At 33.7% G+C, this 115343-nt stretch carries 105 protein-coding genes and 2 other RNA genes (2 of these 107 running past the window's edge); 54 read left to right on the top strand and 53 right to left on the bottom strand.

Going from position 1 to position 115343, the window contains the following annotated elements; all coding sequences use genetic code 11:
- Both H2O64_RS08940 and H2O64_RS08935 read left to right on the top strand, forming a co-directional pair.
- Nucleotides 1-1314, top strand: the 3' portion of a protein-coding gene (locus H2O64_RS08940; RefSeq protein ID WP_187561841.1) for a phospholipid carrier-dependent glycosyltransferase. 516 nt of this gene lie to the left of the window's left edge; only the last 1314 of its 1830 coding nucleotides appear in the window; its start codon lies off the left edge, out of view; the stop codon is at nt 1312-1314.
- Nucleotides 1301-2026, top strand: coding sequence for a glycosyltransferase family 2 protein (locus tag H2O64_RS08935; protein ID WP_187561840.1), 726 nt, complete (start codon nt 1301-1303; stop codon nt 2024-2026). Before H2O64_RS08940 ends, H2O64_RS08935 begins: the two co-directional genes overlap by 14 nt.
- Before the next feature lie 28 nt (nt 2027-2054).
- Here the strand turns inward: H2O64_RS08935 and H2O64_RS08930 are convergent, their stop codons facing one another.
- From H2O64_RS08930 to H2O64_RS08920, 3 genes are all read right to left on the bottom strand, one after another.
- Nucleotides 2055-2699, bottom strand: a complete 645-nt coding sequence (locus H2O64_RS08930; protein WP_187561839.1) for a hypothetical protein — start codon at nt 2697-2699, stop codon at nt 2055-2057.
- Between the two features lie 145 nt (nt 2700-2844).
- Nucleotides 2845-5319 carry a TonB-dependent receptor gene (locus H2O64_RS08925; RefSeq protein ID WP_187561838.1) on the bottom strand — a complete coding sequence of 825 codons (2475 nt, stop codon included), beginning with the start codon at nt 5317-5319 and terminating at the stop codon, nt 2845-2847.
- A gap of 12 nt (nt 5320-5331) precedes the next feature.
- Nucleotides 5332-7026: a M23 family metallopeptidase gene (locus H2O64_RS08920; RefSeq protein WP_187561837.1), complete on the bottom strand. Its 1695-nt coding sequence runs from the start codon at nt 7024-7026 to the stop codon at nt 5332-5334.
- 183 nt (nt 7027-7209) lie between these two features.
- On the opposite strand from H2O64_RS08920, the gene H2O64_RS08915 reads away from it, so the two are divergent.
- The 5 genes from H2O64_RS08915 to H2O64_RS08895 all read left to right on the top strand — a co-directional run bounded on the left by H2O64_RS08915 (nt 7210) and on the right by H2O64_RS08895 (nt 10174).
- Complete coding sequence (locus H2O64_RS08915) at nt 7210-7500, top strand: hypothetical protein (RefSeq protein WP_187561836.1); 291 nt, start codon at nt 7210-7212, stop codon at nt 7498-7500.
- 20 nt (nt 7501-7520) lie between these two features.
- Nucleotides 7521-7814, top strand: coding sequence for a cell division protein ZapA (locus H2O64_RS08910; RefSeq protein WP_187561835.1), 294 nt, complete (start codon nt 7521-7523; stop codon nt 7812-7814).
- 52 nt (nt 7815-7866) lie between these two features.
- Nucleotides 7867-7994, top strand: a non-coding RNA gene (gene ssrS, locus H2O64_RS08905) — 6S RNA.
- Nucleotides 7995-8288: 294 nt separating this feature from the next.
- Nucleotides 8289-9860, top strand: a complete 1572-nt coding sequence (rny, locus tag H2O64_RS08900) for a ribonuclease Y (RefSeq protein WP_187561834.1) — start codon at nt 8289-8291, stop codon at nt 9858-9860.
- A 143-nt stretch (nt 9861-10003) separates the two neighbouring features.
- Complete coding sequence (locus H2O64_RS08895; RefSeq protein WP_187561833.1) at nt 10004-10174, top strand: hypothetical protein; 171 nt, start codon at nt 10004-10006, stop codon at nt 10172-10174.
- 59 nt (nt 10175-10233) lie between these two features.
- Here the strand turns inward: H2O64_RS08895 and xerD are convergent, their stop codons facing one another.
- Entirely contained in the window at nt 10234-11130 is an 897-nt protein-coding gene (gene xerD / locus H2O64_RS08890; protein ID WP_187561832.1) for a site-specific tyrosine recombinase XerD, read from the bottom strand.
- 276 nt (nt 11131-11406) lie between these two features.
- Here xerD and H2O64_RS08885 point away from each other — a divergent pair, with 276 nt between their 5' ends.
- The 5 genes from H2O64_RS08885 to H2O64_RS08865 all read left to right on the top strand — a co-directional run bounded on the left by H2O64_RS08885 (nt 11407) and on the right by H2O64_RS08865 (nt 14880).
- Complete coding sequence (locus H2O64_RS08885) at nt 11407-11949, top strand: hypothetical protein (RefSeq protein ID WP_187561831.1); 543 nt, start codon at nt 11407-11409, stop codon at nt 11947-11949.
- 348 nt (nt 11950-12297) lie between these two features.
- Nucleotides 12298-12777 (top strand): hypothetical protein, encoded by a 480-nt coding sequence (locus H2O64_RS08880; protein WP_187561830.1) that lies wholly within the window; start codon nt 12298-12300, stop codon nt 12775-12777.
- Nucleotides 12778-12976: 199 nt separating this feature from the next.
- Nucleotides 12977-13561 carry an outer membrane beta-barrel protein gene (locus tag H2O64_RS08875; protein WP_187561829.1) on the top strand — a complete coding sequence of 195 codons (585 nt, stop codon included), beginning with the start codon at nt 12977-12979 and terminating at the stop codon, nt 13559-13561.
- 83 nt (nt 13562-13644) lie between these two features.
- A complete protein-coding gene (aroQ, locus tag H2O64_RS08870) occupies nt 13645-14064 on the top strand; it encodes a type II 3-dehydroquinate dehydratase (protein ID WP_187561828.1) in 420 nt (139 codons plus the stop codon).
- Between the two features lie 93 nt (nt 14065-14157).
- Nucleotides 14158-14880 (top strand): Dph6-related ATP pyrophosphatase, encoded by a 723-nt coding sequence (locus H2O64_RS08865; protein WP_187561827.1) that lies wholly within the window; start codon nt 14158-14160, stop codon nt 14878-14880.
- Nucleotides 14881-15257: 377 nt separating this feature from the next.
- On the opposite strand, the gene H2O64_RS08860 is transcribed toward H2O64_RS08865, so the two are convergent.
- The 7 genes from H2O64_RS08860 to lpdA form a co-directional block, all read right to left on the bottom strand.
- Complete coding sequence (locus H2O64_RS08860) at nt 15258-15443, bottom strand: hypothetical protein (RefSeq protein WP_187561826.1); 186 nt, start codon at nt 15441-15443, stop codon at nt 15258-15260.
- Nucleotides 15444-15844: 401 nt separating this feature from the next.
- Nucleotides 15845-15976, bottom strand: a complete 132-nt coding sequence (locus tag H2O64_RS24175) for a hypothetical protein (protein WP_262890636.1) — start codon at nt 15974-15976, stop codon at nt 15845-15847.
- A gap of 123 nt (nt 15977-16099) precedes the next feature.
- Nucleotides 16100-16258, bottom strand: coding sequence for a hypothetical protein (locus H2O64_RS08855; protein ID WP_187561825.1), 159 nt, complete (start codon nt 16256-16258; stop codon nt 16100-16102).
- 153 nt (nt 16259-16411) lie between these two features.
- On the bottom strand, nt 16412-16555 hold the full coding sequence (locus H2O64_RS08850; protein ID WP_187561824.1) for a hypothetical protein: 144 nt from the start codon (nt 16553-16555) through the stop codon (nt 16412-16414).
- 504 nt (nt 16556-17059) lie between these two features.
- Nucleotides 17060-17362, bottom strand: coding sequence for a DUF3817 domain-containing protein (locus H2O64_RS08845; protein WP_187561823.1), 303 nt, complete (start codon nt 17360-17362; stop codon nt 17060-17062).
- A gap of 2 nt (nt 17363-17364) precedes the next feature.
- Nucleotides 17365-17988, bottom strand: coding sequence for a hypothetical protein (locus H2O64_RS08840; RefSeq protein ID WP_187561822.1), 624 nt, complete (start codon nt 17986-17988; stop codon nt 17365-17367).
- Nucleotides 17989-18160: 172 nt separating this feature from the next.
- Nucleotides 18161-19552 (bottom strand): dihydrolipoyl dehydrogenase, encoded by a 1392-nt coding sequence (gene lpdA, locus H2O64_RS08835; protein ID WP_187561821.1) that lies wholly within the window; start codon nt 19550-19552, stop codon nt 18161-18163.
- A gap of 221 nt (nt 19553-19773) precedes the next feature.
- On the opposite strand from lpdA, the gene H2O64_RS08830 reads away from it, so the two are divergent.
- From H2O64_RS08830 to H2O64_RS08815, 4 genes are all read left to right on the top strand, one after another.
- A complete protein-coding gene (locus H2O64_RS08830; protein ID WP_187561820.1) occupies nt 19774-20127 on the top strand; it encodes a P-loop NTPase family protein in 354 nt (117 codons plus the stop codon).
- A gap of 112 nt (nt 20128-20239) precedes the next feature.
- A complete protein-coding gene (locus tag H2O64_RS08825) occupies nt 20240-20803 on the top strand; it encodes a hypothetical protein (protein WP_187561819.1) in 564 nt (187 codons plus the stop codon).
- A gap of 31 nt (nt 20804-20834) precedes the next feature.
- Nucleotides 20835-22028, top strand: coding sequence for a helix-turn-helix domain-containing protein (locus tag H2O64_RS08820; protein WP_187561818.1), 1194 nt, complete (start codon nt 20835-20837; stop codon nt 22026-22028).
- Nucleotides 22029-22112: 84 nt separating this feature from the next.
- Nucleotides 22113-23765 carry a serine hydrolase domain-containing protein gene (locus tag H2O64_RS08815; protein WP_187561817.1) on the top strand — a complete coding sequence of 551 codons (1653 nt, stop codon included), beginning with the start codon at nt 22113-22115 and terminating at the stop codon, nt 23763-23765.
- Nucleotides 23766-23773: 8 nt separating this feature from the next.
- Here H2O64_RS08815 and H2O64_RS08810 read toward each other — a convergent pair whose 3' ends face one another.
- The 4 genes from H2O64_RS08810 to H2O64_RS08795 form a co-directional block, all read right to left on the bottom strand.
- Nucleotides 23774-26467 carry a TonB-dependent receptor gene (locus H2O64_RS08810; RefSeq protein ID WP_187561816.1) on the bottom strand — a complete coding sequence of 898 codons (2694 nt, stop codon included), beginning with the start codon at nt 26465-26467 and terminating at the stop codon, nt 23774-23776.
- Between the two features lie 242 nt (nt 26468-26709).
- Nucleotides 26710-26940 (bottom strand): hypothetical protein, encoded by a 231-nt coding sequence (locus tag H2O64_RS08805; protein WP_187561815.1) that lies wholly within the window; start codon nt 26938-26940, stop codon nt 26710-26712.
- A 748-nt stretch (nt 26941-27688) separates the two neighbouring features.
- The gene (locus tag H2O64_RS08800; RefSeq protein WP_187561814.1) at nt 27689-28447 is read right to left on the bottom strand and encodes a GLPGLI family protein; all 759 of its coding nucleotides are present in this window, start codon (nt 28445-28447) and stop codon (nt 27689-27691) included.
- Between the two features lie 47 nt (nt 28448-28494).
- Complete coding sequence (locus H2O64_RS08795; protein ID WP_187561813.1) at nt 28495-28722, bottom strand: hypothetical protein; 228 nt, start codon at nt 28720-28722, stop codon at nt 28495-28497.
- 633 nt (nt 28723-29355) lie between these two features.
- Between H2O64_RS08795 and H2O64_RS08790 the strand changes: the two genes are divergently transcribed.
- Together H2O64_RS08790 and H2O64_RS08785 are read left to right on the top strand one after the other, a co-directional pair.
- Complete coding sequence (locus tag H2O64_RS08790) at nt 29356-30570, top strand: POT-type proton-dependent oligopeptide transporter (RefSeq protein WP_187561812.1); 1215 nt, start codon at nt 29356-29358, stop codon at nt 30568-30570.
- Between the two features lie 98 nt (nt 30571-30668).
- On the top strand, nt 30669-31538 hold the full coding sequence (locus H2O64_RS08785; RefSeq protein ID WP_187561811.1) for a hypothetical protein: 870 nt from the start codon (nt 30669-30671) through the stop codon (nt 31536-31538).
- Nucleotides 31539-31563: 25 nt separating this feature from the next.
- On the opposite strand, the gene H2O64_RS08780 is transcribed toward H2O64_RS08785, so the two are convergent.
- The 3 genes from H2O64_RS08780 to msrB all read right to left on the bottom strand — a co-directional run bounded on the left by H2O64_RS08780 (nt 31564) and on the right by msrB (nt 33380).
- Nucleotides 31564-32127: a DUF1572 domain-containing protein gene (locus H2O64_RS08780; RefSeq protein WP_187561810.1), complete on the bottom strand. Its 564-nt coding sequence runs from the start codon at nt 32125-32127 to the stop codon at nt 31564-31566.
- A 111-nt stretch (nt 32128-32238) separates the two neighbouring features.
- The gene (locus H2O64_RS08775; protein WP_187561809.1) at nt 32239-32808 is read right to left on the bottom strand and encodes a uracil-DNA glycosylase family protein; all 570 of its coding nucleotides are present in this window, start codon (nt 32806-32808) and stop codon (nt 32239-32241) included.
- A gap of 98 nt (nt 32809-32906) precedes the next feature.
- Entirely contained in the window at nt 32907-33380 is a 474-nt protein-coding gene (gene msrB / locus H2O64_RS08770; RefSeq protein ID WP_187561808.1) for a peptide-methionine (R)-S-oxide reductase MsrB, read from the bottom strand.
- A gap of 183 nt (nt 33381-33563) precedes the next feature.
- Between msrB and glgA the strand changes: the two genes are divergently transcribed.
- Together glgA and H2O64_RS08760 are read left to right on the top strand one after the other, a co-directional pair.
- Nucleotides 33564-34766, top strand: coding sequence for a glycogen synthase (gene glgA, locus H2O64_RS08765; RefSeq protein WP_187561807.1), 1203 nt, complete (start codon nt 33564-33566; stop codon nt 34764-34766).
- Nucleotides 34767-34772: 6 nt separating this feature from the next.
- Entirely contained in the window at nt 34773-36038 is a 1266-nt protein-coding gene (locus H2O64_RS08760) for a glucose-1-phosphate adenylyltransferase (RefSeq protein WP_187561806.1), read from the top strand.
- Nucleotides 36039-36147: 109 nt separating this feature from the next.
- Here the strand turns inward: H2O64_RS08760 and H2O64_RS08755 are convergent, their stop codons facing one another.
- The 7 genes from H2O64_RS08755 to H2O64_RS08725 form a co-directional block, all read right to left on the bottom strand.
- Nucleotides 36148-36408 (bottom strand): hypothetical protein, encoded by a 261-nt coding sequence (locus tag H2O64_RS08755; protein WP_187561805.1) that lies wholly within the window; start codon nt 36406-36408, stop codon nt 36148-36150.
- Nucleotides 36405-36896, bottom strand: coding sequence for a hypothetical protein (locus H2O64_RS08750; RefSeq protein WP_187561804.1), 492 nt, complete (start codon nt 36894-36896; stop codon nt 36405-36407). The genes H2O64_RS08755 and H2O64_RS08750 overlap by 4 nt, the downstream gene beginning before the upstream one ends.
- 177 nt (nt 36897-37073) lie before the next feature.
- On the bottom strand, nt 37074-37715 hold the full coding sequence (locus H2O64_RS08745) for a DUF4145 domain-containing protein (protein ID WP_187561803.1): 642 nt from the start codon (nt 37713-37715) through the stop codon (nt 37074-37076).
- Nucleotides 37716-38029: 314 nt separating this feature from the next.
- A complete protein-coding gene (locus tag H2O64_RS08740) occupies nt 38030-38782 on the bottom strand; it encodes a class I SAM-dependent methyltransferase (RefSeq protein WP_187561802.1) in 753 nt (250 codons plus the stop codon).
- A gap of 55 nt (nt 38783-38837) precedes the next feature.
- A complete protein-coding gene (locus tag H2O64_RS08735; RefSeq protein ID WP_187561801.1) occupies nt 38838-39737 on the bottom strand; it encodes a GNAT family N-acetyltransferase in 900 nt (299 codons plus the stop codon).
- Between the two features lie 261 nt (nt 39738-39998).
- Nucleotides 39999-40817 carry a PhzF family phenazine biosynthesis protein gene (locus H2O64_RS08730; protein WP_187561800.1) on the bottom strand — a complete coding sequence of 273 codons (819 nt, stop codon included), beginning with the start codon at nt 40815-40817 and terminating at the stop codon, nt 39999-40001.
- 594 nt (nt 40818-41411) lie between these two features.
- Nucleotides 41412-43487 carry a hypothetical protein gene (locus H2O64_RS08725; RefSeq protein ID WP_187561799.1) on the bottom strand — a complete coding sequence of 692 codons (2076 nt, stop codon included), beginning with the start codon at nt 43485-43487 and terminating at the stop codon, nt 41412-41414.
- A 338-nt stretch (nt 43488-43825) separates the two neighbouring features.
- On the opposite strand from H2O64_RS08725, the gene H2O64_RS08720 reads away from it, so the two are divergent.
- The 7 genes from H2O64_RS08720 to H2O64_RS08690 all read left to right on the top strand — a co-directional run bounded on the left by H2O64_RS08720 (nt 43826) and on the right by H2O64_RS08690 (nt 54865).
- Entirely contained in the window at nt 43826-45763 is a 1938-nt protein-coding gene (locus H2O64_RS08720) for an alpha-1,4-glucan--maltose-1-phosphate maltosyltransferase (protein WP_187561798.1), read from the top strand.
- A 20-nt stretch (nt 45764-45783) separates the two neighbouring features.
- Nucleotides 45784-47409 carry a trehalose synthase gene (locus tag H2O64_RS08715; protein WP_187561797.1) on the top strand — a complete coding sequence of 542 codons (1626 nt, stop codon included), beginning with the start codon at nt 45784-45786 and terminating at the stop codon, nt 47407-47409.
- Between the two features lie 3 nt (nt 47410-47412).
- On the top strand, nt 47413-49320 hold the full coding sequence (glgB, locus tag H2O64_RS08710) for a 1,4-alpha-glucan branching protein GlgB (protein WP_187561796.1): 1908 nt from the start codon (nt 47413-47415) through the stop codon (nt 49318-49320).
- 197 nt (nt 49321-49517) lie between these two features.
- Nucleotides 49518-51221: a helix-turn-helix domain-containing protein gene (locus H2O64_RS08705; RefSeq protein ID WP_187561795.1), complete on the top strand. Its 1704-nt coding sequence runs from the start codon at nt 49518-49520 to the stop codon at nt 51219-51221.
- A gap of 96 nt (nt 51222-51317) precedes the next feature.
- A complete protein-coding gene (locus tag H2O64_RS08700) occupies nt 51318-51593 on the top strand; it encodes a hypothetical protein (RefSeq protein ID WP_187561794.1) in 276 nt (91 codons plus the stop codon).
- 124 nt (nt 51594-51717) lie between these two features.
- Complete coding sequence (locus H2O64_RS08695) at nt 51718-51888, top strand: hypothetical protein (RefSeq protein WP_187561793.1); 171 nt, start codon at nt 51718-51720, stop codon at nt 51886-51888.
- Between the two features lie 574 nt (nt 51889-52462).
- On the top strand, nt 52463-54865 hold the full coding sequence (locus H2O64_RS08690; protein WP_187561792.1) for a glycoside hydrolase family 31 protein: 2403 nt from the start codon (nt 52463-52465) through the stop codon (nt 54863-54865).
- Nucleotides 54866-55135: 270 nt separating this feature from the next.
- Here the strand turns inward: H2O64_RS08690 and H2O64_RS08685 are convergent, their stop codons facing one another.
- Nucleotides 55136-56014, bottom strand: coding sequence for an alpha/beta fold hydrolase (locus H2O64_RS08685; RefSeq protein WP_187561791.1), 879 nt, complete (start codon nt 56012-56014; stop codon nt 55136-55138).
- Between the two features lie 164 nt (nt 56015-56178).
- Here H2O64_RS08685 and H2O64_RS08680 point away from each other — a divergent pair, with 164 nt between their 5' ends.
- The 3 genes from H2O64_RS08680 (at nt 56179) to H2O64_RS08670 (ending at nt 59137) form a co-directional block, all read left to right on the top strand.
- Entirely contained in the window at nt 56179-57000 is an 822-nt protein-coding gene (locus H2O64_RS08680) for a M48 family metallopeptidase (protein ID WP_187561790.1), read from the top strand.
- A gap of 74 nt (nt 57001-57074) precedes the next feature.
- A complete protein-coding gene (locus H2O64_RS08675) occupies nt 57075-58406 on the top strand; it encodes an MFS transporter (protein ID WP_187561789.1) in 1332 nt (443 codons plus the stop codon).
- 83 nt (nt 58407-58489) lie between these two features.
- Nucleotides 58490-59137 carry a hypothetical protein gene (locus H2O64_RS08670; RefSeq protein ID WP_187561788.1) on the top strand — a complete coding sequence of 216 codons (648 nt, stop codon included), beginning with the start codon at nt 58490-58492 and terminating at the stop codon, nt 59135-59137.
- Nucleotides 59138-59216: 79 nt separating this feature from the next.
- Here H2O64_RS08670 and H2O64_RS08665 read toward each other — a convergent pair whose 3' ends face one another.
- From H2O64_RS08665 to H2O64_RS08650, 4 genes are read right to left on the bottom strand one after another with little or no spacing between them, the layout of a single operon-like run.
- Nucleotides 59217-59951 carry a head GIN domain-containing protein gene (locus tag H2O64_RS08665; RefSeq protein ID WP_187561787.1) on the bottom strand — a complete coding sequence of 245 codons (735 nt, stop codon included), beginning with the start codon at nt 59949-59951 and terminating at the stop codon, nt 59217-59219.
- Nucleotides 59952-59995: 44 nt separating this feature from the next.
- Nucleotides 59996-61075: a hypothetical protein gene (locus tag H2O64_RS08660; protein ID WP_187561786.1), complete on the bottom strand. Its 1080-nt coding sequence runs from the start codon at nt 61073-61075 to the stop codon at nt 59996-59998.
- Complete coding sequence (locus tag H2O64_RS08655; RefSeq protein ID WP_187561785.1) at nt 61056-61616, bottom strand: hypothetical protein; 561 nt, start codon at nt 61614-61616, stop codon at nt 61056-61058. Before H2O64_RS08655 ends, H2O64_RS08660 begins: the two co-directional genes overlap by 20 nt.
- The gene (locus H2O64_RS08650) at nt 61613-62167 is read right to left on the bottom strand and encodes an RNA polymerase sigma factor (protein WP_187561784.1); all 555 of its coding nucleotides are present in this window, start codon (nt 62165-62167) and stop codon (nt 61613-61615) included. The genes H2O64_RS08655 and H2O64_RS08650 overlap by 4 nt, the downstream gene beginning before the upstream one ends.
- A gap of 248 nt (nt 62168-62415) precedes the next feature.
- Between H2O64_RS08650 and lon the strand changes: the two genes are divergently transcribed.
- From lon to cmk, 3 genes are all read left to right on the top strand, one after another.
- Nucleotides 62416-64869: an endopeptidase La gene (gene lon / locus H2O64_RS08645; RefSeq protein ID WP_187561783.1), complete on the top strand. Its 2454-nt coding sequence runs from the start codon at nt 62416-62418 to the stop codon at nt 64867-64869.
- Nucleotides 64870-65356: 487 nt separating this feature from the next.
- Nucleotides 65357-66376 (top strand): type IX secretion system protein PorQ, encoded by a 1020-nt coding sequence (gene porQ, locus H2O64_RS08640; RefSeq protein ID WP_187561782.1) that lies wholly within the window; start codon nt 65357-65359, stop codon nt 66374-66376.
- A 36-nt stretch (nt 66377-66412) separates the two neighbouring features.
- A complete protein-coding gene (cmk, locus tag H2O64_RS08635; RefSeq protein ID WP_187561781.1) occupies nt 66413-67102 on the top strand; it encodes a (d)CMP kinase in 690 nt (229 codons plus the stop codon).
- A 44-nt stretch (nt 67103-67146) separates the two neighbouring features.
- On the opposite strand, the gene H2O64_RS08630 is transcribed toward cmk, so the two are convergent.
- Nucleotides 67147-67527, bottom strand: coding sequence for a LysM peptidoglycan-binding domain-containing protein (locus H2O64_RS08630; protein ID WP_187561780.1), 381 nt, complete (start codon nt 67525-67527; stop codon nt 67147-67149).
- 298 nt (nt 67528-67825) lie between these two features.
- Between H2O64_RS08630 and rpsA the strand changes: the two genes are divergently transcribed.
- The 9 genes from rpsA (at nt 67826) to H2O64_RS08590 (ending at nt 75362) form a co-directional block, all read left to right on the top strand.
- Nucleotides 67826-69604, top strand: a complete 1779-nt coding sequence (rpsA, locus tag H2O64_RS08625) for a 30S ribosomal protein S1 (protein WP_187561779.1) — start codon at nt 67826-67828, stop codon at nt 69602-69604.
- Nucleotides 69605-69740: 136 nt separating this feature from the next.
- Nucleotides 69741-70292, top strand: a complete 552-nt coding sequence (pyrR, locus tag H2O64_RS08620) for a bifunctional pyr operon transcriptional regulator/uracil phosphoribosyltransferase PyrR (protein ID WP_187561778.1) — start codon at nt 69741-69743, stop codon at nt 70290-70292.
- A gap of 2 nt (nt 70293-70294) precedes the next feature.
- Entirely contained in the window at nt 70295-71224 is a 930-nt protein-coding gene (locus H2O64_RS08615) for an aspartate carbamoyltransferase catalytic subunit (RefSeq protein WP_187561777.1), read from the top strand.
- 121 nt (nt 71225-71345) lie between these two features.
- Nucleotides 71346-71678, top strand: a complete 333-nt coding sequence (locus H2O64_RS08610; RefSeq protein WP_187561776.1) for a ribonuclease Z — start codon at nt 71346-71348, stop codon at nt 71676-71678.
- Between the two features lie 56 nt (nt 71679-71734).
- Nucleotides 71735-72643 carry a ribonuclease Z gene (locus H2O64_RS08605; protein WP_187561775.1) on the top strand — a complete coding sequence of 303 codons (909 nt, stop codon included), beginning with the start codon at nt 71735-71737 and terminating at the stop codon, nt 72641-72643.
- 28 nt (nt 72644-72671) lie between these two features.
- A complete protein-coding gene (locus tag H2O64_RS08600; protein ID WP_187561774.1) occupies nt 72672-74396 on the top strand; it encodes a tetratricopeptide repeat protein in 1725 nt (574 codons plus the stop codon).
- Nucleotides 74397-74539: 143 nt separating this feature from the next.
- Nucleotides 74540-74698, top strand: a complete 159-nt coding sequence (locus H2O64_RS08595; protein ID WP_187561773.1) for a hypothetical protein — start codon at nt 74540-74542, stop codon at nt 74696-74698.
- A 152-nt stretch (nt 74699-74850) separates the two neighbouring features.
- A complete protein-coding gene (locus tag H2O64_RS24170) occupies nt 74851-74985 on the top strand; it encodes a hypothetical protein (protein ID WP_262890635.1) in 135 nt (44 codons plus the stop codon).
- Between the two features lie 224 nt (nt 74986-75209).
- Complete coding sequence (locus H2O64_RS08590) at nt 75210-75362, top strand: hypothetical protein (protein ID WP_187561772.1); 153 nt, start codon at nt 75210-75212, stop codon at nt 75360-75362.
- Between the two features lie 72 nt (nt 75363-75434).
- Here the strand turns inward: H2O64_RS08590 and H2O64_RS08585 are convergent, their stop codons facing one another.
- Nucleotides 75435-76499: a proline iminopeptidase-family hydrolase gene (locus H2O64_RS08585; RefSeq protein WP_187561771.1), complete on the bottom strand. Its 1065-nt coding sequence runs from the start codon at nt 76497-76499 to the stop codon at nt 75435-75437.
- Nucleotides 76500-76663: 164 nt separating this feature from the next.
- On the opposite strand from H2O64_RS08585, the gene pdxH reads away from it, so the two are divergent.
- The 5 genes from pdxH (at nt 76664) to H2O64_RS08560 (ending at nt 81587) form a co-directional block, all read left to right on the top strand.
- Entirely contained in the window at nt 76664-77311 is a 648-nt protein-coding gene (gene pdxH / locus H2O64_RS08580; RefSeq protein ID WP_187561770.1) for a pyridoxamine 5'-phosphate oxidase, read from the top strand.
- 16 nt (nt 77312-77327) lie between these two features.
- Nucleotides 77328-77813 (top strand): SixA phosphatase family protein, encoded by a 486-nt coding sequence (locus H2O64_RS08575; RefSeq protein ID WP_187561769.1) that lies wholly within the window; start codon nt 77328-77330, stop codon nt 77811-77813.
- Nucleotides 77813-79915: a polyphosphate kinase 1 gene (gene ppk1 / locus H2O64_RS08570; protein ID WP_187561768.1), complete on the top strand. Its 2103-nt coding sequence runs from the start codon at nt 77813-77815 to the stop codon at nt 79913-79915. The genes H2O64_RS08575 and ppk1 overlap by 1 nt, the downstream gene beginning before the upstream one ends.
- Nucleotides 79916-79932: 17 nt before the next feature.
- The gene (locus tag H2O64_RS08565) at nt 79933-80859 is read left to right on the top strand and encodes a Ppx/GppA phosphatase family protein (RefSeq protein ID WP_187561891.1); all 927 of its coding nucleotides are present in this window, start codon (nt 79933-79935) and stop codon (nt 80857-80859) included.
- Between the two features lie 131 nt (nt 80860-80990).
- Nucleotides 80991-81587: a porin family protein gene (locus tag H2O64_RS08560; RefSeq protein ID WP_187561767.1), complete on the top strand. Its 597-nt coding sequence runs from the start codon at nt 80991-80993 to the stop codon at nt 81585-81587.
- A 139-nt stretch (nt 81588-81726) separates the two neighbouring features.
- Here H2O64_RS08560 and H2O64_RS08555 read toward each other — a convergent pair whose 3' ends face one another.
- From H2O64_RS08555 to H2O64_RS08545, 3 genes are all read right to left on the bottom strand, one after another.
- The gene (locus H2O64_RS08555; RefSeq protein ID WP_187561766.1) at nt 81727-82419 is read right to left on the bottom strand and encodes a T9SS type A sorting domain-containing protein; all 693 of its coding nucleotides are present in this window, start codon (nt 82417-82419) and stop codon (nt 81727-81729) included.
- Nucleotides 82420-82620: 201 nt separating this feature from the next.
- On the bottom strand, nt 82621-83202 hold the full coding sequence (miaE, locus tag H2O64_RS08550) for a tRNA-(ms[2]io[6]A)-hydroxylase (RefSeq protein ID WP_187561890.1): 582 nt from the start codon (nt 83200-83202) through the stop codon (nt 82621-82623).
- Between the two features lie 8 nt (nt 83203-83210).
- Nucleotides 83211-84956, bottom strand: coding sequence for a DNA polymerase III subunit gamma/tau (locus tag H2O64_RS08545; RefSeq protein ID WP_187561765.1), 1746 nt, complete (start codon nt 84954-84956; stop codon nt 83211-83213).
- Between the two features lie 179 nt (nt 84957-85135).
- Between H2O64_RS08545 and rnpB the strand changes: the two genes are divergently transcribed.
- Nucleotides 85136-85432: RNase P RNA component class A (gene rnpB, locus H2O64_RS08540), an RNA gene on the top strand.
- Nucleotides 85433-86003: 571 nt separating this feature from the next.
- On the opposite strand, the gene H2O64_RS08535 is transcribed toward rnpB, so the two are convergent.
- The 13 genes from H2O64_RS08535 to H2O64_RS08475 form a co-directional block, all read right to left on the bottom strand.
- Nucleotides 86004-86195 carry a Dickkopf N-terminal cysteine-rich domain-containing protein gene (locus H2O64_RS08535; protein ID WP_187561764.1) on the bottom strand — a complete coding sequence of 64 codons (192 nt, stop codon included), beginning with the start codon at nt 86193-86195 and terminating at the stop codon, nt 86004-86006.
- 290 nt (nt 86196-86485) lie between these two features.
- Nucleotides 86486-87196 carry a YebC/PmpR family DNA-binding transcriptional regulator gene (locus tag H2O64_RS08530; protein ID WP_187561763.1) on the bottom strand — a complete coding sequence of 237 codons (711 nt, stop codon included), beginning with the start codon at nt 87194-87196 and terminating at the stop codon, nt 86486-86488.
- Between the two features lie 203 nt (nt 87197-87399).
- Nucleotides 87400-88443: a hypothetical protein gene (locus H2O64_RS08525; RefSeq protein WP_187561762.1), complete on the bottom strand. Its 1044-nt coding sequence runs from the start codon at nt 88441-88443 to the stop codon at nt 87400-87402.
- Between the two features lie 3 nt (nt 88444-88446).
- Entirely contained in the window at nt 88447-90468 is a 2022-nt protein-coding gene (locus tag H2O64_RS08520) for a S41 family peptidase (RefSeq protein WP_187561761.1), read from the bottom strand.
- Between the two features lie 439 nt (nt 90469-90907).
- On the bottom strand, nt 90908-91729 hold the full coding sequence (locus H2O64_RS08515) for a sugar nucleotide-binding protein (RefSeq protein WP_187561760.1): 822 nt from the start codon (nt 91727-91729) through the stop codon (nt 90908-90910).
- Between the two features lie 9 nt (nt 91730-91738).
- On the bottom strand, nt 91739-92821 hold the full coding sequence (gcvT, locus tag H2O64_RS08510) for a glycine cleavage system aminomethyltransferase GcvT (protein WP_187561759.1): 1083 nt from the start codon (nt 92819-92821) through the stop codon (nt 91739-91741).
- A gap of 209 nt (nt 92822-93030) precedes the next feature.
- Nucleotides 93031-93213, bottom strand: a complete 183-nt coding sequence (locus H2O64_RS08505) for a hypothetical protein (protein WP_187561758.1) — start codon at nt 93211-93213, stop codon at nt 93031-93033.
- A gap of 24 nt (nt 93214-93237) precedes the next feature.
- Complete coding sequence (locus H2O64_RS08500) at nt 93238-93669, bottom strand: hypothetical protein (protein WP_187561757.1); 432 nt, start codon at nt 93667-93669, stop codon at nt 93238-93240.
- Nucleotides 93666-94004, bottom strand: a complete 339-nt coding sequence (locus H2O64_RS08495) for a PadR family transcriptional regulator (protein ID WP_187561756.1) — start codon at nt 94002-94004, stop codon at nt 93666-93668. Before H2O64_RS08495 ends, H2O64_RS08500 begins: the two co-directional genes overlap by 4 nt.
- 128 nt (nt 94005-94132) lie before the next feature.
- Nucleotides 94133-95413, bottom strand: a complete 1281-nt coding sequence (thrC, locus tag H2O64_RS08490) for a threonine synthase (RefSeq protein ID WP_187561755.1) — start codon at nt 95411-95413, stop codon at nt 94133-94135.
- A gap of 237 nt (nt 95414-95650) precedes the next feature.
- Nucleotides 95651-96577: a homoserine kinase gene (locus H2O64_RS08485; protein ID WP_187561754.1), complete on the bottom strand. Its 927-nt coding sequence runs from the start codon at nt 96575-96577 to the stop codon at nt 95651-95653.
- Nucleotides 96578-96786: 209 nt separating this feature from the next.
- Nucleotides 96787-99234 carry a bifunctional aspartate kinase/homoserine dehydrogenase I gene (gene thrA / locus H2O64_RS08480; RefSeq protein WP_187561753.1) on the bottom strand — a complete coding sequence of 816 codons (2448 nt, stop codon included), beginning with the start codon at nt 99232-99234 and terminating at the stop codon, nt 96787-96789.
- 46 nt (nt 99235-99280) lie between these two features.
- On the bottom strand, nt 99281-99472 hold the full coding sequence (locus H2O64_RS08475) for a hypothetical protein (protein ID WP_187561752.1): 192 nt from the start codon (nt 99470-99472) through the stop codon (nt 99281-99283).
- A gap of 321 nt (nt 99473-99793) precedes the next feature.
- On the opposite strand from H2O64_RS08475, the gene H2O64_RS08470 reads away from it, so the two are divergent.
- Nucleotides 99794-101338, top strand: coding sequence for an NAD(P)H-hydrate dehydratase (locus H2O64_RS08470; protein ID WP_187561751.1), 1545 nt, complete (start codon nt 99794-99796; stop codon nt 101336-101338).
- Nucleotides 101339-101762: 424 nt separating this feature from the next.
- Here the strand turns inward: H2O64_RS08470 and H2O64_RS08465 are convergent, their stop codons facing one another.
- Both H2O64_RS08465 and H2O64_RS08460 read right to left on the bottom strand, forming a co-directional pair.
- Complete coding sequence (locus tag H2O64_RS08465) at nt 101763-102818, bottom strand: TlpA family protein disulfide reductase (RefSeq protein ID WP_187561750.1); 1056 nt, start codon at nt 102816-102818, stop codon at nt 101763-101765.
- A 26-nt stretch (nt 102819-102844) separates the two neighbouring features.
- Entirely contained in the window at nt 102845-103846 is a 1002-nt protein-coding gene (locus H2O64_RS08460; protein WP_187561749.1) for a TlpA family protein disulfide reductase, read from the bottom strand.
- Nucleotides 103847-103967: 121 nt separating this feature from the next.
- Between H2O64_RS08460 and hutH the strand changes: the two genes are divergently transcribed.
- On the top strand, nt 103968-105473 hold the full coding sequence (hutH, locus tag H2O64_RS08455) for a histidine ammonia-lyase (protein ID WP_187561748.1): 1506 nt from the start codon (nt 103968-103970) through the stop codon (nt 105471-105473).
- A gap of 2 nt (nt 105474-105475) precedes the next feature.
- On the opposite strand, the gene H2O64_RS08450 is transcribed toward hutH, so the two are convergent.
- The 3 genes from H2O64_RS08450 to H2O64_RS08440 all read right to left on the bottom strand — a co-directional run bounded on the left by H2O64_RS08450 (nt 105476) and on the right by H2O64_RS08440 (nt 109157).
- Nucleotides 105476-105868 carry an STAS/SEC14 domain-containing protein gene (locus H2O64_RS08450; protein WP_187561747.1) on the bottom strand — a complete coding sequence of 131 codons (393 nt, stop codon included), beginning with the start codon at nt 105866-105868 and terminating at the stop codon, nt 105476-105478.
- A 121-nt stretch (nt 105869-105989) separates the two neighbouring features.
- Nucleotides 105990-106415: a hypothetical protein gene (locus tag H2O64_RS08445; RefSeq protein WP_187561746.1), complete on the bottom strand. Its 426-nt coding sequence runs from the start codon at nt 106413-106415 to the stop codon at nt 105990-105992.
- A 186-nt stretch (nt 106416-106601) separates the two neighbouring features.
- Nucleotides 106602-109157: an ATP-dependent Clp protease ATP-binding subunit gene (locus tag H2O64_RS08440; protein ID WP_187561745.1), complete on the bottom strand. Its 2556-nt coding sequence runs from the start codon at nt 109155-109157 to the stop codon at nt 106602-106604.
- Nucleotides 109158-109417: 260 nt separating this feature from the next.
- Between H2O64_RS08440 and gyrA the strand changes: the two genes are divergently transcribed.
- The 4 genes from gyrA to H2O64_RS08420 form a co-directional block, all read left to right on the top strand.
- The gene (gene gyrA, locus H2O64_RS08435; protein WP_187561744.1) at nt 109418-111967 is read left to right on the top strand and encodes a DNA gyrase subunit A; all 2550 of its coding nucleotides are present in this window, start codon (nt 109418-109420) and stop codon (nt 111965-111967) included.
- Between the two features lie 37 nt (nt 111968-112004).
- Complete coding sequence (locus H2O64_RS08430; protein ID WP_187561743.1) at nt 112005-113288, top strand: tetratricopeptide repeat protein; 1284 nt, start codon at nt 112005-112007, stop codon at nt 113286-113288.
- Between the two features lie 241 nt (nt 113289-113529).
- Nucleotides 113530-113721, top strand: coding sequence for a hypothetical protein (locus H2O64_RS08425; RefSeq protein ID WP_187561742.1), 192 nt, complete (start codon nt 113530-113532; stop codon nt 113719-113721).
- A gap of 75 nt (nt 113722-113796) precedes the next feature.
- A protein-coding gene (locus H2O64_RS08420; RefSeq protein ID WP_235982812.1) for a type 2 lanthipeptide synthetase LanM family protein crosses the window boundary here: on the top strand, nt 113797-115343 show its 5' portion. 1327 nt of this gene lie beyond the right edge of the window; 1547 of the gene's 2874 nt are visible here — the first part of the coding sequence; it begins with the start codon at nt 113797-113799; the stop codon falls past the right edge of the window.

The raw sequence follows: 115343 nt of genomic DNA, 5'->3' as shown, positions 1-115343 counted from the left end.
TGGCTTTTCTTTCTATTGCTGATTTGCTTGTCCTTTTCGTTTTACATTCGCTCAGTTGCATTAGCATTATTTGTGAGCATGGTATGTTTTCTATGTTTCAAAAAACAATGGCGTTATGTAGTTGGTTTAATTGGTGGTTTTATCGTATTATATCTCCCGTGGATGCTGCGAAATAGTGATGCGGGAAATACGTATGTATCGCAATTATTCTTGAAAAATCCATACCAACCTGAACAAGGAAGTATTGGTTTTTCAGATCTTATAGAAAGAATTTCAATAAACTTCGGGCGTTACATTACCAAAGAAATTCCTTCAGGAATGCTATCTTCCAATGAAGTTGTATACACTGATGCTTCAGCACCAATTACTGAATGGCTTCTGGGCTTTTTGCTTATTATTGGTATTGTATTCGGAATATACAAGTTGCAAAAATTCAGAACTTTTATACTTTTATATGTGTTAGCCTTTTTCGCCTTGCTCATGATATGGCCATATATTTGGTACGGAACACGGTTTTTAGTGCCGCTCATTCCTTTACTCATCTTTCTTTTTATTTTTGGAATGATCTCACTCTTGAAATGGTTGCAGGAAAAAATCATCCCGAAGCAACTGAAGCATTTTACAACAATAACTACAGTCGTACTTTTAAGCTTTTGGGCGTTCATGTATGGAAGTAATTCCGTTTCAAAATTGAAAGATCGAGCTAAAGGTGACTATGGGGATAACTATAAAAACTATTTCGCGCTTGCAGATTGGGTCAATAAAAACGCTGATGATGCTTCTATAACTGCCGTACGAAAAGAAGGATTATTTTATCTATTCTCAAAAAAGAATGTAACAACCTATCAAAAAACACTCGATAAGGAAGCGCAACTAGCATACTTAAAAAATAAAAATGTAGACTATGTAGTTGTAGAGCAGCTGGGGTTTTCTTCCACAAGTAAATATTTAGTTCCCGTAATTGATCGATATCCTAACAAATTTAAAACCATCAAACAACTTCAAAACCCTAACACATACCTAATGCAATTTTTGCCAGAACTTGGATATTCGGGCGCTTGGAAAGATGGCAAAAGAAATGGTTACGGAACCTATGTTTGGGAAGATGGACAAAAATATATCGGGTATTGGAAAAATGATGTCCGACATGGTGAAGGAGCAGTATCTTTTGCAACTGGGGAACGTTTGGAAGGCGTTTGGACAGACGGAAAACTAAATGGAGAAGTGATTAAGAAAACGAAAAATGATGTCATTATCGAAAGAAGCATCTATAAAAACAATGTAAAAATAGAAGTCATTAATGAAGCTAACTAAACTCTCCATTATCATACCTGTTTATAATGAAGCAGCTACGGTTAGATTAATTTTAGATAAAATTAAGGCTGTTCAACTCATTAATAACATTGAAAAAGAATTTGTGATTATCAATGACAATTCACAAGATGATTCCAAAAAAATAATAGAAAAATTTATTGAAGAAAATCCATCATTAACAATCATATTTCACCAACATTCAGAAAATAAAGGAAAAGGCGCTTCCATACACACAGGGATTTCTATGGCGCGAGGAGAATATCTCATTATTCAAGATGCTGATTTAGAATATGATCCAGAAGAATATAACTTGCTCTTAAAACCAATACTTGCAGGCGTTGCAGATGTGGTATACGGTTCCCGTTTTCTAGACAAAAAAGGGAAACGCACCTCGTATTTTTGGCATTACAATGCGAATAAATTTTTGACATTCCTATCAAATCTATTTTCAGGATTAAAACTTACTGATATGGAAACGTGTTATAAATTAGTAAACACAAAAATGATACAGTCTATTCAACTCACCGAAAAACGTTTTGGATTTGAACCAGAAATTACGGCTAAGATTTCAAGAATAAAAGACATTCGCTTGGAAGAAGTTGCAATTTCGTATGCTAGTCGTCCGTATAATGAAGGAAAAAAAATTGGATGGAAAGATGGCGTGAGAGCTATCTATTGCATTCTAAAATATGGACTCTTTCGAATGAATTGAATTCTTTTTTAGATTAAGAACATAACAACTATCGTTTCTCCTCATACGGAAACTTTCGAGAAGCTTGTCGCATCATTATTGCAATGATGTTTTTTGTGTTTTTTCCAGATTTACGATTGATGGTTTTTTCATAACGCCACAACAATTTCCCAGTATTCTTATCACTTAACTTAATGATGATTTTTCCGTAATCGGATTTTCCTTTCAAGAACGAAATAAAATCAAAAGACGTATCAACTTCTTTAGAAAGTAATAGGCGAGAAGTCAATGAACCACTAATAATAGCGTCAACATTTAAAATTTTAGACAATTCTTGCGGTGTATAAATGTCAATATTTTCAAGTGTGATTCCTGCCTTCTTTAAAATTCGATTAGTCGTATCAATATCTTGAAATTCAATTTTGAGTTTCTTCTTCTTCTTTCTATTCAAAAAATAACTTTCCAATGCTTGTTGTACAGCAATACCTTCTTTCTCCGCGAGTTCTTTTATTTGTGCTTCGGTGTACGTCGTTTGCTCAGATTTAAGGTTTAAAGTCGTTTGAAACGGAAGAATCGCAATGGTTTTATGATCTTTAGACAGTTCTTCAAACTTATCACTGACGTAAATCTTTTTCTGTGCAACACTTTGTTGTATTCCGACAAACAGTAGTAAAAGGACAACAATTTTTTTCATAAGTAATTTATCTTTCCAATTTCAAAAATCAATCTGTAATTTGTAAATTGAGTTTATGAGTTTATGAGTTTGTAGGTTGAAGTTTCTTTTATTAACTAAAAAGCAAAAATAACCAACAACTAAAAACGAACAACCAGCAACCAATCTAGAAACGCATTCCCATTTTCACATTAAACACACGACCTGTTAAGAAATTCGGGATTCCAAATTGGCGTTTTGTATACACATCACGAACCCACGTATTTGTAATTGAATTTTGAACATCGAACACATTGAAAATCTCAAAACCTACATTCAGTTCTTTGAAAGTATGTAACCAATGTCCTTTTTCATATTGTCTCTTTTGATCTACCAATACATACGAGAATCCAACGTCAGCACGTTTATAATCAGGTAATTTACTTTGAAATTGATATGGATCAGAATAACTTGGCGATCCACCAGGCAATCCTGTATTATACGTTAAATTCAAATACAATTTCAAATTAGGAATCTTTGGCATATAATCTTGGAACAATACAGCAAACTTCAAACGTTGATCGGTTGGTCTGCTAATATATCCACGATTGTTGATGTTTTCTTCAGTTTTCAAATAACCAAAACTCACCCAACTTTCTGTTCCGGGAACAAACTCTCCATTCAAACGCATGTCCAATCCGTACGCATACGCATCTGCAACATTATCTGCTCTGTAACGAATTCGAACATTTTCAATCGTATACGCGTTTACATCCGATAAGCTTTTATAATAGGCTTCGGTTGTCAACTTAAAAGGGCGATCCCAAAGTTTAAAACTATAATCATTTCCTAACACCACATGAATAGATTGCTGTGCTTTCACATTCGGATTCACAACACCATCTGGTCCACGCAATTCACGATAAAAAGGCGGTTGATGGTAAAATCCTCCCGACAAGCGGAACAACATATCTTTTTCCCAATTCGGTTTAATAGCAACTTGTGCTCTCGGACTAAAAACGGCTTGTGTATTACTTTCCGTTCCGTCTCCGTTTATCGTCCAACTGTGTGCACGCACACCAACATTGGTCCAAACTTCATGTTCGCCAAGCATGGATTGTTTGCTCCATTGTACAAATCCAGAAATACGATCAATCTGTGTATTATTTCGAGCACGAACGGTTTGAAAAGGTTCTAATGGACCTTCAAACGCATCGTAAGGTTGATTGTTTGAAAATTGTGGTAATGGTGGACGAATGGAGAAACCAGCAGAATCAATCACTTCCCATTCGATCAAGCGATCACGAATATCTTCATGTGTGTACTTAATTCCCCAATCAATTTGGTTTTCGTCTCCGTTAACTTTATAACTTCCTTTATGTTCTGCATTTACAATTAATGCATCCAAATCGTTTCGTCCGTGACTTAACTGTGAACCAATTCCTTCACTAAATTCAACATTTCCCAAATCTTGATCGCCAATATTCGTATTCACTTCTCCAAGTCTGTATTGTGCTAAAATGTCAAAATGTTCTTGTTCTGTAGTGTGATATGCCGACGCGATAAATTTCAGCGTTAAATCGTCGTTGAGGAAATAACTAGCTTTCAAAGCACCAAAATACGTTCGGTAGCGATCTTCTTCTTGACCTTCATAAAATACCAACAACGCAATCGGATCTTGAAGTGTTCCAAAATTCGTTTGACGCGTTAATGGTTCGTAATCGTAATCGTTAAACGCAACATTTCCTAAAAAACTCAAGTGAAATTTATCTGAAAATTTATACGTCAAAAACGTTTGAAAATCTACAAAACGCGGTCTAAAATTAGTTTCTGTTTGCTTGCTATTTACTAACAAACTATTATCTCTATATCGAACTCCTGAAATGGTAGAAAACTTACTGTCGTTACTTGAAGTTTCAATAGAAGCGCTTCCGCCGAGTAAACTCAAATTGACTCTTCCGCCAAAGCGAACCGGTTTTTTATACGTAATATCCAATACAGACGAAAGCTTATCGCCAAACTTTGCTTGAAATCCACCCGCAGAAAAATCTACATTTTGAACCAAATCGCTATTTACAAAACTCAATCCTTCTTGTTGCCCTGAACGCACTAAAAACGGACGATAGACTTCAATTTCGTTGACATACACTAAGTTTTCATCGTAATTTCCACCACGAACAGAGTATTGTGTACTGAGTTCATTATTATTATTTACACCCGGAAACGACATCAATAAATTTTCCACACCAGGATTTGCACCAGGAATCAATCGAACAGTTTCCGCAGAAACGGTTTGAATTCCTTGCACAGCTTTTCGCTTGCGCGAATCTAACACAACCGTTCCTATTTGCTCGGCAGTTTTAGACATCAGCGGGAAAACTTCGTAATCTTCTCCGTTTTTCAGTTGTACGGTAAGTGTAATATTTTTATGCGCAATGTGCGAAAAAACAAGTGTTACTTTTTCGCCAGCTGGAATCACAATCATAAAAAAACCATTCTTGTTGGTTTGTGTTCCTGTGCCGAGCGAAGTTTTCACGTTTACGCCTTCAATAGGTGTATTATTTGTATCTAAAATAACTCCTCTAACGGTTGCTGTTTGTGCAATGATAAAATTTGCAAAGAATAAAAAGCCTAAGAAAAGTATAGTTCGTATTGGTTTCAATATAATTAGTTTTTAATTTTTTCTAAAAAAGGTGCTTGTAAAAGTAGTATTATTTCCAACATTATCAGTAACGATCAATTTTAAATTATGTTTTGCTTCTTTAAAAGAAACATCCTTAAAATTGTAGGTCAGCATTCCTTTTTTGGCATCATATTCAAATAAAACCCAAGTTCCGTTAATGGTCCCGCGATAACTACGCACACCAGAAAGATCGTCTGTGACTTTCAATTTTAAATACTTTTTGCTAGAAATCCATTTATCCTTGGCGAAATTTACTGCTTTTACTTTTGGTGAAATGGTATCTTTTACTAAGAAATATGTACCTAAATTTTTAGTGCTAGTCGTAAATTTTGTGCCTTTCTTTTTTGTATTGCTATATGAAGGTTTCTTTTTTCTGTCGAGACTTGCAATGAATAATTGTTTGCGCTCTTTTTGGGTATAGCTTGAAACATCAAACGTAATTACGAAATTTTTGTGCGCAGGAACATTCTCATTATGAATTGTATAACGTCCTTCTTTATCTTTTGCGAGATCGAAATAAAAATCTTCATAAAACGTTTTTTTCGGGATATACACACTCACCAAATCTTCTTTAATGGTATGTTCAGTGTTTCGCGTAATCAAATGATTGGTCACAGTTTCCTTTTTCTTTTGCGTGATGGCTTGTTTTTTACCAACAATCGGAACTGTAATTGTAGTTATATTATCTTTAAAATCTTTCACTTTCAATACAATCGTATATTCTTTTCCTTCTTCAATGAGAATTTTTCCGTTGTTGACAACACCGTCGTAAATACTCAATTTGTTCGCAGGCGTTACAAAACAGCGTTGTACACGTTGCTTTTTCTTCTTAAAACGTTCGTAATCTATCAATGTATTGATGTAGCGTGATTCGCCAAAAGAGAACTTTTTAAAAGTATAACTGAAATTTTTTGCGCCATTTACAAAACTTTCCAATTGATAAATTCCGTTTTTATTAAAGGCTAAATCTTGTTTATCATAGGCATTGACGCCCAATCCTATTTCGCCAGAAGCGAATACTTTATCAGTAATAAAACTGTTTTGTTCTTTTCCTTTTTTCAGTTGCAACTGAATAATTTTGTTAGAAGAATTAATCTGAGCAGAATCTGACAATGCATACGCAAACACACCATTTACCGTAGGATACTGTGAATCTTTCACTTCAATACCAAACAACATTGGATTCATCGGTTTGGAAGCTGCATCGCGAATTTCAAAATGTAAATGCGGTCCGCCAGAAGAACCACTATTTCCTGAATACGCAATCACTTCGCCTTTTTTCAAGACCAATTCGTCTGCTTTTGGATAGAGTTGAATCTCGTAACTTTCTTTATTATATTGTTGTTTCTTTAAATAAGCTTCTAATTTTGGAGCTAACTTTTTCAAATGCGCATAAACAGATGTATAACCGTTTGTATGCGTTACATACAATGCTTTTCCAAATCCCCAATGTTGAATTTTGATGCGTGATACATGTCCATCACCAATGGCAAAAACTTCAAAACCTTCTTTTTGTTTCGTTTTAATGTCAATTCCAGAATGAAAATGATTGCTTCTCAATTCACCAAAAGTTCCTGATAAAATAATAGGAATGTCCAACGGCGATCTAAAATCGCTTTGCGGATATTTTTGTTGAGAAAAGGCAAGGGAAAATAAAAATAAAAAAATGAATAACAGTCTATACATAAATCAAAAATGCGTTTGAGAAGCTAAAATAGCTAATACTTAGTTAATTTGGAATCTTTAAATTCAAAAACTGCACCAAAAAAACACAATTCTTAAAGTATTACTTTAAATAATAGTCAAAACCCTTGCGAACTAATTTTATGAATGCTAAATTTGTAACCGTATGCATTGAATAGAAATGTAATGAGTAGTACTTTGAAAATCGTTGATTCTCTTGAAAATAGAGTGAGTAAAATGCTTCATAGGCTTGAAGTTTTGGAGCAAAAAAATCAAAAACTAAATCAAGAATTAGCAGATTCAAAGGGACAAACAGAGCGTTTACACGAAGAAATCTCGCAGTGGGAAGAAAAGTTTAACTCGCTTAAAATTGCAAATTCAATGCTTGGCAGTGATAACAATAAAAAAGAAGCTAAGCTTAAAATAAATACACTAATTCGGCAAATTGACCATTGTATTGCACAATTGGCCGAGTAAAAAAGATAGTTCTTTACACTATGGAAAATAAGCTCAAAATAAAGCTTTCTATTGCGGATAGAGTATATCCACTAACTATTGCAGCAAGTCAAGAAGAAGGACTTCGCAAAGCAGCTAAGAAAATAGAAGCGATGATTAAACAGTTTGAGCAAAGCTACGCCGTTAGAGACAAGCAAGATGTATTGGCAATGTGTGCCTTGCAATTTGCTGCGCAAGTAGAACAAAAAACAATAGATAAAGACACAAATCAAACAGCATTAGAAGAAAAATTAAAAGCGCTTGACGAATTACTAAAAGCGCAGCTTAGTTCATAAGTTCTTTAAAATACAATAGGTTACTGCCTACATTGGTTTTTATTTTTGATAAACTCAACGTTAATATTTTTAAAAAGGGTGAGTCATGATTGTAAAAGCAGGCTGTCAATAGTGAACTTGTTCATTATTTGGGCAGATCCTTGATCAATCTGTTAGCTCTAAACTTGTTTTTTGGAGTTTATACAAAACTCTAATCAATGTAGGCTTTTTTTTTAGTGAAACTCGATTTTGAGAAGCTTGAAAAGCGCACACAAAATGGTTAGTTGAACTAATCCTGATGAAAATCAGGATCTTATGTTCAATATTTTTGTTTTGAGAAGCTTGAAAAGCGCACACAAAATGGTTAGTTGAACTAATCCCGTTGAAAAACGGAATCTCAGACTTGACTCAATCCTTAACCCAAATTTTAAGGAACAAGATTAAACTTGGAGTTCAATATTTATTATAACGAATACATAATTAAGAAGAAAGAAGATGGATAGTATAACAATTATAATTGCAGCCGCCGTTGGTGTGATTTGCTTACTCATAGGCTTTGCCATTGCTAAAACTTTGGAAAAGAAACAAGCTTCAAAAATCATTCAAGACGCAAAAAAAGATGCTGCTTCTTTACTAAAAGATGCGAAATCGAATGCTGAGAATGTGAAGAAAGACAAGATTCTTCAAGCCAAAGAAAAATTTTTAGAATTAAAAGCAGAGCACGAAAAATTTATCTTATCAAAGGATAAAAAAATGGCAGAAGCAGAGAAACGTACACGCGATAAAGAATCGCAAGTTTCTAGCGAATTATCAAAGAATAAAAAACTCAACCAAGAAATAGAAGCGAAAGTAAAAGACTACGATTATCGATTGGATTTTGTAGAAAAGAAGAAATCAGAAGTTGAGCGATTGCATAAAAGTCAAATAGAACAATTGGAAGTAATTTCCGGATTGTCTGCTGACGAAGCCAAAGAACAATTGGTAACTTCCTTAAAAGAAGAAGCAAAAAGTGACGCAATGAGCTACATTCAAGCCAAACTTGAAGAAGCAAAAATGACAGCACAACAAGAAGCAAAAAAGGTTATTATCAATACTATTCAGCGTATAGGAACAGAAGAAGCAGTAGAAAACTGTGTATCTGTATTCAATATTGAATCTGACGATGTAAAAGGTCGTATTATTGGTAGAGAAGGACGAAACATTAGAGCATTAGAAGCTGCAACTGGAGTTGAAATTATTGTAGATGATACGCCAGAAGCAATTATTCTTTCTTGTTTTGATTCGGTTCGAAGAGAAATAGCACGTTTATCATTACACAAATTGGTTACTGATGGACGAATTCATCCAGCACGTATTGAAGAAGTAGTCAAGAAAACGCGCAAGCAAATTGATGAAGAAATCATCGAAGTTGGAAAGCGTACAGTGATCGATTTAGGAATTCATGGATTGCATCCAGAATTGATTAAAACGGTGGGTCGAATGAAATATCGTTCTTCTTACGGACAAAACCTATTACAGCATTCACGTGAAGTTGCAAAACTTTGTGGTGTGATGGCTGCCGAACTCGGATTGAACCCGAAACTTGCCAAAAGAGCAGGATTGTTACACGATATCGGAAAAGTGCCAGATACGGAAACAGAAGTGCCACACGCAATCTTAGGAATGCAATGGGCAGAAAAGTATGGTGAAAAACCAGAAGTATGTAATGCAATAGGAGCGCACCATGATGAAATAGAAATGGTTTCCTTATTATCACCAATTGTCCAAGTATGTGATGCAATTTCTGGCGCACGTCCAGGCGCACGTCGTCAAGTATTAGACAGTTACATTCAACGTTTAAAAGACTTAGAAGATATTGCTTTCGGGTTCAATGGTGTTAAAAAAGCGTATGCAATTCAAGCCGGTAGAGAATTACGTGTGATTGTTGAGAGTGAAAAAGTCGATGATGCAAAAGCAGCTGAATTATCATTCAATATCTCACAAAAAATTCAAACGGATATGACCTATCCAGGACAAGTAAAAATTACAGTAATTAGAGAAACAAGAGCGGTAAACATAGCGAAGTAAGTCTCAAAATTAGATATTATAAGTTCACAAAACGTGAATATCGAAGTTTCAAAACTACGGTATTCACGTTTATTGTTTATGGCAATTAGATGACAAAGCTATGTTATTATGGGTATTTTAGTAGTACCTAAATAAGCCTACCTATGTTACAAAAAATTTTAAACCTTACGGGTGTCAACATGCTTGGGAAAACAGAGCAAGTCAACGCTAATGGAGGAAATGAAACCTTCACAGACTCGTCATTTATGTGTTATTGCAACAGTATTTTTATCGGAGAAAAAAGTTCTGTAAAAGAATGCTGGAAAACTTGTTAAAGAATTGCAATAGTACTGAAAAAGAAGAAAAACAGAAATCAGCAACGGTTTCTGTTTTTTTATGTTCTTGGGTGAAATTTCTCCATAACCTTCGCTAAATGACTTCGATCTACATGCATGTAAATTTCCGTAGTGGTAATGCTTTCATGACCTAACATGAGCTGTATGGCACGCAAATCGGCACCATTCTCTAACAAATGTGTAGCAAATGAATGTCGGAATGTATGTGGTGAGATATTCTTTTTAATTTGGGCTTTCTCTGTTAAGCGTTTAATAATGGTGAAAATCATAACGCGCGTCAATTGTTTTCCTCGTCTATTTAGAAAAACTGTATCGCTAAATTCAGGAATATGTTTTATGTGTGTGCGATCTCCTTTTGTATATAAGTTGATGTACTTCTGTGTAAATTTACTAATAGGCACAAAACGTTGTTTGTCACCTTTTCCTGTGACTCTAATGAAACCTTCGTCAAAAAATAAATCTGATAACTTTAAATTGACCAATTCACTCACACGCAATCCACAACCGTATAAAGTTTCAATAATGGCTTTATTTCGGTGTCCTTCACTTGTGCTCAAATCAATAGCGCCAATTAATTTCTCAATATCTTCCAAAGCGAGCGTATCTGGAAGCTTTCTGCCAATCTTTGGCGCTTCAATCAATTCCATTGGATTGTCTTTCCGATAATCTTCAAATATTAAATAATTAAAAAAACTTTTTAACCCAGAAATGATTCGTGTTTGTGATCGGGCATTTAAAATTTTTGCAACTTCATAAATAAATTGTTGTACCGTAGTTTCATCAATAGATAATGGAGAATGTTTCATATCATTATCTTCTAAAAAGCGTATCAACTTCTCGATATCATGTGTGTAGTTTGTAACGGTATTCTCAGATAACCCACGTTCAATCTTTAGATAGATTTGAAAATCCTTAAGTGAATGTTGCCATTTCATATTCAAATGTAGTAAGAAACAAGGAAAAGAGTTCGTAAAATATTAAAATAGAGGAATTTCATGATAAAGAATCTATATAAGAGTACGAGAAAAAGTGTGTTTCTATTGCGATTATGATGCTTTTTATATGAAGGAGTTAGCAGTTTTTGACAAGTTTCTCTTTTAATGATTTAATGCTAGCAATGATGAACAAAGGAAAAAAGGGGAATTTTCCCCTTTTGTAGCATATATATTGTATATATATTTGCTCATCAACAATTATAAAAACATACCATTATGAAAAAAATTATTTTAGCAGCTGTTGCAGTTTTCGGATTTGCTTTTACAGCAAACGCACAAGATGATGATAAGTCATCAGGAAGTGCAACATCAAATGGAACTTGGTTTGTAGAAGCAAACACTGGTTTTGGAGAATCTTCAACGTCTAACACTGCATTTGCTTTACGCTCTATAGATGGAAATACTGCTTGGGCAGTTGGAGCTGAAGCTGGGTACTTTGTTATGGACGATTTAGCTGTAAAAGCTGGTCTTGGATATTCTGATTCAGGAGTATCTGGTTTAGACGGAACATTCAACTGGAAAGTTGGTGGAAAGTACTATATCGCAAGTCAATTCCCAGTAGGATTAGATTTAAACGGAGCTAGTGGAAATAGTGTTTCTCCATTATGGGTAGGAATTCAGGCTGGTTACGCTTGGTTTGTTGCTGACAATGTAAGTATTGAGCCAGGTTTACGTTATGGATTAGGAATAAACGAAGACGCAGGTGACGGAGACTTTAATGTATTCGGAATCAATATTGGATTCAATATTTTCTTATAAGAAATTTTTAAGACACATAAATATATCAAAAGGGGAAGCTATGCTTTCCCTTTTTTTGTTTAAAAGCTGCTGTGTTAATTTCCCAATATCACGTGAGTAATTTACGATCATATTCTCTGATAAACCGCGCTAAATTTTCAAAAAATGATGGAAATCTTTAAGTGTAGATGTCTATTTTATAAGGAAAAGGTGACTTTTTGGGTAAATCTTATTGAGAAACAAGCGATTGATAATCAGATTGTTGTAAATAATACGGAGGCTAATAGTGTTAATAATTAGTTAACAAATATATGTTAACTTCTAAAAATTAGTTCTTTTGTACTTGAATTAATTAAAAAACTATTCAAGATGAAAAAAATTATTTTAGTAGCAGTTGTTGCCTTATTTGGATTCACAATGAATGCGCAAAACGGAGATTTTAAAGTTGGACTTAACGGTGCTTTACCAATTGGTGACGCTGGAGATGTTTCAAGTTTCAGTATTGGTTTAGATGTTGCATACTTATGGGATGTATCAGAGAAATTTGATGTTGGAGTTGCTTCAGGATTCACAAACGCTTTTATCAAAGATGAATTTGAAGGTGCAGATAACGTTCAGTTTTTACCAATTGCTGGTGCTGCTCGTTACAATGTATCTAGCGATTTCTTTTTAGGAGCTGACCTAGGATATGCAATCGGAATCAATGATGGTAACGAAGGTGGATTTTACTACAGACCAAAAGTTGGATACAACTTTTCTGAAAAAGTTGGAATTAACCTTTCTTATACAGGAATTTCTAACGACGGAGATTGGAGTACTATTGCTTTAGGAGTAGAGTTCGGATTATAAAACTCACATATAACATACATGAAAAAGGAAGCTAATTTAGCTTCCTTTTTTTTTATTATAAATAATAACAAACTGAAAATCAGCCCTCCAAATTAAGTTTATTTTTTTCAATATTTCCATACTGAATAAAGGGGAGTTTTCCCCTTGGATATCTTCAATTGTAAATCTATATTTGTGGAACATTAAATAAACATAAATTATGAAAAAATTATTACTATTTGTTGCTATTGCATTTTTGAGTTATACAGTAAATGCACAAACAGAAAAAGGGAAATGGGTAATTTCTGGATCAACCTCTATTTCTTATGCTACTACCAATCTTACATTAGAATTTGATGGAGAAGAAATAAGTGATGACACTAAGGGTTCTATTTTTTCCCTTACACCTAGTGTTGGTTACTTCGTGATCAATAATCTAGCTGTAGGATTAGATTTATCATTTGCTTCTGCTAACAATGATAATGGAACTACAGATGTTACAACTTCTTCTTTTAGTTCAATTCTTGGAGGAACTTATTATTTTGAAGCCGGTGATAAATTTAAACCATTTGTAGGTTTAGGTGCAGGATTAATTTCTACAAGTAGCGGAGATGATGACTCTTTAAAATCTAATGGTTTAGCACTTAGAGGAAAAGGTGGTTTGGCTTATTTTGTAAACCAATCATTATCTATTGATTTCTCAGTACTATACTTAAATACGAATCAGAAGAACAAAGAAAATAGTGATTTAGTAAGTAAAAATTCTAGCATAGCTGTTGGTTTAGGGTTTTCTTTATTTTTATAGTATCATAAAAAAATAAATTTTATTATATACAAAGGTTTTTCACAATTGAAAAACCTTTGTTGTTTTTTAATATCTTTACTTCTATGAAAAAAATCATCATTATCAATGGACCTAACTTGAATCTGCTCGGAAAACGTGAACCAGAAATTTACGGAAGTGCTACGTTTGAAGATTATTTCAAAGCATTGCAAAAACAATTCCCAACTGTGAATTTAAGTTACTATCAATCGAATGTAGAAGGCGAATTGATCAATAAGCTACAAGAAGTTGGTTTTGAATATGATGGTATTATCTTAAATGCAGGCGCATATACGCATACTTCTATCGGAATTGGCGATGCAGTCAAAGCAATCTCTACGCCAGTTGTAGAAGTGCACATTTCCAATACGTTTGGCAGAGAAACATTCAGGCATCAATCGTATATTTCGGCGCATGCAAAAGGTGTAATCTTAGGTTTTGGAATGCAAAGTTATCAATTGGCATTACAAAGTTTCATCTCTTAAATTTATAAAATGAGCTATATCAATTTGTCAATACTTACCAAAGTGTTCGTTTGCGAATTGCATCTGACCAAATAATAAAATAAAAAATCACAGATGAAAAAAGCATATTTTAATTGGAGCACTGGAAAAGATTCCGCCTTCGCTTTATATAAAATTTTACAACAAAAAGAATACAGCGTTACACAATTAGTGACGACGGTAAATAAAGATTACGAGCGTGTTTCCATGCACGGTTTACGAGAAGAATTATTAGATATTCAAGTAGAACGCTTGCAAATTCCACTACAAAAAATATACTTTCCTGCGCAAGTCTCTATGTCAGATTATGATGAAGCAATGCGAAAAGCCACTAAATCGCTCGTAAATGAAGGATTTCAATATGGAATTTTTGGCGATATTTTTTTAGAAGACTTACGCAACTATCGTGAAGAAAAACTCAAAGAAATAAGCATTATAGGCGTTTTTCCGTTATGGAAGCAAAATACTAAGACGTTGCTAAAAGAATTCCTCTCACTAGGTTTTAAAGCCATTACCGTTTGTGTAAATGCTAAACTACTCGACGAATCTTTTGTGGGTAGAATCATCGATGAAAGTTTTATAAACGATTTGCCTTCAACGGTAGATCCATGTGGTGAAAACGGCGAATTCCATACGTTTGTGTTTGATGGTCCTATTTTTTCATCGCCAATAGCATTTTCTATCGGTGAGAAAGTGTTAAAAACATATTCACCTTCTGAAAAAGATGAAGATAGCTGTTCCTCAGATGATTCTGCTTGGGATACTGCTTTTTGGTACTGCGATTTGATTCCGAAATAAACAAAAACTCTTAAAAATTAACGTTTCCCTGTGAAAACTTTAATCAAGTTTTGGCAATTGCTTAAGAACAAATTAAGACATACACACGCTATATTTGATTGTGAAACCAAACGAATGGTTTCGTGCAATTTTTTCATAGCTGAAGGTGGGATATCAGTTATTAGGTTGGTTGAGGAAAAAGTCATTCAAGAAATTGGATGACTTTTTATTTTAGTGAAACTCAGTTTTGAAAAGTCCAAAGGACGAATTCAAAACTACAAGTAGAACTAACTCCGTTGTAGAACGGAGTCTTTTTATTTTTAGTTTGATTTTTTAGTTTTGAAAATCAAAGGACAAATTCAAAACATAAAAAAAGCGAACCGAAGTTCGCTATGAAATTAAGCTATCTGGCAATATCCCCAATAACAGAAGAAACGTTCATACTCCATGCCTGGTAGAGAACTTAGAATTTGGCAGTCGGCATGCGTATAACATTGCATACCGAAAACTCCTCCGTTGATTTTTGATTGCTCATTTTTGTCGAGTTCTTGAACTCCTTTTACATTTAAAATACTTTTTTTCATGATTTAATTTTTTGGTTAAACATGTATCAAATGAAAAAGAAATAAATGACCTTAAAAAATGGTGCTGACATAAATTAGCTGATTTAAGTCACAACTTACACACAATATCTTGTGCCATTAAGATACTGACAATTGTTACCATTATAAGCTGGATTAGAATTGCAACAACGGAATGTTGGGTTACAACATTGTGACAATCCGCCGCCATTAATTTTAGCTTGTTGTGTTTTACTTAGTTGTTGAAAATTTTCGAGATTTAAAATACTTTTTAACATGATGCTGGGTTTTGGTTCATAATTATAAAAAGTAAAATAAATAATCATTAATTATGTACGGTAAGACCGTAATTAACATTTGGATAAACATAAAATAACGCTCCGAAGAGCGTTATAGAAATTAAATTAACAAGTTTGGCAATATGTAGGACTGTCTGAAGCGCGTCCTGGTACTAGCCCTCCTTTTATCGTTTCAGGTTTTAAAATAGAAATAGATTTTTTGTTCAGTTTTAATGATTTAAGATTCTTTTTTTTCATAATATAAAGTTTTGATTAGATCAAAATGTACAATAACAAATCAGTAAACTGTTACGGTATAACCTTTATTAATACAAAAAAAGCAAACTTCAGTTCGCTTTTTGATTTAAGTAGTGTAAACTTTTAGCAGTTATATGAATCAACACAACCTCCTAAAGGACAAGTTAAGAGATCTGAACAGTTATGTACTGTTCTTCCTCCTCCAACTACTTCAATTGGAGATTTAAGGTTTGAAATCAACTTTCTGTTCAATACTAATGATGTTAAGTTCTTTTTTTTCATGATATAAAGTTTTGATTAGATCAAAAAAGTATGAAAACAAATCAATAACTAGCTACGGTAAAACCTTAATTAACATGAAAATAGCAATCTATGAAACACAAATAGTCGGAAGAAAAAATCTTCCGACTATGGCTAATAGAAGTTCACCTATTCTTAAAAATAAGTGTCACAAGCTTCTATACACGATTGAACTATTAAGGTCGGTAAGATTTTTTTACCACCTTTAAGTTCTTCAAATTTTAGATTTGAAATGGCTCTTTTGTTTAATTCTAACGATTTAAAATTCGCTTTTTTCATAATATTCAGTTTTAAAAATTTATAGTATAAAACTAAATCAAAGGAGTGAAAAGTAGCTCGTACAGAATGTATGATTTCTGTGAAATGACACGTAAAAGGTTTGTGTTTTATGAAATTGAGTAAAAAAAACGAACCGAAGTTCGCTTAGAATAATATTAGCAAAGAATATCTGTATGACAAACGCAAACAGAATAATTAGTATTCTGTACAGGAATAGGTGCAAGAGTATGTTCTGTATCTGGTTCTACGTGACAGATTTGAACACTGTAACATTCATTGGTACGAAATGTTCCTCCAGTGATACTAATATTAGAAATTGACTTTTTATTAAGCACTAACGATGTAAGATTCTTTTTTCTCATGATGTGATTTTTTATGATTTATACTTACTAGGGATCATAAAGAAAATTCATTACCCAAAAAAATAAAAAATCTATAAAATTGCAATTCTAAAACGAATCACTAACATCTCAATACTCAATACTCAATACTCAATACAAATATCTAATTCGCTCTCAAGTACTTTTTCTCAATATAAAAAGTTCCAAAAGGGACCAGAGAAGCAATGAATAATAGCGCAAAACGTTTCAACGTCCATTTTTGTTCTAGCGTTACAATAATAGCAAACACTACATACGCAATAAATAGAAAGCCATGAATCATCCCAACAATTTTATTGGGCATCGGCATTTCTGCAAAATATTTTAGCGGCATCGTAATAAAAAGTGCTAAAAACGAATAGCCTTCAAAAATGGCTAGTTTTCCAAATAGTTTTACATTCTTTGTTTGTGTGACAGTTGCGTCCATAATTATTCAATACTTTTTTTGAGTTTATTTAAGCCATAATACAAGGTTTTCATAAACATTATTTCGTCTCTTGGATCACATTTATAAAGAATGTAATCGTAATATTTTAATTCATAGTTTTTTATATCAATAACAAAAATAGAAACATGATTCACAAATATGCCATCACCTGTTCCATTTTTTAATTCAACAAATAACTGTAAATTACTTTTTGTACTCGGAACTATTAATTTCTCAAAATATTCACGAGTAGCTCCTCCTTTTTTAATTCTATTGGTAGAAAGTAAAATATCATTATAGGTTTTGTTTAAAGAAATTGATGCATCTGTAAATTCTATTTCTGGAAACAATTTTGCCACAACTCGCGTTGATACTTTTCCAAGTCGAAACCGGATTTCATTCCTCTCTAGTGAATCGGTATTCATGTACATTCGCGTATAGGTAGTTGTATATGATAAACTATCTAATGTTGTAAGTTTATTTATTTCAAATTCACTATCACGATCATAAATTTTGGCATTTTCGGCACAAGTTACCATTGGTGGTAATTTTGGCTTTGCAGTCTTTTTAGAAGTTGCACACGCACAAATGATCATTCCGACAAGGAGAAAAATATATTTTTTCATAGCATAACTATTGTGGTTATATAAAATCTAAGATTCCGTTTTTCAACGGAATTAGTTCAACTTACAATTTTGAGTGCATCTTAGATACTGAATCAAGTTCAGCACAAGCTTCTCAAAATTGAGTTTCACTAATAAAAAAAAGCTGCTCAACGAGCAGCTTTTTAAGTATATATTATAAATGTATGACTTCGCCATAAGCAGCGGCAACAGCTTCCATAACTGCTTCGCTCATTGTTGGATGCGGATGTACCGTTTTCAACACTTCATGTCCGGTAGTTTCAAGTTTTCTACCTAAAACTGCTTCTGCAATCATATCAGTTACGCCAGCACCAATCATGTGGCAACCTAACCATTCTCCGTATTTTGCATCAAAGATAACTTTTACGAAACCTTCTTTTGTACCAGCAGCACTTGCTTTTCCAGAAGCTGAAAACGGGAAGTTTCCAACCTTAATATCAATTCCTTGCTCTTTTGCTTGTTTCTCTGTCAATCCAACAGAAGCAATTTCAGGAGAACAATATGTACAACCCGGAATATTTCCATAGTCTAAGGCTTCCACGTGCATTCCTGCAATTTTCTCAACACATAAAATTCCTTCCGCAGAAGCAACATGCGCTAAGGCTTGTCCAGGAGTAACATCTCCAATTGCGTAATATCCAGGGATATTTGTTTGGTAATAATCGTTTACTAAAATTTTATCTCTATCTGTAGCAATTCCAACATTTTCCAAACCAATATTTTCAATATTCGTTTTAATTCCAACTGCAGAAAGTACAATGTCAGCTTCTAATATTTGCTCGCCTTTTTTCGTTTTTACAGTTGCTTTTACGCCATCGCCAGAAGTATCAACCGAAGTTACTTCCGCAGAGGTCATAATTTTTATTCCACTTTTCTTAAATGAACGTTCCAATTGTTTTGAGACATCTTCATCTTCTACTGGAACAATTTTTGGCATGTATTCTACAATGGTAACTTCTGTTCCCATAGAGTTGTAGAAATACGCAAATTCAACACCAATAGCACCAGATCCAACAACAATCATTTTCTTTGGTTGCTCAGCCAATGTCATTGCTTCACGATATCCAATTACCTTCTTACCATCTTGTGGCAAGTTTGGCAATTCACGAGAACGTGCTCCCGTTGCAATTACAATATGTTGTGCGCTATATTCGGTAACTTTTCCGTCTTTATCTTTTACATCAACCTTTTTTCCAGCTTTTAGTGTTCCAAAACCTTCCAAAACATCAATCTTATTCTTTTTCATTAAGAACTGAACACCTTTGCTCATTCCGTCAGCAACGCCACGACTACGTTTTACCACCGCGTCAAAATCTTTATCGGCATCTTTTACAGACAATCCATAATCTTCTGCATGTTTCAAATACTCAAAAACCTGTGCTGATTTCAATAATGCTTTCGTTGGAATACATCCCCAATTTAAGCAAACACCACCTAGACTTTCTTTCTCAATAACTGCGGTTTTCAACCCTAATTGAGAAGCTCTAATGGCAGTTACATATCCACCAGGACCACTTCCTAAAACGATGATATCGTATGTACTCATATCTTAAAATTTAGTTGTCTAATTTCGAAATGCAAATTTACGCAATTCTGAGAGAACTATAAACTTTCTATACTTGTTTTTGTTTGTTGGACGCGCTGTGCTATTAGTCACGCTTGCGCTTTGGTATCGCTGCGCTCTTGGTATGTTGGTATTTTAGACGTTGTCTGTTGTGGGTTGTGTGTTTTCGGTTGTGAGTTGTTAGGTCTCTAATCTTTCAATGATTGACAAAAACACGAAAATGTAATTGTCAGCGGTTCGTTGTCAGTTGGACAGGAAATTGGCAAACGGCTTTCGATTTGGTAGTTTTTGTCACTTTAGACAAAGAAATTCGCATTAAACGACTCAAACAACGCGAAGTTGAACGTTACGGAGATAAACTACAAACGGATCCGAAAATCAAAGAAGCTTCACAAGCATTTCTCGATTGGGCAACACGTTATGATGATTTCAAATTCACAGGACGTTCTATCAAAGTTCATCGCGATTGGTTAGCATCTGTTTCCTGTGAAGTTATTGAAATTAATAGCGAAGATGCTGTTGAATATAATGTTTTTCAAATCCTTGAAAAATTCTAAGTTGTTTCAGGAAAAATACGAACGAATGTAATATATTGATATGTATTGCTTTTGTTTTATAATAATTTAATTATTTTTATAAAGAACTCCTATCTTTAGAAAAACTTAGAATATGAAGAATTGTACTGCATGCAATCAACAAATAGCTTTAAATGTTAAATTTTGTCCAGAATGTGGTGCAAAACAAGAAGTTCAAGAAATCAAGGAAGTTGTGAAAGTGGAGGAAAATCAGCCAGTTGAAACTATTCAACAAGTTGAAGAAACGAATGTTGTTCCAACAGAAAAAAAGCGCTTTCCAATACTGTATACAATTCTTTGCCTGTTAACATTTGTAGGCCCTTTGCATATTGTATTAATCGGGTTATTTTACCTAATTTTCGGATCTGCTGCAAAAAACATCTCTATGTTGATCATAGGATCGCTGTGGTCTATTAGCGCTATAGGAACTGCTGTTGGTACAATACTATTGATGATGAAGCGAAAAAAAGGATTGCTTGTGTATACCATAAATCAAGTCGTTTATATTGGTACAGCTATTTATGTAGCAATACAATCTTTTGATAGTAGAAAATTTGAAGATATTGGAGAAGCTATCCTTATTTTGTTAGTGATTCCTTCATTAATTTTTCTAGGAATATTTTGGTTTTCAAAATTCCGAAAGTATTTAACCAGATAGAAAACTTATAAATTAAAAAAGAATTCAACGCATGCATTTTGGCTTCGGTTTTAAAAGTTCCACCTTACTTATCTTCTTTATACATGGTCTTGTATTTACAGGATTGCTTATTTATAAAGGAATTCGCAGCGAAAACAATTCCAGTTTTTGGCTGGCTTCATTTCTCTTTCTGTGCTCGTTATATATTGCTCCATTCATGTTTGGATATGCAGGTTGGTATGGAAGACAAAGCTATCGAGACATCTTATTTTACGTGCCATTTCAGCAATTATTTCTCATGCCGCCATTGCTGTATTTCTATGTGAAAAGTCTGTTGAATACAAATTTTACATTTCAAAAAAAAGACTGGATTCATTTTATTCCAGCCATTTTGTATGCTGTGTATAGTTTGGTGATTTGGATTACGGATAAAATAGTCTTGGATGAATATTATTTTTATGCTGACGGAAGAGACAAAGATTTAGCACTTTGGTATCAAGTTTCGGGTTTCATCATGATGGTTTTCTATCTGTTTAAATGTCTAAAAATCTACACACAATACAAAAAGAATACCTACGACACGGTAAGTTATGCGGATGCTATTTTATATGCTTGGATTCAACGTTTTTTAATTGCTTTTTTAGGATTATTACTGATTCGAACTTTATTTTTTATTTTAAATCCTGAATGGGCAAACTTCGGAAATAAATATTGGTACTATCTCTCGTTTTCAATCTTGTTTTATTATATCGCTTTAAGCGGATATGCGCATGCGATTAAGATGCTAATTCCGTTTCAACCAGAAGCACTAAATAAAACCTTACACGCGAATTTTCTAGCGGAAGCTTCAGAAGAAAAAACAGTAGAAGTAATTGACAAGAGTGAAGCAGAAATTACACCCGCAGACGAAATACTCATGAAAGAACTTGAAGCGTTAATGACTTCCGAACAGCTTTTCAAAAATCCGAGTTTGACATTATTTGACGTTGCTCAAAAACTGAATACACATCCAAAAAAGGTTTCCAATGTTATCAATAAAGGATTCAAAATGAACTTTAATGACTTCGTAAATACGTATCGAACGCAAGAAGTGATTAAAAAAGTTGCTTCCAACGAAAACGACCTCAAAACCTTATTAGGAATTGCACTTGATTCCGGATTCAACTCAAAATCAACCTTTAACAGAGCTTTTAAAAAGCAAACACAACAAACGCCAAAAGAATATTTTAGTAAAAAAAGCTACTAAATACGTGTCAAATCACGATTTGGCGCGCTTTCCAGTCTTAAGAATATCATATTTGTAACATCAAAAAACGCAAAATAATATTCAATGAAATCAAGCATGATCTTTTTAGTACTTTTCTTAACATCTTTGATCACTTTTGGACAAGATTCAGAAGAAATCACCAAAACACAACGCAAACAATTAGACGCAATTACCATTAAAGACGTTCCAAAAGGTGGCCCAGGAATTGCCGTTGGAATTGTAAAAAACGGTCAAATTGTATATAAAAATTACGCAGGATACGCAAACTTAAAAGATAGTGTTGTCATTGGAAAAGAATCTCGATTCAACATCGCTTCCAATGGAAAACAATTTACGGCGTTTGCTATTTTAACGTTGGTTGAAAAGAATACATTGAGCTTGGAAGATGACATTCGTACGTATTTGCCAAACTTATATAAAAACATAAAAAAACCAATTTTAATCAAGCATTTACTAAACCATTCAAGCGGAATTCGCGATGTATATGATTTATGGAGTTTACAAGGAATTACTTGGTGGAAAGTTACTTTTGACAACAATGATGCAATGGAATTATTGGAAAAGCAACAGGACTTAAATTTTGAATCTGGTTCCAAATATTCATACAGTAATTCAAACTATATCGTTCTAACTCAAATCATAGAAAAAGTCACCGGAACAACATTTGTAGCATATACAAATCAGCTTTTCAAGGATTTAGACATGCCAAATACATCATTTGTTTCAGATTATACAAACATCGCAGAACCAATCGCAAAGCCGTATTTTAACTTTGATACTTGGAAAACCTACGATTGGACGTGTAATCTTCATGGTGATGGAAATCTTTTTTCAACCTTGGAAGATCAATTGCAATGGGAAAAGATTATTCAAACCAAAAAAAGTGCTGTTTTTTCAAAAGAAATTTTAGCGAAAAGTCAGGAGTTAATTCAAAATACAACAATTGAAAAGTACGGTTATGGTGTGGAATTTAGCGAGTATAAAAGCGTTCCGTATAAATTTCATGGTGGTTCTACAGGCGCATGGAAAGCCGTTGTGAACCGATTTCCTGAAAAGAATTTCTCTATTGTGACGATGATTAATAGCGGAAAAATTGATCCAACAGGTCAAACCTTGGAAATGGCAGACGTTTTACTCAACAAAACCAACGAAAAAGAAACCTTCCGCATCACACCAGAAACAGTAGGAGCAAAGGTGAAAATTGAAGATGTATTGGGAATTTACCGAACAGAAGGCGGTTATATCATGAAGTTTGAAAAACGCGATGGTGATTTGTATATGTTGCGATCGGGAAGAAATGACATGAAATTAATTCGTGAATCAGCCAATGTTTTTCAGCAATGGAATGATGCGCCATTTAAACAACAATTTACAAAAAACGAACAGGGAATTATGCAAATTACGGCGTATTACCCAACCGTAAAACCCTTTACATTGACGCGTATTGAAAGTGATTTGAGTACGTTTAATTTCAAAGCTTTGAATGGAATTTTTAAAAATAGGGAAACCGATGTTTCATTCATCCTAACACATACCGAAGGAATTGCGTACGAAGTGAAAATTGGCGAGAAAAAAAGAAATGGTTTGCTGCTTTCGCCAAATGAACTCTTAGTCAATGATTATAGTGTAAAATTTTGGGTGGACAATGCTGGAAATATTAAGGAATTGTTTGTGACTTCGGGAAGAATTCAGAACGTGCGTTTTGTTCGGGAATAGTATTTTGCTTAGAAATCGTACTTCATTCCAAACATTACATAACCACGTAACAATCGATAACTAGATGTTTGGTTATAACTATCTGTGAAAATTTGCGAAATATTATCATTTGAATCAATATTCAAAATATTATTTCCTTTTATGTGAAATTGAACACGCTTATTTTTTGTGTTGTAACGAAGGTTAAAATTCAATAAGTTAATCTCGTTGGAAAGCTGCGCTGTGTTTACTTTGGTATAACCGAAAGATGTATCCCAAAAAATTTGTTTGAATAGTTTTCCATTTAAGCCAATAGAAGACTTAAATGTATTGGTATCAAAGTTTAATCGATCAAATGTATTTTTAGTTTCAGAAGTTATATACGATAACGTAATACTCATCTGAATTGGAAAGTTTTTAAATTTTGAATTAGATATAAAATTCGCATTAATAGTATTAGATTCTATTTTGTTTAATTCATCGTCAAACTGATTCTCTGAGTTTCTATTCGTGTATGTAATTTTGTATTTATTTCTAAAAGGAAGTTTGAAAAACGGTCGCGAATAGTTCAAGCTTGCTTCCCAGGTTTTATTGTCAGCTCTCAATATATCTTTGAAAACAGTGTTGTTTGGTGTAAATAAAGTGTTGAAACTAAGGTCATCTTTATTTTCTGAATACCTAAAACCTAGTGTCAATAAACTATTTCTTGCTTGTCTAAACGTTGAGTATTGTAAATTATATGAATTACTGATAATAGGAAGAAACGGATCGTTAGCAACTTGTGTAATGATGGTTTGATAATTTTTTATGAGTTGATTTTCGAAAATATATTGATTTCCTATAAAGTTTGTAGTTCTACCATAGCCAATACTTAACTTTTTCTGATTGCTAATTTTGTATTCAAGGTTTAATTTTGGATTGAACCAAACATAGCTTTCTTTAGCTTCATTTAGCTTTGTGTTTGAGAATATAGTGTTTAGTTTGGCATTTACACCGAGTCCATTTTTAAAACGATGTCTTACCGAAAACTGATTGGTAAGCAAGCTAATTTTCCGTGTAATATCTGTATTAAATATAGCAGAATTATCAATTACATTATCTAATGTTACGTTGGTATTGTTATACTGTAATAGAAAACCAAAAGTGGTTGAACCATTCATATAATACGAAAGTGTATTTCTTTGATTAAATATTTTCTCAGTAGTATCAAATGTATTCAGTAATGAAAAATCATTTGCATTAAAAGTTAAATCTAGAAATGGATTGTTGGAAATTATATTCTCATTATCTTCATTTTTCTTATAATCATAAGATATAGCAGAATTCAATTGTAATTTATTGCTTAAGTTTTGTTTGTATGTCAAGCTTTGTCCTATTCCAAAATCTTTTTCATCTGTTGCGATATCAAAATTAGTTCCATTGAAGTTGGCAACGTTTAAGTTATTATCTACATTAAAACTATTTACCTTTAGTTGATATTTAAAAGATTGATCTTGACTTGGTTTGTAGGCAACGTTGAAGTAACTATTGATTAAGAAGTTATCATTGTTATTGTTTTGATTTTCAAATAGTGTTTCGGGTGTTGTGGCGCTAAAAATATTTTTCTCTAAAAATTGAAGTTCTGTTTGTTCAGTTTTATCAAAAATAACATAGCCATTAAACTTTGTTTTTTCTGAAAAAGATCGTGTAAAGTTTATAGAGTTAAAGTTCACGCTTCGTGTATCAACTTTATTATCCGTAAGCACGTATCTTGGGAATTTAGATTCGTCAATAGCATACGTGCCCGAACCGCCACTATAATCATCTATAAAGGCTTCAATGCCACCTTTGAGTTCTATAAAATCCAATATATTAACAGCACTTTCGCCTGTGTTATTCAAATCAGAAACGAAGGCAACATTTCCTTTAGAAGAAAAATTAAATAAGTTGGTATGAAATAAATATCGATTCTCTGCACCATAATTAGCATCAATATTTCCTATAATTTTACCTTTAAAATCTTTGTGTAAACTAATATTGAGAACAATTTTACCGTTTTTCTTTGAAGTGTTTAGTTGGTCAAAATCTTTGTGGTTTGTTAGCAAGTCAATTCCAGCAACAGCATCAGCAGGAATATTTTCGGTAGCCATTTCATGTTTCTTGCCAAAAAAATCATTTCCATCAATTAATACTTTGTCAATCTTTTGACCTTGAAATTCTAATTTTTTGTTTTCATCAATGGTGATTCCGGGTAACTTATTTACTAAATCTTTTAATACGACTTCTGAGCTATCTCTAACCTTTTCAAGGTTGAAAGAAATCGTATCTTTTTTAACATTAAATTCATTTTTAATTTCCAGTGTAACTGCATCTAAGGCATTCAGGTTTTCGGATAGTTCTATTTCCAGTAGTTTTGGAAAAGGGCTTTTAAAAATTTTACTAAATGATGTGTATCCTAAATGGTTAATTTTTAGTCTAAATTGTGTTAAAGTAACTTCGTCTATTGTGTTTGAAAACGCTCCTTTACCGTCTGTAATACTATAAGCGATTATAGCGTCCGTTTCTACATCTAGGATTTGAACAGTCGCATTAAAAACAGCTTTGTTAGTCAAAGAATCTTTAACGACTCCTTGTATGCTTGTTTGGGAATATGCAGTAAAATTGATAAAAAGTAACAGTAGAAATACTGAGCTAGTTTTTAACAGTGTATGTAACGATAGGTCTGTTACCTTTTTTCCTTTCATTTGTTTTGCTATTTACATTGAGGTTAATGTATATATAAGAGTAAGTTGGGTTGTGCTTATTTTGGTTGAAATAACGTATTTTTTTTCATAATAATGTTACACTTGTATATAAGAATTACCAAGTATTAAAATCATAAAAATTGCCTGTATCACTAGCTTTTACAGTTCTTTCTTTATGTTATATATTGATAATTTATTTTGTAAATATGGGGAGATTTTTCTCCCCATATTTAATTTATTCTTTATTCAAAAATATATACATCAATATATACATCAGATCCTAAATACTCTCCGTCTTGATCATAATAGTCGATAATTGTAATGACAACTATTACATCAGTTGCAACTTCTTGTGTCGTTACTTCGGTAAGTTCAATAGTATTCGTGTTTAATACTTCAGTTGTTGTGTTGTTGTTAGCGAAAGTAAAACTTCCAATTAACATGAATGCTAATGCAAAAAATAAATTTTTCATAATTTAAATAATTTAAATGGTTAATGCTAAATAGTACAAGTTTATAGTCGCTGTAATTTAACGCGCAAGTTGGTTTTGCATCACGACTCGTTGGCTTATATTTTAACATTTCCAGAGTACTATTTTTTATATCTAAATAAGTATGTTCATAAGTTGAACGAGCTTAAAAATAATACTGTTTACTTTGTTTTCATATTCACCAACAATGTAATAAAAATTATTCTCTTTATATAAATAATAAGGTACGTTAACCTTGTGTAATACATGGTTTCTTACATTAAATATAATGTAAATATTTTAAAATAAAAATATTTTTTTCTGTCAAAAAAAATACTTTATTATTAACAATAGTTAATTTTACTTTATATAAAATAATGAATTTACAGTATCAATTATATAATACTATAAACCCTTTGTAGTACGCTTTTAAAAAACACTACAAGTATGCGATACATGAATTTAGGGGGGAATTTTTAAACGTTCAGAAAAGGAACGTTTAATACTAAATTTATCAAATGAATTTCGTTTTCACGTTTCATTTTTTTATGCTTAAGTTGAAAGTATAAATTAAAATCACGATCTGAATTTATACTTTTAACTTTCAGTTAATGTTTAAAAATAAAAGTTCAATTTTACCAAAAACATTCAATATGTATTAGTGCTACTTTTTTAAGAAAAAAAGAACAGCTACTAGTATGAATAACTTTATAGTGTGACAGTTTTTTTGTAAAACTGAATTCACACTACATTAGTTTTGTACACGTCTTCTTGTGGTGGTTGTATTTCCTCTTTGAGATTTACTACTTTTACCATTAACATAGTTATTCATATATTCTTCAGGTGTAACTACGTTAGCGTTTTTGCTAGGTTTTAATAGATCAAGTTTCTTATCAGAAAAGCTTACTTTATCCATTTTAAAAGTATATTTTCCATCATCTAAATATACAATTAAGCCAGGAAGTCCATAATATCCTTGTGGTCCATTTGTAATTCCAAACTTATCAGTATACCAAGCGACAACTGTTCTTCCATGTTCATTTGTTGTTGTTGCTTTTTTACATACAATATCATTGATCTTTTTTGTTTCAGATAAAAGCTCCCACTTGTATTTGTTCAGCTTGTCTTTGATAAGTACATTTTCATTATACATTCGTAATTCTTGATACGAATTATTAGTTAAAAAGTCATTAAAAAATACTTTCTGACCTACTTTGACCGTTCTTTTTTGAGTATCACTTACAGTTACAGTTTTATCTTCTATTTTATCTTGTAACATATAATATGAACCTTCTTCATTGTGAATCAATACAGATTTTCTCCATTTTGATTTTGCACGAACAACTTGTTGTATACGTTCTGGAAGATTTTTAATTTTTTCTTCATTTACGGCTCTTTTCTCTTGATATTCTATAACAACTGATTTTGTATTTTGAGAAAATAAAGATTGACTATTCATTGATAGTAAAATTAAAGGTAATGTGAAAAATACTTTTTTTAACTTCATCATAGGTCTTATTTTAATTGGGGAGATTACTCTCCCCATAATTATATCATTTATTCTATTATCCAAACATGAATTTCGATGTCTATAGCTTCTAACTCACCATCTTCATCATAATATTCAGTAATAATTACGACAACAATAACATCGGTTGCAACTTCTTGAGAAGTAACCTCCGTAAGTTCAATTGTATTCGTATTTAATACTTCAGTTGTTGTGTTGTTAGCGAAAGCAAAACTTCCGATGAACATGAATGCTAGCGCAAAAAATAAATTTTTCATAATTTAAATAATTTAAATGGTTAATGCTAAATAGTACAAGTTTATAGTCGCTGTAATTCAGCGTGCAAGGTTAGTTATTGCATCCCGACTCGTTGGCTTGCACTCATTCATTTCCAGAGTATTATTCTTTTAAAATTGTATCATTATGTTCACTAGTTGAACGAACTTAAAGATAATACTGTTTACTCAGATTTCATATTCACCTACAATGTAATAAAAATTATTTTATGTACGTAAAAAATAAGGTATGTTAACCTTAGATAATACTTTTTTTCCTACATAAATATAATGTAAAAATGTTTGCGAAATGACTTTTTTATGACAGATTTTTTTCTATTTAACTATTAATGAGTTGGTTTGTAGAATTTTATTGGTCTGAGCGATTTTTTTTGCACTTACAATTCATAAATTGTGTACTTACATATCTTAAAAAAACACCATTGAAAACAATGGTAAAATTAATTTTTCAGCTATATAATTGAATTTTTGAAAAATAAGGAAATGAATATTGATACGAAATAGTAAATTTTGCTACTCATTCATCTAAACCATACTTCATTGATGCCATATAAATCTTATATTGGCATAGTTAAAAGTATATTTGAATATTAATCTTAGACATCAAAAAAACGCATGCAAAAAAATCTAGAGCAAACACATCATCAAAATATACTGATCTATTTACTATCAAATATATTTGAAAGAGCAGGATATTACGGTACGCGATCTATACTAATCGTATACGCGTTTAGTGAATTAAAAGATGCGTATATGCCAGCAATGCTGAACTTTTATGCACTTATGGCATCTTTGCTCATCATTACTCAACTTCTAGGAGGATTACTTGGTGATTTACTATTAAAAAATAAAAGAACCATAATTTTAGGAGGAATCATACAGGCAATCGGAGCTTTTGTATTATGTATAGGTTCTGAAAATGCAGTATATGCGAGTCTACTATTGCTAACACTTGGAAGTGGTTTATACAGACCCAATATGATTGCAAATTTTGGAAAACAATACTTGCAAATCCCAAAACGATTAGATTCAGGATTTTCCTTTTTCTATGCAAGTATAAGCATAGGTTCTTTTATTGGTGTATTGCTTATTGGATCTATAGCTGAGACAGAAAATTGGACATACGGATTTATACTAGCAGGTTTATTTTTCATCATTTCAATAATACTACTGTTGTTCTCTAAAGAGCTGCCAATTGTAGCTTCTGCTGAAAAAATAAAAACAATCAATCAACGTGTTTTAAAAATAGTCATTGCATGTCTTTGTATGGCATCTTTTTGGTTGTTCTATGATTTGGGTGGTGAAGGAACATATACTATGCAAAATGCTTTTATTGAAAATTCATCAACTGAAATTTCACAAGAATTCTTTCAAGAAGTAAATTTTTATTTCACCATTCCATTAGTCATTCTTTTGGGAATTCTTTGGATGTATAAGTACATCAATCGATTCCTGAAAATAACGATCGGATTTATATGTGCAGCACTTTCATTTTATATCCTTTTACTAGTTCCAGAAGTACCAACCGAACAGTATTTTTACATACTACTAGCAGCCATCTTTTTCATCGGAATGGCAGAAATACTTATTGGTCCAACGATATATGCAATCATAACAAAGCATTCAAATCCTAAATACCTAGCCATTGTTATGAGTGTATTCTTTATCATAGTCAGACTCTTTATATCTCTAGGGATATATATTAGAAGAATGCTTAACGAAGATGCAGCGTTAACATTAGAGTTTGCGTTTTCCGGAATGGTTATGATGGCTATAATACTCACAATAGGCGTAATTTTTGGGAAAAAATATTTGAGAAGTAATCCATAATCTTAAAAAATTACACCGACTAGCTTCTCAATGTGGAAAACCGTACGTTGATTTAAAACTATTTCTTTATTTTTAAGTACTAATTTAAAGAAAATAGCATGTCACAACAGCTCAAAAAATTTAAGCAGCAACAAGTTCGAATCTCAAATAAAAGATTAAAATCAGACTATCCAAAAGAATTGGTGATCGTCGCAGAAGGTGATTCTTGGTTCGATTATACTTTAAAAAAAGATGTCATTGATTACTTGATAAAAAAGGGATATGCTATTGACAAATATGCAAAAGCTGGTGATACCTTAGAAAATATGATCTACGGAACAGAATACAGAAGTAGGCGTGATACAGTATGGCATTCCGGATCGCTATCATTACAAAGAACATTAAATTCCATCAGAAAACACAAACCGAAAATTGTATTATTTAGCGGTGGCGGTAACGATATTGTTGGGAGTGAAATATTAGGATATTTGAATCATAAATTCTCAAATTCGACAGAATTGATCAACAAAGATATATTTCAAGCGCGTTTAAAAGAAATGAAACGCGCGATTGAATTCTTTATAAAATCGGCACGTTCAACGGCTGTGAACTGTAATATTTTGATGGACGGATATGACTATGCAAAAGTGAATGGAAAAGGATACAGTTTCATCTTTAGAAACATAAAAGGTCCTTGGTTGTTGCCTTCATTTGGCATGAAAGGAATTACGGATAAGCAAGATCAAGAAGCAATTATAAAATACTTTGTAGACGAATTTAACGAAATGCTCCTAGAATTGGACGCAGCTTACGAACATTTTCATCATATAGACTTGCGTGGAAAATTTCCAAACGATTCACAATGGGACAACGAAATTCATCTAAAAAATTCTGGATACCGAGAAATCGCAAACATATATCATGAAAAAATCAAGAAAATTCAAAACCAAGATCCAATCAAAACTTTCAGACAGCATCTAATAGTCTAACACATCCAAGCAAGTCTAATAAAGTCTACAAATCATCCGTAAAATGTCGTTTGCCTTTCTCTTTGCTGAACTTATCTGTATTATACGTAGAAGATTTTCCTTTCGGGATGGATAACGAAGTCCATTCATTTCCACGAATCAACTTGCCAACATAGACTAACTGACCAATATGGTATGCATAATGACTCAATTGTCGTGTCATTGCTTCCATGACCGTATGCCCTTGATTTCGAATGTAAATAATTCGGGAAACGTCTTTCGCTTCAAGTGGATCAATCGCAGCAAACAAACAGCGCCAACCTTTTTCCCAAGCGGTAATCATTTCTGCTTTGGAGGTGTACGTATCTTCAAATTCGGTATCACGATGACGCCATTCCTTTTCACCATCTTCTGTTAAGAAATTTGTCCAACGACTCAGCATATTTCCAACAATATGTTTTACAATAATTGCAACACTATTGCTATCATCGTTCTGTTGCCAATGAATTTCTTCATCAGATAACTGCGCAAACGTTTTATCGCCCAAACTTTTATAATACGTAAACTGCTTGCGTGTACTCTCTAAATAATTTTCAGCTATCAAACTCATGTGTAATGGTGTTTTAATTAAAATAGTATTTAATCTATAAACATAGTAAAACGATACTTTCTAACAAGTCCAAGCGCGAAGCAAGTCTAGCGATCTAAGTCAGTCTAAACATCAAACAAGTCTAGCAATCCGCTTCTGCAACTCTGGAATCACATCTTTTTCAAACCAAGGATTCTTACGCAACCAAAAACGATTTCTCGGTGACGGATGCGGTAAGGGAAAGAATTTCGGCAGGTAACTTTTATAATTAGAAACGGTTTCTGTTAAGGTCTTTTTAGCGTTTTTTTGAAGATAATATTTCTGTGCATATTGCCCAACTAATAATACCAATTCGGCTTCTTCCATTTTAGACAATAACTGTTTGTGCCAAGCTTCTGCACATTCTTTTCGTGGTGGTAAATCGCCTGTTTTTCCTTTTCCGGGATAACAAAATCCCATTGGAATCAACGCAATATTTTTCGCGTCATAAAAAGTTTCATTGGAAACATTCAGCCATTGTCGCAAGCGTTTTCCGCTCATATCATCCCAAGGAATCCCGCTTTGATGGACTTTCAAACCTGGTGCTTGACCAATCAAAAGAATCTTAGACGATTCGTGCGCAGACAAAACAGGGTTCACACCAAGTGGCAAAAAATCTTTGCAAATTGTACAACCCAATATTTCTTCTAGTAAATTTTCCATTGATAAAATTCAAGCTATGAATACCACATTTAGACTTCATAAAATCGAACAAGTCTAGTAATCTAAGTTGTCTAAAAATCCAAGAAGTCTAAGAAAATCTAATTTTCAGGAACAAACTTCAACGCAACACCATTAATACAATGTCTCTTTCCAGTGGTTTTTCGAGGTCCATCATTAAAAACATGACCTAAATGTCCACCACAAGTTGCGCAATGTTCTTCGGTGCGTGCATATCCAAGATCATAATCGGTTGAAAATGATACATTTCCTTCAATCTCACGATCAAAACTTGGCCAACCAGTTCCAGAATCGAATTTATGTTCACTCTTAAACAAAGGCGTATTGCAACCTGCACAGTAAAACGTCCCTTTCTTGTAGTTTTTATTCAACGCACTGCTAAAAGGGCGTTCTGTTCCAGCTTCTCGCAATACATAAAATGCTTCAGGACTTAACTGAGCTTTCCATTCAGCTTTTGTTTTTGAAACCTTAAAAGTTTCCTCTTTTTTCTCTTGTGCCGACGAGTTACAGCTTAAAAATAAACCAAAAACGGCAAGTAATAAAATCTTTTTCATAATGTAAATTTAAGGATAATTATATGTTCCATTTGGTCGTTGTTAATAGTTTAACATTACGAAAACGTTTTAGTTTGTCAATATCGATTTTCGCCAATGAAAACATAGTAAGTATTTCATATTAATTGAGTAATTTGTAAAGCATTACAACGAAAGAAACCAAAAAGCTTGAAAAACGAACCAATGAAAGTACTTTTTTTTACGAAAGAATTTCCACCGTATGTGTATGGTGGAGCAGGAGTTCATGTTGAATATTTAGCAGACGAATTGAAGCAACTCATGGAAGTGGAAGTGCGAAGCTTTGGCGATCAGGATGTAAACGAAGATCATCTAAGTATCAAAGGATTCTCAGGCGATCATGCAAGTTTTGCAAACACAGACAAAAAACTAAAACCTGTTTTCAATACGTTAAACACGAATTTAAACATGAATGCAGAAGCGATTGACGCCAATGTAGTGCATTGCCACACATGGTATGCGCAATTTGCAGGAATCATGGCGAAACTGTGTTACGGAACTCCGTTGGTCATTACGACACATTCATTAGAACCGTTACGACCTTGGAAACGCGAACAACTCGGAAACGGTTATGATGCTTCTTCTTGGATTGAAAAAACCGCGATTGAAATGGCAGACGCGATTATTGCCGTATCGGAAGAAACAAAAATTGACGTATTAAAACATTTCAACGTAGCTGAAGAAAAAATAAAAGTGATTTACAACGGAATTAATCTGGAGCAATATCAATTCACACCCGAAAAGACAATTCTTGAAAAATTCAACATTGACGCTTCAAAACCGTATGTATTATTTGTGGGAAGAATTACGCGTCAAAAAGGAATCATTCATCTCGTAAATGCAATTAAACACATTGATGAAGACACGCAAATTGTGTTGTGTGCAGGTGCGCCAGATACACCCGAAATTGAACAAGAAATGAAGGAAAGTATTGATGCGGTAAAACAAACACGCTCCAATATATTCTGGATTGCCGAAATGTTGCCAAAAGAAGACATCATTCAACTCTACTCACATGCAGCCGTTTTTTGTTGTCCTTCTATCTATGAACCGTTTGGAATCATAAACATAGAAGCAATGGCATGTAAAACGCCTGTGGTGGCAAGTGCTGTTGGTGGCATAAAAGAAGTAGTAATTCATAATGAAACTGGTATTTTAATTCCTGTGGAACAACAAAACACAGCACCATTTGAACCTGTAGCTCCTGAGAAATTTTCAAAAGATTTGGCAGATGGAATTAATACAATCATAAATAACAAAGAAGTTGGAAACAGCATGGCACTAGCGAGTAGAAAACGCGTAGAAGACTTTTTCGATTGGAAAGCCATTGCAAAACAAACAGAAAACCTATATAAATCTATCATATAAAACGCTATGATCAATAACAAAGTACTAAGTATCATTTTAGGAGGTGGACAAGGTTCGCGACTCTACCCATTAACAGAAGCACGATCAAAACCAGCAGTTCCAATTGCTGGAAAATATAGATTGGTAGATATTCCAATATCAAACTGTATCAACTCAGACATCAAACGTATGTTTGTATTAACGCAATTCAATTCTGCGTCGTTAAACAAACATATCTCTAATACATTTCACTTTAGTTTCTTTAGTTCGGCTTTTGTAGATGTCCTTGCGGCAGAACAAACCATTTCGAGTGACAAATGGTTTCAAGGAACGGCAGATGCAGTCCGACAAAGTATGCACCACTTTTTAGCACACGATTTTGAATATGCACTCATCCTTTCGGGAGATCAATTATATCAAATGGATTTTAACGATATGATTAAAAAGCATGAAGAAGCGGGCGCAGAAATTTCTATAGCAACGTATCCTGTAAATGCAAAAGATGCCACATCGTTTGGAATCTTAAAAACGAATGAAGAAAACGTAATTACATCATTTATTGAAAAACCTTCATTAGATTTATTACCAGATTGGACGTCGGATGTAAGCGAAGAAATGGAAGGTGAAGGTAGAAAATACCTAGCTTCTATGGGAATTTACATTTTCAATAGAGACTTACTCATCAAATTGATGGATGATCCAGATACGGTAGATTTTGGAAAAGAAATCATTCCGCAAAGTATTGATACACACAAAACGGTGAGTTTTCAGTATGAAGGTTATTGGACAGACATCGGAAACATTGATTCGTTTTTTGAAGCCAATCTTGGGTTGACAGACGACATTCCAAAATTCAATCTATACGATCAAAAGCAACGTATTTATACAAATGCTCGAATATTACCAACGTCAAAAATTTCAGGAACAACCCTAAACAACACCGTAATTGCAGATGGTTGTATCATTCAAGCTGCAAGAATAGAACGTTCCGTGATTGGAATTCGTTCACGGATCGGGAAAGAATCGGTCGTTACCAATACCTATATGATGGGAAGTGACCATTATGAATCTTTAGAAGAAATCGAAGCAAAAAACATTAGTATTCTTATGGGAATCGGGGAGCGTTGTCACATTAAAAACGCCATCATTGATAAAAACTGTCGCATTGGCGATGATGTAAAAATCAACGGAGGAACGCATTTAGAAGACAAAGAAACAGATACGTATTTCATCAAAGAAGGAATTGTAGTGATCAAAAAAGGCGCGGTGATTCCAAAAGGGTATACGATATAATAACTTCCAACTTTTTAAAGTTGAGTTTTAAGAATCCCGTTGAAAAGCGGGATTTTTTATTGGGAAATTTTCGCCAAACCGAATCAAGTTCGGTTTCTCATAATAATTTTTAGTTCCAAATAGTATCAAATTCATTCTTATCGATAAAAAACTCTCTAAATTCATCCAAATCAAGCTTTTGATTGGAAAGTTTACCAAATTCATCTTCAATATGGTCATTATCGTATTTCAAAACTTTTCCATTTTCATAAACTTCCATTTGTCTTAAAACTTCTCCATTACTGTTTGTTTCAAAAAACCAAATCGATTTTCCCCAATTGTCATATTCGTCTCCACGAGATTCGTTCCAATTCCGTTTAAAATAGTTCATTCGTTGTTTTTTTTATCTTCAACGATACTAATTTCGCCAGGATCTCTTGTAAGAGTGTGAACGGTTAGCATTAAAAACAAAAAAATGTAAAATACAAAATCTGGAAATTCAAATTGCGAACTAATAATGGCAAATGTTACTGATGCAATTATTAATATTGAAAAACGTTTAATTGTAAAATTATTACCTATTCGAGGACTCGCTTTAAAGGTTTTTATTAATTCTTTATTTCTGTAGATTAAACACTCCATTTCACCTTTTAGAAGTTTTGTTGCTACTAACTCAACCTCGTATGTATTATCATTTTTGTCTTGAAACTCATGCGCGCTTTTTAGCTTTATATTTCTGTGTTCGGATACCAAATCTTCATTTAAGAAAATTTTCTCTTTACTTATAGATGATGTAAAAACCCGAATCGTATTGATTCCGTCGTTGTGTACAAACCAAATGCCTTTAGTTGGACTTCCTTGTGATGTATCTGGTAACATGTAGTGTATGGTGTTTAATGTGCTTGAAGTAGCTAATTTAGTGAATGCAAATTGAATAGGAAATAAGTTGGTACCTGAGTTTGTCGAAGGAAGGATTTTTGTGATTAGGCTACGAATGAGTCACTTTTTATAAAATTATAGGTTTGCGTTACGGTTAACGGTGTTAGCAAGCGTTTTTTATTCAGGCATTTCAGTTTCAAAACTCTCGGTGAGTTTTTCCATTTCAATCCAATGAACAGTCAAACTAATCAGCTTTTTTAAATCTTCAAGGTTTTTAGTTTCCCATTTGCGCACATAATGAGTTTCGTCATTTCCAAGCCAAACAGCTCTTTTTGCTACAGATTTCACTCTATCATCAGTCACTAAATCTTTAATACAATTCCCAAGTCGCATTTTCAAAATTTTATCTTCTTCCTCTTTATTACTTAAGATAACGTAATCCTTAATTAAAAATTCCAATGCTTTTCTATAACCAACACCACAAATTTCTTTTAAGTTTTGTTGTTCAGCAGAATATGCTTCATTATATATTTTTACAAACGAAGGAGAAACTTCTTGAATACTATCGCTAAAGTCTTTAGCAGTCAAATTCCCGATTGTTGTTTCATTCGCATATCTCCACATATTATTTTCATACTTATAATATCCAATGAATGAATTTTTGCAAGTACTTTTTGGGCAAGACATAAATATTTCCATTCGATCATTACCACTATTTCCATTAATAGGTCGTGGTGATATGACACTATGACAAAAAGGACACTTTTCTGGTAATTTGTCAATTTTTGTTGCTCCTGCGTTTGTGTTTACTTGATACATATTTTTTTAAATGTTTGCTAATGTTTGTAAATACGGAATACCATACGTAACACTAATTATATAAAACAACAAAAATCATCTTTCATAACAACTCTCATTATTTCCCATAAAAGTAAAACAAAGATTATACATACACAATGCGGTTTTCCGTAAGGAAAAAAAGGAAACGTCTTTGCGATCGGAAGCAAAGCAATCTCATACTGGCTTTATGAAGTAAAAGATTGCTTCACTAGCGTTCGCAATGACGCAAAAAACATTATTTCAAACGTATCAAAATAAAAATAACAAACAATCCCCAAACCAACACAAAAAACTTATTGACAAACAAATATCTGCTTCTCCGAAGTGTCCGTAAATGCTGCTTCTTCAAAACTTCCAAACTTATGCAGCATCCTAAAACCATGCTGTTTCAGGTAGGCATCTAATTCTTGCGGAAAAAACAGTCGCATATCCAAATTTTGAATCGAATCAAATGCACCATTTATATAATATTGCCATTCTATACGATTCATCTGCGTTGCACTTTCATAGTGCATTTGCTGTTTTATCAATACTTCTCTTCCATCGTTGGTGGTATAGTTGGCAATTTCTTGCTGTTCTTTTTCACCTTCAACAATATATTGAATATTCGGGTTATAGCAATCTAACAGAAACAAACCGCCTTCTTTAAGATGGTTTTTAACCGCAGTAAATGCCTTAAATAAATCTTCATTTTTATACAAATGATGGATGGAATTAAAAGGAATAAAAATAAGATCGTATTTTTCTGGTAAATCTAAGGTTCTAATATCTGCTTCCATAAACTCAATGGCTAGGCCTGCTTCGGAAGCTTTTGCTCTTGCTTGTTCGAGCATTGAGGAACTGTTATCTACGCCGCTAATAGCATAGCCATCTTTTGCAATTGGAATGGTTAATCTGCCAGTGCCACAACAAAGCTCCAAGATCCGAGCGTTCTTATTTTTTGGTAGCCATTGCTTGTAAAATGGCAAATCAGCGAGGTTGGTATTCATTCCATCATAAATATTCGCATCATAAATTAAATCGCCAACGGTATAAGTACTTTCCATTTTTTCTTTCAAAATCTATTGATTATTTAGCTATTAGTGTATTGAGTTTATTTTTTTATGCGTGCGATAAAACTGGAAACATCCACGCATTGTTTTTAAAATAAGCAGCCTTGTCTTTCAGTACGAATAAAGTATCTCCTGTATTTAATAAACTCTTTTGGTAATCGGTTTCATCCAATGGGACAAATCCCAATTGTACTCTTTTTATCGTTGTATTTGTTATGAATTTAATGACATCGTTTAGTGCAACGCGTTCTTTTGAAAATACATCATTCAAATATAGCGTGTCACCTTCCATATCCATAATAATTACAGTGTTAAGTTCGTCAAGATAATACAAACTGTTTTTCTTAAATAACAAAAAATAAAACATAAGTAATGCTGTATTGTTTTGCATAGCTAGTTTTGATATTGGATGTGCATCATGTATCGTTCTTAGCAATAATTCCTTGTCAGAAGCATCATCAATATGGAGTTTTCTTAATGATGATGATAATTTGTTAATACTGTTTAGCGATTTTGAATATTGGTATTCATTTACAATCTCGAAATTAAATTTCGGGTAGAAATCCAGTACACTGTCGTTTGCAAAAAGATATATAAAATCAGACTGTGTTTCCCATTCGTTTAGTACGTACTCCATAATGAACTTACTAAGTCCTCGATGTCGGTATGCTGTGTCTGTCATCACCGTACCAATTTGAATCCCTACTTTTTTCTCGTTTTCGATTACAAATTCTATTTTACTAACCGAAACATTTGAGATTACTTTATTATTGTGCATTAATGAGTATGGAATATAATTATCATCCCAGTAACCACTTAAATACCAACTTTCAAAATTGAATTCAAATGTGGCTTCCGTCAAGGCATTAAAACTCGCTCTAATTTCTGGGTCGTGTTTAAAATCTTTTACAAATGTGTAATTTATATTATTGAGTTCTATAAGTTTCATTAATGGTTACTTCTTTTTCTAACCAGGTATAACGGTTTGTGTATAGCTAGTTCCGTGGTAAGCACCTAATTTAACAAATAAAAACCGAATAGAAAATCTGTTGTTGCCTGAGCTTGTTGAAGGAAGGATTGTAAGTGGTACTAATTTTAGGATTATATAGTAAAACCTAAAAGAAAGACATCTTTGAAAGAGCTGAGAATTAGTCGTTTTTTTTGTAAAATTAAGGAGTTGTGCAACGGTTACTGTTGTTAGCACCAGTATTTATATTCTTAATGCTCCTTTCAACACTATTTGAGCTTCACTTTTTATCGTTAATGTTTTATCACTAATTAGTTCGACTTCCATAAATCCAGTTCTTTCAGAACATTGATATGAATTCATTTTCTTCTTATTCAAGCGTGTACTCCAATATTTAGATAAGAACGTATGAGTTGCTCCAGTTACTGGGTCTTCATTTGTTCCACTCCAAGGCCAGAAGTATCTTGATTCAAAGTCATAGGTGTCTATTTGCGAGATTGCGGTTACCAATACTCCGTTTATTGAATTATGTGAGCGTTTAAGCTTTTCAAAATCTGGCGATAAATTTTTTAATAGTTCACTACTCTCAATCTCTAGAAGTAGGATATTTGTTTCTTTATTAAACTCACTATTTGATATTTTTTCTATTCCGAGAGCTTTCAGTAATTCTTCAGGAGCATTTTGCGGAACTGTATCGTAAATAGGAAATTCCATTTCGATTATTTCTCCATACCTTTTAATTATTAAATCTAAACCTTGAATATTTTTAAAATGAATTTTTTCCATTTCAGGAAAGATTTCAAATAGTACTTTAGACGCTGCTAATGTTGCGTGTCCACAAAGAGGAATTTCCATTACAGGAGAAAAATATCTTATCGAGTATATATTCTGTTCCTCAATTTGATTGATAAAAGCAGTTTCCGAAAGACCTAATTCTTTTGCGATTAATTGCATTTGTGCATTCAACAATGTTTGACTCAACACACAAACACCTGCTGGATTTCCTTTGAAAGGGGTATCTGTAAAAGAGTCAACTATATAGGTTTCTATGTTGTTGTTCATTTTTTATGGTTGTTAGTGTATGTATAACCAAGAATTATTTTCACAACAACTCCTGTTATTTCCCATAAAAGTAAAACAAAGATTATACATACACAATGTGGTTTTTGGTAAAGAAAAAAGAAACGGCTTTGCAAACAATACTGAAGTAATCTATTTTTCATCAACATAATAAACAGACTGCCACGTCGCTATCGCTCCTCACAGTGACGTAAATTGTGCTGTTTTACGAAATCCGCAACAAAATCATCATATTTGAATGTTTTATTGAAGAATTTTCAATAAAAAGGCTCCCGAAACCTTCTCGCAGCAATGCAACAGGCTTTCCAACGCATTTGAAACCTTCTCGCAGACGTGCAGGAAGCTTTCCAACGTGTTTGAAACGTTCTCGCAGACCTGCGGCAAGCTTTCCGACGTGTTTGAAAGGCTCTCGCAGACCTGCAGGAAGCTTTCCCACACTGTGGATTAGTTCTCGCAGTCGTGCAGCAAGCTTTCGGGAAGTCGCGAAACGTTCTCGCAGCTATGCAACAAGCTTTCGGGAAACTAAGAAAGGCGTTTTCATCACAAAAGGCTTTTAAATTTTATATCGAACTCAGATTAACTAAGAATTCTGTTCAATTCTTTAAGTAAATAATGGATTACTACTTCGTCGAAGTCGATGTATAGCGGGTTTTTAAATTTTTCCTTTTCTTCCTTTAGTTTATTTCCAAGAGTTAAGAAAAAAGGTCTTTCAGCATTTAGATTATGTGAAAGAGGTTCTTTGTAGCGTTGTTCTAAATGAAGACCAAATGCTACTAATTGTGAGTTTTTAGCGTTCTTAAATATTGACCAAAATTCTGTAAAATCAAATTTTGAGTATATGGGATAATTCTTCAAACGAGTAGTTGGGTCACTTATTTTTTCTATAAAAGCCATCATGTCTTTTTCATACAACGCAAGAAGAGATTTAACTTCTTTATTTTCATTCTGTTTTTTAATAGTATGATATACTTCTTGGCAGTACATATTGATTTCATTTGAACTTACATTAAAATCAAATTGATGTACTTTCATTATATTCATTCCTTCCTTTTTAAAAGGATTCTTAGAGTGAAGTTCATTTAACCTAAAATTTATTTCTCCAAGATGTACGTTAAACTCAGGATAATCTTTAGAATTATATTGCAGCACCCATGTATCAATTCCTTTTTTAAATCGTTTTATAAGTTTTTTTTGAGCTTCTGTCAATCCATCTTCATGTATGTCTTTTTCATTTTTCAGAATCATGTTAACGCGTCTAGGTGTGTAAAAAAATCTGGTTACAACAGTAAAAACACTAGCGTAATCACCAAGGTGAAACTCAGCGTTGTCTACTAAAATTAACATTTCGTCAATTAAGTTTTCAATTTCTGACATGGGCAAGTCTAAACCTTCTAATTCAAATAACTTATTGAAAACCGGATAGTTGTTAACAACTCTATGTGGTTTTAATTCATTCACTAAATTTTCATTAATAAAAGAAGATCCTACTATATAATCGAATATTGAGTTAAAAATTGCTATGGGTTGGTACTTTATATTACTGAGATATTTTTCTTCATAATTTTGTTGATATGATATTAGTGCTTCGTATAGTTCACGTTCTTTTGGAGTTAATTCTCCATCAAATGGAGTTTTGATACTATTGCTTTCATCATCTTTATGTTTCAAACCAAAAATTATACTTGGTGTCAACCTACCCTTTTTAAATTCTATTGAAATAGATAGTGCATAATTGATAGTTCTGTCAAAGTAACTATCCTTTGAGAGTGCTGGTTTATCATCCTTTTGTAATACTTCCTCTATGGAAGTAAATATTACTTCATAATGATCTAAAAAGAAGAGCAGCGTTGTTAGATTACTATTACTTTCTTCAATTTTTGAAACAACATCTTGACTACGATCCTGTAGAAAATAGAAATAGCTAGGCAATTTTTCTTTGTATTTTTCAGTAATAATATGTTCGTAAACTAGTGGAAAATTAGTTTCGAACAGCATTGAATTGCTAATAACTTTCTCTTTCATTAGTGAATAATCAATTGCTACATTGCTTAATTCATCATCAGTTTCTACAAGTAGTACTTTTATAGGTGTGTTTTCAAGAATACTATTAATGAACCCAAACAATTCTTTGCTTGGTAAAGCATCACTTGTTCTATTAAGATCATCAAAACAAAGAAGTATGTTTACTTCAGTGGATGAAGTATCTTCATTTTTAGAGAATAATTTTATTAGAAATCTTCCAATTTTAGAAAAAATACTTACGCTTTTATTTTCTGATGGTGGCAATACTTCTAAAAGTGATTGCTCTTTGTTTAGAAACTGTTCTACATCTATTTTACAGAATAGTTTTGTCAGAAACTTTCTAGCATCTGAAGTGATATGTACAGTTTTGTCTCTTAAAAGTGGTAATAATTCTAAAAATAATTGTTCTTGAATTTCTTCAACACTTCTAAGTCCGAAAAGGGAAATTAATACAGGATAACAATTTTCATCATGTATGGAAGTTGAGGCTTGAGTTTTACGAACTTCTGGAAATAATGTATGTTTAATATAATATGTTTTTCCAATACCACTTTTTCCTCTAATCAATAAGGCATTATTTATGTCGCTTTCAAAAGATCGTGTTATTCTTTGCGTTAAATTTTCAGTCATTTATTTCAATGCTAATAAGTTTGGGTAGGAGTTGTTGCGTTAGCAGGAACTAATTTAGTCAATATAAGTTGAATAGAAAATTTGTTAATAACTAAGCTTCTTGAAAGAAACTTTTACAGCAATTAAAAACGCTCAAATTTCACTCAGAAAAAAATGAATCCATAAATAACAAAATAACGAATCCACAAAAAAACAAAGAGCAAAGCGACAACTCACAACCGCAAAACCACTCCGCAAACGTTGTAGTTTTAAGATCGGTAATATAATTGGGAAACTAGCATGAGAATTGCCGCTAAATTTATTAATTTCGGAATTCAGAACATACATAATTCCGAAAAATGCAAAATCAAAAACGTGTCGTTATCGATCATATTTCACCACAACTGAACAATGGTGAATTTTTTATCAAACGAATTGTCAACGAAATCGTAAACATACAAGCACATGTCTTAGTCGATGGACATGATGTAATTGCGGCTTCTGTATTGTACAAACATGAAAAAGAACGTACTTGGAAAGAAGCACGCATGCACGAAACTGGAAATGACGAATGGCAAGCTTCATTTGTGGTGGAAAAACAAGGTTTCTATACCTACAAAGTAGAAGGTTGGGTAGATTATGCACTAAACTGGCAACACGGCGCAGAACGAAAAATTGATGACAATCAACATATTGTTTCTGAATTGTTAGAAGGTGTGGAGATTCTTAAACCTTTACTCAAAAAAGTAACGAAGACAGAAAAGGAATATTTGGAAACTTGCATTGCAAACTTCAAAGATGCTTCCAAATATAATGAGGCTATTGAAGCGGCAAAAAGCGAAACATTACACAATATCTTTGTAAAATATCCTGAAAAAATATTAGCAAATTCGTCACATGACTTACAAGTCTATGTCGATCGTAAAAAAGCGCAATTCAGTACGTGGTATGAATTCTTTCCGCGTTCGGCTTCGGAAACAGAAGGAACACATGGAACATTCAAAGATTGCGAGCGTTTACTGCCCAAAGTTGCCAACATGGGATTTGATACCTTGTATTTTCCACCAATTCATCCTATTGGAGAAGTCAATCGTAAAGGAAAAAACAATACCACAGAAGCCAAAGAAGGTGATGTTGGTTCGGCGTGGGGAATTGGTTCACAATATGGCGGACACAAAGACATACATCCAGCATTGGGAACGATTGAAGACTTTAAAAGTTTAATCGCGAAAGCAAAAGAACAAAACATAGAAATCGCAATGGATTATGCATTGCAAGCAGCACCCGATCATCCTTGGGTAACCTCGCATCCAGATTGGTTCAAATGGCGACCAGACGGAACGGTTCAATATGCAGAAAATCCACCAAAAAAATACCAAGACATTTTGCCAATTTATTGGGAAAGTAAAGACTATAAAAATCTGTGGAACGAATGTTTAAGCACACTCTTTCATTGGATTGATTGCGGCGTGGAAGTTTTCCGAGTAGACAATCCGCACACAAAACCATACTATTTCTGGAATTGGGCAATTGCCGAAGTCAAAAAGAAACATCCAAACGTGCTCTTTCTCGCGGAAGCGTTTACCAGACCCAAAGTAATGCAGCAATTGGCAAAGCAAGGCTACACACAATCGTATACGTATTTCACTTGGCGTGATAACAAACACGAGCTGATTGAATACATGAACGAACTCACGCAAACGGAGCAAAAAGAATACATGCGCCCGAACTTTTGGCCAAATACACCAGACATCAATCCGTTTCATTTACAAGGTGCAAACGAAGCAAAATACATTCAGCGCTATGCGTTGGCAGCAACCTTGAGTTCCAACATTGGAATTTACGGACCTGTATTTGAGCAAATGATCGATGAAGCTATTCCTGGAAAAGAAGAATATTACATGTCAGAGAAGTTTCAATTGTGTCATTATGATTGGGACAAACAAAATAAACTCACAACGCTTATTGGTAGAATCAACGCAATTCGTCACGAACACGAAGCATTGCAACAAACGAATAATATCAAATTCTGTCACATAGAAAATGATAACTTATTAGGTTTCTATAAGTGGAATCAAGATCGGACGAGTGAAGTTTTAGTCATTATCAGTCTCGATCAATACTATGCGCAACAAGGAAACATTCAGTTGCCGTTGCACGATTTAGGAATTCAGCAAGGACAGAAAGTTGAGGTTCACGATTTAATCACAGGAAACAGTTACAATTGGTACAGCGAATGGAACTTTGTAGAATTGCATCCTGCGTTGCCGTTTCATATTTTTAAAATCAATAAATAGATTTAGTAAAACCATTAACCATGGCAAAAAAAACCACCAAAACGACATTACAGCCCGCGTACAATTTCAATGATCCTTGGGAAGAATTATTAGAAAACAAAGCGTTTGTAAAAGCATTTTTGTCAGATGTATTGGAAGATTACATCATCAAACAACGTTGGTACGGTGGAAAAGCAAGCAAATTAAAATATATTGAACTCTCGGAATATTTCCGAATTCAACAACATGGCGAAATCTATTATGGATTAATCTTAGAAGTAAACTTTGTAGAAGCGTTTTATCAGCATTATTTTTTACCGATTGCCTTTGTGTCGGATGAAAGTTTTGCCCAAGAAGATCGTATTTTGCCAATTAGCATTAAAGATCAAAAAGGATTTATCATTGACGCAATCAACCTAGAAGCGTTTCGGAAATTGGTTTTTGAGCGCATTCACACGGCAGTTCCTAACGATCAAACGAAAGTACAATATCACAAAAGCTTGCTGTTTCAAGATGCATACAAATCTTCCCGATTTATGGGCTTGGAGCAAAGCAATACGTCCATTGTATACAATGAAAACTATGTATTGAAATTCTTCCGAAGAATTTACGCAAACAAAAATCCTGACTATGAAATGAGTCGATTTCTATCGGAAAAGAAAAACTTCAAAAATACGCCTGCGTACTTAGGAAGCATCAATCTAGTAGATTCCGATAAGGAAAATATTACCATCGGACTCATGCAAGAAATGGTGCCAAATGAAGGTGATGCGTGGGATTATATGTTGAAAGAATTGCACAAAGTATTCTCAAATTTAGAAGCAAAAAAGATAAACACACAACAATTGCCCGATACGGAATTGTTTGAACGTTTAGACATTCGTGATGTGCCACCGCAAATAATTGATTGGGTTGGATTAAATTTATTCTTAAAGATTCAAACCTTAGCAAAACGTACTGCCGAAATGCATATTGCACTCGGAAGTGAATTTGAAGAAACTGCCTTTACACCAACACATTTCAATGGCGATTATACGGTTTGGCTGAAAAATAGATTGCTCTATCAATTTCAAAACCGATTGAATACGGTTGAAAACAATTTGCATAAGTTGGATGGTTTAGCGTTAACATTAGCACAAGAATTTTTAGACAAGAAAAACAGCATTCGGAAACGCTTTGTAAATTTCGATTGGACAAAGCTCAAAGGCGAACGCATTAGAGTGCATGGCGATTATCACTTAGGACAAATCTTGGTGAAGGATGATGATTTCTACATTCTCGATTTTGAAGGCGAACCCGAAAGCACCATTCGCGATCGAAAAGTAAAACAGCCGCCACTAAAAGATGTGGCAGGACTTTTTAGAAGTTTCCATTACGCGATTTACGCAACAATATTCAATCATAACGACGAGTACAAACATTCGCAAGACGATTTATTTGAAGCAGGCGAATTATTATATAAATACTTCATTGGTGTATTCTTAAAAACGTACATTACCAAAATTCAAGATGCAAACCTCAACATTGGGTACAGTCAGGAACGCATCTTTTTACTAAAATATTCATTGCTCGAAAAAGCAGTCTACGAACTTGGGTATGAACTCAACTCACGACCGCTTTGGGCTGTCATTCCGCTCAAAGGAATCACTAACATTATCAATCACTAATTTATGGCAACAGTAGTTCCACATAGTTTATTTTCAGAATTTGATGTCAATCTATTCAAAGCAGGAAAACATTACCGACTTTACGAAAAGTTTGGTTCACACATGATGACGCTTGACGGCGTGGAAGGAACCTATTTTGCAGTTTGGGCGCCAAGCGCAAAAACAGTTTCTGTCATTGGCGATTTTAACTTTTGGATAGAAGGCGAACATAAATTAAACGTACGTTGGGACGAAAGCGGCATTTGGGAAGGATTCATTCCTAATGTTGGAAAAGGAAGTACCTACAAATACAAAATACAAAGCAATCACAACGATATCAAAACGGAAAAAGCTGATCCGTATGCGCGTCGTTGCGAACATCCACCAAAAACAGCTTCGATTGTTTGGGAAGCCGATCACGATTGGAAAGATTCCAAGTGGATGAAAAAACGTAAAAAGCACAATGCCTTAGATGCGCCATATTCTGTATATGAAGTGCATTTAGGTTCGTGGAAACGTAAATTGGCAGAAAACAAATTTTTGTCATACATAGAATTGGCTGACGAATTGGTGAGTTATGTAAAAGATATGAATTTCACGCATGTGGAATTAATGCCAGTGATGGAATTCCCGTACGATCCAAGTTGGGGCTATCAACTTACAGGATATTTTGCGCCAACATCACGATTTGGCTATCCAGAAGAATTCAAATTATTAGTAGATAAACTACATCAAAACGACATCGGAATCATCTTAGATTGGGTTCCGTCGCACTTTCCTGAAGATGCACACGGACTTGGTTTCTTTGATGGAACCTGTTTATATGAACATCCAGACAAACGAAAAGGCTATCATCCCGATTGGAAAAGTTTGATCTTTAATTACGGTCGAAACGAAGTAAAATCATTCCTAATCAGTAACGCAATTTTTTGGCTCGATCAATTTCATGCAGATGGATTGCGCGTGGATGCAGTAGCTTCTATGTTATTCCTTGATTATTCTCGTGATGAAGGCGAATGGGAACCAAATCAGTTTGGTGGACGCGAAAACTTAGACGCCATTGCGTTTATGAAAGAAATGAACGAAGCAGTGTATTCGAGCTTTCCTGATGTACAGACTATTGCAGAAGAATCAACATCATTTCCAATGGTATCTCGTCCAACGTCTATTGGCGGACTTGGTTTTGGAATGAAATGGATGATGGGTTGGATGCACGATACCTTACAATACTTTGCGAAAGAACCAATTTATAGAAAACACCATCAAGATGATTTAACGTTTAGTATGACCTACGCGTTTACGGAAAACTTTATGTTGCCGTTATCACATGATGAGGTGGTGTACGGAAAACATTCCATCTTAGGAAGAATGCCAGGCGACGAATGGCAACGTTTTGCAAATCTTCGTTTACTATACAGTTACATGTTTACACATCCAGGAACGAATTTATTATTTCAAGGATGTGAATTTGGACAAAGTGGCGAATGGAATTTTGAACAAAGTTTAGATTGGCATTTACTCGAACATGATGTGCACAAAGGCGTTCAGAATTTAATTAAAGATTTAAACAAACTCTACAAAAAAGAAGCTGCATTGCACGAAAAGCAATTTACAGCCGATGGTTTTGAATGGATTGATTACAACGATTCGGAAAACTCAGTCTTAGTCTATATCAGAAAAGGGAAGAAGCCTGAAAACGATTTGATTATTGCGTGCAACATGACACCAATTCCACGCGAAAGCTATCGCATTGGACTGCCAACAGCGGGAATATTAAAAGAAGTTTTTAACAGTGATCTCAAAAAATACAACGGAACCAACGACTTTAAAAACAAAACGGTCAAATCGGAAGCAATGGAATGGCAATTTAGAAATCATTCTGCAGAAATTATGATTCCGCCTTTGGGAATGGTGGTGTTGAAATACAAGTAGTGAGTATTGAGCTATTAGTATTGAGATTTTTTAGAGAAAAAAGAACCAAGAGTATAGAGTCAAGACTTTTGTCATATCGAGCGCAGTCGAGATACAGCTTCGCATCATCATAGTTTTTTTAATATCGCATACCGAAGTATTAATAATCTGTTTAACTTGCTAACGATATATATTTCCTTTAATATAATATGTTCAGCATGCATCTAGCAGAAAAAAACCTCCGTTTACTTACAAAGCAATTCATCCTATGGTGCTTTGCTTTCACATGCTGTGTGAATGCTCAAACCAATAGCAATGCATCATACAAAGAATTAATTGAGTCATATAGAGAATTTAGAAGTAAAGAACGATCAAAAGCATTAGCATTTGCAATAGAAGCAAAAGGTGTGGCTTTAGTGAATGGAAACAATACACAACTAGCAGAAGCGCTTTACTATATTTCCACAGGTCAATATAACTTGGCTGAAAATAAGGAAGCTTTAAAGAATATTGAACTCGCCATAGCAGAAGCAAGCTCTATAAAAAACACCCTGTTTTTATATAAGGATTTTCTCTTAAAAGGAGATATTCTATCTGAATTAGGCGAAGACTCAAAAGCACTTATTGCATATTTAAAAGCAAAAGAATATGCAGAAGAAATAGGAGATCCTATTAATGAAGTGCTACCGCTATTTAGGATTGCTCATATAAAAAAGATTCATAAAGATTTTCAGGAAGCGATTCGTATAAACAAAGAAGTATTAAATCGTTTGAACATCTTAGGAGCTAATGTAAATACTAATTATTATAGGCTTAATGCATTCATGAATATTGCCGATACATATCTATGGTTGGAAAATCCGGATGAAGCTGAGTTTTACAATAAAGCTGGCTTAAAAAAATGTTCGGACACGATTATGCCAGAGACATATTATACTTTAGTTATGAATAAAGCGATCATTCATTATCAAAGAGAACAGTATCATGAATGTCTTGTAGTAGCAGAAGAAGTTGGCGAGTATAGTCTAAAAACAAAAAATGAAAGCTTATATGTTACGTCTTTATTCTACTTAGGGAAAAGTTATTCTAAACTAAATGAGCATGAAAAATCGCTTGGCTATTTGGAAAAAATACAAGCAATTATGAGTGCTTCCGACAATGTAGATGTGAATGAAAAAGAACTCAATGAATTTCTATTTCTCGGATATTACAAAAAAGAAAAGCATGAAAAAGCATTGCTCCATTTCCAAAAATATAAAGAATTAGAAAAAAAGGAAAGTGCCCAAGATTTAAAAATCAATAATGAAATACACAAGTTGCATGATATTGTTCCGCTACACAAAGAAATAGATACATTAGGCGAGGAGCTCACAAAACAAACCAACAATAAAAGAAACCTCGTTATTGTGTCTTTGGGATTGTGTATGCTGTTTCTGATGACAATTGTCTATTACATCATCAAAGGAAAAGTCATAAAAAAGAAATTTAAGGAATTGCTAAAAAAAGTATCCGATCTTGAAAATAATAATGAAAAACAAGTCGTTCCCCGAAAAGATATCGTAACGGATGAAAAAGTAGAAGCGATTTTAAAAAAGATAGCAACTTTTGAAAAAGAAGAACAGTACTTAGAGCCAGCATGTAGTTTAAGTTTTATGGCGGAAAATTTGGAAACCAATACGGCATACTTATCGAAAGTAATAAATACACACAAAGGAAAATCATATACGGTGTACATTACCGAGTTGCGACTCAACAAAGCTTTAATTCGATTAAAAAATGATAAAAAGCTGCAATCATACACTATCAAAGCCATAGCAGAAGAGTTTGGATTTAAGCGACAAGAAACATTTGCTAGAGCTTTTAAAGCGCATACAGGAATATATCCTTCTCAATATTTAAAAAATCTTCAAAATAAAACATAAACTATTGACAATTTATAAATCATCAATGGTTTAATTTTTATTTCATTTCAATACCTTCTTGCTTTACAATATATTAATTATTAAAACAGCAGTATCATGAAAAAAAAGAATCTAAAAAACCTGATATTACACAAGCATAAAATTTCTGATTTCACTTTGCTCCAAAGACAAATTGGAGGAACTTTAACCAATACGGAACCAGCGACAGAAACGAGCCCTAGTGGTGAAATTTCAGTACAGATTGTGTGTCCAACTGAAGTTTTATATTGTATTTCATTAAACTTTACAGATTGCGCAACTAATAATGGTACCGTAAAAGCGCCACCTCCGACAGAACATGAAGGTTGTGATGGAGTTTTAATAGGAGGATAATATAATGTCTACTTTATACGATATACCAAAGGTGTTGATGAATTATAATCCGTCAACACCTTTACTTTTTTGTTCTCAGTAAAATGTTTTGTTTTGAGCATATTAATTTCAAAACATAAATATCATGAAAAAAAGAAATTTTAATTCATTAAAGCTGAACAAGAAGTCTATTTCTAATTTAAAGACTGACAGTCTTAGCGGAGGAACTTGGCGAACGCTGTCATGTTATGTATCTTATAAACATTGTGAAACTTGGGAAGATTGTTCACCTTGCCATGTTCCTACGCCAGGATAAGATAGTATAAGCGATCTTCGGATCGCTTTTGTTTTTACAACTAGGATTTTAAATGTTAAATAGGGTCTTACCGTAAGTAGTTTCTTGTCTTTTTTTATAAATTTCTGTATAATCAAAACTTTATATCATGAACAAAAGAAATCTCAAATCGTTAACGCTTAACAAAAAATCTATTTCAAATTTCAACTATGAACAATCAATAACTGGAGGTGGAAATACATTTTATCGGAGATGTCCATCCTTTAGCTGTTTAAATAGTATATGTTTAACCGCTTGCGATTCAATGTGTCAATAAAAACAATCTAAAAAGTGAACTTCGGTTCACTTTTTTTACTGTTCTCAACAAATAAACGAGTTAAGAGTTAAAAAGTGATGAGTTAGGAGTGAAACAAATAAACAAACATCCAACAAGCCAATAACCAAATACAAAATCAATAAAAAACGTGTAGAATAATTGATTTATTCAGAATTATAATCAACTATAACGTTATCGTTAATAAGTCAAGGTTTTAAAGCTTTCAAATCTCTAAACTTTTCCGTTTTTTTACATAACATACTTACTAAACAGTACAATATGATTGTAAATACGGAATTAGAACAAAAAGGAAATTTATTTCCAACCAAAATACTACACTTCAAAAAAGATGTAGATACCTTTTACTTTACCGCAGAAAACGATGTTGTATTACAATTGCGAATCTTACGCGATAGTGTATTGCGTTTTCGCTACACAACGACAGGAACATTTGAAAATGATTTCTCCTATGCAATCACAAAATATGCAAGCACAGGTTACAATCACTTAGAAATAGAAGAAGACGAAGAAAAATATACCATCACTACGTCAAAACTAATTTGTCATATTGCGAAAGTAAACATGCGTGTTAAATTATACGATGCTAAAGACAATACGTTGATCAATGAAGACGAACTTGGTTTCCATTGGGAAGAAAGTTACGAGTTTGGCGGAAACGTTGTGAAAATGAGCAAAACGGTCAACGAACGTGAAAGCTACTTCGGGTTAGGCGATAAGCCAGATCATTTAAACCTAAAAGGAAAACGTTTTCAGAATTGGGTGACAGATTCGTATGCATACGGAAAATCGACAGATCCAATCTACAAAGCAATTCCGTTTTACACAGGATTGCATCATAATAAAGCTTACGGAATCTTTTTTGACAATACATTCAGAAGTTATTTTGACTTTGCACACGAACGCAGAAATGTAACCAGTTTTTGGGCGCAAGGAGGCGAAATGAATTACTATTTCATCTACGGACCGCAAATGCAAGATGTAGTTGAAAATTATACCGACTTAACAGGAAAGCCACATCAATTACCGCCATTATGGGCGTTAGGTTTTCATCAATGTAAATGGAGTTACTATCCTGAAAGCGATGTAAAAGAAATCACGAGTAAATTTAGAGAACTAAAAATTCCGTGCGATGCTATTTACTTAGACATTGATTATATGGATGGTTTTCGTTGTTTTACATGGAATAAAGAACATTTCCCCGATCCGAAACGAATGGTGAAAGAATTGGGAGATGATGGTTTTAAAGTGGTTGCCATCATTGATCCAGGAATCAAAATAGATAAAGAATATAGTGTTTTTAAAGAAGCATTAGACAAAGATTATTTCTGTAAACGTGCTGACGGACCGTACATGAAAGGAAAAGTATGGCCGGGCGAATGTTATTTTCCAGACTTCACCAAACCAGAAGTACGTGATTGGTGGTCAGGATTATTCAAAGAACTCATTGAAGATGTCGGAATCCAAGGTGTTTGGAATGACATGAACGAACCTGCCGTAATGGAAGTGCCAAACAAAACATTCCCGGATGATGTGCGACACGATTACGACGGAAATCCATGCAGTCACCGAAAAGCACACAATGTCTACGGAATGCAAATGGCACGCGCAACGTATCAAGGTTTAAAGAAATTTAACTATCCAAAACGTCCATTTGTTATTACGCGTGCGGCATATTCAGGAACGCAACGATATACTTCAACATGGACAGGCGATAACGTCGCTACTTGGGAACATTTATGGATTGCAAACGTACAAGCGCAACGCATGGCAATGTCAGGTTTCTCGTTTGTAGGAAGTGATATTGGAGGTTTTGCAGAACAGCCACAAGGCGAATTATTCACACGTTGGGTTCAACTTGGAATCTTTCATCCGTTTTGTAGAGTGCATTCATCAGGTGATCATGGCGATCAAGAACCTTGGGCTTTTGATGAAGATGTAACCGATGTAGTGCGTAAATTTATTGAATTGCGTTATCAATTATTACCATACTTATATACTGCTTTTTGGAATTTGGTCGATCATGGAACACCATTATTAAAATCGTTAGTAATGTTCGATCAAGAAGATCATCAAACGCATTACAGAACAGACGAATTTATTTTTGGTGATAAAATATTAGTTTGTCCAATTCAGGAACCAAACGCCAAAGGTAGAAGAATGTACATTCCACGCGGAAAATGGTATAATTTCTGGACCGATGAATTGGTAGAAGGTGGAAAAGAAAAATGGGTGGATGCAGAAATTGACAGCATGCCAATTTTTGTAAAAGAAGGAGCTGTTATTCCAAAATTTCCTGTACAACAATATGTTGATGAAAAACAAATTGATGAGGTTACACTTGATATTTACTACAAAGAAGGAAAAGAACGTTCGCAATTATTTGATGATGCACATGACGGTTACGATTACACAAAAGGTCGTTACAGTCTGAGAACCTTCAAGCTTACGGGAAAATCAAACGAATTAATTTTACAACAGCACAAAGAAGGAAAGTACATTACAACGTATGAAAGCTTCAAGTTGAAAATTCATGGATTGCCTTTTGAAGTCAAAGAAATTCAATTAGACAATGTAATTGTGCCGTTTTCAGATATGAAAATGGATGAAACAGGTGCTATGTTTGTGGATAAGAACTTCTCTGAAATTCATATTATTGGGTAGTTTCTTAGCTATTAGAAAATAGAAAATAGAAAATAGAGTAAAGAGTCAAGACTGATAGTTTTGGCTCTTTTTTATTGTTTCGCTTTGCGCGATTCAAAAATTCAAGGTTTTATATTGGCTCGTTTTTAATGTCATTGCGAAAGTTGTTCACTGAGCTTGTCGAAGTGAAAAACTTGTGGCAATCTGTTGCGGAATCCGCTCTTATTCATAATGGATTCCTGCCTTCGCAGGAATGACAATTGAACTGACGTTTTTCAATCTTTCAATGCTTCAATCATTTACACTTAATAAAAATCCATCAATCTTTTCAATCACTTCTTTCTTGCCTAAAATTCTTCGATGTCCAAAATGTTGTGTAATGTGAATACTTCCGTTAGAAAGTTCATTGTGAATTGCATGTGCGCAACTTACAGGAACATCACCATCATGTTCATCATGAACAACCAAGGTTGGAATGTGTACTTCTTTTGCCGCATTGTGCGCTGACGCGTAATCAATATCTTCTCCAAATTGTGTATCGAGCATTGTTTTCATTTTCTCAGCCACCGTATCTTTCAGCGTAAGCGTGCGTGTAAAATGTAGAATAATATCAGTAATCACATCCGCAGCACCAATAGTTACGAGTTTTTTAGTTTGAAATCCTTCACGAACGGCGTTCAATAAGGCCATTCCGCCTAAACTATGCCCAATGGCAAATTCAAAAGGTCCAAATTCTTTTTCTATTTCATGAATAGAAGCAATAAATTCAGGCATTGAAGTTGTAGCCCCCGAAGCTTTTCCGTGCGCAGGCGCATCAAAACTGATGATTTCATAGCCTAATTTCAAAAAATGATCGGCAATTTTCACCAATTGTGTTCCGCGTCCGCTCCAACCGTGCGCTAACAAAATCTTTTTATCACTTTTTCCATAGCGATATACAAGAATCGTTTTTAAAATTTCAGGGACAAACAAAGGTGTTTGTTCCGATTGTTCATCCATGTGATATTCACGCCTTGGCATTTTATGTTTAAAAGGTGTTATAAACAAGCGTTTTGCATATTTTGCGGCAGCTAAGGTGGAAATTGATTGCAAAAAGCGACCTGTACGTAAAATCACTTTTGGGACTTGTACAGACGGTTCAGGCTTGGGATTTGATGTAGTTTGACTCATTTTTTGGTAGCATATCTAAGATCGTTCAAAATTGAGATAAATTTTTGAGCTTCGGAAATACATTTTATAGTTTTACGCTACTAATTTAATAATTGTTAATTTTGTATTGGTATTCTATACCAAATTCATTTTAAAATAAAGAAGACACTAAAAAATATAATTATATGAAGAAGCTAGCATTCCTTTCGGTTTTCTTGTTTTTGTTGTCATGTGCAACAAATCCATTTACAGGAAAAAAAACATTGGCATTTGTATCAAATGATCAATTATTTCCAACTGCTTTTGCGCAGTACGATCAGTTTTTAACTGAAAATAAAGTAGAAACTGGCACTACCAGAGCAAATATGATTCAGCGAGTAGGAGAGCGTATTGCTGTGGCTGCAGAACGTTGGTTAGATGCCAATGGACAACAAGGCTATTTAAAAGATTACAAATGGGAATATAATTTGGTAGATGATCCTGCCGTAAATGCTTGGTGTATGCCAGGTGGAAAAATTGTTTTTTACACAGGAATTTTAGATGTAGCCCAAAATGAGACAGCAATCGCTGCTATTATGGGACATGAAGTCGCACACGCATTAGCAAACCACGGACAGCAACGTATGAGCGCAGGATATATTCAGCAAGGATTGGCTGTTGGAGGAAATATTTTGATCAAAGATGATAAATCGCGTCAAGCATTCAATCAGTATTATGGAGTTGGTTCTAATGTGTTAGGAATGTTACCATTTAGTAGAGCGCATGAAAATGAATCTGACAAAATTGGAATCTATTTAATGGCAATTGCTGGGTACAATCCTGATGAAGCTGCCGAATTATGGAAACGTATGGGCGCAAAAAGTAGTGGAAAAGCACCACCAGAATTTTTAAGTACACATCCTGCGAGTGCAACACGTGTTGAAAACCTTCAAGCGGAAGCAGCAAGAGCGAAAGCAGAAGCTAAAAAATATGGCGTAACATCATTTCGTCCATTAGGAACATATTAAATCTAAGACATTCAAAAATAATCTGTATTTTAGAAGCTGCTCAATTTAGAGCAGCTTTTATTATTTAAAACAATATGGGAAAAACAACTGGATTGCAAAAAGGTGACAAAAAATTAATTAACGCTTGGGCATTTTACGATTGGGCAAATTCGGTGTATTCACTCGTAATTAGTACGGCGGTTTTCCCGATTTATTACGCAACGATTACAGAAAGTTTTAAGAGTTTTGAACTTACTGAAAAAATTCAGTTTTTAGGAACGGATTGGAATCCAACGACATTATACAATTACACCATTGCATTTTTTATGTTGATTGTCGCTTTTATGTCGCCGATACTTTCTGGAATTGCCGATTATACAGGAAATAAACTCAAATTTTTGAAATTCTTCTGTTTATTGGGTTCAGTTTCCATTATGGGATTGTTCTTTTTTAAGGATGAATCCACATTATGGATCGGGCTTTTATTAACAGTAACTTCCGGAATTGGTTTTTGGGGAAGTATTGTATTTTACAATGCCTATTTGCCTGAAGTGGCGTATCCTGAACAGCAAGATGCCGCGAGTGCCAAAGGTTTTATTATGGGCTATATAGGTTCTATATTATTATTAATTTCTTGTTTGGTAATTATCATGAAACCAAATTTAGTTGGTTTGGAGGAAGGAACCTTGCCAACGCGAATTTCTTTTATCGTTGTAGGTCTTTGGTGGTTAGGTTTTGCACAATTAACTTATAAAAAATTACCTAAGAATGAAAACATTAGAAAACCCAAAAAAGGCTATCTAACAAGTGGTTTTAAAGAACTACGCAAAGTCTGGGACGAGTTAGTGAATTATCCACAATTGCGTATGTTTTTAATTTCATTCTTCTTTTTTAGTGTGGGTGTGCAAACCATTATTTACATGGCGGGAATCTTTGGAAGTACGGAATTAGGTTTGCCAACTACGAATTTAATTGGCGCTATTTTGTTAGTGCAATTTGTTGCCATATTTGGAGCGTTTATCTTTTCGAGAGTTTCTAGAAATTTTGGAAACTTAACCGCTTTGAAAATTACGATTTTGATTTGGGGAATTGTTTGTTTTGTAGCGTTTTCACTCGATAAAACACAAGAAAATATCGAACTCTATTTTTATGCTTTAGGCGGATTGATTGGTTTGGTGCTTGGCGCGATTCAATCCTTAGCACGATCAACCTATTCTAAATTATTACCAGAAACAGAAGATACAGCCACGTATTTTAGTTTTTACGATGTCACTGAAAAAGTAGCGATTGTCTTAGGAATGATCGTTTTCGGATTGCTGAATTCTATCACAGGTTCTATGCAATGGTCTGTACTATTCCTAGCAGTTTTCTTCTTAATTTCATTTGTGGTGTTAAGTTTTATCAAGAAAACAAAATATGTCAAATAACAAGTAAAAAATCACTTACGTCGTATAAACTATTGTGTTTCAATAATTTTATTAAATTTGCCCAGAATTAAAACCGATTTATAATGAAAAAAGCATCCTTATTACTATTAATTTTCATCTCATTGACTGCATTTACGTGTGAAAATGAACCACTTGACACTGGTGTAGAAGAAGCAATTAGTACAAATAACCCAGCCAATCCAACGGATCCAACAAACCCAACCGATCCTACAAATCCAGCAGACCCAACTTCTATCGTAGGAATCTGGAGAGCCATTTCTTTTTCTGCTACTGTCGAATCTTCAATAACTGTAGTTGGACTTTCGACGAATGTGACTTCAGATACTAATGGTTCAAACTTAGATTATACAGTTACTTTTGCAGACGATAATACATTCGCAACAAATGGAAGCTATGATGTTACATCAACAGTAAATGTAGATGGAGAACCACCAGCTACAAGTACTCAAAATTATGATAATGTTATGGGAACTGGTACGTATGAACTTACAGGAGTAAACATGATTACTGTCGATGGAGCATTTTACAATCTTTCAGTAGATGGTATAGATACGAGCGCAATAGCTGACGCACCACAAGAAGCACAATACACAATTAGTGCTGACGGACTCACATTAACATTTATTCAAGATCAGCAAGAAATACAAAATTTGGATGGAATTGAAATATCGACAACTATTTTAGCAACTTCTATTTTTACAAGACAATAAAAATTACACCATATAACAGCAAAAAAACCGCTCAAGTTGAGCGGTTTTTTTATGTCCAATAATTTGTTTGATGAATCTTCTAGTTAGAAGAAATACTTCCAGAACCTGCTACTTTGGTATCTTCTTTTGCAGGTCTTCCTTTGTATGTAATATCTCCTGAACCTGCAACACGTGCTTTTAAAAAGTCTGTTACATTTACTCTAATATCTCCTGAACCAGCCAAACTTACATCTGCATTTCTAGCTTTTAATTTATATGCATGAATGTCTCCTGAACCAGCTAATTTTATTCTTGCATCATCTGCTGTTCCAGTTGCAGTCATATCTCCAGAACCAGAAACTGCCATTGTCAAATCGCCTGCATCTACATCTATAATGACATCTCCAGAACCTGATAGTGCCATTTTAAACTTGTCCGCTCTTACAGTTGCATTTTTTGTGTATACATCGCCAGAACCAGACAAAGCAACCACACTAAGATCTTTAAAAGGAACCGTAATGATTAACTTCTTACCATTGCTTACGCGTAGGTTGTATCCTTTTTTAGTTTTAATCTTTAGTTTATCGTCACTGACTTCAGTTACTATATATTCTAATAAATTTGATTCGCCTTCCAGCGTAATTTTTCCTTCGGTTCCGTTTACTAATTCTACGTCAAAAGAACCCGCTACTGCAACTACGTCATAATCAGATGTTGTTCGTGTAATGGTGGTAACGTTTCCGTTTCCTTTAATTCTCTTTCCTTTTCCCCATTGTGCATGAGAAATAGTTGTTGCTAAAAATAGCGTGATGATAAATACTGTCGTTTTTTTCATGATTTTAGTTTTTAATATGATTGTTTTATTGATGATATGTGTACTTATAATTTTTCAAATCGGACACTTCCGTATTCCGCATTGATACTAATGTTATTTCCACTTGTTGCATCTCTGTAATATCCTTTGTAATAGTGATTTTTTGATTCTATACGTTTCTTGTTCATAACAAAATCGTCGTCACCTTTGAGATTTGCGTATTCTAAGTTGAATTCAAATTTAAAATGATATTGTGCATTGTAGCCAATTCTAATACCAGTATACTCTGACCCAATTCGGATACTTCCTGCATCGTCTGTCATTTCGGCAATTTTAATAGAACCGTAATCTGCTTTTATATCTACATTTCCAGTAATACCTCCTAAGCGAACGGATAAATACTCGCCTGCACCTTTTACATTGTTTGCTTGCTCAATTTGTAAACTGTCATAATCACAGTTGTACTCAATGTTGTCAATGGTTCCAAAACTTGACTTTGTATAATCTGCATTCAACATGATATTGCCTCCTTTATTTACCATAAAAGATGAATAATCTGCATTAATTCTTCCACTTTTCATATACGCAACTGTAACACCATTTGTATAATCAAAGTCTAACGAATTGTTATCTGCCAACAAATCACCAATTTCCATACGTCCGTAATCACAGTTTAAGGAAACTTTATTTTCAGCTTTATCTAAGAAAATCCCGCCGTAATCATTAGAAATATTTAGTTCATTTCCTTTCGGGAATTTAATCGTATAGTTTACCGTTACATTCACTTTATTCCGCTTGTTCCATTTCCACATAGATTTAGAGCTTTTAGCAAATTGTGTAGATGCATTCACCATTGTTTGCGAATTGCTAAAATCTACATCAACTTGTTTCAAACGTTCAGCTACATTTTCTTCAGAATTTCCATTGGTTTTTATCACAACTTCAATAGCTACGGTATTTTTATCCCAAGCTGTCATGTGCACAGTTCCGTAACTGTTAGAAATTTTTAGCAATGCATCAGCGTTTACTGAAAACTCTTTGGTAATGGTTTTCTCTTTGGTATACTTTCCTTTTCCGTTATTGGCAAAAGCAATAACTGGAAGCAAAAAGGCAAGCAGGATAAACTTATATAATTGTGTGTTCATTTTTGAATAATTTAATTTCATCTATTTGTGTTAATACGCTTTCTAATAAGTTAATACGAAGTTGAAAATTTGTAACCATCGCATGTAAAATACGTTTGTCGTCTCCACGTTCAATGAGTTGATTTTTTAAGTTAGTGTAATCGTTTTCTAAGCGTTCCAATTGTACCAAAGCATCTTGTATGATTTCTTTTGTGTCTTCATCTTCGGCTGCTTTTACTTTTTCGAGTTCTGTCTCAATTAAAGAAGCAAAGTATAGTTGAGATTTTTCAACTTCTGGCGAAAATGTAGCTTGCTGGTTTTCTACAACGGTTCCAAAATTTGAACCAATAAAAATTCCCAAGCCCAATAGCAAAATACATGCTGCCGCAATCTGCTTCCACCAAGTAAACAAAGTCACAGGTTTTTTGGTGTCTGTCGTTTTTTGATGTTGTTGTTTTAATTTCGATAAAAAGCGATCTTCATGACCTAATTGAGGTGTTTCCATATCAAAATCGTCTTTCAATCGTTCAAACAAAGTACTAATGTTGTCTTTCTCTTTCATACGTATACTTCAAGTTTTCTTCTCAAACTGTCTTTAGCGCGAGAAATCATGGTTCTACAATTTGCATAGCTAATATCCAAAATGGTACAAATTTCTTCATAATCAAACCCTTCAATTAAATGTAAGGTCAAAGAAACTCTGTAATTGTCCTTCAGTGTTTTCAAAGTTTGCAATACTTTTTGAGCCTGTAAGCTTGTAAACTCCTCATCCGAAGCAATTCCATTATCATCTTCGACCTTATGTAATAAAGTGTCAATCGGAACTTCTTCTTTTCGTTGTTGTTTCTTATACAGATAAATACTTTTATTCACTACAATTTTTTTCAACCATGCGCCGAATGAAACTTCTTCGCTAAAAGAATCCAATTTCAAAAATGCGTTCAAAAACGATTCTTGCATGGCGTCTTCAGCTTCTGCGCTATCTTTTAAGATTCTAAATGCAGTATTATACATCGCTTTATAGTAGCGATTGTAAATCTCCATTTGCGCAAATTGATTTCCTTCCTTGCACAACGTAACGAGTTGTTCAGTATTTAACTTTTGGTGGCTCAAAAAGTTTAGTTTATTGTAAAGATTATTGAAAAATTAAAATGTTACACTTATTGCTAAAATTATTTAATATTTCTCGATTTTTAGTTGATTTAATTGAAAAGCTTGGCATAACAATTGTTTTCAAGTAGTGTATAAAGCCAATAAATACAAGTGCTTTCACTGATTTATAGGTTATTATGCTAAAAAATGAAAAAGAAATATACATACACCTTTCTGTTTTTATGACAGAATGGCTTAGGAATATAAATATGAGCGAAACAAAGTTTTTAAATATGGACAGTTTGTCATTTCAATCAATTGATGAAGATGCGGAATTAATTCCGTTAATGACGCCTGAAGATGAAGAAGAAATTAATAGAGAAGAATTGCCAAAAACATTGCCAATTCTTCCACTCAGAAATACGGTGTTATTTCCAGGTGTTGTCATTCCAATTACAGCTGGGAGAGACAAATCAATTCAATTGATTAAAGATGCCAACAATGGAGGAAAAGTAATTGGCGTCGTTGCTCAAAAAGACGAAACTGTTGAAAATCCTTCTTTAGAAGATATCAATACCTTAGGTACGGTTGCCCGAATATTGCGCGTATTGCAAATGCCTGATGGAAATACAACAATCATTATTCAAGGTAAAAAACGCTTTGAAGTAGATGCGATGTTACAGGAAGATCCATATATGGAAGCAACGGTAAAAGAAGTATCAGAAACGCGACCAGAATCTATTGATGATGAGTTTGCAGCAATTCTAGATTCTATCAAAGATCTCGCATTACAAATTATAAAGGAAAGTCCAAACATTCCGTCGGAAGCTTCTTTTGCAATCAAAAACATTGAAAGTTCTTCGTTTTTAATCAACTTCATATCGTCAAACATGAATTTGCCGGTGAAGGAAAAACAAGAATTATTAGCGATTACAGATTTAAAGCAACGCGCATTAGCAACGTTGAAATATATGAATCTGGAAATGCAAAAGCTTGAATTGAAGAATGACATTCAATCAAAAGTTCGTCACGATTTAGATCAGCAACAGCGTGAATATTTCTTGCATCAACAAATGAAAACCATCCAAGAAGAATTGGGCGGCGGAGTTTCGTATGAAGCAGAAGTAGAAGAAATGCGCGCCAAAGGAAAAGACAAAAAGTGGGACATTGAAGTAAAGAAACATTTTGACAAGGAATTGGCAAAAATGCAACGCATGAATCCGCAAGTTGCCGAATATTCAATTCAACGTAATTACTTAGAGTTATTTTTAGACTTACCTTGGAATGTATTCAGTAAGGATAAATTCAATCTGAAAAAAGCACAAATTATCTTAGATCGTGATCATGCAGGATTAGAAGATGTAAAAAAACGAATTATTGAATACTTAGCAGTATTGAAACTTCGGAACGATATGAAATCGCCAATCTTGTGTTTATATGGACCTCCAGGAGTTGGGAAAACGTCGTTAGGAAAATCTATTGCAGAAGCGTTAGGACGCGAATATGTACGTATTTCACTTGGTGGATTGCGTGATGAAGCAGAAATTCGCGGACATCGTAAAACGTATATTGGCGCCATGCCAGGGCGAATTATCCAAAGTTTGAAAAAAGCAGGAACGTCAAATCCTGTCTTTGTATTGGATGAAATTGATAAGCTATCAAGCAGTCACAATGGTGATCCATCTTCTGCGATGTTAGAAGTATTAGATCCAGAACAAAATACAGCGTTCTATGACAATTTCTTGGAAATGGGCTACGATTTGTCAAAAGTGATGTTTATCGCAACAGCAAATAGTTTAAGCACCATTCAACCAGCATTGCGCGATCGTATGGAAATCATCAACGTAACTGGATATACAACCGAAGAAAAAGTTGAAATTGGTAGCAGACATTTGTTAAACAAACAACTAAAAGAGCACGGACTTACCGAAAAAGATTTAAAAATAGGGAAGAAGCAGCTTGAAAAAATGGTAGAAGGCTACACGCGCGAAAGTGGTGTGCGTGGATTGGAAAAGCAAATTGCCAAAATGGTACGTTACGCTGCAAAATCCATTGCAATGGACGAAAAATACGAGAAGAAAGTTACAAACGCTATCGTAGAAGATGTATTAGGTCCAGCTCGTATGGAACGTAACAAATATGAAAACAACGACGTTGCCGGAGTTGTAACTGGATTAGCCTGGACAAGTGTTGGTGGCGATATTCTATTTATAGAATCTACCTTGTCAAAAGGAAAAGGAAACTTATCTATCACAGGAAACTTAGGAAAAGTGATGAAAGAATCTGCAACGATTGCCATGGAATACATGAAATCAAATGCAGATCTTTTAGGTCTTGATGCTGGCGTATTTTCAAAATACAATGTACATATTCACGTGCCAGAAGGTGCAACACCAAAAGATGGACCAAGTGCAGGAATTACGATGCTGACTTCATTGGTTTCTTTATTCACACAGAAAAAAGTGAAAAAAGATATTGCCATGACTGGCGAAATTACATTGCGTGGAAAAGTTTTACCTGTTGGTGGAATTAAAGAAAAAATTCTTGCTGCAAAGCGCGCAGGAATCAAAGAAATTGTACTGTGTGAACAAAATAAACGCGATATTTTAGAAATAAAACAATCGTACTTAAAAGGATTGACATTTCATTATGTTTCTGAAATGAGCGACGTTATAAAACATGCTATTACAGATGAAAATGTAAAAAATCATAAGACACTTTAAATAATACCAGTATTATCACTTTGGTGTAAATAAGAAAACCTCGAATGAATGTTCGAGGTTTTTTTAGTTAAAAACACAGTTGCCCAACATGTTAAACTAAACAATATTTTTCCGTACTGTAAATTGTTGAGCAACTGATAAAAATTCCCCCTTTTTTATGACAAAAAATCTATTTAGCGTTTAATCTTAACTTATGATCATTTGCTAATCCCTAAAAAGTCTTTTAAATTTCTCTATCACTGAGTGAATACTTTGTGAATATAATCAGCTTTCATCTATAAAAACAAGGAAACTAGGTGCGGTTTTATAAAGCATCATCAAGAATAAAATGCTTTAAGTACTATATATGCAACGGTTTGATAATAAAAAGTGTAGTTTTACGCCGGAAAAAAAACAATGAATAAAATTTTCTGAAAAATAAAAAAAACGCGTAAAATATTTATCATATCTAAACGTTTTGAATAAAGATTTTAGTTACTTTGTACACATGCAGAAAAAGAACCTCTTTTACTTTTTTTTGTTTATAACTACGCTTGCTTCCGCACAAATTGGTGGAAAATATACGTATCAGTTTTTAAACTTAATTTCATCACCTCGACAAGCAGCTCTTGGAGGAAAAGTAATTACAAATTACGATAAAGATGTCAATCAAGCATTATTCAATCCTGCAAGTATTAACTATACAATGGACAATCAACTTTCATTGAATTATGTGAATTACTTGGGCGATGTAAACTATGGTTCTGCCGCTTATGCATACATGTGGGACAGAAGAGCACAAACATTTCACGCAGGAGTTACCTATGTTAGTTACGGACAGTTTGATGGTTATGATGAATTAGGAAATGAAACAGGAAGCTTCTCTGGAAGCGAAATTGCATTATCATTAGGATATGCGTATAATATTCCTTGGACAGATATTCACATTGGCGCGAATGCAAAATTTATCAACTCTAAATTAGAACGATACAATTCTTTTGGTGGCGCACTTGATCTTGGAATCATGTACATTAATGAAGAGTTAGAATTAAATATAGGTTTAGCCGCTAGAAACTTAGGTGTACAATTTACAACCTATGCTGGTGTGCAAGAACAATTGCCTTTTGAATTAATCTTCGGAATCTCTCAAAAGCTAGAACACGTCCCAATTCGTTGGCATCTAACGCTTGAAAACTTACAACAATGGAATATCGCGTTTGCAAATCCTGCACGTGCCGAACAATCTATTGAAGGTGGCGTAAGCGAAGAAAAAGTTACCTTTCTAAAAAACGTAATCAGGCATACAATTTTGGGAATGGAATTATTTCCAGACAAAGGATTCAATATTCGTTTGGGTTATAACTTCCGTAGAGGAGAAGAATTAAAAATTGTAGATCAGCGTAATTTCTCAGGAATTACCGCAGGATTTGGACTTAAAATCAATAAACTAAAATTTGATTATACTTATGCACGTTATACCGTAGCTGCCAACACTAGTATGTTTGGAGTTACCATTAATCTGCAATAATTTCGCTAACTTTAGGCGTTAACAACGTGCTCAGTCATGAAAAAAATTACCATAGCTATTGATGGCTTTTCATCTACGGGGAAAAGTACGATTGCCAAGCAACTTGCCAAAGAATTAGGATATATATATGTAGACACAGGCGCAATGTATCGCGCAGTAAGTTTATATGCACTTCGTGAAGGTTTTATTAATCCAGAAGATTTTAATGAGAGCGATCTCGTTGAAAATTTACATAACATCGATTTGAAATTTAAGTATAATGAAGCTTTGGGCTTCGCCGAAATGTACTTAAATGGAGAAAATGTGGAGCGAGAAATCAGAACCCTTGAAGTTTCTGACTATGTTAGCAAGGTGGCTGCCGTTCCTGAAGTTCGGTATCAGTTGGTAAAGCAACAACAGAAAATGGGCGAAGACAAAGGCATCGTGATGGATGGTAGAGACATTGGAACGGTTGTGTTTCCAGATGCTGAATTAAAACTATTTATGACTGCTTCGCCAGAAAAAAGAGCCATGCGTCGTTACAAAGAATTAATTGACAAAGGAGACAAAGTAGCGTACGAAGATGTATTGCGAAATGTGCAAAATAGAGATTATATAGATTCGCACCGAGAAGATTCGCCATTGCGACAAGCAGAAGGAGCAGTTGCTATTGACAATAGTGATATGGGACTCAAAGAACAGTTTGAACGCATTCTCAATTTAGTCAACCGAACTATAAACCCATAAAAAAAGCTTCCAATTTGGAAGCTTTTTTTGTAATAGTATATTTTTTATAAGTTTGGAATCACCAACTCTTGTCCTGGATGAATTACATCAGGGTTTTTCAAGATATTAGTATTTGCTTCAAAAATAGCAGTATACTTTCCAGCTTTTCCATAATATTGCTTTGCGATTTTACCTAAAGTGTCTCCACTTGCAACTGTATGACGGTGATATACTGAATCATCAGCAACTTCTATATGTGCTTCAATATCTGATGGTAATTCTCCACCAGCTTCTTTAATTTTATCCCAAATTAAATTCTTTTCGTGTGGCGTTCCTGCAACACCTGAAACTTTCAATACTCCATCTACTTCTTCTACATTTCCATTTTGGATTCCTAAAGTTTCACCAAGGTCAAGAACTCCTTGATATTTTAATTTTACACTCATTATTCTGTTATTTTAATTATTAATATCATAAAGATAAATTAAAAAAATAAATTTTAAGTTACGATTGCCTTATAATCTTCTTTTTCGACGAATGTCTCTTTTCCTAGATAAATTGAATAAAATCACTTCTATTTGAAGAGTAATAGTTTGTTAATCAAAATAATATTGGTATTTTTGCACTCCTTTTTAGCATGGTAGAGAATCAAAAAAGGGAATACAACTTATACAAACATAACAAGCTACTGCTTTTACATGCGAAGAATCTCTAAAAGAGCAGTATACAAATAATAAATCAGCAATGGCTGAAGAAAACACAAACACAGAGGTTCAGGACGTTAAAAATCCTGAAGAATTTTTAGCAAATTTTAACTGGCACAATTACGAAGAAGGAATTGACCAAGTTGAAGACGAAAAGCTAGAAGAATTCGAAAAATTAGTAGCGGCAAACTTCGTTGATACAGATGACGATGCTGTAGTAGAAGGAACTGTAGTAAGAATGACTGACAGAGAAGCGATCATTGATATCAATGCGAAATCTGAAGGTGTAATTTCTTTAAACGAATTCCGTTACAATCAAGATTTAAAAGTAGGAGACAAAGTAGAAGTATTAATTGACGTTCGTGAAGACAAAACAGGACAATTAGTATTATCTCACAGAAAAGCGAGAACAATCAAAGCATGGGAACGCGTAAATGGTGCTCATGACAATGGTGAAATCGTGAATGGTTTTGTAAAATGCAGAACTAAAGGTGGTATGATTGTAGACGTATTCGGAATTGAAGCGTTCTTACCAGGATCTCAAATTGACGTGAAGCCAATTAGAGATTACGATCAGTATGTTAACAAAACAATGGAATTCAAAGTGGTTAAAATTAACCATGAATTCAAAAACGTTGTGGTTTCTCACAAAGCACTTATCGAAGCAGATATTGAGCTACAGAAGAAAGAAATCATTGGTCAACTAGAAAAAGGTCAAGTATTAGAAGGTATCGTGAAGAACATTACTTCTTACGGTGTATTTATTGATCTTGGTGGAGTTGATGGATTAATTCACATTACAGATCTTTCTTGGTCTAGAATTAATCATCCAAATGAAGTTGTTGAGTTAGATCAAAAATTAAATGTTGTAATTCTTGACTTTGATGATAACAAATCAAGAATCCAATTAGGATTAAAACAATTAAGCGCTCATCCTTGGGAAGCTTTAAGTTCTGACTTAAAAATCGGAGATCAAGTAAAAGGAAAAGTAGTTGTAATTGCTGATTACGGTGCATTTATTGAAGTTGCAGAAGGTGTTGAAGGATTAATTCACGTTTCTGAAATGTCTTGGTCTACACACTTACGCTCGGCTCAAGATTTCGTTAAAGTTGGAGATGAAGTTGAAGCGAAAATCTTAACATTAGATAGAGACGATCGTAAAATGTCACTTGGTATTAAGCAAATGACGCCAGATCCATGGACTGATATTACTACTAAATATCCTGTAGGTTCTAAACACACAGGAACAGTACGTAACTTCACTAACTTTGGTGTATTCGTAGAATTAGAAGAAGGTATTGACGGATTAATTTATATCTCTGATTTATCTTGGACTAAGAAAGTGAAGCATCCATCTGAGTTTGTTACTGTTGGTGACAAATTAGAAGTACTTGTATTAGAATTAGACGTAGAAGGACGTAAATTAAGTTTAGGTCACAAACAAACTACGGAGAATCCTTGGGATAAGTATGAAGGTGAATATGGTGTTGGAACATTGCATACAGCAGAAATTACTGATACAAATGATAAAGGTGCAACAGTAGCTTTAAACGAAGATGTAGTTGCTTTTATTCCTTCTCGTCACTTAGAAAAAGAAGACGGAAAGAAATTGAAGAAAGGTGAAACAGCTGAGTTCAAAGTAATTGAGTTCAACAAAGAATTCAAAAGAGTTGTAGCTTCTCATACAGCAATCTTTAGAGAAGAAGAGCAAAAGAACATTCAGGCGGCAGCTAAGAAACAGCAGTCTAATGAAAAAACTACGCTTGGAGACTTAGATGCTTTACAAGAGTTAAAAGACAAAATGGAAGGGAAAAACTAATTCTCAACATTTTATCACATACAGAAAAGCCGTTTCATAATTGAAACGGCTTTTTTTTATACTCTTTTCTAAAAGTAGAGAATCATTCTAAAAAAATCTGTACTTTTGTATTCCAAATACCATTTGGAGTAAAACTATGAGTCAAAAAATCTTATTGAACTCAAAAGAGATCGGAATCATTCTGCATCGATTGGCGTGTCAGCTCATCGAAAACCATCTCGATTTTTCAAATACCGTACTTATAGGAATTCAACCAAGAGGAATTTACTTGGCAGAACGTTTGGCGAGTATTTTGCGAGATGAATATCAAGTGAACGATATAAAATTAGGTCATCTCGACATTACTTTTTTCCGAGACGATTTCCGCAGAAGCGAAAAAATACTAGAAGCAAATAAAACGAATATCGACTTCACAGTTGAAAATAAAAAAGTCGTTTTCATTGACGATGTGTTGTACACAGGAAGAAGTATTCGCTCAGCGTTAACAGCGATTCAATCGTTTGGACGACCAGAAGAAATAGAATTATTAGTGTTAATAGACAGACGTTTTAGTAGACATTTACCAATTCAACCAAATTATCGTGGACGACAAGTAGACGCGATTAACAAGGAAAAAGTAAAAGTGAATTGGCTAGAAAATGACGGAGAAGACATGATATATCTTATTAATCAAGAAAAAGACAATTAGAAATGAGTGAATTGAGTGTCAACCACTTACTAGGAATAAAATATCTCAACGAAGAAGATATACAACTCATTTTTGAAACGGCTGATCAGTTTAAAGAAGTGATCAATCGTCCTATAAAAAAAGTGCCTTCTTTACGAGATATTACCATTGCAAATCTGTTTTTTGAAAATAGTACACGAACGAAACTTTCGTTTGAATTGGCAGAAAAACGACTGTCTGCAGATATCATTAACTTTTCAGCTTCGCAATCTTCCGTAAAAAAAGGAGAAACGCTAATTGATACCGTAAACAATATTCTTTCCATGAAAGTGGATATGGTTGTCATGCGCCATCCAAATCCTGGAGCTGGTGTATTTCTATCTAAAAATGTGGACGCAAGTATTATAAATGCTGGCGATGGCGCACACGAACATCCAACACAAGCATTATTAGATTCGTATTCCATTCGTGAAAAACTAGGCGATGTTGCGGGGAAAAATGTAGTCATTGTGGGCGATATTTTACACAGTAGAGTTGCTTTGTCAAACATTTTTGCACTCAAACTTCAAGGTGCCAATGTAAAAGTGTGCGGACCAAAAACATTATTGCCAACCTACATTGAAAGTTTAGGTGTCAAAGTAGAAACAGATTTACGAAAAGCATTAGAATGGTGCGATGTAGCAAACATGCTTCGTGTGCAAAACGAACGTATGGACATTAGCTACTTCCCTTCTACACGTGAATATGCACAGCAATATGGAGTTACTAAAACACTTTTAGACTCACTAGATAAAGAAATTGTAATCATGCACCCTGGACCTATTAATAGAGGTGTGGAAATTACGAGTGATGTTGCCGATTCCAAACAATCAATTATCTTAAATCAGGTTGAAAATGGTGTTGCAGTTCGGATGGCGGTTATTTATTTGTTAGCTTCTAAAATAAAGCAGTAAAATTTTTACTTTGAAAATTAAAAAGGTGTTAAACTAATTTTAAGAACACAATTATGGTGTAAATTTTGTAAATTGTAGTTAGGTCTTAAAAACTACCAAAACCCTCAAAAACCATTTACCTATGATTTTAGATAAGCAAGAAAATATTCTCATCATAACACAAGAATCTCCTAATACTGTGGAGCTTGTGAAAAAAATTAACGCACGTTACGACGAAATGAAAAAGGATAATATAATCGTGAATCTATTTTCGTTTGGTAATTTAAAAAAAAGTGATTTGGTAGAATTTTTACAACTCTCCAAAATACATCGTGCAGAAAAACATTCATTTGTCATTGTAACGAATAAAATAAGTACGGATGATTTGCCAGAAGCTATTATGACTGTGCCAACACTGCAAGAAGCTTTTGATATTATTGAAATGGAAGAAATAGAACGCGATTTAGGTTTCTAATATCATATAAATTTTAAAGTTTATTTGGTATAATTTTCAAGGATTAAAATAAATACATGAAATTAACCATTTTGGGCTGTTATGCAGCAACACCAACAAAACATACAAATCCGACAGCGCAAGTACTCGAAATTAGAAACCATATTTTTCTAATTGATTGTGGCGAAGGAACACAAGTAGAGCTTAGAAGAAGTAAAGTCAAATTTTCACGGATTAAACATGTATTTATCTCGCATTTACATGGTGATCACTTTTATGGACTTATCGGGTTAATTTCTACATTTATGTTATTGGGACGCGATACAGATTTACATATTTACGGACCAAAAGGACTCAAAGAACTCACATTATTGCAACTAAAATTGACCAAATCATGGACAAGTTACACACTTTGTTTTCATGAATTGGAAAGTAAAGAATCCGAAGTCATATTTGAAGATGATAAAGTTACAGTAACAACCATTCCGCTAGACCATCGTGTGTATACAAATGGTTTTCTATTCAAAGAAAAAGAAAAAGAACGTCAACTAAATGTCGGTGCTGTTCTAAATTATGAAATAGAAAAATGTTACTATCAAAATATTAAAAAAGGCAGAGACATTACACTCGATTCTGGCGAAATCATTCCCAATGAAAAATTAACTTTTGATCCTCCTAAGTCAAAAGGGTACGCATTTTGCAGCGATACCATATATTTCCCTAAAATAATTGATCAAATTAAAAATGTAGATGTATTATATCACGAAGCTACTTTTTTAGACAAACACGATCAATTAGCTACTAAAACCAAGCATACAACGGCTAAACAGGCAGCAATGATTGCCAAACAAGCGAGTATTGGTCAGTTAATACTTGGTCATTTTTCAACGCGTTACGATGGCTTCAACGAATTCAAAGAAGAAGCGCAAACGGTATTTGAAAATGTAGTATTAGCCGACGATGGAAAAGTGTTTGAGTTTAATTAATTTAAAAATAAATATGATCATATTGTCTATGAAACATAGGATTCTGAGAATTTCTATAGGAATTGGTATGCTTTTAAGTTTGGTTCACTGTACGCAGCAATCAACTTCAAAAAATAATACTGATACAGATGATAGTAAGCCAAAAACGCATCAAGAATTAGTTACGCTTATTAATGAAAATAAAAAAACGAATCTTCCAAAGATGTTGGAATATAGTGATGCGTTAATACTTTCGGCAAAAAACAAGAAAGATACGTTGATGATTCTTGAAGGATATTTACAAAAAGGCGTTGCTATGACGCATTTAGGCGACAGAGAAAAAGCGATTGATACATTAAAAAGTCAATTTTCAATTTTAGAAAGTGAAAACTATATTAAAACGAAATGTCGATATTTTTTAGGAATTGGAAATGCTTATGTGTTACATTGGAAAAATTTAGAAGCATTAAACTTTTACGAGAAAGCTTATAAGATTGCAACAGAAAAAGGATATAAAAACTGGAAATGTATTGCACAAGTAAACATTGCTAAAATTACCCGTAATATTGGAGATAGAGAAGAAGCTTTAAAAATATACAAAGATGCGTATGCACAAGCAACAGAATTTCATATTAAGGAAGATAATAAATTGCGTATACTCATGGGAATTGGAGGAACTTTTCTAACACTCAACAAACCAGATTCTGCACTTCATTACAGTAATATGGGTTTGAAAATTTCTACAGAACTGAATAACAAAATGTTAGAAAGCTATTTTTACCATGACATTGGAATAGCGTATACACAAAAAAAAGAATATCAAAAAGCACTTAAAAACTTATACAAAGTACTTGAGTACACAGAACCTATACAAAATGACGAACGTTCTGCAGAATCATTATTTTATATAGGAAAATGTTATTATGAATTGCAAAAATATGAGTTGGCTAGTCAGCAATTTGAAAAAGTAGTTGTCATTGTAAACAGTTTTGATAAAATAGAAGGTTCTCGATTTGAACCTCAAGAATTATTAGATACATATGATTTATTAGAAAAATGTTATGGTAAACTGAAAAAGGATGCAACACTCATTAAATTAGTTGCATCTAACAAAAATGATTTACGTAAAGAAATCAAGGAAAACAATAATGAAGTAAAAGCTACGCTTTATAAAAATCAAAATCAAGCACTTGTAAATACATTAAAGCAAAAAGCTTTAGAAACAGAATTTCAAAAAAAAATAATAACAATCATTTTAGGATGCTTGGTACTGACACTAATAATTCTTTTTTATTACAAAAACACATCTAAAAATAATAAAAAGAAATTTGATGCTTTAATGCAAAAACGAGCGAAAAATCTTGAAGCGAAAACGAATGTTGTTTCCAAACAGATCAATATAAAAGATGCCAAAGTTGATGAAATAGTAAAAAGGTTGAAAAAGTTAGAAGCACAAGAATATTACTTAGATATTTCATGCTCATTGGCTAATATGGCAAAGAAGGCAAAAACGAACGGAACGTACCTTACTAAGATTCTTAAAGAACATGAAGAAAAGACCTTCTATGAGTATATTAACGAATTGCGGATAAATTATACAATACAACGATTGCAAACAGATAAGCAATTTCGTAAATATACAATCAAACATATCGCAATGGAAGTTGGTTATAAAAGTCCAGAATCGTTTACAAAGCACTTTAAACAAGCAACTGAAATAAATCCGTCTTATTATATAAAAGAAATAGAGAAGCTTCACAATACCAATGAATAAGCATTAAAAAACAAGCTTATTTCTTACCTTAAATTAGATGATTTAAGGACTCCTTTTCTTGTATAATAAGACTTAATCGATAGATTTAAACATTCCAATTCATGGAAGTGAAATTTACATTAATATTCAAAATGAGACTTATTATGAAAAACAAACAAACAAAAAAATTCCAATTCTCAAAGGAGACAATTACTAAATTTAAGGCATTAAACGCGCAAGAAATTAAAGGCGGAACAATACCTACGGATCCTCACATGACAGCGGCTCCAGATGAAAATAATGTATGCTTTGCAATAAAATAAAATTTCAGATCGTTTTTAATATCCTTAAATCATCTAATTTATGGTATACATGATTTTTTCCTTTTAAAATCCTTGCTACTTTGGTAACATCAATCGATTGATAGGTGTTGCCGAAAACCTATAAAAATGTAGGCATATTAAAAACTTAAATCATGAAAAAACAAGAAATCAAAAACCTAGCTTTAAACAAAAAAGTAGTTTCTAACTTTGAAATCACAAAAATAAAAGGAGGACACGGAACAGTTGATCACAAAACAGGATGTGTTGATAATTGTGATTTGAAATAGAAAAACTAGTTTTTTCCGCATACTAAAAGGGGCAACTTCGGTTGTCCTTTTTTTATTCAAATGAAGGTTGCCTTTATTGAACTTCAGACTTACTCCGTAAATCATCTAATTTACGTTAAGTGCAGTTTTTTACTTTTAAAATCCTTGCTACTTTGGCAACATCAATCGATTGATAGGTGTTGCCGAAAACCTATAAAAATGTAGGCATATTAAAAACTTAAATCATGAAAAAACAGAAAATCAACAATTTAGAACTGAACAAAAAATCAATTTCAAACTTAAAAATAACTGAAATAAACGGAGGAACTTCAGGTTTACCATGTTACAGTCTTTACTTTATGGCATCAATTTGTTTTGATCATTGTCAGGAAAATTAAAAATCAGAATTTTAAAAATAGTGTAGAAAGGACGACTTCGGTTGTCCTTTTTTTATTAGATAGTTATATAAGTTAAGATCCTGCCTGTATTGGATTTCCTTGATCTACATCTTTAATAAAATCAATCAAGCCACTAAAAAATACTTCTTGGTCATCAAATTGTGACAAATGACTTCCTTGCGGGCAAAATAAAAAGCGTCCGTTTTGAACTTCTTTCGCCAGCCAACCCATTTGATTTGGATCCATCGTATCATAATGTGCGCCAATGCTTAAAGTTGGTACTTCAATCTCTTTTAATCGATCTTTTACATCCCAATTTTTCAAAGTTGCGTCACCTTTAATGCCAAACTCACTTGGTCCTTGCATGGTTACATATACATCTGTATTCAAATGTTTAAACGAACGACTCACAGGTTCGGGCCAACTATTTACGGGCATTCTAATGACATGTTTTGTATAATAATGTTGTACAATTAAATCTAAATATCTTGGATTTGCATAATCTTCTTTCTCTTCATAGGATAAAATCTCTTTCAACACTTCAGGTGGAAGTTGCGGCGCTAACACTTCATCAGAATATTTCTGATAATCTGGAATGGAAGGAACCATATTTGAAATAATCAAACCTTTCAAATGATCTTGATACTTCAAAGCATATTGCATTCCCAAAATTCCTCCCCATGATTGTCCGTAGAGATAAAAATTGTCTTTGTTCAGGTTTAATGCAATGCGAACTTGTTCTACCTCTTCTACAAAACGATCCAAATCCCACAAACTCTTATCTTCAGGTTGATCGCTGTAATACGAACCCAATTGATCATAATAATAATACTCAATGCCAGCTTGTGGAAAAAAACTATCAAAACATTCAAAAATTTCATGTGTAATTCCTGGACCACCGTGAAGTAACAATACTTTTATCTTCGGATTATTCCCAACGCGTTTTGTCCAAACATTAAAAGTTCCTTTTGGTGTTGTAATTGGAATCATTTTAATACCGCCAGTTACAATGTCATCACGTCCGGTAGTATCAAAATATGGAGTCGTGGAAACATCAGCTTTTACGGGCTCAATAGCCTTGTTGCAGCTTACGCAGAAAAATAAAAAACACAAGGCACTGTAATAGAAAATTTTCATGATGATCTAAATTTTGTGGTAGTTTAAAAATACTAATAAAAGAATTAGCAATATCACTTTCAGAAAATTTAATGCAAATCAGCTTATTTTTGCTTCTAAAAGCAACTAAAAAACTGTAAATTGCAGTCAGGATAAAAACTTGAAAAGCACGTTAAGGGAACTGAATGAAACAAGATTTAAGCGATTACAGAAAATCATACGAAAAAAGCGAACTATTAGAAGAAAATTGCTTGGAAAATCCTATGGAAATGTTTCAAAAATGGTTTTATGAAGTAGAAAAATCTGAAACTGTTGCCGAAGCCAATGCAATGACAATTAGCACCATCGGTTTGGACGGATTTCCTAAAAGTAGAGTTGTATTGTTAAAAAAATATACTTTCGAAGGATTCATCTTTTATTCAAACTATACAAGTGAAAAAGGATTGGCGATGGCAGAAAATCCAAATGTTTGTATTTCGTTTTTCTGGTCCGCAATGGAACGACAAATCATCATCAAGGGAAAGGTCGAGAAAATTGCAGAAAACTTATCAGATGGTTATTTTGAATCGCGTCCACGCGGAAGTCAATTAGGCGCGTTGGTTTCTGACCAAAGTAGCGTAATTCCATCAAGAGCGTATATTGAACAAATACTAAAAGATTTAGAAACTAAATACGAAGGCAAAGAAATTGAACGTCCTGCACATTGGGGCGGTTATATTGTAAAGCCACAAGAAATAGAATTTTGGCAAGGAAGAGCCAATCGATTACACGATCGGATGCGTTACCAATTGCAACCAGATTATTCATGGAAAATAGAGCGTTTAGCGCCATAACTAAAAAAATAGCAAAGTGAAAACGTTACTCATTGTCAGACATGCAAAATCATCTTGGGAATATCCTGTAGATGATAAAGACAGAACACTAAAATTACGCGGAATCAAAGATGCACATTTGGTAGCAAACTATATTGCAGATAAAATAGACCCGCCAGACGTAATTTATTCAAGCATTGCAAACAGAGCGTTGCATACATGTGCTATATTTACACGTTGTCTCAACTATCCTTTTGACAAAGTTGTCATCAAAGAAGATATGTATGATTTTGGAGGCTCCGGATTGGTAGAAACCGTAAAATCGTGCGACGATGAAGTAGATACATTAATGGTATTTGGACACAATCATGCCATTACAGCGGTTTCAAATACCTACGGAAGTACACTATTTGATAATGTGCCCACAAGTGGCGTAGTTGTCATACAATTTGATACAAATTCGTGGAAAACGATCAATGCAGGAACAACTATTTTAAAAGTATTTCCTAAAGACTTAAAATAATGCAACAACCAAAAAATAAATATATAAACAGAGAAATAAGTTGGCTCGATTTCAACGGACGTGTGTTGCAAGAAGCAGCAGACCAAACAGTTCCGTTGATTGAAAGACTTCGATTTATTGGAATTTTCTCTAACAATTTAGATGAATTTTTTAAAGTTCGATATGCTACGGTAAAACGTATTGCGCAAGCAGGAAAAGGTGGAAGAAGTGTATTGGGTGGTGAAAAAGCAAAAGATTTGTTGGAACGAATCACGAAAATAGTGATTAAGCAACAAACTGAAAGCCTCCGTATTTTGCATGAAGTACAAGAAGCGTTGGAAAAAGAAAATATTTTCATTGTGAACGAAAAAATAGTTTCTAAAAGTCAAAGCGAATACATTGAAAAATATTTCATTGAAAAAGTAAGTCCGGCGTTGGTAACAATGATTCTAGATGATATTGACGAAATGCCAAGCTTAAAAGACAAAGCAGCATATTTGGCAATTCGGATGGAGCTAAAAGAACACGTTAAAAACACTGGTAAAGTATCTCGTTTCTTTAAATCGAAACGTAAAAAAATAAAATATGCGCTGATTGAAATTCCAAAAATGATTGATCGTTTCATCGTTTTACCAAGTGAAGGCGATAAAAAATACATCATCATTCTCGATGATTTAATTCGGCTGTCTTTAGGAAGTATTTTCAATATATTTGAATACGAAAGTTTATCTGCGCACATGATTAAGATTACACGTGATGCAGAATTGGACATTGATAATGACTTATCTAAAAGTTTCATCCAAAAAATATCTACGAGTGTAAAAGGGAGAAAAAGTGGCGAACCTGTTCGTTTTGTATATGACAAAACCATTGACAAAGATACTTTTGAGTACTTAATTGAAAAGATGGGGATTGACGATATTGACAGTCTAATTCCTGGTGGACGTTACCACAATCGTAGAGATTATATGTCGTTTCCAAGTTTAGGGAGAAAAGATTTACTCTACAAACCCTATCCGCCATTGCCAATCAAAGGATTGAGTATGGAAGGAAGTATTTTTGAGAAAATCGCGAAAAAAGATTACTTGCAATATGCGCCGTATCATACATTCTCGTATGTTGTACGTTTCTTGCGAGAAGCTGCGTTAGACCCGAAAGTAACGGATGTAAAAATCACGATTTATCGTTTGGCAAAAATTTCACACGTTGCAAGTTCGTTGATCAATGCGGTAAAAAACGGTAAAAAGGTGACGGTTCAAATTGAGTTGCAAGCACGATTTGACGAAGCTGCAAACATTCAATATGCAGAACAATTGCAAAGTGAAGGAATCAATTTAATTTTTGGAGTTCCTGGCTTAAAAGTGCATAGTAAAACCTGTGTTATTGAACGTATAGAAAACAATAAAACAGTGCGTTATGGATTTATCAGTACTGGAAATGTAAATGAATCTACCGCGAAAATTTATACAGATTATACGCTATTTACTGCTGATCAAAATATCTTAAGAGAAGTCGGAAAAGTATTTGATTTCTTTGAAACCAATTACAAAGTTGCCAAATACAAACATTTAATAGTTTCACCGCATTATACGCGAAATGCATTATACAAACTCATCAATGCAGAAATCAAAAATGCGCAAGATGGAAATGATGCCTACATCAAAATAAAAGTCAACAGTTTATCAGATTACAAAATCATTGACAAACTATACGACGCGAGTAGAGCAGGTGTGAAAGTTCAGCTTATAGTACGTGGAATTTGCTGTTTAATACCTGGCGTTGAAGGTATGAGTGAAAACATAGAAGCCATAAGTATTGTAGACAAATTTTTAGAACATCCAAGAATGTTTATCTTTGGGAATAATGGTGATCCAAAAGTATATATTTCTTCAGCCGATTGGATGACACGAAACATTGACAAAAGAGTTGAAGTTTCTTGTCCGATATATGATGAAGACATCAAAAATGAATTGATAGATACCTTCAATATTGGTTGGAGTGATAATGTAAAAGCGCGTATTTTTTCTATTCATCAAGACAATGCGTATCGAAAAAATCAATTAGCCAAAGTACGTTCGCAATTTGCAACGTATGATTACTATTTACAAAAAATGTCAAATTAATATAAAAAAAGAAGTCCATTTTGAGAATTAGAAAATTTGCTGCCATTGACATTGGATCAAATGCTATACGATTGTTAGTTGCAAATGTTATAGAAGAAGAAAATAAAAACCCGAAATTCAAGAAAAGTTCGTTAGTACGTGTGCCAATTCGTTTAGGGCAAGATGTATTTACGAATGGTAAAATTTCACCTCATAATGTTGAACGAATGATTAATGCAATGAAATCATACCGTTTATTGATGGATATTCATGGCGTAGAAAATTATATGGCATGTGCAACTTCCGCAATGCGCGAAGCTAAAAATGGAGCTGCAATTCTCGAAAAAGTAAAGAAAAAAGCTGGTATTTCTATTGACATTATTGATGGAAAACGAGAAGCTGAAATCATTGCATCTACTGATCTTCATGATGTTATTGAAAAAGAAAAAGACTATCTATACGTAGATGTTGGTGGAGGAAGTACGGAATTTACCATTTTCTCAAACGGAAAAATAAAAATATCACGATCTTTTAAAATTGGAACGGTTCGTTTGCTAAACGAAATGGTTACGGATACAGATTGGAAAGAAGCCGAAAAATGGATTAAGCGAAATACTAAAGATTTAAAACGCCTTTCGCTGATTGGTTCAGGTGGAAACATCAACAAACTCTACAAAATGTCGGGCACAACCATTGGTGAGCCATTATCGTATATTTATCTAAATGCGCAATACCAATTCTTGCAAAGTCTTACGTATGAAGAGCGAATTTCTGAATTAGGATTAAATCCAGATAGATCTGATGTTATCATTCCGGCAACCAGAATTTACCTTTCTGCTTGCAAATGGAGTGGCGCTCGAAAAATTTATGTACCAAAAATTGGACTCTCAGATGGTATTATAAAGACATTATACTTCGAAACATCGAAAAAAGAGAAATCGGCATCGAATATTTTAAGTTTTTGATCCTACAATATTTACATTTAGCAGGATAACTAAAATAAACAGATATCATTTTGCAATTCAGGGTGTTGTATATTACTAACAATCAAATTGCAAATGCTATTTAACCAAAATAAACAATATAAAATAGACAGATGAAAAAATTACTATTACTTTCATTTTTGATGTGTAGTTTGGTTGCACTTTCGCAAGAAACCGAAACAACAGATACAGACGCTAAACCCGAAAAAATCGTAAATGTAGATACAGAAACTAGATATGGTTTCAAAGTAGGAATCAATATCTCTAATTATAGTGGAACAAACCTCGATGACATTGCTGATGGTTTAAACGATGCTAGAATTGGAACCGTAGTTGGTTTTTTTGCAGACATTCATCTCGTGAACAAATTACGTTTTCAACCAGAATTTTTATACTCTGCACAAGGTTCAAAAGAAAAAGAACTACGCGCTGATTATTTACAAATTCCGTTAATGCTAAAGTTAGAATTAACAAATGCATTAAACATTCAAGTTGGACCGCAAGTAGGTGTTAAAGTACACGAATTTGAAGATAATTTCAAAAACTTTGATTTTGCTGTCAATGGTGGATTTGGATTAGAAATATTAGAAAATGTTTCCATAGAAGCACGTTATAGTTTAGGTTTAGCGGATATGTTCGATGAAGAAAGAGCGCCAAATATAGAAGGGAAAAATGCCGTAATTCAAGTTGGTGTTACGTATAGACTGTAAACTCGTTCCCGCGTATGCGGGAATCTCTTAGATTGTTAGACTTGTTAGATTTATAGAGATACAAAACAAAAAAAAGCATCAAACTAAAATTTTCAGTTTGATGCTTTTTTATTTCTAAAAGCGCAGCGCGTCTAAAAATCTAAACCTTAATAAACTTCCTCATATAGGTTTTACCTTTTTGTGCAATCTTTAAAAAGTAAACGCCAGCTTTTAAGTTGCTTACATCAACGTTGGTGTTTGCTATAGTTTTTTCAGTAATAATCTCTGTTCCAACCATACTATAAATAGCATACGTTGTACTTGAATCAACTGAACTTCCTGAAATATATAATAGATTCTTTACAGGATTTGGATATAACTTTAAAGAGTTTTCAGTAGCATCAATAGATTCCGTTGATAAAACTTGTCGTCCGTACACCAGTTTTTCACCTAACAAATCTATCATTGTTAATGATTCATCCGTAAGATTAATAGTGTAGTCGAAAAAATTGGTTGTATCGTTTCCTAAAATTCCTAAATAAACAGGTTCAAAAGTATCACCATTACACATTACTAATGTTTGTGTAAAGAAATTAATATTAATAGAAGCGTTGCTGTTACTTAATGCATATTCAGCAGTAAATGAGTTGCAAGTGCTATCGCCAGAAGCGGAATCAAAACTGCCAGGATTGGTGAAATTAACAGGAATTACATTTCCAGTTGGAACATACATTGTTGAACCACTTGTTTCTACATAATGTAAAAACCATTGTCCTAGAAGATCAGGATCAGTTTGTGCTTGTGAAGTATAACCTAATAAAAGTAGTAAAATGGTAGTGTAAATTTTTTTCATAACATTATAATTTGATTGGTTTTAACCTTACAAATATATAATAGTTATGTGACACAATGTGGCAGAAGAAACCACTATTCTCAAATTGTTGCTCGTGATTTATAAATTTGAGGCAGTATTTTCAAAGAAGTCCAACAAGTCTAAAAGTGAAGCAGTCTAATATCTATAAGCAAAGCGTTCCAAGAGCGCAGCGAGTCCAGATCACCCGTGCATCGTTTCCTTAGTCCCTAAATCTTTCATAATCTCAGCTTCAAAAGCTAACAAAGCTTCCCATTTTTCATCCACTTCAGTTCGCTCGCCGTATTGTCTGGCAAAACCTAAAAACATTGTATAATGATTGGCTTCACTGACCATTAGGTTCTTATAAAAAGTAGCCAATTCTTGATCGCTGATATGTTCAGATAATAACTTAAAACGTTCGCAACTTCTGGCTTCAATCAGCGCAGCGTATAATAATCGGTGCACCAATTGTGTCGTTCTGCTTCCGCCTTTCGGGAAAAATTGCAACAACTTTGCTACGTATTCATCCTTTCGGTCGCGTCCAAGTGTCCAACCTCTGGCAAGAATTCGATCGTGAACCATTTTAAAATGACTGATTTCTTCTTTCACCAACGCAATCATAGCTTCCACTAACTCAGAATATTCAGGAAAACTGACAATTAAAGAAATTGCCGTACTCGTTGCTTTCTGTTCACAAAAAGCATGATCTGTCAAAACTTCTTCAATATTTTTCTCTGCAATATTTACCCAACGCGGATCGGTTGGCAATTTTAAACCTAACATCATTTTTCTTAAATTTCTAAATCAAAATCTCTACGTAAACGTTCTACCAAAGGATTAATTTCTTTTAACTTTTCGTATTTATCACGTGTGGTAAACGCATATTTCTTTACCGTCAATTCATTTACGTCAATTTCGAGTGAAACATCATAATTGTTGAGTTCTTTACGAACATATTCCAATAATGGATATTGTGCACGCTCTATCTCAATTCGCATTGTTTCATTGGGCATTTCGAGCGTAATAGTTGTTTCATCTTTCAACGTTGGAGTATCCGTAGCTAACAAAGAAGACATAATTTTTTCGCCTTTTTTGTCCAATCGCGCAATGTAAGCGTTCCAAACTTCTTGCATGCGTTCTTCCGTAAAAGCATCACTCGGCAAATCTTTTTTATCAACAACTCTATCTTGTTGTTTTTTTAAATGTTCTTGTTTTGCTTTAATGCTTGCCAGCGATAAACCAGAAATCTTATCGCGCATCATGGAAATATTAATCTTTGGTTTTTCGGGTGGAGCGACCACTTTTTGCGTTGGAGTTTCTACAACTGTTTGTGGAGCTTCAACTTCCGTTTCCGCTTCAATTTTTTGCGTTTGTGTTGCTGGAGAAACTTCTGGAGTTTTGATAATTGGATCAATTTTTTTACCATTGACCAAGAAAAAAGTAGCAGGAATTATGAACCGTTTGCTATTTTTTTTTTCTCCATCATAATTGATAGAGGCAAGTTGCATCAAACACAGCTCTACTAAAAGCCGTTGATTTCTACTTGTTTTATATTTTAGATCACAATCGTTTGCCAGTTCAATTCCTTTCATCAGAAACTGTTGTGACGTTTTTTGTGATTGTTCTAAATATTTCTGTTTTGTTTGATCGCCCACTTCGAGTAATGCAATCGTAGTTGGATTTTTACAGACTAATAAATCTCTAAAGTGTGAAGCAATCCCAGCAATAAAATGATGTCCATCAAACCCTTTTGATAGGGTTTCGTTGAAATCTACTAATAATTGCGGAATGTTATTGGTTAATATTAAATCGGTTGCCGTAAAATATACTTCGTAATCGAGTACATTCAAGTTTTCGGTAACCGCTTGTCGTGTGAGTTGTTTTCCAGAAAAACTAACCACTCTATCAAAAATAGATAACGCATCACGCATAGCGCCATCTGCTTTTTGTGCAATAATATGCAAAGCATCATCATCGGCTTCTACACCTTGACTTTCGGCGATATATTTTAAATATTCTTTTGCATCTTTTACGCCAATTCGTTTAAAATCAAAAATTTGACATCTTGATAAAATCGTTGGAATAATTTTGTGTTTTTCGGTCGTAGCCAGAATAAAAATGGCATGTTTTGGCGGCTCTTCTAAGGTTTTTAAAAACGCGTTAAAAGCTGCTTGCGACAACATGTGAACTTCATCAATGATATACACTTTGTATTTCCCCACTTGTGGTGGAATCCGAACTTGTTCTATAAGACTTCGAATATCATCTACTGAATTGTTTGAAGCGGCATCGAGTTCAAAAATATTAAAAGCAAAGTCTTCATCAGGATTTTCAGTACCATCTTGATTGATCTTTTTTGCCAGAATCCGCGCGCAAGTTGTTTTTCCAACACCTCTTGGGCCGCAAAAAAGGAGTGCTTGCGCCAAGTGACTGCGTTCTATGGCGTTCTCTAACGTATTGGTAATCGCTTGTTGACCAACAACATCCTGAAAGGTTTGTGGTCTATATTTACGAGCTGATACGATGAAATGTTCCATAGAATTAGGGTAATCTTCTTAAGGCAAATATAGCAATAGAATTCTAATGAAACATCCCCAACAGCGAGATTGTTCTTCTTTTTTATTAACAGTTTTTGGTGTATAATTTCAAATTAAAAAAACAATTCAAAATTAGTCAATAACTTGTGGCAATAGCAAACAAAAGTGTACTTTTGCTGTGAGCAGGCTACCTTATCGCTGCTTCTTTCGAGAAGGAGAGGAAAGTCCGGACACCATAGTGCATTGTAGCGGATAACATCCGTCCGTCGTAAGGCGAGGACAAGTGCAGCAGAAAGTATGTACAGGTAATGCTGTAGTGAAACCAGGTAAACTCTACGAGGTGCAATGCCATGTAAATGAACGCTTGAGGGCGGCACGCTCGATGTTCAAGGGTAGGCAGATAAAAGTTATGAGTAATTGTAATTTTAGATAAATGATAAGGCTCGACAGGATCCGGCTTACGGCCTGCTTTTTTAATGAAACTCAGTTTTGAAAAGCCTATAAGGCGCATTCAAAACTGTAAGTTGAATTAATCCCGCTACATAGCGGGATCTCATATTTCATTTAACATTTTAACTCAGTTTTGAAAAGCCTATAAGACGCATTCAAAACTGTAAGTTGAATTAATGTCGCTATAGAGCGATATTTTTTTATTTCGGGAATACTAGATTGTAGGAAGGTTATTTTTTTCTTGAGCTTATAAGTAACTTTAGCTTTTTGCTAAGTGGCATAAAAAGAAGAGAAACGCTTCAATTAAATTTGAAGAAAACTTAGTATTAACTTAATAATTCACATATGAAAAAATGATACAAATTTTTCAGCGATTTCTCTCCTTAATCTATTTATGCACTAACACTCAAATTCTAAATTTTAATAAACTAATTATTATAATGTAAATGTAATCAGGTTTTTATGAATATGATATAAAAAACATATATACTTTGTAAGGTAAAACCGTATTAGTTACATGTCAGTATAAATCAAAAGCCTTCAATTGAAGGCTTTTTATAAATCATCTTTTTCTTATAGCATAAGTCAAATCATTTTTTAGCAAAACCACGATCCACTAAATGGATCATAGCAGTTAAAGCATACACCATTTTGACAAATTTGGTCAATCGTACAATCAGATTGTGATTCACATTGTTTCTTTAGTCTTCTTATTCCGCCTAAGATTTCTTTTTGCGAAGATTTGTTCAATTCAGCGACTCCTTTTAGGTTTAAAATGTTTTTTAGCATCACATATAAATATTAGTTAGGTTGTAAATGTAAATAATCTAATTATCAGATGGTTACGGTTAGTCCGTACTTGTACTATTGTATTTGAATTTTAACTTTTGAGGATACGGTTATATGTAGTAAAGTATTTAGGCTAATACGCTTGTTAACTATTTTCAACGCTCTTACTTAAAAGCAACTTCTGAAAAAGGTATATTTATTGATAAGATTATTAAACAGTAAAAAAATATAAGCCAACAAAAAACACGCTAGCTAGCGTGTTTTTTGTTTCTATACTTTAGAATAATTCGTTATTCTGCCATGGTGTGATATACGTTTTGTACATCATCGTCTTCTTCTAGCTTTTCTAAAAGTTTTTCAATATCAGCAGTTTGTTCTTCGTTTAACTGCGTGGTAACTTGTGGAATGCGTTCAAAACCAGAAGATAAAACTTCTAATTCACGGTTTTCTAATTCTTTTTGGATGTTTCCAAAACTTTCAAAAGGTCCGTATAACAAAATACCATCATCATCAGCAAAAACTTCTTCTACACCAAAATCGATAAACTCTAGTTCTAATTCTTCAGGATCTTGTCCTTCTGACGGAATTCGGAAGTTACACGTATGATCAAACATAAATTCAACCGAACCTTGTGTGCCTAAATTCCCATCACATTTATTAAAATAACTACGTACGTTTGCAACGGTTCTATTATTATTATCCGTAGCGGTTTCCACCAAAATAGCGATTCCGTGCGGCCCGTAGCCTTCAAACAATACTTCTTTATAATTGCCAGTATCTTTATCAGAAGCTTTCTTTATAGCGCGCTCAACATTGTCTTTCGGCATGTTGGCAGATTTTGCATTCTGAATGACAGCACGCAATCTTGAATTCGTCTCAGGATTTGGTCCGCCCTCTTTTACAGCCATGACAATATCTTTACCAATACGCGTAAAGGTTTTTGCCATTGCTGACCAACGTTTCATTTTTCGTGCCTTTCTAAATTCAAATGCTCTTCCCATTATGCTCGTTCTTTTTATTTTTACAAATATATAAGTTGAACTCGTTTAAACTTTTTTTATTTGCTAAAAAATTGCTGTTTTCAGTGCTATTTTTGTCTTTTTCTCACTCCGTAGCCCAGCTATGTAACTCAAAAAATCCTTCAACAACAGTAAAAATTTCTAATTTTCGCTTAAATCCTAAAAGTATAAACGAGTTTATAGTATTATTCTTTTGGAATATGTCGGCTTAAAAATTTTGCAGAAGCTTCATTCCATTGATTAATAATTTTTGTGCGTTCTTTATTTAATTGTTCGTTTGCTTTATTGAAACTTACAACGGCTTTGTTCATATCCTTTACCATTGCATTATACTGATCAATATCTTTTTGGGTACGTTTTTTTGCTGGTTTTTTATCAATCGCATTTTTAATTGCATCAAATTTTTCATTCAACAAGAAAAATTCTACCAGCTTCGGAATCTCGTTTTTTGTTTCGTTTAAATAAAATTCTAAGGCTTTTTTTGTTGCTGCTATAACAGAAGGATCATCTTTATATAACGTGATAGTATCAAGCGTTTTCAAACCTTCTTCTGCAAATGTTTGTAATGCGTTTGCGTTTTGTTGAATGGCACTGATATCATTTGAAGATAGCGCGCTCAGCATAAAACGTTCCTGAATATTACTTTTAAAAAACACTAAATACACTTCATTTTTATGGTCAAAAACTTCGTTAGAAATTTTCATCTTTCTACCCAATTCAGTTTCCGATTCAATCAACTTAATATTGTTTCTCGCGGCATAGTCTTTTTGTGAACTTTCATAGGTTTCCTGTGCTTCTTGCATGCGTTCATCTGCCAACTTTTGCGCCAAAATATACGCTTCCATAAAATCATACGATTGCTCGGCAACCTCTTTCATATCAACGATTTTGGCATAATCGTTCTTTAAGATGTTTGTGCGCAAATCCATATATTCCAGAATTTGTTTTTTGAATGCATCTTCGCCTTCAAAGGGTTTTGCTCTTTTTATTTTGATGACAGCACGTTCATAAGATTTTAATAAACGTTTTCGATCGCCTTCAATCTTTCGAGGACTTTTACTATGCGCTACAGATTTGGTATAATTCCATGAACTTTTACTAATCTTTCTATTTTCGTTTCCAATAAAACTTAGATATTCGTTCGCGTTTTTAAAATTTTGCGCAGTTGTGGTTTGAAACGCTAGAACACAGCAAAATACAAGTATGATTTTTAAGTAATTTGTTTGCATAAATTAATTGGCTAATTGTTTTATATAATCTGAAATGATGCGATATGTTTCTTCAATCTCATGATCGGTTTCAATCCCTTTTATTGTGTATGAATTCAATTTTGCTTTGTCTTTATTGTAAGCTAAAATTTCTTTGTAATCTTCCAAATTGACTACTTCAAACGTTTCATGTTTCATCTCAATATCATCAGTTTTGTCAAAAATTGCATTGAAAGCATCTCTATCTTTTTTAATACTTTCCACAGATAAAGACAATTTTCGTTCGTTATTCAAGTAATTCAATAGGTTTGAATTGATATTTTTAATAGTTTTGGAAGCTTTATTTTTTTCGTTTCGTGCCATACTTTTCGTGCGCAAACTTCCATAATCTGCCGCTTCCGGAATTTTGAAATAAACATTTTTTAAAACCGTATCATTCTTGATAGAAGTCGCATTTGTGTTTTCGTCATTTTCCAAGCCAGCATACAAACTCGGAAACTCAATATCAGGTTCAATTCCTATTGCTTGATGTGAATTTCCTTTGAAACCGTACATTTTTTCAATGGTAATTTTGATAAAACCTGCTTCATTTTTCAACGGAACAATTTGTTGAATGGTTCCTTTTCCATAGGTTTTACTGCCAACAATAATCGCTCTGTTATGATCGCGCAACGCGGCAGCAATAAACTCAGAAGCAGAAGCACTTCCGTTGTTGAGTAAAATAACCAACGGCTTTTTAAACAATGTTCCACGATTAAAATCTTTAATGATCGTTTTCTTATTACTTTGATCGCGGTAAATGCCCAACGGACCTTTGTCAATGAACATTCCAGCCAAATCAATCGCTTGTTTCATAGAACCGCCACCATTTCCACGCAAGTCTAAAATTAACCCGTCAATATTTACGGCATTCAATTTAAAAAGTTCTTTGGCAATATCGTTGGCACTTCCAAAACCGTAATCGAGATTTGTATAAAAACTAGGCAATGAAATATAACCAACATTGTGTTCGCCTTTTAGAATAAAACTATTAACGGCATTGGCTTCAATTTTTAAATTTTCTTTTTTGAGAACGATGGTTTTGTTGATATTCTTCTTATTCAACACTTTAATCGTAATCGTTTGATTGTTTTCGTCATTGATAAAATCATACAGATTAGATAATGACAAACACGTTGTGCTAATTGTATTTTCGTCCGCACTTAATGAAAGCACCAAATCACCAGCGTTGATTTTCTTTTCTTTCCAGGCAGTACTTCCTGTTTGCAAACCTGAAACGACAATTTTTCCGTCGCTATTTTTTGAAAACCAAACACCAATGGAACTCGTTTCCGTTCCGATAGAATTCATAAAAGTAGCATTGTCCGTTGGATCAAAATAACTACTATGCGGATCAAAATAGGAGCAAACCACATCTAAAAACGTAGTTTCTATATAGGATGAAATTCCATTGACAGCTTGCAGTTTATCTAAAACGTAGCATTTATTTTCAGCAATTACTTTCTGTTTTAATTGCCCTTTTATTTTTTTGAAATTCGCAGGATTTGACAACGATAAATAATCACCAATAATATCAATTCGGATCTTTTTTGACCAGCGTTTTTGCAATGTTTTTGGCGTATTTGAAAATTCAGCATTATCATTTAAACTTCCATAGGTAACTGTATCTTTTCCAGAAAAATCAAGCCTGCTTTTTTCAACCAGTTCAATAGATTTTTGCGCTAGCTTTAGTTGTGTTTCGTACGATATTGCTAAATCATTTATAAAATCACATTCGCCATTCAATAAATAATCGTCTAGCTTTGTTTTTAAAGCTGCCAACGCTTCAATATCTGCTGCTGAATAGAACATGCGTTTTTGATCCAATCGTTCAAATAGTGTATTAAAAACATACGTAGAAAAGTCGTCATCAATAGCTTTTGGTTGATAATGATTCTTTTCAAGCATATCCAATACCAGTGCTGATTTTGCGCAAAAAGTCGTGTCAGTTTGTGCATACGCAGTGGTACTAACAATAAGAAATAGGATGCGTATAATTTTTTGCATGAAAGCGAATAATAGATTTGTAGTGTGCGAAGTCACGAATTTAACGAATCTTTTTATTTTAACGTAAGAATGTGTTTAAAAAGCGATGGATTTAAGACGCATTTTTTAAGAAAATCATTAAGTAGTGATTTGTTCTATTTAAAAAGATACCAAATGATCACACCTAAACCGAAAAGAAAAACGACGAAGACTATTCTTTTTATAAACCTTTTGAAGTTTTTCTTTTTCAAATCTAAAAAGGATAATACGATGAAACCTAGTAACGAAAGACAGGTTATAAATACCAAAAACCATCCTAATAAATTTGGTGTATACACTGCAAATTTAAGTTTTTCAGGTAATAAGTAGAGAATAAAGCTTATGAGCAATATGGAATACCAAATAGTATTTACGGTTGTAAGTTTCATGATATGATTAAAAATAAGGTTTTCAAGAAATCTTACGGCGTATTTTTCCCAGAAATATAATCCAACGTATCTTCATTGGTCGTTGCCAAATGTTTTGGAAGCTTATTGTCTTTGGGTAAAACGGCTAAGAAACGATCAAAATTGGATGTATATACATTCTTGAACAACGGTTTTTCAACGTCCATGCTTTTCAAGATTTCGGTGAAAAATTCATCATGATGAACCAAATCTTCAGCGCCTAGATGAAAGATGCCACTTTTACGTCTGTTGATCATGTAATGAATTTGTTGTGTCAGTTTCTTATCTGAAATCGTATTCATCACTAAGTTCGGAAAAACTTCAATCGGTACTTTTTCTTGTAAACATTGCTTTATTTCCAAGATTCGTGGCGAATTGTTCCCGAAAACCATCGGCAAGCGAATGATCGCGTATTTTTTCTGCGGCAAACGCATCAGCATATTTTCAATCCGGATCTTTAATTTTCCATAAATACTTTCCGAAAGTGTCTTATCATATTCATACGAAGGATAACTGCTATACGCATCAAAAACATTTGCAGAAGACAAGAAAATCAATTTACACGGTTTTGTTTTTACATATTCAGTGAGGAAAATATGCGCTTCTATTTGCGCTGCAAAATCACCACGCAACGCCGAAATGATAATGGTAGGTTGTACTTGCAGGACAATTTCATCAATACCATCATAATCTAAGTCATAGCGAATAAAATGCGCATTTTCAGCAAACGATTTGTTGCTGTAAAACGTCCCGTAAACGTCAAAATAGGAGCAAAGTTCTTTATAGATTGCTTGCCCTATATATCCGCTTGCACCTAATATTAAAATTTTATTCAAAAGTAGTTGTTATTTCTTATAAAAAGGAAGTTTTACTACTTGCGCAGGAACTCTATTTTTACGAATTTGAATGTAAATGTGACTTCCAACATCAGTAAAAATAGTTGGTACATAACCCAATCCGATTCCAACGCCCATAGAAGGTGACATGGTACCCGAAGTTACGTTTCCTATTTTATTTCCGTTTCCGTCAACAATATCATATCCTTGTCTTGGAATTCCACGTTCTTGCATTTCAAACGCAACTAATTTACGTTCAACGCCAGTTCTTTTTTGAGCTCTAAGCGCTTCAGAATTTGTAAATTCTTTTGTGAATTTCGTAATCCAACCCAAACCAGCTTCAATCGGAGATGTTGTATCATCAATATCATTTCCATAGAGACAATAACCCATTTCTAAACGGAGCGTATCTCTTGCAGCCAAACCAATCGGCTTAATTCCAAAAGCAGCACCAGCTTCAAAAACGCGTTCCCAAACTTCGGCAACATCTTCGTTTTTACAATAAATTTCAAATCCACCAGAACCAGTATAACCAGTTGCAGAAACAATAACATTTTCAACACCAGCAAACTTTGCAATTTGGAATGTGTAGTATTTTATATTTGATAAATCAACTTCCGTTAATGCTTGCATTGCTTCCACTGCTTTCGGTCCTTGAATTGCTAATAACGAATAATTATCAGACACATCTTTCATTTCAGCACCAACATCATTATGACTCGAAATCCAGTTCCAATCTTTTTCAATATTTGAAGCATTTACCACTAAGATGTACTTTTCTTCGTTCACTCTGTAAATGATTAAATCATCTACAATTCCGCCATCATTATTAGGCATACAGCTATATTGTGCTTTTCCGTCGACCAATTTGGAAGCATCATTTGTACCAATCTTTTGAATCAACGCCAATGCATTTGGTCCAGAAATTACAAATTCTCCCATGTGACTTACGTCAAAAACACCAACGCCGTTACGAACCGTTTCGTGTTCAACTTTAACACCTTCATATTGTACGGGCATATTATATCCTGCAAAAGGAACCATTTTAGCACCTAATGTTCTGTGAATTTCTGAGAGCGCTGTATCTTTCATCTGTAGTTTATCTTAATTTGATTGCGAATTTATGAAAAATAGGGATAAAAAAATGATGATTTTCTGCTTGATTCTTAATTTAACATGAATTCTATGTATTTATAGTAATTATGATGTTTGTTGGATGCTGTTATTTTGATATGTATTTTAAAAAACCACTAAGCTTTCGCAAAGTGGTTTGAATGTATTTTAAATAAGGAACTATTGTTTTATGCTATTTTTTGAATCTTATATAATTTATAAAATAAGGTAGGTAAAAATCCAAGATTTAAAAGCACAAAGCCTAACAGCATTAATTTTCCTGAATAGGGCCAATGAAAGAATTCAAACATGATACCTGTACTTAGCGTAAAAAAAGCTAAAAAGCCTAATAGATAAACTGCATTTTTCATTTTTTGTTGATTTTAGTGTTCGTATTAAGATTGATAATTAATTATTGACTGCTTGTATTTGTTGTAAAATAATATAGGAAGATAGATGAATAGTAGCACTGAAAGCCCAGCAAGAAGCGCAATATTTGCATACGGCCATTCAAACATTTTAAAAATTAATCCTATTGAAAATAGTAAAACCATTGCTAAACTAGAGAAGTATAAACCTCGTTTCGTTTTTAGAATTGTTTTGGTATATAGAAGCTGCTTGGTTTCTTTTTGCAACAATTTTATATTGTAATATCCGCCAAGTTTATGAATCGCTTCTTCATAGGCGGTTTTAAAATCAGTATGATTTGACGTTTCAATAGTGGTACAAATATGGTCTATAATATCTTCTTTTATATCCTTATTTTTTAGACCGTTAAACGCTAAACTGTTAGAGATAAATTCAATTTGATCGTCTGTTAAATTCATTCTGCAAGAGTTTTAGGATTAAAAATTAGTGTCAGCGTTTCAATAAAATCATTGATTTCATTAATTTTTTCAGCAATTACTTTTTTACCAGTTTTGGTCACTTTATAATACTTTCTTACGCGTTTACCTATATATACTTTTTCGGTTTCTAAAACACCTTGATGTTCCATTTTGTGTAAAATAGGATAGAGTCCACCTTCGCTAATATCAATTTTTCCAACGGTTAACTCTTTTACCTTTTGGGTTATCTCATATCCGTACATTTTATCACTATCGTTCAAAAGCTTTAAGATGATTGGTAATAAGGTGCCTTTTGTTAATTCTTTGCTATACATAGGGCAAATATACATTTTATTAAAATGTATTCAAATAAAATGCTATTTATTTTTTGAAGCATAAAAAAATCACTTCTTTTTGGGAAGTGATTTAGGAGTATTTTGTCAACTATAATTTTTAGAATTTCTTATTCCATTAAAAACTTTTTCAAGCCTTCATAATCCGTAATAAAATGTGCTTTTTTCTCTTTGTGCATAATCTGTTGAATCTGCTCAGGAATAGCTATTTTACGACTCAAGGTCGATTCTACTGTCGGTAAAAATTTGACAGGATGTGCAGTTTCTAGAAAGATGCCGTACGCATCTTTTAAATCGTAGTTTTTCAAACCTAAATAGCCAACAGCGCCATGCGGATCAGCAATGTATTTCGCTTTATCGTATAAGGATTTCATGGCAATTTTTGTTTCCGCATCTGAAAAACTATACGACGAAAAGTGCTTTTTGATCGTTGCCAAATCATTATCATACAATTCTTGAATCCGAATAAAGTTACTCGGATTTCCAACGTCCATTGCGTTTGAAATCGTTGCAATTGATTTTTTTGGCGCATACACTCCAGCTTCCAAATAGTTTGAAACAGTATCGTTTACATTCGTAGCTGCAATAAAATGTTGAATTGGTAAGCCTAATTTTTGCGCCATAATTCCAGCACAAATATTTCCAAAATTTCCACTCGGAACAGAAAATACTAAGTTTTTATTCTTTTTATGCATCGCTTTGTATGCAAAGAAGAAATAGAACATTTGCGGAAGCCAACGTGCAATATTGATAGAATTTGCAGAGGTTAATGTACGTTCAATTTCAGCATCTAAAAAAGCAGTTTTGACCATTTCCTGACAATCGTCAAAAACGCCATCAACTTCCAATGCCGTAATATTTTGACCAAGTGTTGTCAATTGTTTCTCTTGAACTTCACTAACTTTTCCACTTGGATATAGAATGACAACATCCACACCTTTAACACCTAAAAAACCATTGGCAACTGCGCCACCTGTATCTCCAGAAGTTGCGACTAAAACCGTTACACTTTCGTCTTTATCACGATTAAAATAACCCAAACAACGCGCCATGAATCGTGCACCAACATCTTTAAATGCCATGGTTGGTCCATGAAAAAGTTCTAAGGTTCCAATGTTTTCTTCAATTGGTACAATAGGAAAATCAAAACTCAAGGTTTCAGCAATGATTTCTTTTAAAATAGATTTCGGAATATCATCGCCAATAAATTGTTGAATCGCTTCAAAGGCAATTTCTTCATGCGAATAGTCACTAATATTTTCGATAAAATCTTCAGATAAAGGTGTAATGTTTTCTGGAAAATAAATTCCTCTATCGGGCGCTAATCCTCTAATGACAGCTTCTTGAAAAGAAACTTTTGGAGCGTTATGATGTAGACTGTAATAGTTCATTGTTTTTTGTTTTCTAAGCTTTTAGTCGTTTGCCTTTAGTTGTTCGTTTTTTTAAGATATCTCGACTACGCTCGATATGACATTCTTGAATTCAAATAATAAGCAACACTTTTGCATTTAAAATTTATATTTTTAAAGCACTTCTCGATACTAATTTGTTTCACAAATTCACTCGAAGTGACGTTTAGTATTTAATTTTGACCTAATACCTAATACCTAATACCTAATACCTAATACCTAATACCCGATAATCCGACAACCTTCCACATTCACTTTTGAAACATGAATGTCATAATCAATGTTGAGTTTTTTATAGGTTTCTGCCATGGTTTTTGCTACTTTTTCTGCCATTTCTTTGCCTTTGCTTAGCGCGAAAATAGAAGGTCCAGAACCTGAAATTCCAGCGCCTAATGCGCCACAAGCGATTGCGTTTTCTTTGACTTCACTAAATCCAGGAATTAAAATTGCACGTAATGGTTCTACAATTTCGTCATGCAATGATCTGCTGATGAGATCGTAATCAGACGTATATAATCCACTTATTAAACCGCCTAAGTTTCCAATTTGGATGATCGATTTTTTTAAGGAAATCGTTTGTTTTAATACTGAACGTGAATCGGACGTTTTGACTTCAATTTGTGGATGAATGACCGTTGCGTACAATTCACTTGGCGTTGGAATTTTGATCAAATCCAACGGTTTGTAACTTCTCACTAAGGTAAATCCGCCCAAAAGGGCAGGAGCAACGTTGTCTGCATGTGCTGTTCCGCTGGCGAGTTTTTCTCCTTGCATGGCAAATGGAACAAGTTCTTTCATCGAAAATGGTTTTCCAAGCAATTCATTCATGGCAAAAACAGTTCCTGCCGAACTTGCCGCGCTGCTTCCAATTCCGCTTCCAGCTTTGATGTTTTTATAGATTTCAATTTCAAAACCGTGATCGAGATTTAGCTTTTTAAGCATTGCCAATCCAGCAACGCCAGCAACATTTTTCTCCGTTTCAAGTGGTAAATCTTGCCCGACTAGCTTTGTGATTTTAATCCCTTTTTCAGCCGTTTTCCGAATGATCATTTCGTCACCAACCGTATCTAAGCAGAGTCCGAGTACATCGAATCCACAAGAGACATTTGCAATGGTTGCTGGTGCGAATATTTTTATTTCGTTCATTTTTTTATTTTTAGCTTTTGGCTGTTAGCCTTTTGCTTTTTTTACTTTAACCACGAACACTGAGCTTGTCGAAGTGTGATATTTGTAATTAATATATTTATACTTTTTAAGTATCTCGACTGCGCTCGATATGACATTATTTTAATTCAAAATGTATAGTTCCTAATGAATACTTTTACATTTAAAATTTAGCATTTAACATTTTGAGTTTAAAACTTCCCAACTCTAATCACATCTGCAAATATTCCAGATGCAGTTACTTCAGTTCCTGCACCAGCACCTTTTATTTGTAATGGTTGCATCACATAGCGATCGGTGAAAAATAATACAATATTATCACTTCCTTCTAAATTATAAAAAGGATGATCTGCAGGAATGTGTTGCAAACCAACTTTTGCTTTTCCATCTTCAAACGTTGCCACATATTTTAAGCGACAGTTTTTATCGTTGGCTTTTTTGTAAATTTCTTGAAAATGAGCTTCATATTCCGTGAGTGAAGCATAAAAATCTTCATTGTTGTCTGTTGCTAATGTTTTTTCTGGAAGAAACGAATCGTTTTCTATTTCTTCTAATTCCATTACATACCCACTTTCGCGTGCGAGAATTAGAATTTTACGCGCAACATCAATTCCGCTTAAATCAATTTTTGGATCAGGTTCTGTGTAGCCTTCTTTTTGTGCTTGCGCCACCACATCATGAAATGTATTTTCATTGCTAAAATTGTTAAAGACAAAGTTTAGACTACCCGAAAGTACGGCTTGTATTTTGTGTACACGATCTCCAGAAGCGATTAAGTTTTTAAGAGTGTCAATGATTGGTAATCCTGCGCCAACATTCGTTTCAAATAGAAATGGTGCATTGTATTTTTGTGAAACTCTTTTTAGTGTTTGATAGTTGTCATATTCAGAAGCACAGGCAATTTTGTTACACGTTACAACTGCAATATTGTTGCGTAAATAATGCTCGTATACTTTAGAAACGTTATGATCTGCCGTGATGTCAATAAAAATACTGTTTCGCAAATTGAGTGATTTTATCGTTTCGTGAAATTCCTCCAAACTTGCTTTGCTTCCTTTGGCTAAATTGTCTTTCCATTTGCCCAAATCAATGCCTTCTTCCTCAAAATACATGGTTCTCGAATTCGAGATTCCAATAACTCTGATGTTTAATTTTAATTGCTTGATTAAGTATTCATGTTGTTGTTTGATTTGTGCTAGGAAGCGTTCACCTACGTTTCCAACACCTGTAACAAACAAGTTGAGTTGCTTTCTTTTTTCTTCAAAGAATTCTTCATGCAATGCATTTAATGCTTTTTTTGCATCTTCACTGTTGATAACCGCCGAAATGTTTTTTTCTGAAGCTCCTTGCGCAATCGCTCTAATATTGACATTGTTTTTTCCGAGCATGCTGAACATTTTACCGCTCAATCCTTGGTGATTTTTCATGTTTTCACCCACCAATGCAATAATTGATAATTGTTGCTCTACGAGAATTGGGTCTACTTTTTTAGAAATAATCTCATAGGCAAAGGTTTCATCCAATGCTATTTTGGCGCTAGAGGCTTCTTTGTCGTTAATTCCAATACAAATTGAATGTTCGGACGAAGCTTGCGTAATTAGCACAATGTTTATTTTTTGCGCTAGTAAGGTTTCAAACAATCGCTTTGAGAATCCTGGAATTCCGATCATTCCGCTTCCTTCTAACGTAAGTAATGAAATGTTTTCAATGTAACTGATTCCTTTGACCGCTTGTTGTTTTCCGTTTGGATTTTTAGTAATTCGTGTTCCTTCTTGTTCAGGATCAAACGTATTTTTTATAAGAATTGGAATTTCCTTATGTAATACAGGTTGAATCGTTGGCGGATAAATCACTTTTGCACCAAAGTGCGATAATTCCATCGCTTCTTGATACGAGATTTGCGGAATTGGGGTTGCTTGTTTTACAATACGTGGATTTGCCGTATACATTCCGCTTACGTCTGTCCAAATTTGTAATTCTTTTGCGTTTACGGCTGCTGCAATGAGTGCTGCTGTATAATCAGATCCGCCGCGTCCAAGTGTTGTGGTTTCTCCATTTTCCGTTGCTGCAATGAATCCGGGTAAGATGACAATTTGCTTTTGATTGTTTTCAAAATACGACTGACAGTTTTTATGTGTCAACTTCATGTCAACTTGTGCATTTTCGTAGCTTTCTGAAGCGATGATGAGTTCACGACTATCTTTATAAGTACTATCAAGTTTACGAACTAACATGACTTCCGAAATGATATAGGAAGATAGTAATTCGCCAAAACTAGCAATAGTAGCCAATGTTTTCGGTGTTAATTCGCGCAGCAAAAAACAACCTTCAAAGAGCGTTTCTAAGTAATTTAATAAGCGTTTTGTGTGACTTATTATGCTGCTTTGTTCCGTAACAGGAATTAAGTCTTTGATTACTTGAATGTGTCTATTTTCAATTTCCTGCAAGAGTTCTCTGAAATATTCATCTTTTATTGCAGCGAGTTCAGCAGTTTTTAATAGCATATTAGTGGTATTTCCAAAAGCAGAAACCACAACGGCTATTTTTTCATTTTGAGATGCTTTTGTAATGATATCAATTACTAAGCTTATATTTTGCGCATTGGCGACAGAAGTACCGCCAAATTTAAGTACGTACATGAGTATGGTTTTGAATGATTAGTGCTGATTTTTTAGAGGTGTTGGTCTATTTTTTTTGAGATTTTTTTTTAATTAAAAACCCTATGATTACTACCGCAGCTAATAAATATAGTAATTTTCTATCTGTCACTGCTTCGATCCAATTTTTATCAAAAACAATCATATTAATCAACGTAGCGATAGAATACCCAACTAAAATTCCTAGTGATATTTTAAAGTTTTTGTTTTTGTTTGACATTATTTTGAGATTGAATGAAATATACGAACACCGATTGGTAATAAATAGCTAGACCCCAAACGGGGTTCTCGTAGCAATTATTCCAGTTGTATAAGAAACTGTAATGCTATTTGGGAAAGTTAAAATGTTTGCTACTAAACGCATGTTTTGTGTGATGATGTTATTCAAAAGTATTACTTTTATGACCATAAACAAACTATATATTTATTTTTCACGGATGCGTAGTGAAAATACCTTTTTTTTAGAAATGCGCTAAAAAAGCATCCTGAAATACAAAGAATTTCATTAAATATGTAATGCTTTGCACAAAACATCGGATACATGAAGATATATTCAGCAGATCAAATCTACGAAGCGATCAATAGTACGATTGAAAAAAACAACACCACGTCTAATGAACTCATGGAATTTGCAGGAACCCAACTTTTTGATTGGTTTCATACGCGAATGCAAGGTGCGCAAGTTCCTATTCATATTTATTGTGGAATTGGAAATAATGGCGGTTCAGGTTTGGTGTTAGGACGGAAATTGTTGCATCACGGATATAATGTACATGTGTATATTGTGAATTTTAGTGATAAACGCACGAAAGATTTTTTAATTAATTATGATCGAATTAAAGAATTTAAAGTGTGGCCACGATTGTTAAGTTCGGGAGAAGATTTTCCTGAAATGGATAAAGAAGATATTGTGGTAGATGCAATTTTTGGAATTGGTTTGAATCGTGAAACATCTGATTGGGTAAAGAATTTAATTAAATATATCAATGCTTCTGATGCGTATACGGTTTCGTTAGATGTTCCTTCTGGATTGTATCCAAATGATGCACCTGAAGATAAGGAAGCTGTGATAGAAAGTAATTTTACATTGACATTTCAGGCACCAAAACTGAGTTTCTTTTTACCAGAAACTGGCGTGTACATGCAACGATGGGAAGCGATAGATGTTGGGCTCGATCCTGAATATTTGCAAACAACAAATACTGAAGTTCAGCTAATTGATACTTTAGAAGTATTACCATTATATATTCCACGAGAGAAATACGCACATAAGGGAACATACGGACATAGTTTGATTATTGGCGGAAGTTTCGGGAAAATGGGCGCAGTTACCTTGGCAAGTTCGGCATGTTTACGTGTCGGAACAGGATTGATTACCGCGTATATTCCTGAATGTGGTTATACTATTTTACAAACCTCATTGCCAGAAGCAATGGTTATTTGTGATGAAGGTGAAAAAAATATTGCAAAGATTCAGTATGCTATTGAACCAAAATCCATTGGTATGGGAATTGGCATGGGAACAGATGCCGTTACGGTAAAAGCACTGAAAGCATTTTTGAAAACGAATACAACACCTTTGATTATTGATGCTGACGCATTGAATATTTTGGCAACCAATAAAACACTTTTAAAATCAGTTCCGAAAGGTTCTATTTTGACACCACATCCAAAAGAGTTGGAACGTTTGATAGGCGAGTGGACAGATGATTTTGATAAGATTGAAAAAACAAAAGCATTCGCTAAAAAATATGATGCAGTTGTTATTATTAAAGGTGCAAATACGATTACCATTTACGATAATCACTTATACATTAATAATACAGGAAATCCGGGCATGGCAACTGCGGGAAGCGGCGATGTGTTGACAGGAATGCTAACCGGATTGATTTCACAAGGATATGATGCTCTGACGGCTGCTATTTTTGGGGTATATTTGCATGGAAAAGCGGGTGATATTGCGTTAACTGGTTTAGGGTATCAAGCGTTAACAGCAAGTGATATTATTGACCATATTGGTGATGCGTATTTGGATTTATTCAAGGAACCAGAAGAACCATCTGCGGAAGCGGAAGAGAATAGATGAGTTTTATTCAAATAAAATCAACAAATACTTATTGAATAATATTTAAAGTACTGAAAATTAAATTTTACTTTAGTTCGTGTCATTTCTATCTTAAATTAAAGAACTCATGAAATGAATCATTTGCTTGCCAAATGTGAATTCGGCGAAGCCAATCTTCGATTTCGTTTTCTTTGCTCGCACAAAGAATACTGAATCAAGTTCAGCACAGGCTTCAACAAAAGAAAGTGCGCTTTTAGTTCATGCATTTATATTTTAAACTAAGGTATTCATGAATGTAAACATTTCCAGAGGTATTTTTAATTTTTCTTTTATTGAAAAACTAAAACCGCTATTGAATTTTATATCGAACTCAGATTAATAAGCATAAAAAAATCGCTTTGAATTATTTTCAAAGCGATTTTTTTATTTGTTAATGTATTGAAATTTATATTTTCAACTCATTGAATAATTTTATTAATTTAGGACTTGATGGTCTTGGCGCATCTGCGTTTACAATATTACCATCTGGACCAATTAAGATAAACCTTGGAATACCTCTTATTTCTAAAGCTTGTACAAAATCAGATTTCCAACCTTTGTCAGATAGCAGTTGAACTCCTCCTAGTTCTTTTTCTGTAACCATCTTTTTCCATCCTTCTTTGGCAGCAGCAGCATCACCTCTGAAACCTCTTCCATCATCAACAGAAATACTTACAAACTCAATGTTTTTATCATGATACGTTTTCTCAACTTTTTTAAGCGAAGGAATTTCTCTTATGCATGGTCCACACCATGTTGCCCAAACATCAATATATACATATTTCCCTTTTAAATCTTTTAAAGTGGTGTTACCTCCTTTATGATTTTCAAAATCAAATTTAGGAGATGGTTTTCCTGTAAATTTTGCAAATTGGGCTATTCTTGCCTTGGATTGTTTTTTGTAAGATGTATATGATTTTAAGATAGCTCCTTGAAATGTACTAAGACTTTTTTGCTCATTTGCGAGTAGTGTAGAATCTAAGTTCTTGTTCTTATCTAGAAAAGCGACTAATTTTGAATGAATTATAGCTGTCTCTGCTTTGAAAGCTTCTTCTTCCATATCAAAAAGACTTGGAGGATATAAGTTTTCTTCAAACAACGCTTTTTGTGCGATATAGTTGCTAGATTCAGATCCATTACCTGTATAAGAAATACTTTCGTCGAATTCTTTTGTATTTAAAGACATCGTAATATCATACCCATTCTTTAAGTACAGACTACTTGATTCACTACCATCGTAAAATCCGTAAACACCAGCATTAACTTTTAAAGTATCTTTAAAAGTGCCATCTTCATTTACTTTAATCGTTTTTGAATAAGTACGCCCTTGATGTATGAATAGCGAATCACTGTTTTTGTTTTCAATTTTTCCAGAAAGTGTCACATAATCTTTCGGAACTTCTGGTTCATTCTCACATGAGAAGATTGCAAATGCGGCAACCAATAATAGTATTTTTTTCATTTTTTCTAATTTTCTAAGCTTAGCAATTATATTTTTAAGTCGTTGAATATTTTAATCAACTTTGGGTCTGAAGGTCTTGGTGCATCTGGATTTACCACACCACCATTAGGGTCAAGTAAGATAAATCTTGGAATTCCACTTACCATATATTCATTGGCAAATGTTTGATCGCCACCAAAATGTAATTGAATACCACCTAATGATTTATCAGCTACCATTTTTTGCCAAGCATCTTTGTTTTGATCTACAGAAATGCTAACAAAGGCAATCTTTTTACCATGATAAGAAGTTTCAATTTTTTTCAAGGAAGGAATTTCTTTGATACAAGGCCCACACCAAGTTGCCCACATATCAATGTAAACATATTTTCCTTTTAAGTCTGCCAAAGAAGTTTTTCCACCTTTGTGATTGTCGTAATTAAATGTTGGAGAAGGCGTTCCTTTTGGAAATTTTCTTTTGATAGCGCTAATTTCACCAATGTATCCTTTAAAGTAGTTGATCATTGGATCAATATCTTTTAAGGAATTGCTTATTAAAGTACTGTCAACTTCTTTTTGTGAGTTTAAATAAGTTGTTAATTCGTCTTTGATTTCGACCATTCTTTTTTCAAATCCTAATGAATCTAAACTACTCAGCTTATCTATATCTAATATTTCTTCTGATTTGCGTCTGCTTTCTATCAAGAAATTACTATGTACTGAACCTTTTCCAGTAAATTTTACCGTCTCATAAAAATTTTCAGCATCAGCTGTAAGGTTGATATCAAAATCATTTTTTAGATACATGCTAAGTCCTTCATTTCCATCATGTACATTATGTACACCAGCTACAACTTTTAAAGTATCTTTAAATGTACCATCGTCATTAACTTTGATCGTTTTTGAAAAAGTTCTAGTACGAACAATGAGCGAGTCACTGTTTTTATTTTCAATTTTTCCAGAGAACGTCACATAATCTTTCGGAACTTCTGGCTCATTTTTACATGAGAAGATTGCAAATACAGCAACTAATAGCAATAATTTTTTCATTTTGACAAGATTTGTTTGCTCAAATTTAAAGGATTCTTTTTTTAATCAATAAATTATTAACAATTATTTGGTTAATACAGATTGAATTTTGACTTTTGAAAGATAATTTTACAACAACATCATGGTACACGAAATAAGTTCACAAATCTTAGATATTACAGATATTCAAGAGCTGTTACATTCAAATGTAAAACTCGCGCTATCTGAAACTGCTACGACTAAAATTAAAGCTTGTCGTGAATATTTAGAACAACGTTTAAAGGATCAAAAAGAACCTATTTACGGTATAAATACAGGTTTTGGTTCGTTGTGTAATGTGAAAATTTCGGATGAGCATTTATCCAAATTGCAAGAGAATTTAGTAATGTCTCATGCATGTGGAACTGGCGATCGTGTCCCACAAGAAATTGTAAAGTTAATGTTGTTGCTCAAAGTACAATCGTTAAGTTATGGTCATTCAGGCATACAATTAGTAACTGTGCAGCGCTTGATTGATTTTTATAATCATGATATTTTACCTGTAGTTTTTGAGCAAGGTTCACTTGGAGCTTCTGGAGATTTGGCTCCTTTGGCGCATTTGTCATTACCATTGTTAGGAAAAGGAAGTGTATACTATAAAGGAAAAGAAGTCTCGGCTGCTGAGGTTTTGGCTGAGTTAGATTGGCAACCTATTGAACTGAAAGCTAAAGAAGGATTGGCATTGTTAAACGGAACACAATTTATGAGTGCGTATGGTGTGCACATGCTTTTAAAATCCTATAAATTATCGTACTTCGCAGATTTCTTTGCAGCAATTTCACTAGAAGCTTTCGATGGAAGATTGGAACCTTTTAATGATTTAATTCATTTAATTCGTCCACACAATGGACAATTGAAAACTGCCAAAAGAGTTCAGGGATTTGTTGAAGGTAGCGAATTGATTTCACAAGAAAAGAAACATGTACAAGATCCGTATTCTTTTAGATGTGTGCCACAAGTACATGGTGCTACAAAAGATACGTTGGCATTTATAAAGAAAACATTTGAAACAGAGATTAATTCGGTAACGGATAACCCAAATATTTTTATTGCTGAAGATGCTATTATTTCTGGTGGAAACTTCCACGGACAACCGTTGGCTTTGGCGTTGGACTATTTAGCTATTGCAATGGCAGAGTTAGGAAATATTTCTGAACGTAGAACTTTTCAATTGGTTTCTGGACTAAGAGATTTACCAGCTTTTTTGGTGAATAATTCTGGATTGAACTCTGGATTTATGATTCCACAATATACAGCAGCAAGTATTGTAAGTCAGAATAAACAATATGCAACACCTGCAAGTATTGATTCCATTGTTTCGTCAAACGGACAAGAAGACCATGTGAGTATGGGCGCAAATGCAGCTACAAAGGCTATTAAAGTTGTTGATAATGTAGAGCGCGTATTGGCAATTGAGTTATTGAACGCTTCGCAAGCATTGGTATTTAGAGCACCATTAAAAAGTTCGGAATTTATAGAAACCTATTTGCAAATGTATAGAGCAGAAGTTCCGTTTGTAGATGAAGACAGAGAATTACATATTGCAATTAGTGATACTTTATCGTTTATGCAAAATATAAATGTTGAAAATGAAGTATTATTCGATTAAAATTATAAGTGCGATGTTGCCCAAGTAATTGCTTCTGGAAGCGTTTTGAAGATATTCATGGGTTTAACGAAAAAGTGCTTTTCAATTTTAATATTATGACTGTCTATATATTTATCTGAAACGATCGCAATTGCTTTTAAGTTTTCAATTTCAAGAACTTTTAAATACATCGTTGGATCAACTGCATACGAGTTTTTTCTGATTGTGATATATGCAAACGGTTTTTTTGAAAAATGTTCATTTTTGATGTGAAGAATTTCTATAATAGAATCTAAATTTAGCGTAATACCTTCATTCAATTGTGCAATCATATAGTTTTCATATACTGCTACTTCACCTATCTGTAAGGTATATTTTTTAATATATGAATCTTTATTTTCGTTAGTTATTTGCACTTTTTCTTCTTTAAACTAAAGATAGTTTTTTTTAGTTTGACCAACTAAAAAAATAGATGAACTACACAAATAGATAAGATATTTATGTTTTCTGTTTTAAAAAAAGTGGTAATTTTTATGCTTATGCTGTTGTATTGTCTGAAATACTAATATTATTATTTTCTAAGGGAATAATTTTGTCTAACCAATTTACGGCGTTATTGATGGTTGTGAATAATTCATAACGTCCGTTGAAGAAGTTTTTCTCTACATGTGCATTTAAGGAAGAAAATTTTTGATTGGAAACAACAGCAATCCCTTTTAATAGATGATTCTCAGGAAGCATTTTATACACTTGTGGATCAATAGAATATGAATTTTTTCGATAAGAAATGTACCCGAAAGGAACTTTGTAATTTTCATGAAAAAATTCAAAAAATGACATGAGTGTTTCCGCTGTTACATGCGCACCTTCATTAATCTCTCCGATAACTAAATCATCATACATGTATAGCGTTCCGTTTTCGAACGTATAAATGTCTTTTAACTGTTTTCCAACTACTTGCATCTTTGGTGGTAGATTATTTTTAGCTAAATTAGAAAGTAATTTTCGGAAGGTGTTTTTTAAAGTTCATATCTCAGAATTTTAGATAAACTACCTAATTTTGTCTTTAAAAAACACGAAAACATGTAAAAATAGAAAATCCTGCTTTCTAAGAAAACAGGATTTTACAGTTGTTTAATAGCGTTACTATTAGGATTCAGTAGGCTTTTCCGCTTTTTCAATCTTAATAGTTAGCTCACTATTTTCTTCGTCTAAATCCATGAAGATTTTATCTCCATCATGAATTTTAGAAGTAATAATTTCTTCTGCAAGTGCATCTTCAATATACTTTTGAATCGCTCTTTTTAATGGTCTTGCTCCATATTCTCTATCGAAACCTTTTTCAGCGATATAATCTTTTGCTTTTTCACTTAACAACAAGGCGTATCCTAAACCTTCGATTCTCTCGTACAATTTAGCAATTTCGATATCTATAATCTTGTGAATATGTTCACGTTCCAACGGATTGAAAATCACAACATCATCAATTCTGTTTAAGAATTCAGGCGCAAACGCTTTTTTCAATGCATTTTCAATCACACCTTTTGCATGATCGTCCGCTTGTGATTTTTGTGCATTCGTTCCAAAACCAACTCCAGCTCCAAAATCTTTCAATTTACGCGCACCAATATTTGATGTCATAATGATAATGGTATTTCTAAAATCGATTTTTCTTCCTAAACTATCTGTCAAATATCCATCATCTAATACTTGTAATAACATATTAAATACATCTGGATGTGCTTTTTCAACCTCATCTAACAATACAACTGCGTATGGTTTTCTTCGAACCTTTTCAGTTAATTGTCCACCTTCTTCGTAACCAACGTATCCTGGAGGTGCTCCAACCAAACGAGAAATCGCGAATTTTTCCATGTATTCACTCATGTCAATTCTGATCAATGTATCTTCAGAATCAAATAATTCACGCGCTAATACTTTCGCTAACTGTGTTTTACCGACTCCAGTTTGACCTAAAAAGATAAATGATCCGATTGGCTTGTTTGGATCTTTAAGTCCTGCACGATTACGCTGAATCGCTTTTACAACTTTTCCAACAGCTTCATCTTGTCCAACAACTTTTCCTTTAATTAATTCAGGAAGTTGCGCTAGTTTATTGCTTTCTGTTTGTGCAATTCTATTCACAGGAATTCCTGTCATCATAGAAACCACATCGGCAACATTGTCTTCACTTACGATTTCTTTATGTTGCTTAGATTCTTCTTCCCATTTCTCTTGCGAGATGGCTAACTCTTTTTCAAGACGCTTTTCGTCGTCTCTCAATTTTGCAGCTTCTTCGTATTTCTGTTTTTTAACGACAGAATTTTTCAATTCGCGTACTTCTTCTAATTGACGTTCTAAATCGAGAATTTGCTTTGGAACATCAATATTAATGATGTGAACTCTTGAACCGGCTTCATCCAACGCATCAATAGCTTTGTCTGGCAAAAAGCGATCAGACATATATCTATTTGTTAAGGTAACACAAGCTTTAATAGCTTCTGGTGTGTAACTAACATTGTGATGTTCTTCGTATTTATCTTTGATATTCTCAAGAATTTCAATAGTTTCTTCTACGGTAGTCGGTTGTACAACTACTTTTTGGAAACGTCTTTCTAAAGCACCATCTTTTTCAATATGTTGTCTGTATTCGTCCAATGTTGTAGCACCAATACATTGCAGTTCGCCTCTTGCTAATGCAGGTTTAAACATATTAGAAGCATCTAAACTTCCGGTTGCGCCACCAGCACCAACAATGGTATGAATTTCATCAATAAAAAGAATAATATCATCATTCTTTTCGAGTTCATTCATCACTGCTTTCATACGTTCTTCAAACTGACCTCTGTATTTAGTTCCAGCAACTAAACTTGCCAAATCTAAGGTTACAACTCTTTTGTTGAATAGAATACGTGATACTTTACGTTTTATAATTCTGTTTGCTAAACCTTCCGCAATGGCAGATTTACCAACTCCAGGTTCTCCAATTAAAATTGGATTGTTCTTTTTACGTCTACTTAAAATCTGTGAAACACGCTCAATTTCTTTTTCACGTCCTACCACAGGATCAAGTTTTCCTTCTTCAGCCATTGCTGTGAGGTCTCTTCCAAAATTATCTAAAACAGGTGTTTTAGATTTTTTGTTCACTTTGCCGCCTGAATTAGAAGCTCCAAAAGGATTTTCTTTCGAAGGTTCTTGCGATCCACTAGAATCATCAGAGTATGATTCTGAACGCGGTGTGTCTATATAATCGTCGTCATTTGTTATCATATACTTAAATTGCTCTTTAACATTATCATAATCCACTTTAAGTTTATTTAAAAGCTTTGTTGTAGGATCATTTTCGTTTCGTAAAATGCACAATAATAAATGTGCAGTATTAATAGAAGAACTTTGAAAAAGTTTTGCTTCTAAAAATGTTGTTTTTAGTGCTCTTTCGGCTTGGCGAGTAAGATGTAAGTTACGCTTTTCATTTGGAGCAACAGCTACATTTGGGTTTGCAGGACTTAAAATCTCAACTTTACGACGCAAGTGTGTCAAATCAACATCGAGTGCGTTTAAAATATTGATAGCCTTGCCATTTCCATCTCTAAGCAGTCCGAGCATTAAGTGTTCCGTGCCAATGAAATCATGGCCAAGACGCAGTGCTTCTTCCTTGCTATAGGCAATTACATCTTTTACTCTTGGGGAAAAATTATCATCCATAAATCTTGTTTCCTTTCGACATTAAAATTAATACTTCGAGACTAATAATACAAAAATTGTTCCGTAGTAATAGCTTGTCAAAGCTAATAGACGAAAAAAAACAGCGAATTCAAAAATTATAATATTAAAATATCAAAAAAACTTATCAAAAATTGTTAATAAAAAAACGTTAAAATGCTTCTCGAAATCATCGCTGAATACCAGTAAATGTTGTATATTGACCCGATTTGTAAAACTCTAAATATTAAAATATAAAATACATGGCAGAAGGAGAAAAATTAATCCCTATTAATATTGAAGATGAGATGAAGTCTGCTTACATCGATTATTCGATGTCAGTCATTGTGTCACGTGCGCTTCCAGATGTAAGAGACGGTATGAAACCCGTACACCGTAGAGTATTGTTTGGAATGCATGAACTGGGAGTTAGATCTGGTTCGGCACATAAGAAATCTGCAAGAATTGTTGGGGAAGTATTAGGTAAGTATCACCCACACGGAGATACTTCTGTATACGATGCAATGGTACGTATGGCGCAAGAATGGAGTTTGCGTTATATGTTAGTAGATGGACAAGGTAACTTTGGATCTATTGATGGCGATAGTCCTGCAGCAATGCGTTATACGGAAGCAAGAATGCGCAAAATTGCGGATGATATGCTAGCGGATATTGATAAAGATACCGTAGATCATTCTTTAAACTTTGATGATACCCTAAAAGAACCTACTGTATTGCCTACAAGAGTTCCGGGTTTATTAATCAATGGAGCATCTGGTATTGCAGTTGGTATGGCAACGAATATGCCGCCACACAATTTATCGGAAGTTATTGACGGAATTCATGCATATATCGATAATACCGATATTGAAATTGACGAATTAATACAACACGTTAAAGCACCCGATTTTCCAACAGGTGGAATCATCTATGGATATGATGGTGTTCGTGAAGCGTTCAAAACAGGACGTGGAAAAGTTGTCATGCGTGCAAAAGCTACCATGGAAGAAGTTCAAGGTAGAGAATGTATCATTATCACTGAAATTCCATATCAAGTGAACAAAGCAGACATGATTAAGAAAACTGCTGACTTGGTTAATGATAAGAAAATTGACGGTATTGCTACAATTCGTGATGAATCTGATAGAAAAGGAATGCGTATTGTGTACATTTTAAAACGTGATGCAATTCCAAATATCGTACTAAACACATTATATAAATATACTGCGTTGCAGTCTTCATTCAGTGTAAATAATATTGCATTGGTTCATGGACGTCCACAATTATTGAATCTAAAAGAAATGATTCATCACTTTGTGGAACACAGACATGAAGTAGTAACACGTAGAACTCAGTACGAACTAAAGAAAGCTGAAGAGCGCGCACACATCTTAGAAGGTTTAATTATTGCTTCTGACAATATTGATGAAGTAATTGCTATCATTAGAGGTTCGCAAAATGCAGAAGATGCTCGTAATAACTTGATCAAGCGTTTTGAATTATCAGAACTTCAAGCCAAAGCGATTGTTGAAATGCGATTACGTCAGTTAACTGGACTGGAGCAGGACAAGTTACGTGCTGAATATGATGATATCATGAAGAGTATTGAAGATTACCGTGACATTTTGGCAAACAAGTCAAGAAGAATGGATATCATCAAAGAAGAATTGACTGTTATCAAAGACAAATACGGAGATGAAAGACGTTCATTAATTGAATATGCTGGTGGAGACGTTAGTATTGAAGATTTAATTCCAGATGAACAAGTTGTGATTACAATTTCACATGCAGGTTACATCAAACGTACTTCACTAAACGAATACAAGAAACAAAATAGAGGTGGCGTTGGACAAAAAGGAAGTGCGACACGAAACGAAGATTTCTTAGAACACTTATTCGTTGGAACAAACCATCAATACATGTTGTTTTTTACGCAAAAAGGAAAATGTTTCTGGATGCGAGTGTATGAAATTCCAGAAGGAAGTAAAACTTCAAAAGGAAGAGCAATTCAGAACTTGATCAACATTGAAAAAGACGATAAAGTAAAAGCATTCATTTGTACACAGAGTTTAAAAGATGAAGAATACATCAATAGTCATTATGTAATTATGGCTACTAAAAAAGGACAAGTTAAGAAAACACCTTTAGAGCAGTATTCTCGTCCACGTACCAATGGTATCAATGCAATTACTATTAAAGATGGCGATGAGCTATTAGAAGCGAAGTTAACTACTGGAAACAGTCAGGTAATGTTAGCGGTAAAGTCTGGTAAGGCAATCCGATTTGAAGAGGAGAAAACGCGACCAATGGGAAGAAATGCTTCTGGAGTTCGTGGAATCACACTTGCAAACGAAAATGACGAAGTTATCGGAATGATCGCTGTAAACGATATGGAAAGTAATATTTTGGTAGTTTCTGAAAAAGGATACGGAAAACGATCTAGCTTAGAAGATTACCGAATCACCAATCGTGGTGGAAAAGGAGTGAAGACAATTTCCGTTACTGACAAAACAGGAGGATTGGTTGCTATTAAAAATGTAACGGATGAAGATGATTTAATGATTATTAATAAATCTGGAATTGCGATTCGAATATCTGTTGCTGATCTTAGAGTAATGGGAAGAGCAACGCAAGGAGTTCGATTAATCAATATTAAAGGAAAAGATTCTATTGCTGCAGTTGCAAAAGTGATGCACGAAGATGAAGAAGAAGAGCTAGAAGGCTTAGAAGGTGTTGAAAACACTGACGTTTCAGAAGATGGCACGGCTGTTGATATAGAGAACAATAGTGACAGTGAAACAGAAGAAGAATAGTTAAATATTAACCCTCAATTATTAAAAATTTAGAAAAATGAAGAAGACAATTTCAATTTTCTCAGCATTATTAATTACTGCCTTTTCATTTGGGCAAAAAAAAGAATTAAAAACTGCAGAGAAAGCACTAAAAAAAGGAAATACTGTAGAGGCAAAAGCTGCACTCTCAAGTATAGAATCCATTATTGATGGAGCTGATGCTAAATACAAAGCTCAGTACTACTTTCTTAAAGGACAAACGTATCAAGACCTTGCAGAAAAGGGAATGGATACAGAAGCTTCTTTAAAGATAGCTGGTGATGCATACAATAAGTTATTTGAATATGAAAAAGAACAAAAAAACTTAAAGTACACCAAACAAGCGAAGCCAAAATTACAAACATTAATTAGTAAAACGGTTGATAAAGCAATTTCAGCTCAAAAAGTAAAAGACTTTACAAAAGCTTCTGAATTATTGCATTTAACGTATACGTTGCAACCTGAAAACAAAGATTTCTTATACTTTGCTGCTTCAAACTCAATCTCGGCTAAAGATTATGATACTGCATTAAAGTATTATGAAGAGTTAAAAGAAGCCAACTATACAGGTGTAAGAACTAACTATTACGCAACAAACGTTGCAGACGGTAAAAAAGAGTCGTTTCCAGATAAAACAATTAGAGATTTATCTATAAAAGCTAAAACGCACTCTAATCCAACAATGGAAAAGACAAAATCCAGGTTACCAGAAATTGTAAAAAACATTTCTTGGATTTACACCAACCACATTGGAGATAATGAAAAAGCGTTAAAAGCTGTGGAAGATGCAATTGCTATAAACCCAGATGATCCAGGATTATTATTGACAAAAGGAAATATCTACTACAAAATGGGGGATACGGCTAAGTTCAAAGAAATAATGAAAGAAATCATTGCTAAAAATCCAAATGATGTAGATTCATACTATAACATTGGTGTAATTAGTGCTGAAAATGGAGATGTTGAAGAAGCAAGAGCTGCTTATGCGAAAGTATTGGAGTTAGATCCTGGATATATCAATGCAGGAGTTAATTTATCTAAAACATACTTAGATGAAGCTTCTGACGTGGTTGATGAAATGAACAAACTAGGGAATTCTTCTGCTGATAATAAAAAGTTTGAAGTACTTCAAGGTCAACAAACAACATTGTACAGAAAGGCATTAAAAGTATTAGAAGGAATTTCAGTGAATGTTCCTGATGATGCTAAAATCTTAAAGCAATTAAAAGGATTATACTCTTTCTTAGGAGAAGACGAAAAATTCAAAAAAGTGAAAGCTAAATTAGCAGAGCTAGGACAGTAAAATTGTCCAGTAAAATTATAAAAAAACCTCGTTACATCATGTAACGAGGTTTTTTTTGTTTTGAAAAATTTTAACAAGTTATATTATTTTATTTATATAAAAAAAAGGTAAAAGCTTACTTTGTTTATTGACTTTTGAAACTATTAAATATCTGTATAAATGTATTTTTATCCTAATCATTGCAATGTTGGCGTAACCGAAAAGCCATGATAGAGTAGGACAACCATATAAAACTTATATTATGAAAAAAAATGAAATTATCAAAGCATGGAAAAATGCTAAGAACAAAGAAGAATTAACAAACATGATTGGTTCTCCAGAAGTAAACAAAGACGTAGTAAGAGGTGGACTTAAAGAAGAGTCTGATTCTGCAGGATGGATTTGCTCTGTGAGTGGAGAGTGCTGGGGATTCTCATGTAACCCATTCAACTAAGAACATCAAGTTTTTTTAAATACAGTAAACGACTTCTTGCAAAAGAAGTCGTTTACATATATACTTATTGCTGCTATGTCGTTAACTATTGAAAAACAAGATTCAATCTTCATTGACTTTTCTTCTAATAACTTTCAAACAGGTTTACTTAACCTTTGTTTACCACTTATCAATAAAACTGTTGAAGAGTATAAAACGAGATCGAATACGCGATTCACAAATCTTTTTGTAAACGAAGAAAAGGTTATTATCTATAATCTATTAGGTAATTTATTGTCTTTGTCACTTAAAACATTGATAGCGAGTTACAAAATTTTGAAACATCAAGGGTTGTTTCCAGAAGCTACAGAAGAAGAGCGATTAAAATCATATTGTGATCATTTAAAAGAACCAGAAATTAGAGCATTTATTTTGGATCAATATCCAATGCTAAAAAAATGGTTGTTAAATGAAGCAACAGTTTGGATGCGACAAACACATCTTTTGGCAACACGACTTGAAAAAGATTACGAATCCATTCAAGAACAGTTTTTCAATAATGAAGTATTAGGCGAAATAGAACGCATTACATTTGGTATGGGTGATAGACATCGTGGCGGACAATCGGTAGCGATGGTCAAATTCAAATCAGGTAAAAAACTAATCTACAAACCAAGAAACTTATCCATTGATGCACACTTTGCAAACTTTCTTTCTGCAATGGATGAAGAATTAAAAATAGGGTTTTTGACACCAAAATCAATTCGATTTAAAGAATATGGTTGGGTAGAATTTATAGCATACACATCGTGTACAGAAGCTGAAGAAATTAACGAATATTACAAAAGAACAGGTGCATACTTAGCAGTTCTCTATACATTAGAAGCTACTGATTTTCACTACGAAAACATCATTGCGCATGGAGCACATCCAGTACTGATTGATTTAGAATCATTTTTTCATCCGTACTTTCCAACTGAAGGAACTGAAACAAACCAGGCAACCAATAAATCTGTTTTAAGAACAGGTATTTTACCAAGCACCATACAAACTGACAATGGAAAAGCTGATATTAGTGGGCTTACAGATGTCGATCAAAAAGAAGGTCTATTGCCAAATATGGTATTAAAAATGAATGGCGATGATATTGAGTATGTAAGGGATAAAGGCTTTTTAATAGGGGGAAATAACATTCCGTTACTAAACGATGAAAAAGTAGTCATTTCAAAAGAGTACATGCCATTTTTTAAGTCGGGATTTGAAGAAATGTATAACCACATTGTCAATAATAAAGAAAAAGTAAAAGCGGAATTACTGAACTTTGCAGATGATGAGGTTCGCGTATTATTTAGAAACACAGTAGCTTATGTGCATCTTTTAGAAGAAAGTACACATCCTACAATTATGGAAAGCGAGCAAAACACGCAAGAGCACTTCCATATACTAGCAGAGAAAATTAGAGTAAATCGTATAGCAGAACATTTTGTTCCGCATGAAGAAGCGAGTTTAATGAAAAGAGAAGTACCATTATTTACAACAAAAGTAAACTCTCGCCATTTATGGGTTGAAGAAGACCAATACTTAGAAAACTTCTTTGAAAATACAGGAATCGAAACCGTTTCTGAAAAAATTGATGCTATGTC

It is taken from the genome of Kordia aestuariivivens (assembly GCF_014397005.1).
In the GTDB taxonomy this organism is placed as follows: domain Bacteria; phylum Bacteroidota; class Bacteroidia; order Flavobacteriales; family Flavobacteriaceae; genus Kordia; species Kordia aestuariivivens.
Note: the sequence above shows the minus strand (reverse complement) of the source record. Positions and strands in the feature narration are given on the sequence as shown.

Bases quoted from the DNA above. Each gene is read 5' to 3' on its own strand.
- H2O64_RS08670 (WP_187561788.1), top strand. From the start codon at position 58,490: ATGAAAAAAGCATCCTTATTACTATTAATTTTCATCTCATTGACTGCA.
- ppk1 (WP_187561768.1), top strand. From the start codon at position 77,813: ATGCAACAACCAAAAAATAAATATATAAACAGAGAAATAAGTTGGCTC.
- H2O64_RS08445 (WP_187561746.1), bottom strand. From the start codon at position 106,415: ATGCAAGTAGTTGGAAAACAGTTAAAAGACATTTATACGTTCGAAAAC.
- H2O64_RS08930 (WP_187561839.1), bottom strand. From the start codon at position 2,699: ATGAAAAAAATTGTTGTCCTTTTACTACTGTTTGTCGGAATACAACAA.
- H2O64_RS08585 (WP_187561771.1), bottom strand. From the start codon at position 76,499: ATGAAAATTTTCTATTACAGTGCCTTGTGTTTTTTATTTTTCTGCGTA.
- H2O64_RS08915 (WP_187561836.1), top strand. From the start codon at position 7,210: ATGAGTAGTACTTTGAAAATCGTTGATTCTCTTGAAAATAGAGTGAGT.
- H2O64_RS08855 (WP_187561825.1), bottom strand. From the start codon at position 16,258: ATGAAAAAAAAGAACTTAACATCATTAGTATTGAACAGAAAGTTGATT.
- H2O64_RS08715 (WP_187561797.1), top strand. From the start codon at position 45,784: ATGGCAAAAAAAACCACCAAAACGACATTACAGCCCGCGTACAATTTC.
- H2O64_RS08505 (WP_187561758.1), bottom strand. From the start codon at position 93,213: ATGAAAAATGCAGTTTATCTATTAGGCTTTTTAGCTTTTTTTACGCTA.
- aroQ (WP_187561828.1), top strand. From the start codon at position 13,645: ATGAAAAAAATCATCATTATCAATGGACCTAACTTGAATCTGCTCGGA.
- thrA (WP_187561753.1), bottom strand. From the start codon at position 99,234: ATGTACGTACTTAAATTTGGCGGTACTTCTGTCGCCAATGCGCAAAAT.
- glgB (WP_187561796.1), top strand. From the start codon at position 47,413: ATGGCAACAGTAGTTCCACATAGTTTATTTTCAGAATTTGATGTCAAT.
- H2O64_RS08685 (WP_187561791.1), bottom strand. From the start codon at position 56,014: ATGAGTCAAACTACATCAAATCCCAAGCCTGAACCGTCTGTACAAGTC.
- H2O64_RS08425 (WP_187561742.1), top strand. From the start codon at position 113,530: ATGAAAAAAAATGAAATTATCAAAGCATGGAAAAATGCTAAGAACAAA.
- H2O64_RS08740 (WP_187561802.1), bottom strand. From the start codon at position 38,782: ATGGAAAGTACTTATACCGTTGGCGATTTAATTTATGATGCGAATATT.
- H2O64_RS08935 (WP_187561840.1), top strand. From the start codon at position 1,301: ATGAAGCTAACTAAACTCTCCATTATCATACCTGTTTATAATGAAGCA.
- H2O64_RS08790 (WP_187561812.1), top strand. From the start codon at position 29,356: ATGCAAAAAAATCTAGAGCAAACACATCATCAAAATATACTGATCTAT.
- H2O64_RS08745 (WP_187561803.1), bottom strand. From the start codon at position 37,715: ATGTATCAAGTAAACACAAACGCAGGAGCAACAAAAATTGACAAATTA.
- H2O64_RS08615 (WP_187561777.1), top strand. From the start codon at position 70,295: ATGAGTGAATTGAGTGTCAACCACTTACTAGGAATAAAATATCTCAAC.
- H2O64_RS08850 (WP_187561824.1), bottom strand. From the start codon at position 16,555: ATGAAAAAAGCGAATTTTAAATCGTTAGAATTAAACAAAAGAGCCATT.
- H2O64_RS08470 (WP_187561751.1), top strand. From the start codon at position 99,794: ATGAAGATATATTCAGCAGATCAAATCTACGAAGCGATCAATAGTACG.
- H2O64_RS08735 (WP_187561801.1), bottom strand. From the start codon at position 39,737: ATGAAACTTATAGAACTCAATAATATAAATTACACATTTGTAAAAGAT.
- H2O64_RS08700 (WP_187561794.1), top strand. From the start codon at position 51,318: ATGAAAAAAAAGAATCTAAAAAACCTGATATTACACAAGCATAAAATT.
- H2O64_RS08730 (WP_187561800.1), bottom strand. From the start codon at position 40,817: ATGAACAACAACATAGAAACCTATATAGTTGACTCTTTTACAGATACC.
- rpsA (WP_187561779.1), top strand. From the start codon at position 67,826: ATGGCTGAAGAAAACACAAACACAGAGGTTCAGGACGTTAAAAATCCT.
- H2O64_RS08695 (WP_187561793.1), top strand. From the start codon at position 51,718: ATGAAAAAAAGAAATTTTAATTCATTAAAGCTGAACAAGAAGTCTATT.
- H2O64_RS08875 (WP_187561829.1), top strand. From the start codon at position 12,977: ATGAAAAAATTATTACTATTTGTTGCTATTGCATTTTTGAGTTATACA.
- msrB (WP_187561808.1), bottom strand. From the start codon at position 33,380: ATGAAAAAGATTTTATTACTTGCCGTTTTTGGTTTATTTTTAAGCTGT.
- hutH (WP_187561748.1), top strand. From the start codon at position 103,968: ATGGTACACGAAATAAGTTCACAAATCTTAGATATTACAGATATTCAA.
- H2O64_RS08630 (WP_187561780.1), bottom strand. From the start codon at position 67,527: ATGAGTGTAAAATTAAAATATCAAGGAGTTCTTGACCTTGGTGAAACT.
- H2O64_RS08755 (WP_187561805.1), bottom strand. From the start codon at position 36,408: ATGAACTATTTTAAACGGAATTGGAACGAATCTCGTGGAGACGAATAT.
- H2O64_RS08560 (WP_187561767.1), top strand. From the start codon at position 80,991: ATGAAAAAATTACTATTACTTTCATTTTTGATGTGTAGTTTGGTTGCA.
- H2O64_RS08760 (WP_187561806.1), top strand. From the start codon at position 34,773: ATGATCAATAACAAAGTACTAAGTATCATTTTAGGAGGTGGACAAGGT.
- H2O64_RS08865 (WP_187561827.1), top strand. From the start codon at position 14,158: ATGAAAAAAGCATATTTTAATTGGAGCACTGGAAAAGATTCCGCCTTC.
- H2O64_RS08555 (WP_187561766.1), bottom strand. From the start codon at position 82,419: ATGAAAAAAATTTACACTACCATTTTACTACTTTTATTAGGTTATACT.
- H2O64_RS08920 (WP_187561837.1), bottom strand. From the start codon at position 7,026: ATGTATAGACTGTTATTCATTTTTTTATTTTTATTTTCCCTTGCCTTT.
- H2O64_RS08545 (WP_187561765.1), bottom strand. From the start codon at position 84,956: ATGGAACATTTCATCGTATCAGCTCGTAAATATAGACCACAAACCTTT.
- porQ (WP_187561782.1), top strand. From the start codon at position 65,357: ATGCAGAAAAAGAACCTCTTTTACTTTTTTTTGTTTATAACTACGCTT.
- H2O64_RS08655 (WP_187561785.1), bottom strand. From the start codon at position 61,616: ATGAAAGAGAAAGACAACATTAGTACTTTGTTTGAACGATTGAAAGAC.
- H2O64_RS08660 (WP_187561786.1), bottom strand. From the start codon at position 61,075: ATGAACACACAATTATATAAGTTTATCCTGCTTGCCTTTTTGCTTCCA.
- gyrA (WP_187561744.1), top strand. From the start codon at position 109,418: ATGGCAGAAGGAGAAAAATTAATCCCTATTAATATTGAAGATGAGATG.
- H2O64_RS08590 (WP_187561772.1), top strand. From the start codon at position 75,210: ATGAAAAAACAGAAAATCAACAATTTAGAACTGAACAAAAAATCAATT.
- H2O64_RS08525 (WP_187561762.1), bottom strand. From the start codon at position 88,443: ATGCAAACAAATTACTTAAAAATCATACTTGTATTTTGCTGTGTTCTA.
- pyrR (WP_187561778.1), top strand. From the start codon at position 69,741: ATGAGTCAAAAAATCTTATTGAACTCAAAAGAGATCGGAATCATTCTG.
- H2O64_RS08825 (WP_187561819.1), top strand. From the start codon at position 20,240: ATGAAGAATTGTACTGCATGCAATCAACAAATAGCTTTAAATGTTAAA.
- H2O64_RS08845 (WP_187561823.1), bottom strand. From the start codon at position 17,362: ATGGACGCAACTGTCACACAAACAAAGAATGTAAAACTATTTGGAAAA.
- H2O64_RS08680 (WP_187561790.1), top strand. From the start codon at position 56,179: ATGAAGAAGCTAGCATTCCTTTCGGTTTTCTTGTTTTTGTTGTCATGT.
- H2O64_RS08725 (WP_187561799.1), bottom strand. From the start codon at position 43,487: ATGACTGAAAATTTAACGCAAAGAATAACACGATCTTTTGAAAGCGAC.
- H2O64_RS08780 (WP_187561810.1), bottom strand. From the start codon at position 32,127: ATGAGTTTGATAGCTGAAAATTATTTAGAGAGTACACGCAAGCAGTTT.
- H2O64_RS08820 (WP_187561818.1), top strand. From the start codon at position 20,835: ATGCATTTTGGCTTCGGTTTTAAAAGTTCCACCTTACTTATCTTCTTT.
- H2O64_RS08775 (WP_187561809.1), bottom strand. From the start codon at position 32,808: ATGGAAAATTTACTAGAAGAAATATTGGGTTGTACAATTTGCAAAGAT.
- H2O64_RS08605 (WP_187561775.1), top strand. From the start codon at position 71,735: ATGAAATTAACCATTTTGGGCTGTTATGCAGCAACACCAACAAAACAT.
- H2O64_RS08750 (WP_187561804.1), bottom strand. From the start codon at position 36,896: ATGTTACCAGATACATCACAAGGAAGTCCAACTAAAGGCATTTGGTTT.
- H2O64_RS08705 (WP_187561795.1), top strand. From the start codon at position 49,518: ATGCATCTAGCAGAAAAAAACCTCCGTTTACTTACAAAGCAATTCATC.
- lpdA (WP_187561821.1), bottom strand. From the start codon at position 19,552: ATGAGTACATACGATATCATCGTTTTAGGAAGTGGTCCTGGTGGATAT.
- H2O64_RS08610 (WP_187561776.1), top strand. From the start codon at position 71,346: ATGATTTTAGATAAGCAAGAAAATATTCTCATCATAACACAAGAATCT.
- H2O64_RS08440 (WP_187561745.1), bottom strand. From the start codon at position 109,157: ATGGATGATAATTTTTCCCCAAGAGTAAAAGATGTAATTGCCTATAGC.
- H2O64_RS08530 (WP_187561763.1), bottom strand. From the start codon at position 87,196: ATGGGAAGAGCATTTGAATTTAGAAAGGCACGAAAAATGAAACGTTGG.
- H2O64_RS08895 (WP_187561833.1), top strand. From the start codon at position 10,004: ATGTTACAAAAAATTTTAAACCTTACGGGTGTCAACATGCTTGGGAAA.
- H2O64_RS08810 (WP_187561816.1), bottom strand. From the start codon at position 26,467: ATGAAAGGAAAAAAGGTAACAGACCTATCGTTACATACACTGTTAAAA.
- H2O64_RS08880 (WP_187561830.1), top strand. From the start codon at position 12,298: ATGAAAAAAATTATTTTAGTAGCAGTTGTTGCCTTATTTGGATTCACA.
- cmk (WP_187561781.1), top strand. From the start codon at position 66,413: ATGAAAAAAATTACCATAGCTATTGATGGCTTTTCATCTACGGGGAAA.
- gcvT (WP_187561759.1), bottom strand. From the start codon at position 92,821: ATGAAAGATACAGCGCTCTCAGAAATTCACAGAACATTAGGTGCTAAA.
- H2O64_RS08690 (WP_187561792.1), top strand. From the start codon at position 52,463: ATGATTGTAAATACGGAATTAGAACAAAAAGGAAATTTATTTCCAACC.
- H2O64_RS24175 (WP_262890636.1), bottom strand. From the start codon at position 15,976: ATGAAAAAAAAGAATCTTAAATCATTAAAACTGAACAAAAAATCTATT.
- H2O64_RS08675 (WP_187561789.1), top strand. From the start codon at position 57,075: ATGGGAAAAACAACTGGATTGCAAAAAGGTGACAAAAAATTAATTAAC.
- H2O64_RS08460 (WP_187561749.1), bottom strand. From the start codon at position 103,846: ATGAAAAAATTATTGCTATTAGTTGCTGTATTTGCAATCTTCTCATGT.
- H2O64_RS08600 (WP_187561774.1), top strand. From the start codon at position 72,672: ATGAAACATAGGATTCTGAGAATTTCTATAGGAATTGGTATGCTTTTA.
- H2O64_RS08430 (WP_187561743.1), top strand. From the start codon at position 112,005: ATGAAGAAGACAATTTCAATTTTCTCAGCATTATTAATTACTGCCTTT.
- H2O64_RS08860 (WP_187561826.1), bottom strand. From the start codon at position 15,443: ATGAAAAAAAGTATTTTAAATGTAAAAGGAGTTCAAGAACTCGACAAA.
- H2O64_RS08910 (WP_187561835.1), top strand. From the start codon at position 7,521: ATGGAAAATAAGCTCAAAATAAAGCTTTCTATTGCGGATAGAGTATAT.
- glgA (WP_187561807.1), top strand. From the start codon at position 33,564: ATGAAAGTACTTTTTTTTACGAAAGAATTTCCACCGTATGTGTATGGT.
- H2O64_RS08535 (WP_187561764.1), bottom strand. From the start codon at position 86,195: ATGCTAAAAAACATTTTAAACCTAAAAGGAGTCGCTGAATTGAACAAA.
- miaE (WP_187561890.1), bottom strand. From the start codon at position 83,202: ATGTTAGGTTTAAAATTGCCAACCGATCCGCGTTGGGTAAATATTGCA.
- H2O64_RS08475 (WP_187561752.1), bottom strand. From the start codon at position 99,472: ATGTCAAACAAAAACAAAAACTTTAAAATATCACTAGGAATTTTAGTT.
- H2O64_RS24170 (WP_262890635.1), top strand. From the start codon at position 74,851: ATGAAAAAACAAGAAATCAAAAACCTAGCTTTAAACAAAAAAGTAGTT.
- thrC (WP_187561755.1), bottom strand. From the start codon at position 95,413: ATGAACTATTACAGTCTACATCATAACGCTCCAAAAGTTTCTTTTCAA.
- H2O64_RS08815 (WP_187561817.1), top strand. From the start codon at position 22,113: ATGAAATCAAGCATGATCTTTTTAGTACTTTTCTTAACATCTTTGATC.
- rny (WP_187561834.1), top strand. From the start codon at position 8,289: ATGGATAGTATAACAATTATAATTGCAGCCGCCGTTGGTGTGATTTGC.
- H2O64_RS08595 (WP_187561773.1), top strand. From the start codon at position 74,540: ATGAAAAACAAACAAACAAAAAAATTCCAATTCTCAAAGGAGACAATT.
- pdxH (WP_187561770.1), top strand. From the start codon at position 76,664: ATGAAACAAGATTTAAGCGATTACAGAAAATCATACGAAAAAAGCGAA.
- H2O64_RS08665 (WP_187561787.1), bottom strand. From the start codon at position 59,951: ATGAAAAAAACGACAGTATTTATCATCACGCTATTTTTAGCAACAACT.
- H2O64_RS08805 (WP_187561815.1), bottom strand. From the start codon at position 26,940: ATGAAAAATTTATTTTTTGCATTAGCATTCATGTTAATTGGAAGTTTT.
- H2O64_RS08720 (WP_187561798.1), top strand. From the start codon at position 43,826: ATGCAAAATCAAAAACGTGTCGTTATCGATCATATTTCACCACAACTG.
- xerD (WP_187561832.1), bottom strand. From the start codon at position 11,130: ATGAAATGGCAACATTCACTTAAGGATTTTCAAATCTATCTAAAGATT.
- H2O64_RS08495 (WP_187561756.1), bottom strand. From the start codon at position 94,004: ATGTATAGCAAAGAATTAACAAAAGGCACCTTATTACCAATCATCTTA.
- H2O64_RS08885 (WP_187561831.1), top strand. From the start codon at position 11,407: ATGAAAAAAATTATTTTAGCAGCTGTTGCAGTTTTCGGATTTGCTTTT.
- H2O64_RS08500 (WP_187561757.1), bottom strand. From the start codon at position 93,669: ATGAATTTAACAGACGATCAAATTGAATTTATCTCTAACAGTTTAGCG.
- H2O64_RS08785 (WP_187561811.1), top strand. From the start codon at position 30,669: ATGTCACAACAGCTCAAAAAATTTAAGCAGCAACAAGTTCGAATCTCA.
- H2O64_RS08520 (WP_187561761.1), bottom strand. From the start codon at position 90,468: ATGCAAAAAATTATACGCATCCTATTTCTTATTGTTAGTACCACTGCG.
- H2O64_RS08465 (WP_187561750.1), bottom strand. From the start codon at position 102,818: ATGAAAAAAATACTATTATTGGTTGCCGCATTTGCAATCTTCTCATGT.
- lon (WP_187561783.1), top strand. From the start codon at position 62,416: ATGAGCGAAACAAAGTTTTTAAATATGGACAGTTTGTCATTTCAATCA.
- H2O64_RS08485 (WP_187561754.1), bottom strand. From the start codon at position 96,577: ATGAACGAAATAAAAATATTCGCACCAGCAACCATTGCAAATGTCTCT.
- H2O64_RS08800 (WP_187561814.1), bottom strand. From the start codon at position 28,447: ATGATGAAGTTAAAAAAAGTATTTTTCACATTACCTTTAATTTTACTA.
- H2O64_RS08840 (WP_187561822.1), bottom strand. From the start codon at position 17,988: ATGAAAAAATATATTTTTCTCCTTGTCGGAATGATCATTTGTGCGTGT.
- H2O64_RS08795 (WP_187561813.1), bottom strand. From the start codon at position 28,722: ATGAAAAATTTATTTTTTGCGCTAGCATTCATGTTCATCGGAAGTTTT.